Origin of the sequence: Streptomyces platensis (assembly GCF_008704855.1) — a bacterium.
Classification (GTDB): Bacteria; Actinomycetota; Actinomycetes; order Streptomycetales; family Streptomycetaceae; genus Streptomyces; species Streptomyces platensis.
This window is the reverse complement of sequence record NZ_CP023691.1, coordinates 6118850-6234192: the sequence shown is the minus strand read 5'-3', so window position 1 is coordinate 6234192 and position 115343 is coordinate 6118850. Positions and strand designations below refer to the sequence as shown.

The 115343-nt window shown below is 71.3% G+C and carries 96 protein-coding genes, 5 tRNA genes and 1 pseudogene (2 of these 102 running past the window's edge); 28 read left to right on the top strand and 74 right to left on the bottom strand.

The window, feature by feature from the left end:
* Together CP981_RS27735 and CP981_RS27730 are read right to left on the bottom strand one after the other, a co-directional pair.
* Window positions 1-1328, bottom strand: the 5' end (the start) of a protein-coding gene (locus tag CP981_RS27735; protein WP_085925195.1) for a helicase-related protein. Its footprint begins 1774 nt before the window's first position; the window shows 1328 of its 3102 coding nt (coding positions 1-1328); it begins with the start codon at window positions 1326-1328; the stop codon falls past the left edge of the window.
* A 57-nt stretch (window positions 1329-1385) separates the two neighbouring features.
* Window positions 1386-3038, bottom strand: coding sequence for a DAK2 domain-containing protein (locus CP981_RS27730; RefSeq protein ID WP_085925220.1), 1653 nt, complete (start codon window positions 3036-3038; stop codon window positions 1386-1388).
* A 232-nt stretch (window positions 3039-3270) separates the two neighbouring features.
* Between CP981_RS27730 and rpmB the strand changes: the two genes are divergently transcribed.
* On the top strand, window positions 3271-3456 hold the full coding sequence (gene rpmB, locus CP981_RS27725; RefSeq protein ID WP_006602870.1) for a 50S ribosomal protein L28: 186 nt from the start codon (window positions 3271-3273) through the stop codon (window positions 3454-3456).
* 132 nt (window positions 3457-3588) lie between these two features.
* On the opposite strand, the gene thiD is transcribed toward rpmB, so the two are convergent.
* Together thiD and CP981_RS27715 are read right to left on the bottom strand one after the other, a co-directional pair.
* Window positions 3589-4404, bottom strand: coding sequence for a bifunctional hydroxymethylpyrimidine kinase/phosphomethylpyrimidine kinase (thiD, locus tag CP981_RS27720; RefSeq protein WP_085925194.1), 816 nt, complete (start codon window positions 4402-4404; stop codon window positions 3589-3591).
* Between the two features lie 74 nt (window positions 4405-4478).
* Window positions 4479-5447, bottom strand: a complete 969-nt coding sequence (locus tag CP981_RS27715; protein WP_042149279.1) for a thiamine-phosphate kinase — start codon at window positions 5445-5447, stop codon at window positions 4479-4481.
* Between the two features lie 158 nt (window positions 5448-5605).
* Between CP981_RS27715 and CP981_RS27710 the strand changes: the two genes are divergently transcribed.
* Together CP981_RS27710 and CP981_RS27705 are read left to right on the top strand one after the other, a co-directional pair.
* Window positions 5606-5839 (top strand): Lrp/AsnC ligand binding domain-containing protein, encoded by a 234-nt coding sequence (locus CP981_RS27710; RefSeq protein ID WP_042149276.1) that lies wholly within the window; start codon window positions 5606-5608, stop codon window positions 5837-5839.
* A 20-nt stretch (window positions 5840-5859) separates the two neighbouring features.
* Window positions 5860-6339 carry a DUF3515 domain-containing protein gene (locus tag CP981_RS27705; RefSeq protein WP_085925193.1) on the top strand — a complete coding sequence of 160 codons (480 nt, stop codon included), beginning with the start codon at window positions 5860-5862 and terminating at the stop codon, window positions 6337-6339.
* Window positions 6340-6396: 57 nt separating this feature from the next.
* On the opposite strand, the gene CP981_RS27700 is transcribed toward CP981_RS27705, so the two are convergent.
* The 3 genes from CP981_RS27700 to CP981_RS27690 form a co-directional block, all read right to left on the bottom strand.
* Window positions 6397-7533 (bottom strand): D-alanine--D-alanine ligase family protein, encoded by a 1137-nt coding sequence (locus CP981_RS27700; RefSeq protein WP_085925192.1) that lies wholly within the window; start codon window positions 7531-7533, stop codon window positions 6397-6399.
* Between the two features lie 130 nt (window positions 7534-7663).
* Entirely contained in the window at window positions 7664-8665 is a 1002-nt protein-coding gene (locus CP981_RS27695; RefSeq protein WP_085925191.1) for an NAD(P)H-dependent glycerol-3-phosphate dehydrogenase, read from the bottom strand.
* Entirely contained in the window at window positions 8662-9528 is an 867-nt protein-coding gene (locus CP981_RS27690) for a lysophospholipid acyltransferase family protein (RefSeq protein ID WP_085925190.1), read from the bottom strand. Before CP981_RS27690 ends, CP981_RS27695 begins: the two co-directional genes overlap by 4 nt.
* A 141-nt stretch (window positions 9529-9669) precedes the next feature.
* On the opposite strand from CP981_RS27690, the gene cofC reads away from it, so the two are divergent.
* Window positions 9670-10383: a 2-phospho-L-lactate guanylyltransferase gene (gene cofC / locus CP981_RS27685; protein ID WP_085925189.1), complete on the top strand. Its 714-nt coding sequence runs from the start codon at window positions 9670-9672 to the stop codon at window positions 10381-10383.
* Here cofC and CP981_RS27680 read toward each other — a convergent pair.
* The 5 genes from CP981_RS27680 to leuC all read right to left on the bottom strand — a co-directional run bounded on the left by CP981_RS27680 (window position 10364) and on the right by leuC (window position 13906).
* Entirely contained in the window at window positions 10364-10567 is a 204-nt protein-coding gene (locus tag CP981_RS27680; RefSeq protein ID WP_085925188.1) for a hypothetical protein, read from the bottom strand. The two genes, cofC and CP981_RS27680, sit on opposite strands and share 20 nt — an antisense overlap.
* 153 nt (window positions 10568-10720) lie before the next feature.
* Window positions 10721-11371: an HU family DNA-binding protein gene (locus tag CP981_RS27675; protein WP_085925187.1), complete on the bottom strand. Its 651-nt coding sequence runs from the start codon at window positions 11369-11371 to the stop codon at window positions 10721-10723.
* 125 nt (window positions 11372-11496) lie between these two features.
* Window positions 11497-11742 carry an SCO5555 family protein gene (locus tag CP981_RS27670; protein WP_085925186.1) on the bottom strand — a complete coding sequence of 82 codons (246 nt, stop codon included), beginning with the start codon at window positions 11740-11742 and terminating at the stop codon, window positions 11497-11499.
* 136 nt (window positions 11743-11878) lie between these two features.
* Window positions 11879-12472 (bottom strand): 3-isopropylmalate dehydratase small subunit, encoded by a 594-nt coding sequence (leuD, locus tag CP981_RS27665; RefSeq protein ID WP_085925185.1) that lies wholly within the window; start codon window positions 12470-12472, stop codon window positions 11879-11881.
* 3 nt (window positions 12473-12475) lie between these two features.
* The gene (gene leuC, locus CP981_RS27660) at window positions 12476-13906 is read right to left on the bottom strand and encodes a 3-isopropylmalate dehydratase large subunit (protein WP_085925184.1); all 1431 of its coding nucleotides are present in this window, start codon (window positions 13904-13906) and stop codon (window positions 12476-12478) included.
* 175 nt (window positions 13907-14081) lie between these two features.
* On the opposite strand from leuC, the gene ndgR reads away from it, so the two are divergent.
* Window positions 14082-14798 carry an IclR family transcriptional regulator NdgR gene (ndgR, locus tag CP981_RS27655; RefSeq protein WP_026169203.1) on the top strand — a complete coding sequence of 239 codons (717 nt, stop codon included), beginning with the start codon at window positions 14082-14084 and terminating at the stop codon, window positions 14796-14798.
* 95 nt (window positions 14799-14893) lie between these two features.
* Here ndgR and CP981_RS27650 read toward each other — a convergent pair whose 3' ends face one another.
* From CP981_RS27650 to CP981_RS27605, 10 genes are all read right to left on the bottom strand, one after another.
* Window positions 14894-15376 carry a DUF4188 domain-containing protein gene (locus tag CP981_RS27650; RefSeq protein WP_208852989.1) on the bottom strand — a complete coding sequence of 161 codons (483 nt, stop codon included), beginning with the start codon at window positions 15374-15376 and terminating at the stop codon, window positions 14894-14896.
* Window positions 15377-15631: 255 nt separating this feature from the next.
* Window positions 15632-15704: transfer RNA gene (locus CP981_RS27645), tRNA-Glu, on the bottom strand.
* A gap of 40 nt (window positions 15705-15744) precedes the next feature.
* Window positions 15745-15816 (bottom strand) — tRNA-Gln (locus tag CP981_RS27640).
* A 16-nt stretch (window positions 15817-15832) separates the two neighbouring features.
* Window positions 15833-15905 (bottom strand) — tRNA-Glu (locus tag CP981_RS27635).
* 62 nt (window positions 15906-15967) lie between these two features.
* Window positions 15968-16040: transfer RNA gene (locus CP981_RS27630), tRNA-Glu, on the bottom strand.
* A 21-nt stretch (window positions 16041-16061) separates the two neighbouring features.
* A tRNA-Gln gene (locus CP981_RS27625) sits at window positions 16062-16133 on the bottom strand.
* Between the two features lie 88 nt (window positions 16134-16221).
* Window positions 16222-16947, bottom strand: a complete 726-nt coding sequence (locus CP981_RS27620; protein WP_085925183.1) for an HAD family hydrolase — start codon at window positions 16945-16947, stop codon at window positions 16222-16224.
* 81 nt (window positions 16948-17028) lie between these two features.
* Entirely contained in the window at window positions 17029-18510 is a 1482-nt protein-coding gene (gltX, locus tag CP981_RS27615) for a glutamate--tRNA ligase (RefSeq protein ID WP_085925182.1), read from the bottom strand.
* The gene (locus CP981_RS27610) at window positions 18503-19276 is read right to left on the bottom strand and encodes a fumarylacetoacetate hydrolase family protein (protein ID WP_085925181.1); all 774 of its coding nucleotides are present in this window, start codon (window positions 19274-19276) and stop codon (window positions 18503-18505) included. Before CP981_RS27610 ends, gltX begins: the two co-directional genes overlap by 8 nt.
* An 81-nt stretch (window positions 19277-19357) precedes the next feature.
* On the bottom strand, window positions 19358-19540 hold the full coding sequence (locus tag CP981_RS27605) for a hypothetical protein (RefSeq protein ID WP_085925180.1): 183 nt from the start codon (window positions 19538-19540) through the stop codon (window positions 19358-19360).
* A 588-nt stretch (window positions 19541-20128) separates the two neighbouring features.
* On the opposite strand from CP981_RS27605, the gene CP981_RS27600 reads away from it, so the two are divergent.
* The 8 genes from CP981_RS27600 (at window position 20129) to CP981_RS27565 (ending at window position 30534) form a co-directional block, all read left to right on the top strand.
* Entirely contained in the window at window positions 20129-23881 is a 3753-nt protein-coding gene (locus tag CP981_RS27600) for a nitrate- and nitrite sensing domain-containing protein (RefSeq protein WP_085925179.1), read from the top strand.
* A 9-nt stretch (window positions 23882-23890) separates the two neighbouring features.
* Window positions 23891-24304 (top strand): roadblock/LC7 domain-containing protein, encoded by a 414-nt coding sequence (locus CP981_RS27595; protein WP_018087200.1) that lies wholly within the window; start codon window positions 23891-23893, stop codon window positions 24302-24304.
* A gap of 101 nt (window positions 24305-24405) precedes the next feature.
* The gene (locus tag CP981_RS27590; RefSeq protein ID WP_042149221.1) at window positions 24406-24816 is read left to right on the top strand and encodes a DUF742 domain-containing protein; all 411 of its coding nucleotides are present in this window, start codon (window positions 24406-24408) and stop codon (window positions 24814-24816) included.
* Window positions 24797-25390, top strand: coding sequence for a GTP-binding protein (locus tag CP981_RS27585; protein WP_085925178.1), 594 nt, complete (start codon window positions 24797-24799; stop codon window positions 25388-25390). The genes CP981_RS27590 and CP981_RS27585 overlap by 20 nt, the downstream gene beginning before the upstream one ends.
* Before the next feature lie 402 nt (window positions 25391-25792).
* Window positions 25793-28879, top strand: a complete 3087-nt coding sequence (locus tag CP981_RS27580; RefSeq protein WP_167536159.1) for a sensor histidine kinase — start codon at window positions 25793-25795, stop codon at window positions 28877-28879.
* A gap of 10 nt (window positions 28880-28889) precedes the next feature.
* Complete coding sequence (locus tag CP981_RS27575) at window positions 28890-29303, top strand: roadblock/LC7 domain-containing protein (protein WP_018087204.1); 414 nt, start codon at window positions 28890-28892, stop codon at window positions 29301-29303.
* An 84-nt stretch (window positions 29304-29387) separates the two neighbouring features.
* Window positions 29388-29975 (top strand): DUF742 domain-containing protein, encoded by a 588-nt coding sequence (locus CP981_RS27570; protein WP_107429534.1) that lies wholly within the window; start codon window positions 29388-29390, stop codon window positions 29973-29975.
* Window positions 29956-30534 carry a GTP-binding protein gene (locus CP981_RS27565; RefSeq protein WP_073760799.1) on the top strand — a complete coding sequence of 193 codons (579 nt, stop codon included), beginning with the start codon at window positions 29956-29958 and terminating at the stop codon, window positions 30532-30534. The genes CP981_RS27570 and CP981_RS27565 overlap by 20 nt, the downstream gene beginning before the upstream one ends.
* Window positions 30535-30666: 132 nt before the next feature.
* On the opposite strand, the gene CP981_RS27560 is transcribed toward CP981_RS27565, so the two are convergent.
* The 4 genes from CP981_RS27560 to CP981_RS27545 form a co-directional block, all read right to left on the bottom strand.
* A complete protein-coding gene (locus CP981_RS27560) occupies window positions 30667-31323 on the bottom strand; it encodes a DUF4360 domain-containing protein (RefSeq protein WP_085925175.1) in 657 nt (218 codons plus the stop codon).
* A 765-nt stretch (window positions 31324-32088) separates the two neighbouring features.
* On the bottom strand, window positions 32089-32295 hold the full coding sequence (locus tag CP981_RS27555; protein ID WP_085925174.1) for an acyl-CoA carboxylase epsilon subunit: 207 nt from the start codon (window positions 32293-32295) through the stop codon (window positions 32089-32091).
* 56 nt (window positions 32296-32351) lie between these two features.
* Window positions 32352-33935, bottom strand: coding sequence for an acyl-CoA carboxylase subunit beta (locus tag CP981_RS27550; protein WP_085925173.1), 1584 nt, complete (start codon window positions 33933-33935; stop codon window positions 32352-32354).
* Window positions 33936-34151: 216 nt separating this feature from the next.
* Window positions 34152-36593, bottom strand: a complete 2442-nt coding sequence (locus CP981_RS27545) for a polysaccharide lyase 8 family protein (protein WP_085925172.1) — start codon at window positions 36591-36593, stop codon at window positions 34152-34154.
* A gap of 241 nt (window positions 36594-36834) precedes the next feature.
* On the opposite strand from CP981_RS27545, the gene CP981_RS27540 reads away from it, so the two are divergent.
* Window positions 36835-37467, top strand: a complete 633-nt coding sequence (locus tag CP981_RS27540; RefSeq protein ID WP_085925171.1) for a YceI family protein — start codon at window positions 36835-36837, stop codon at window positions 37465-37467.
* An 89-nt stretch (window positions 37468-37556) separates the two neighbouring features.
* On the opposite strand, the gene cimA is transcribed toward CP981_RS27540, so the two are convergent.
* The 3 genes from cimA to CP981_RS27525 all read right to left on the bottom strand — a co-directional run bounded on the left by cimA (window position 37557) and on the right by CP981_RS27525 (window position 42360).
* Complete coding sequence (gene cimA, locus CP981_RS27535; RefSeq protein WP_244329807.1) at window positions 37557-39260, bottom strand: citramalate synthase; 1704 nt, start codon at window positions 39258-39260, stop codon at window positions 37557-37559.
* 282 nt (window positions 39261-39542) lie between these two features.
* Window positions 39543-40937, bottom strand: a complete 1395-nt coding sequence (locus CP981_RS27530; protein WP_085925170.1) for a S28 family serine protease — start codon at window positions 40935-40937, stop codon at window positions 39543-39545.
* 91 nt (window positions 40938-41028) lie between these two features.
* A complete protein-coding gene (locus CP981_RS27525) occupies window positions 41029-42360 on the bottom strand; it encodes an MFS transporter (RefSeq protein WP_085925169.1) in 1332 nt (443 codons plus the stop codon).
* Between the two features lie 224 nt (window positions 42361-42584).
* On the opposite strand from CP981_RS27525, the gene CP981_RS27520 reads away from it, so the two are divergent.
* Window positions 42585-42902: a hypothetical protein gene (locus CP981_RS27520; protein WP_229894139.1), complete on the top strand. Its 318-nt coding sequence runs from the start codon at window positions 42585-42587 to the stop codon at window positions 42900-42902.
* 51 nt (window positions 42903-42953) lie between these two features.
* Here CP981_RS27520 and CP981_RS27515 read toward each other — a convergent pair whose 3' ends face one another.
* The 4 genes from CP981_RS27515 to ureA form a co-directional block, all read right to left on the bottom strand.
* Entirely contained in the window at window positions 42954-43571 is a 618-nt protein-coding gene (locus tag CP981_RS27515) for a TetR/AcrR family transcriptional regulator (protein WP_085925168.1), read from the bottom strand.
* 35 nt (window positions 43572-43606) lie between these two features.
* Window positions 43607-44647, bottom strand: a complete 1041-nt coding sequence (locus tag CP981_RS27510; protein WP_085925167.1) for an agmatine deiminase family protein — start codon at window positions 44645-44647, stop codon at window positions 43607-43609.
* A 153-nt stretch (window positions 44648-44800) separates the two neighbouring features.
* Window positions 44801-46495, bottom strand: coding sequence for an urease subunit alpha (locus CP981_RS27505; RefSeq protein ID WP_085925166.1), 1695 nt, complete (start codon window positions 46493-46495; stop codon window positions 44801-44803).
* Complete coding sequence (ureA, locus tag CP981_RS27500) at window positions 46492-47196, bottom strand: urease subunit gamma (protein WP_085925165.1); 705 nt, start codon at window positions 47194-47196, stop codon at window positions 46492-46494. Before ureA ends, CP981_RS27505 begins: the two co-directional genes overlap by 4 nt.
* Before the next feature lie 257 nt (window positions 47197-47453).
* Here ureA and CP981_RS27495 point away from each other — a divergent pair, with 257 nt between their 5' ends.
* A complete protein-coding gene (locus CP981_RS27495) occupies window positions 47454-48920 on the top strand; it encodes a cytosine permease (protein ID WP_085925164.1) in 1467 nt (488 codons plus the stop codon).
* Window positions 48921-49004: 84 nt separating this feature from the next.
* Here the strand turns inward: CP981_RS27495 and CP981_RS27490 are convergent, their stop codons facing one another.
* Window positions 49005-50093: a branched-chain amino acid aminotransferase gene (locus CP981_RS27490; RefSeq protein WP_085925163.1), complete on the bottom strand. Its 1089-nt coding sequence runs from the start codon at window positions 50091-50093 to the stop codon at window positions 49005-49007.
* A 339-nt stretch (window positions 50094-50432) separates the two neighbouring features.
* Window positions 50433-51473 carry a 3-isopropylmalate dehydrogenase gene (locus CP981_RS27485; protein WP_085925162.1) on the bottom strand — a complete coding sequence of 347 codons (1041 nt, stop codon included), beginning with the start codon at window positions 51471-51473 and terminating at the stop codon, window positions 50433-50435.
* A 128-nt stretch (window positions 51474-51601) separates the two neighbouring features.
* On the opposite strand from CP981_RS27485, the gene CP981_RS27480 reads away from it, so the two are divergent.
* Window positions 51602-53200 (top strand): purple acid phosphatase family protein, encoded by a 1599-nt coding sequence (locus tag CP981_RS27480; protein ID WP_208852988.1) that lies wholly within the window; start codon window positions 51602-51604, stop codon window positions 53198-53200.
* A 170-nt stretch (window positions 53201-53370) separates the two neighbouring features.
* Here CP981_RS27480 and CP981_RS39250 read toward each other — a convergent pair whose 3' ends face one another.
* The 3 genes from CP981_RS39250 to CP981_RS27470 form a co-directional block, all read right to left on the bottom strand.
* Entirely contained in the window at window positions 53371-53502 is a 132-nt protein-coding gene (locus CP981_RS39250; RefSeq protein ID WP_085925161.1) for a hypothetical protein, read from the bottom strand.
* Between the two features lie 378 nt (window positions 53503-53880).
* Complete coding sequence (gene pruA, locus CP981_RS27475; RefSeq protein WP_085925160.1) at window positions 53881-55512, bottom strand: L-glutamate gamma-semialdehyde dehydrogenase; 1632 nt, start codon at window positions 55510-55512, stop codon at window positions 53881-53883.
* A gap of 196 nt (window positions 55513-55708) precedes the next feature.
* Window positions 55709-56635, bottom strand: a complete 927-nt coding sequence (locus tag CP981_RS27470; protein ID WP_085925159.1) for a proline dehydrogenase family protein — start codon at window positions 56633-56635, stop codon at window positions 55709-55711.
* 261 nt (window positions 56636-56896) lie between these two features.
* On the opposite strand from CP981_RS27470, the gene CP981_RS27465 reads away from it, so the two are divergent.
* The gene (locus CP981_RS27465) at window positions 56897-58246 is read left to right on the top strand and encodes a PucR family transcriptional regulator (protein WP_085925158.1); all 1350 of its coding nucleotides are present in this window, start codon (window positions 56897-56899) and stop codon (window positions 58244-58246) included.
* Between the two features lie 22 nt (window positions 58247-58268).
* Here CP981_RS27465 and CP981_RS27460 read toward each other — a convergent pair whose 3' ends face one another.
* The 9 genes from CP981_RS27460 to CP981_RS27415 all read right to left on the bottom strand — a co-directional run bounded on the left by CP981_RS27460 (window position 58269) and on the right by CP981_RS27415 (window position 70560).
* Complete coding sequence (locus CP981_RS27460; RefSeq protein WP_158092652.1) at window positions 58269-58919, bottom strand: RDD family protein; 651 nt, start codon at window positions 58917-58919, stop codon at window positions 58269-58271.
* A 230-nt stretch (window positions 58920-59149) separates the two neighbouring features.
* On the bottom strand, window positions 59150-59749 hold the full coding sequence (locus CP981_RS27455; RefSeq protein WP_085925156.1) for a TetR/AcrR family transcriptional regulator: 600 nt from the start codon (window positions 59747-59749) through the stop codon (window positions 59150-59152).
* A gap of 82 nt (window positions 59750-59831) precedes the next feature.
* Window positions 59832-60479, bottom strand: a complete 648-nt coding sequence (locus tag CP981_RS27450; RefSeq protein ID WP_085925155.1) for a PRC-barrel domain-containing protein — start codon at window positions 60477-60479, stop codon at window positions 59832-59834.
* A gap of 300 nt (window positions 60480-60779) precedes the next feature.
* Window positions 60780-62372 (bottom strand): phosphoglycerate dehydrogenase, encoded by a 1593-nt coding sequence (gene serA, locus CP981_RS27445; protein ID WP_085925154.1) that lies wholly within the window; start codon window positions 62370-62372, stop codon window positions 60780-60782.
* Window positions 62373-62629: 257 nt separating this feature from the next.
* The gene (gene ilvC, locus CP981_RS27440) at window positions 62630-63628 is read right to left on the bottom strand and encodes a ketol-acid reductoisomerase (protein WP_085925153.1); all 999 of its coding nucleotides are present in this window, start codon (window positions 63626-63628) and stop codon (window positions 62630-62632) included.
* Between the two features lie 101 nt (window positions 63629-63729).
* The gene (gene ilvN, locus CP981_RS27435; protein WP_018087233.1) at window positions 63730-64254 is read right to left on the bottom strand and encodes an acetolactate synthase small subunit; all 525 of its coding nucleotides are present in this window, start codon (window positions 64252-64254) and stop codon (window positions 63730-63732) included.
* Window positions 64255-64294: 40 nt separating this feature from the next.
* The gene (locus CP981_RS27430; protein ID WP_085925152.1) at window positions 64295-66166 is read right to left on the bottom strand and encodes an acetolactate synthase large subunit; all 1872 of its coding nucleotides are present in this window, start codon (window positions 66164-66166) and stop codon (window positions 64295-64297) included.
* Between the two features lie 207 nt (window positions 66167-66373).
* Window positions 66374-69292: a putative bifunctional diguanylate cyclase/phosphodiesterase gene (locus tag CP981_RS27420; RefSeq protein WP_085925151.1), complete on the bottom strand. Its 2919-nt coding sequence runs from the start codon at window positions 69290-69292 to the stop codon at window positions 66374-66376.
* 305 nt (window positions 69293-69597) lie between these two features.
* On the bottom strand, window positions 69598-70560 hold the full coding sequence (locus CP981_RS27415) for a 2-hydroxyacid dehydrogenase (protein WP_085925150.1): 963 nt from the start codon (window positions 70558-70560) through the stop codon (window positions 69598-69600).
* A gap of 88 nt (window positions 70561-70648) precedes the next feature.
* Between CP981_RS27415 and CP981_RS27410 the strand changes: the two genes are divergently transcribed.
* The 3 genes from CP981_RS27410 (at window position 70649) to CP981_RS27400 (ending at window position 73352) form a co-directional block, all read left to right on the top strand.
* Window positions 70649-71686, top strand: coding sequence for an aldo/keto reductase (locus CP981_RS27410; RefSeq protein WP_190144882.1), 1038 nt, complete (start codon window positions 70649-70651; stop codon window positions 71684-71686).
* Between the two features lie 144 nt (window positions 71687-71830).
* A complete protein-coding gene (locus CP981_RS27405; RefSeq protein WP_085925148.1) occupies window positions 71831-73003 on the top strand; it encodes a PQQ-dependent sugar dehydrogenase in 1173 nt (390 codons plus the stop codon).
* 85 nt (window positions 73004-73088) lie between these two features.
* Window positions 73089-73352: a DUF6191 domain-containing protein gene (locus tag CP981_RS27400; RefSeq protein ID WP_085925147.1), complete on the top strand. Its 264-nt coding sequence runs from the start codon at window positions 73089-73091 to the stop codon at window positions 73350-73352.
* On the opposite strand, the gene CP981_RS27395 is transcribed toward CP981_RS27400, so the two are convergent.
* The 7 genes from CP981_RS27395 to CP981_RS27365 all read right to left on the bottom strand — a co-directional run bounded on the left by CP981_RS27395 (window position 73349) and on the right by CP981_RS27365 (window position 85852).
* A complete protein-coding gene (locus CP981_RS27395; protein WP_085925146.1) occupies window positions 73349-76450 on the bottom strand; it encodes a helix-turn-helix transcriptional regulator in 3102 nt (1033 codons plus the stop codon). The two genes, CP981_RS27400 and CP981_RS27395, sit on opposite strands and share 4 nt — an antisense overlap.
* A 160-nt stretch (window positions 76451-76610) precedes the next feature.
* Window positions 76611-76853 carry a hypothetical protein gene (locus tag CP981_RS27390; protein ID WP_244329806.1) on the bottom strand — a complete coding sequence of 81 codons (243 nt, stop codon included), beginning with the start codon at window positions 76851-76853 and terminating at the stop codon, window positions 76611-76613.
* Window positions 76854-77036: 183 nt separating this feature from the next.
* On the bottom strand, window positions 77037-79724 hold the full coding sequence (locus CP981_RS27385; RefSeq protein ID WP_085925144.1) for a type 1 periplasmic-binding domain-containing protein: 2688 nt from the start codon (window positions 79722-79724) through the stop codon (window positions 77037-77039).
* A gap of 237 nt (window positions 79725-79961) precedes the next feature.
* Window positions 79962-80606, bottom strand: a complete 645-nt coding sequence (locus CP981_RS27380) for a hypothetical protein (protein WP_085925143.1) — start codon at window positions 80604-80606, stop codon at window positions 79962-79964.
* 129 nt (window positions 80607-80735) lie between these two features.
* Window positions 80736-82970, bottom strand: a complete 2235-nt coding sequence (locus tag CP981_RS27375) for an MMPL family transporter (protein ID WP_085925142.1) — start codon at window positions 82968-82970, stop codon at window positions 80736-80738.
* 237 nt (window positions 82971-83207) lie between these two features.
* A complete protein-coding gene (locus CP981_RS27370; protein ID WP_085925141.1) occupies window positions 83208-85316 on the bottom strand; it encodes a phosphocholine-specific phospholipase C in 2109 nt (702 codons plus the stop codon).
* Between the two features lie 206 nt (window positions 85317-85522).
* The gene (locus CP981_RS27365; RefSeq protein WP_244329805.1) at window positions 85523-85852 is read right to left on the bottom strand and encodes an ATP-binding protein; all 330 of its coding nucleotides are present in this window, start codon (window positions 85850-85852) and stop codon (window positions 85523-85525) included.
* A 174-nt stretch (window positions 85853-86026) separates the two neighbouring features.
* Between CP981_RS27365 and CP981_RS27360 the strand changes: the two genes are divergently transcribed.
* From CP981_RS27360 to CP981_RS27345, 4 genes are all read left to right on the top strand, one after another.
* Window positions 86027-86851 (top strand): helix-turn-helix domain-containing protein, encoded by an 825-nt coding sequence (locus CP981_RS27360; protein WP_085925139.1) that lies wholly within the window; start codon window positions 86027-86029, stop codon window positions 86849-86851.
* On the top strand, window positions 86848-87171 hold the full coding sequence (locus tag CP981_RS27355; protein ID WP_085925138.1) for a DUF397 domain-containing protein: 324 nt from the start codon (window positions 86848-86850) through the stop codon (window positions 87169-87171). The genes CP981_RS27360 and CP981_RS27355 overlap by 4 nt, the downstream gene beginning before the upstream one ends.
* 17 nt (window positions 87172-87188) lie before the next feature.
* Window positions 87189-88196 (top strand): aldo/keto reductase, encoded by a 1008-nt coding sequence (locus CP981_RS27350; RefSeq protein WP_085925137.1) that lies wholly within the window; start codon window positions 87189-87191, stop codon window positions 88194-88196.
* Between the two features lie 66 nt (window positions 88197-88262).
* On the top strand, window positions 88263-88520 hold the full coding sequence (locus CP981_RS27345) for a hypothetical protein (protein ID WP_085925136.1): 258 nt from the start codon (window positions 88263-88265) through the stop codon (window positions 88518-88520).
* A gap of 136 nt (window positions 88521-88656) precedes the next feature.
* On the opposite strand, the gene gatB is transcribed toward CP981_RS27345, so the two are convergent.
* The 15 genes from gatB to mnmA all read right to left on the bottom strand — a co-directional run bounded on the left by gatB (window position 88657) and on the right by mnmA (window position 106000).
* Window positions 88657-90165 carry an Asp-tRNA(Asn)/Glu-tRNA(Gln) amidotransferase subunit GatB gene (gene gatB, locus CP981_RS27340; RefSeq protein WP_085925135.1) on the bottom strand — a complete coding sequence of 503 codons (1509 nt, stop codon included), beginning with the start codon at window positions 90163-90165 and terminating at the stop codon, window positions 88657-88659.
* 16 nt (window positions 90166-90181) lie between these two features.
* Window positions 90182-90415, bottom strand: coding sequence for a hypothetical protein (locus CP981_RS27335; protein ID WP_033266953.1), 234 nt, complete (start codon window positions 90413-90415; stop codon window positions 90182-90184).
* A gap of 5 nt (window positions 90416-90420) precedes the next feature.
* Window positions 90421-91914 (bottom strand): Asp-tRNA(Asn)/Glu-tRNA(Gln) amidotransferase subunit GatA, encoded by a 1494-nt coding sequence (gatA, locus tag CP981_RS27330; protein WP_085925134.1) that lies wholly within the window; start codon window positions 91912-91914, stop codon window positions 90421-90423.
* Window positions 91915-91919: 5 nt separating this feature from the next.
* Entirely contained in the window at window positions 91920-92216 is a 297-nt protein-coding gene (gatC, locus tag CP981_RS27325; protein WP_006602950.1) for an Asp-tRNA(Asn)/Glu-tRNA(Gln) amidotransferase subunit GatC, read from the bottom strand.
* A gap of 150 nt (window positions 92217-92366) precedes the next feature.
* A complete protein-coding gene (locus tag CP981_RS39245; RefSeq protein WP_085925133.1) occupies window positions 92367-92729 on the bottom strand; it encodes a hypothetical protein in 363 nt (120 codons plus the stop codon).
* A 44-nt stretch (window positions 92730-92773) separates the two neighbouring features.
* Complete coding sequence (locus CP981_RS27315) at window positions 92774-94882, bottom strand: putative bifunctional diguanylate cyclase/phosphodiesterase (protein WP_085925132.1); 2109 nt, start codon at window positions 94880-94882, stop codon at window positions 92774-92776.
* 156 nt (window positions 94883-95038) lie between these two features.
* Entirely contained in the window at window positions 95039-97252 is a 2214-nt protein-coding gene (gene ligA, locus CP981_RS27310) for an NAD-dependent DNA ligase LigA (RefSeq protein ID WP_085925131.1), read from the bottom strand.
* 31 nt (window positions 97253-97283) lie between these two features.
* Window positions 97284-98297: a methionine synthase gene (locus CP981_RS27305; RefSeq protein WP_085925215.1), complete on the bottom strand. Its 1014-nt coding sequence runs from the start codon at window positions 98295-98297 to the stop codon at window positions 97284-97286.
* Window positions 98298-98471: 174 nt separating this feature from the next.
* Complete coding sequence (locus CP981_RS27300) at window positions 98472-99950, bottom strand: MFS transporter (protein ID WP_244329804.1); 1479 nt, start codon at window positions 99948-99950, stop codon at window positions 98472-98474.
* A gap of 147 nt (window positions 99951-100097) precedes the next feature.
* The gene (locus tag CP981_RS27295) at window positions 100098-100475 is read right to left on the bottom strand and encodes a MarR family winged helix-turn-helix transcriptional regulator (protein ID WP_085925129.1); all 378 of its coding nucleotides are present in this window, start codon (window positions 100473-100475) and stop codon (window positions 100098-100100) included.
* A gap of 147 nt (window positions 100476-100622) precedes the next feature.
* A complete protein-coding gene (locus CP981_RS27290; protein WP_085925128.1) occupies window positions 100623-101312 on the bottom strand; it encodes an SDR family oxidoreductase in 690 nt (229 codons plus the stop codon).
* A 48-nt stretch (window positions 101313-101360) separates the two neighbouring features.
* Entirely contained in the window at window positions 101361-101903 is a 543-nt protein-coding gene (locus CP981_RS27285) for an LOG family protein (RefSeq protein WP_085925127.1), read from the bottom strand.
* A 214-nt stretch (window positions 101904-102117) separates the two neighbouring features.
* Entirely contained in the window at window positions 102118-103494 is a 1377-nt protein-coding gene (gene gdhA, locus CP981_RS27280) for an NADP-specific glutamate dehydrogenase (protein WP_190839268.1), read from the bottom strand.
* A gap of 441 nt (window positions 103495-103935) precedes the next feature.
* Window positions 103936-104679: a VC0807 family protein gene (locus CP981_RS27275; protein ID WP_244329803.1), complete on the bottom strand. Its 744-nt coding sequence runs from the start codon at window positions 104677-104679 to the stop codon at window positions 103936-103938.
* A 190-nt stretch (window positions 104680-104869) separates the two neighbouring features.
* Window positions 104870-106000 (bottom strand): tRNA 2-thiouridine(34) synthase MnmA, encoded by a 1131-nt coding sequence (gene mnmA / locus CP981_RS27270; protein ID WP_085928665.1) that lies wholly within the window; start codon window positions 105998-106000, stop codon window positions 104870-104872.
* Between the two features lie 54 nt (window positions 106001-106054).
* Here mnmA and CP981_RS27265 point away from each other — a divergent pair, with 54 nt between their 5' ends.
* Complete coding sequence (locus CP981_RS27265; protein WP_085928667.1) at window positions 106055-106774, top strand: N-acetylmuramoyl-L-alanine amidase; 720 nt, start codon at window positions 106055-106057, stop codon at window positions 106772-106774.
* A 48-nt stretch (window positions 106775-106822) separates the two neighbouring features.
* Here CP981_RS27265 and CP981_RS27260 read toward each other — a convergent pair whose 3' ends face one another.
* Window positions 106823-107992: a cysteine desulfurase family protein gene (locus CP981_RS27260; RefSeq protein ID WP_085928664.1), complete on the bottom strand. Its 1170-nt coding sequence runs from the start codon at window positions 107990-107992 to the stop codon at window positions 106823-106825.
* A 253-nt stretch (window positions 107993-108245) separates the two neighbouring features.
* Between CP981_RS27260 and CP981_RS38830 the strand changes: the two are divergent.
* Window positions 108246-108467: pseudogene (locus CP981_RS38830) on the top strand (alpha/beta fold hydrolase); the annotation flags it as partial.
* A 109-nt stretch (window positions 108468-108576) separates the two neighbouring features.
* Here CP981_RS38830 and CP981_RS27250 read toward each other — a convergent pair.
* The gene (locus tag CP981_RS27250; RefSeq protein WP_085928663.1) at window positions 108577-108975 is read right to left on the bottom strand and encodes a VOC family protein; all 399 of its coding nucleotides are present in this window, start codon (window positions 108973-108975) and stop codon (window positions 108577-108579) included.
* Window positions 108976-109068: 93 nt separating this feature from the next.
* Here CP981_RS27250 and CP981_RS27245 point away from each other — a divergent pair, with 93 nt between their 5' ends.
* Complete coding sequence (locus tag CP981_RS27245; RefSeq protein ID WP_085928666.1) at window positions 109069-110058, top strand: helix-turn-helix transcriptional regulator; 990 nt, start codon at window positions 109069-109071, stop codon at window positions 110056-110058.
* A 38-nt stretch (window positions 110059-110096) separates the two neighbouring features.
* Here the strand turns inward: CP981_RS27245 and CP981_RS27240 are convergent, their stop codons facing one another.
* The 3 genes in view from CP981_RS27240 to CP981_RS27230 are tightly spaced (at most 14 nt apart) and all read right to left on the bottom strand, a layout consistent with a single transcriptional unit that may run on beyond the window.
* Window positions 110097-111434: an MFS transporter gene (locus tag CP981_RS27240; protein WP_244329802.1), complete on the bottom strand. Its 1338-nt coding sequence runs from the start codon at window positions 111432-111434 to the stop codon at window positions 110097-110099.
* The gene (locus CP981_RS27235; RefSeq protein ID WP_085928661.1) at window positions 111431-112096 is read right to left on the bottom strand and encodes a winged helix-turn-helix domain-containing protein; all 666 of its coding nucleotides are present in this window, start codon (window positions 112094-112096) and stop codon (window positions 111431-111433) included. Before CP981_RS27235 ends, CP981_RS27240 begins: the two co-directional genes overlap by 4 nt.
* Before the next feature lie 14 nt (window positions 112097-112110).
* A protein-coding gene (locus tag CP981_RS27230; RefSeq protein WP_280117069.1) for an SAV_2336 N-terminal domain-related protein crosses the window boundary here: on the bottom strand, window positions 112111-115343 show its 3' portion. It continues 1915 nt past the right edge of the window; the window shows 3233 of its 5148 coding nt (coding positions 1916-5148); its start codon lies off the right edge, out of view — the gene reads right to left on this strand; the stop codon is at window positions 112111-112113.

Here is a 115343-nt window from a genome sequence, read left to right as displayed (position 1 = left end):
CGGTAGGCGTCCGGGACCCGGTCCGCCGGGCGGGCGCCGCCGTCGCCGCCGAGTGCCCTCCCCAGCTCGTAGGGGTCGAGCGGCCGGGCCTCACCACCGTCCAGATCCACCGGTGTGGCCGGGGGGATGGACCATTTGGGGCGGCCGTCGGCCCGCAGCAGATCACCCCGCAGGGCACGCGTCGTCAGCACCCGCTCCCCCGCACCGCGGGTCGCGACGATCCACAGATGCTCGTCATCGCACTCGACGGTGCTCCCGTCGGACAGCACGAGGCGCCACACCTCCCGCTCCCCCTGCGGAAAGACACCGTCCACCACGGCGAGGTCACCGCTGGGCACCACCACTTCGGTGCCGACGGCCATCTCCCCCATGGGGCGGAAGCCGCGCGGCGTCAGCACCAGGGCGTCCAGCGGCTGCGCCTTGCCGGAGCCCACCTCGCCCTGGAGGAGGCGGTGCATGGGGTGCTCGGTCGCCAGGTCGTCGAAGATCTCCCGGCTGACCTTCTGCTGGCCGTCGGTGAGCGTGAAGGGCAGCTTGGCGTCGAACGCGTCGAGGATGCCGTCCTTGACCAATCGCCTTGCCACGGCGGGGAGTTGGGTCTCGGCGCGGCGGCGCCGGGCCAGCGCGACCTGGAGGACGAACGCCTCGTCCCACTTCAGGCGGGACCGCGCATCGGCGATATCGGCCTTGGTGGCCGGCCGGTGGATCTTCAGCAGCGCCTCGGTGAGCGGCACCAGCGCCCGGCCGTCGCGCAGCGCCTCCGGCAGCGGGTCGACGGCGTCCTGCGCACTGGGCAGCACCGCGTCGACCGCCTTGGCGATCTTCCAGGACGCCATCTGCTGGCAGGCCGGGTAGATCGGCATGAGCTGGTTGGCGAAGGCGCTGACCGCGTCGTCGCCTTCGTCGTCGGCCGTGCGGTCGAGGAGCTCGTATTCGGGGTGGGCGAGCTGGAGTTTGTGATTGAAGACCGACACCTTGCCGGCGAACATCGCGCGGCGTCCCGGGAGCAGGTCCTTGTGGGGCTTGTGAATGCCCTTGCCGAAGAAGACCAGCCGCAGCCGGCCGCTGCCGTCGGTGAGCGTCACTTCGAGGCGCTGGCCCCGGCCGCCGTTGAATTTCAGCACCCGGGCGTCCGCGACCTGCGCGACGACCGTGACGTGCTCGTCCAGTGGGAGGTCGGCGAGGCGGGTCAGTTCGCCGCGCTCGGCATAGCGGCGCGGATAGTGGTGCAACAGGTCGCCGACCGTATGCAGGTCGAGATGCTCGGCCAGCACCTTTGCGGTGGTGCCACCGAGGATTTTCTTCAGGGGTTCGTCGAGCGCTGCCACGCATCCATTGCACACCACGCCTGTGACAATCGCGGTTCACTCACCGGTCCGATGCGCTCACTCCACGCCGATGAGCAGCGGCGCCGCATGCTGGCCGCCTTCGTAGACGACCGTGTCCACGGCGAGATGGCGCGCCCGGACATGCCGCTCCAGCCGCTCGGCGAGCCCGTCGGGCGCGTCCGCGCCGAGGACCAGGGTGACCATCTCGCCGCCCGCGGACAGCATCCGGTCGAGCACGGCCGTCGCGATACGGGTGAGGTCGGAGCCGATCACCACGACATCGCCGTCGATCAGGCCGAGCACGTCCCCGGCCTGGCAGACCCCGGCCATCGTCCACGACTGCCGCTCGGCGACCGCCAGCTCGGCGTAGCGGGTGGCGCCCGCGGCCGCGGTCATCGCGACCACGTCCTCGTCGAAGCTGCGGCCCGGTTCGTGCACGGCCAGCGCCGCGATGCCCTGGACGGCGGAGCGGGTGGGGATGAGCGCGACCCGTACGCCTTCGGTGCGGGCCTGTTCGGCGGCGGCCGCCGCGGTGTGCCGCAGGTCGGCGTCGTTCGGCAGCAGCATCACCTCACGGGCGTGCGCCTGCCGGATCGCCTGCACCAGTTCGCCGCTGGCGGGCGGCTCTCCGGGGCGTACGGCGACCGGTGTCGCGCCGGCCTCGGCGCAGAGTCCGGCGAGCCCTGGGCCCGGTACCACCGCGACCACGGCCCGCGCCGTCATGGCGGGCTCCTTGGCGCGGGTGACGCCGCCGAAGTGTGTGATGCGGACCCGGTACGGGCGGCCCGCCTCGATGCCGGCCTCCACCGCGGCGCCCGCGTCGTCGACATGGACATGGACGTTCCACAGGCCGTCCCCGCCGACCACCACCAGGGAGTCGCCGAGCCCGTCGAGCCGGGTCCGCAGCCGCGCCACCGCCGCGTCCCCGGCCTCCAGCAGGTAGATCACCTCGAAGGCGGGCCCCTCCGGCCCACCGCGGCCGTCCGCGGCCGCCCGGCCCGCGACCTCGCAGCCGGCCGCCTCGGGAAGCGGGGCGTCGGCCCGTACGGCGACCGGTGTCGCCGAGACCTCCCCGGACAGCGCGTCGGCGAGCGCCCCCAGCAGCGCGACCAGGCCGCAGCCGCCGGCATCCACCACACCGGCCCGGCCGAGCACTGCGAGCTGCCCCGGGGTGGCCTGGAGCGCGGTGCGGGCGCCCTCGTGGGCGGCGCGGGCGACCTCGGCGGCCCCGGCTCCGGCGACCCCGGCGGCGGCCCGCTCCGCGGCGTCGGCGGCGGCGGTCGCGACCGTCAGGACGGTGCCCTCCACGGGGTGGGCGACGGCCTCGTACGTCGATGCGGCGGCCCGGCGCAGCGCCTGCCGCAGTGCGTCGGCCGAACCGTCGCCGGCCGCCAGCACCTCCGTCATCCCGCGCAGCAGCTGCGCCACGATCGTGCCGGAGTTGCCGCGCGCCCCGATGAGCGCGCCATGGGCCATGGCACCGATCGCGTCGGCGAGGCGGGGTGCGGTGCCGGCCGAGGTGTGCCCGTCGAAGGCGGCCTCGACCGCGCGGGCGGCCGATTCGAGCGTCAGATAGAGGTTGGTGCCGGTGTCGCCGTCGGCCACCGGATAGACGTTGATGGCGTCGATCCGCTCGCGTTCCCGGCCGAGCGCCTCCAGCGCCAGCCCGCACCAGGAGCGGACCGCGGCGGCGTCGAGCGGGTACGGCACGTCGTCCTCCTGGGTCGCGGGATGCACCGCACAGTAGCCGCGCTCCGGCGGGACGGCCGGGGCGGGGGCCGGGAGGTGCGTGGTAGTTTCGTTCTACGGGAGCGGTCGTTGTATGCTGCTCCGGTTGCCCGATGAGAATCGGGCCATTCCTCTCCTGACGGTGCCGTTCGGGCAATGCACTCGGCTCGTCGGGATTTCACCGTAAGTGCATCTGAAGTCTTTGGAGTGACCCGTGGCTGCCAACTGCGACGTCTGCGGCAAGGGGCCGGGCTTCGGCAAGAGTGTCTCGCACTCGCATCGCCGCACCAACCGTCGTTGGAACCCCAACATCCAGACGGTTCGTGCAGTGATCGGGCGCACGCCGAAGAAGCTGAACGCCTGCACCTCGTGCATCAAGGCCGGCAAGGTCTCGCGCTGACGTCTTAGCCGTAGCGCAGCCCAGCCGGTTGCTTGTGAAGCCGGTCCACCTTCGGGTGGGCCGGCTTCTGCCGTTCCCGGGGACAGGTGCGGCCCCCGGCGGCGTCCGACCGCGCCGCCGCCGGGGCCCCGTTCAGTGCGCGCCGCGCATGCGCCAGCCGTGGTCGACGGGGCCGATCCCCGCGCCGAGCCGGAATCCGGCCGCGAGGGCGCCGGTGACGTAGTCCTTCGCCGCCGCGGCGGCCTGCGGGACGGTGTCGCCCTTGGCGAGCTGCGCGGCCAGCGCGCTGGCGAGGGTGCAGCCGGTGCCGTGGGTGTGCCGGTTGTCGTGCCGGGGCGCGCGCAGCCAGTGCTCCTCGGTGCCGTCGGTGAGCAGGTCGACGGCGCTGTCGCCGGGCCCGTCGCCGACCGTGAGATGGCCGCCCTTGATGAGCGCCCAGCGCGGCCCGAAGTCCAGGATCGCGGCGGCCGCCCGCCGCATATCGGCCTCCCCCTCGACCCGTACGCCGGTCAGCTGGGCGACCTCGTCCAGGTTGGGGGTGGCGACGGTGGCCGTGGGCAGCAGGGCGCCGCGGACCGCGTCCAGCGCACTGGCGGCGAGCAGTGCATCGCCGTGCTTGGAGACTCCTACGGGGTCGATGACGACCGGGACCCGCAGTCCGGCGAGCAGCTCGGCGACGGTTTCGACGAGTTCGGCCGAGGAGAGCATGCCGGTCTTCACCGCCTGCACGCCGATGTCGTCGACGACGCTGCGGAACTGGGCCCGGACGGCCTCGGCGGGCAGCTCCCACGCGCCCTGCACGCCCAGGGAGTTCTGCGCGGTGACGGCGGTGACCACGCTCATGCCGTGGGTGCCGAGCGCCAGCATCGTCTTCAGGTCGGCCTGGATGCCCGCGCCGCCGCCGGAGTCGGAGCCGGCGACGGTCAGGACGCGTGGAGGTATGCGCATACCGCCGAATCTACTCGGCGGCACCCCGCGGTCCTGCGGGCGCCCGTAAGGGACCGCCCGTATCCCGTGCGGAACTAGTCGGCGTCCCCGTTGTCGCCGAAGTGGTCCCAGCCGGCCTTCACCCACGGGGCGCCGTCCACCGTCACCTGGGGCAGCGCGGAGGGGTGGAGCACCTCGCCGATGACCTTCCACCGGGCGGGCAGCTTCACATCGGGCGGGAAGGTGGCCACGATCGCGTGATCTTCACCGCCGTTGAGCACCCACTGCATCGGGTCCACGCCGACCGCGGTGCCGATGTCGGACATCTGCGTGGGGATGTCGATGCCCGCGGACCGCAGATCGATCCGGACCTTGCTGGCCTCGGCGATGTGCCCGAGGTCGGCGACCAGCCCGTCGCTGACGTCGGTCATGGCGGTGGCGCCGAGTCCGGCCGCCGCCGGGCCCGCGTGGTACGGCGGCTCGGGACGGCGGTGGGCCTCCACGAAGGCGCGCGGCGAGCGGAAGCCGCGGGAGAGGACCGCGTGCCCGGCGGCGGACCAGCCGAGCCAGCCGGTCACCGCGACCACGTCGCCGGGCTGGGCACCGGCCCGGGTGACCGGCTCCTGGTTGCGCAGATCGCCGAGCGCGGTGATGGCGACGGTGATGGTCTCGCCGCGTACGACGTCTCCGCCGACCACGGCGGCGCCCGCCACCTGGCATTCGTCGCGCAGCCCGTCCATCAGCTCGGTCGGCCAGGTCGCGGGGAGGTCCGCGGGGACGACCAGGCCGAGCAGGATCGCGGTGGGCACCGCGCCCATCGCCGCGATGTCGGCGAGGTTCTGCGCGGCGGCCTTGCGGCCGACGTCGTAGGCGGTGGACCAGTCGCGCCTGAAGTGCCGGCCTTCCAGGAGGATGTCGGTGCTGGCGACCACCCTCCGGTCCGGCGCGGTGACCACCGCGGCGTCGTCACCCGGCCCGATCCGTACGGCCGGAGTGGAGGTGAGCCGGGAGGTGAGCTCCCTGATCAGCCCGAACTCCCCCAGCTCGCCCACGGTGCCCTTCATGCTGTTGCCCTTCCCATGTGTACGGACGGTCCGTACGTGGCTGACGACTGTGCCGCACTTGCCGAGTTCACCGCGCGGGTCTCCCCGCTCCGCACGGTGACGCGGTACCGTGGCGTCCCTTCTTCCCACATGATCCTCGTAGCCGCCCTGGAGGTTCCGTGGTACAGGCCTACATCCTGATCCAGACCGAGGTCGGCAAGGCCTCGGCGGTAGCTGAGGTGATCTCCAAGATCCAAGGCGTGCTTCAGGCCGAGGACGTGACCGGGCCCTATGACGTCATCGTGCGCGCCGAGGCCGGCACCGTCGACGAGCTGGGCCGCATGGTGGTCGCGAAGGTCCAGCAAGTGGAAGGCATCACCCGCACCCTTACCTGCCCGGTCGTGCATCTCTAGCTCCCCGTATTCTCGGCCGGGTGATCTCTGCACGCCATCGGCACCTGGCCCTCACCGCGCTCACCGTGCTGTTCGCCACGGTGAGCTGCTCCCCTTCCGAGGACGTGGCCGTGCCCTCCCCCAAGGGTGCGGCGGCGCGGTACTGCAAGGCGCTCCACGCGGAGTTGCCGCAGACCGTGGACGGGCTGGAGCGGGCCACCGCCGAGCCGGTCTCCGACTTCACTGCCATGTGGGGCGATCCTGCCGTGAAACTGCGCTGCGGGGTACCGAAGCCCGACGTCCTGACGCACGGGAGTGAACATTACAACCCCTCCGCCGACGCGGCGGAAGTCAACGGGGTCAGCTGGCTCTTCGAGAAGCAGGACGACGGGTACCGCTTCACGACCGTGCTGCGCAAGGCTTATGTCGAGGTGACCGTGCCCGGGAAGTACGCCCCCGAGGTCGATGCGCTCACCGACCTCGCGGACGCCGTGAAGAAGACCGTTCCCGTAGGGGTCTAGGGTTCCGGCGCCGGTCCGCCGGGGCGGGCCGGGACCGGCCCCGGGAACCGGCGTGGCTCAGCGCAGCCCCGTGGAGCGGTGCAGCGCGGCCTGGAGGAGCCGGTCGATCAGCTCCGGGTAGCTCACGCCGCTCTCCTGCCACATCCGCGGGTACATCGAGATGGGCGTGAATCCGGGCAGCGTGTTGATCTCGTTGATCACGAACTCGCCGTTGTCCTGGAGGAAGAAGTCCGCGCGCACCAGGCCCTCGCAGGACGCCGCGTCGAAGGCCGCGACCGCCAGTTCCTGGACCTTCGCGGTCTGCTCGGCGGTCAGCGGCGCGGGCACGATCCCGGCGGCCGAGTCGATGTACTTGGCCTCGAAGTCGTAGAAGTCGTGCGCGGTGACCGGCGGGATCTCGGCCGGCACGCTGGCCCGCGGGCCGTCCTCGAACTCCAGCACCCCGCACTCGATCTCGCGGCCGCGCAGCAGCGACTCGACGAGGATCTTGGGGTCGTGCCGGCGGGCCTCCTCGATCGCCTCGTCCAGGCCGCCGAGGTCGTTGACCTTGGTGATGCCCATGGACGAGCCGGCCCGCGCGGGCTTCACGAAGAGCGGCCAGCCGTGCTCCGCGGCGAAGTCCACGATCTTCCGGCGGGCGGCCGCCGGATCGCTTTCCCACTCCCGCGGGCGGATGACCTCGTACGGGCCGACCGGCAGCCCGAAGGAGGTGAACACCCGCTTCATGTAGTCCTTGTCCTGGCCGACGGCGGAGGCGAGCACGCCCGAACCGACGTAGGGCACCCCGGAGAGCTCCAGCAGCCCCTGGAGGGTGCCGTCCTCCCCGTAGGGGCCGTGCAGGACGGGGAAGACGACGTCGACCTCGCCGAGCGCCTTGGGCACCGAGCCCGGCTCGCTGTAGACGACCTCGCGGTTGGTCGGGTCGACCGGGAGCACCACGGCGCCCTCGGTGGACTCGGCGAGCGCGGCCACGGTGGGCAGCTGCCGGTCCGCGATGGCCATCCGCTCGGGATCGTCGGCGGTCAGCGCCCAGCGGCCGTCCGTGGTGATGCCGATGGGCAGCACGTCGTACTTCTCACGGTCGATGGCGCGCAGCACGGCGCCGGCCGTGAGCACGGAGATCGCGTGCTCGGAGCTGCGGCCGCCGAACACGACGGCGACGCGGGGCTTGTGGTGGGAGGTCTCGCTGCTCATATCGGGTTGAGGGTACCTGCTGACCGGCACGGAGTCAGTGCTGCGGCGGCCGTTGGTGGCGTCGCGCCCGGGTGCCGCGCGTCACGGGCCCCCGGGCGAACGGCGCCGGACCGCCGCATTCCGTACCGTTTCAGTGCCGCTCGGACTTGGCGCTGCGCGACATCAGGTCCTTGAGGGCGACCATCGGCGGCTTGCCCTCGTGGACGATCTCCACGACCGTCTCGGTGAGCGGCATGTCGACACCGTGCCTGCGGGCCAGATCCAGCACGGATTCACAGGACTTGACGCCCTCGGCGGTCTGCTTGGTGACCGCGATGGTCTCCTGGAGCGTCATCCCCCGGCCGAGGTTGGTGCCGAAGGTGTTGTTGCGCGACAGGGGCGAGGAGCAGGTGGCGACCAGGTCGCCCATACCGGCGAGGCCGGCGAAGGTGTGCGCGTCGGCTCCCATGGCGAGGCCGAGCCGGGTGGTCTCGGCGAGACCGCGGGTGATCAGGGACGCCTTGGCGTTGTCGCCCAGGCCCATCCCGGTGGCGATGCCGACGGCGAGCGCGATGACGTTCTTGACCGCGCCGCCCAGTTCACAGCCCACCACATCGGTGTTGGTGTACGGGCGGAAGTACGAGGTGTGGCAGGCGGCCTGGAAGCGCTGGGCGACCGCCTCGTCGGCGCAGGCCACGACCGCGGTGGCGGGCTGCCGGGCGGCGACCTCCTTGGCGAGGTTGGGGCCGGTCAGCACCGCGACCCGCTCCGCGGGCACCTTGGCGACCTCCTCGATGACCTCGCTCATGCGCTTGGCCGTGCCCAGTTCGACGCCCTTCATCAGGGAGACCAGGACCGTGTCGGTGGGCAGCAGGGGCGCCCATTCGGCGAGATTGCCGCGCAGCGTCTGGGCGGGGACGGCCAGCACGGCGAACTCCGCACCGCGCGCCGCTTCCGCCGGGTCGGTGGTGGCCCGTACGGACGCGGGCAGCTCGACCCCCGGCAGGTAGTCGGGGTTCGTACGGCCGCTGTTGATGGCGTCGACCAGGGCCGCGCGGCGCCCCCACAGGGTCACCTCGCATCCCGCGTCGGCGAGCACCATCGCGAAGGCGGTGCCCCAGGACCCCGTGCCGTAGACGGCGCAGCGCGTCACTTGCTTTCATCCTCCTGTGCCTGCTGGGTGCTTCGGGCCTGCTGCGGGCCGACGGCCGGTTCGGTGGCGGCGGCCGGTTCGGCGGGGGTTCGGTCCGCTCCGGCGCCCTGGGTGGCCTTGGCGGCTTCCCGGGCGGCGCGGCGCTCCCGGGCGATCGCCTTGCGCCAGTCGTACGGTTCGACCGGCGCGGGCTCGCCGCGGACGACGGCCAGCTGCTCGGTGATCGCGGTCATGATGACGTCGGTGGCGGCCCGCAGCACCTCGGCGGTCGGTTCCCGGTCGTAGAAGGCGCTCAGGTCGACCGGCGGCCCCGCCTGCACCCGCAGCGTCTTGCGCGGGAGGAGCCGGAGCTTCTTCTCCTTGGCGTACGGCGGCATCGCGTCGTTGGCGCCCCACTGCGCGACGGGAATGACCGGCGCCTTCGTCAGCAGCGCCACCCGCGCGGCACCCGTCTTGCCCTGCATGGGCCACAGGTCGGGGTCGCGGGTGAGGGTGCCCTCGGGGTAGAAGGCGACGCATTCGCCCTTCTCGATGGCGGTGACGGCGGCGCGGAACGCGTTGGCGGCGTCGGTGGTTTCCCGGTAGACGGGGATCTGTCCGGTGCCGCGCATCATCAGGCCGACAAAGCCGCTCTTGAAGAGTCCGGCCTTGGCGAGGAATCGGGGGACCCGCCCGGTGTTGTACTGATAGTGCGCATAGGAGAGCGGATCGAGATACGAGTTGTGGTTGACCGCGGTGATAAATCCGCCGTCGGCCGGAATGTGCTCCATTCCCTGCCAGTCCCGCTTGAACAGAACCAGGAGCGGCGGTTTGCAGATGACCGCGGCCAAGCGGTACCAGAAGCCGATTCTGCGGCGGGACACTGGGACACCCTCCTTGTGGGGACCTGCGTAGCTGCTGCGGGCCGGCAGCCGCACAAGTGTCGCCCCAGGTACCCGCTATGTCGAGGACACCGTAACCCCGACGCTCCCGGAGAGCGGCGGCGGCAGGTGAGAATAACGCCGATGCGACGAGACGGAGCGGATGTGGGCTGGAGCCTGGTGGTGCCGCTGAAGCCGCTGGCGCGGGCCAAGAGCAGGCTCTCCCGGGCCGCGGGCGAGGAGTTCCGGCCCCGGCTGGCCCTGGCGTTCGCCCTGGACACCGTGACAGCAGCGCTGGCCTGCGAGAACGTCCAGGATGTGGCGGTTGTCACGGATGACCTGCTGGCCGCGGAGCGGCTGGCGGCGCTGGGCGCGCGGATCGTGCCCGACACACCGGCCCGCGGCCTCAACGCGGCGCTGGCCCATGGAGCGGGCGTGGTCCGGGCGCGTCGTCCGGGCGCGCCGGTCGCCGCGCTGAACGCCGATCTGCCCGCACTGCGCCCCGCCGAGCTGGAACTGGTGCTCCATTCCGCTTCGCTATTTCCCCGTGCATTTCTCGCGGATGCGGCGGATATCGGGACAACACTTCTGACCGCGACTTCCGGCCGGGAATTGGAACCGGCATTCGGAGGCGCCTCGCGGGCCCGTCACCTGGCGTCCGGAGCGCAGGAGATCACCGGGCCGAAGGCGCCGTCGGTACGCCGGGACGTGGACACCGGCGAGGATCTGCTGGCCGCGCTGGCGCTGGGCGTGGGCCCGCACACGGCGCTCCAGGCACCGCGGCTGGTGGCGGGGGCGGCCGCGCCGGAGGGGTCGAAGCGGCTGCCGCCGCCGCAGGTCAGAGCGTCTGGAGCGTGATCAGGACGATCCTGCGGTCGTCGCCTTCGCCGGTGAGGTCGATCCGGACCCGCTGACCGGGCCGCAGCAGCAGCAGACCGCCGGCGTCGAAGGCCGCCGCGTCGAAGGGCATCGGGGTGCCGTCGTCCAGCAGCACACTGCCGGAGCGGGTCTCGGAGTCGTACGTATACGCGGTGGCCTGCATGGGAGAGAGCCTAGACGAGGGGGTCCCCGGACCCTCCGGCCGCCCGTACGGTGGCGGCAAGGCCCTGCGGCCCGCTCAAACGGCGCCGGACGCACCGCGGGCCGGGCTCCCCGAAGGGAGACCGGCCCCACGCGTGGCGTCGCCGCTGCCGAATTACCGCTTGCGGGCGGTGGTCTTCTTGGCGGTGGTCTTGCGTGCCGTGGCCTTCTTCGCGGGGGCCTTCTTCGCCGTCGTCTTCTTCGCGGGGGCGGTCTTCTTCGCCGTCGCCTTTTTCGCGGTGGTCTTCTTCGCCGTGGTCTTCTTGGCGGCGGCCTTCGTGGCGGGAGCCTTCTTCGCCGTCGTCTTCTTCGCGGTGGTCTTCTTCGCCGCGGTGGTCTTCTTCGCCGCTGCCTTCTTCGCCGTCGTCTTCTTGGCGGCGGCCTTCTTGGCGGTGGCCTTCTTCGCGGCAGCCTTCTTGATGGCGGCACCACCGGTGAGGCTGCCCTTGGGAGCCTTCTTGACGGAGACCTCGCCACCCTTGGGGAGCTTCTTCGAGCCGCTCACCAGGTCCTTGAAGCCCTGACCGGCGCGGAAGCGCGGCACCGAGGTCTTCTTGACCCGCACGCGCTCACCCGTCTGCGGGTTGCGGGCATAGCGGGCCGGGCGGTCAACCTTCTCGAACGAGCCGAATCCGGTGACCGAAACGCGGTCGCCGGAGACAACTGAACGGACGATTGCGTCCAGTACGGCGTCCACCGCGTCCGCGGCGTTCTGACGGCCGCCGAGCTTGTCGGCAATGGCTTCTACGAGCTGCGCCTTGTTCACGTCTTCCCCTTCGGAGACATTGCTGGAACGAAAGATTCCAAGCTTTTTCGCACGTTAGGCAGATATATACCGCAAATCAAACACGAAACGGGCTAATCACCCTTGTGCCGCAACGAAGTCGACCTTCACGGACTTCCGCCGGTGTGCACATCTTCGGGATAACGACCTTCGTCGAGGTCAGCCATGAAGCGCTCCAGACGCCTTGCCGCGTCCGCAAGATCGTGTTTAGCCGCGGCCGTGATGACGAGCAGCTTCCGGGTCAGCGCCATCCGTACGCCCTCCGGGACTTGCAGTGTCCGCACTCTTGTATGTGCGTCCTTGAGCCGGTCGGCGACGAGACCGTAGAGCTCGAGTTGGTCGTCGCGTTCCATGCGCTAATTGTGCCATCTGCGGCGAGTTGTCGCTTCACGGGGCCTCAACAGCCGCCTCGACACGACGATGCGCCCCCTGCCAACTGCACAGGGGGCGCATCGTACGCAATATAGCTTTGAGCCATAAAACCCGAGGTCAGACCTCGATGGTACGCGGCTTGAACGACGGCCGGTTCGCCTCGTACTCCACGATGGACGACTCCTCCCGAAGGGTGAGGCTGATGTCGTCCAGCCCCTCCAGCAGGCGCCAACGGGCGTTCTCGTCCAGCTCGAAGTCGGCGGTGACGCCCTCGGCGCGCACCTGCCGGCCGACCAGGTCCACCGTCACCTCGGCGGTCGGGTCGTTCTCCAGCAGCGTCTGGAGCCGGTCGACGGTCTCCTGCGGCAGGACCACCGTCAGCAGCCCGTTCTTGAGGGAGTTGCCACGGAAGATGTCCGCGAACCGCGAGGAGATGACGGCCTTGAAGCCGTAGTTCTGAAGCGCCCAGACGGCGTGCTCACGGGAGGAGCCGGTACCGAAGTCGGGGCCGGCGACCAGTACCGTGGCGCCCTGGTAACGCTCCTGGTTGAGGACGAACTGCGGGTCCTTGCGCCAGGCCTCGAACAGCCCGTCCTCGAAGCCGTCGCGGGTGACCTTCTTCAGCCAGTGGGCCGGGATGATCTGGTCGGTGTCGACGTTGCTGCGGCGCAGCGGGACGGCCCGGCCGGTGTGGGTGGTGAAAGCTTCCATGGTTCAGACTCCCGCGGGCGTGGCGACGGCGACATCGGACAGATCGGCCGGTGAGGCCAGATGGCCGAGAACCGCCGTTGCGGCGGCGACCTGCGGCGAGACCAGGTGCGTACGACCGCCCTTGCCCTGCCGGCCCTCGAAGTTGCGGTTGGAGGTGGACGCGGAGCGCTCACCGGGCGCCAGCTGGTCGGGGTTCATGCCCAGGCACATCGAGCAGCCCGCGTGCCGCCATTCGGCGCCCGCCGCGGTGAAGACCTTGTCCAGCCCCTCGGCGACGGCCTCCAGGGAGACCCGGACCGAGCCGGGGACGATCAGCATCCGTACGCCGTCGGCGACCTTGCGGCCTTCCAGGATCCCGGCCGCGGAGCGCAGGTCCTCGATACGGCCGTTGGTGCACGAACCTACGAAGACGGTGTCCACCTTGATGTCCCGCAGCGGCTGACCCGCCGTCAACCCCATGTACTCCAGGGCCTTTTCGGCGGCGAAGCGCTCCGAGGCGTCCTCGTACGAAGCCGGGTCGGGGACGCTCGCCGAAAGCGGCGCGCCCTGGCCGGGGTTGGTGCCCCAGGTGACGAACGGCGCGAGCGCGGAGGCGTCGATGCGCACCTCGGCGTCGAAGACCGCGTCGTCGTCGGTGCGCAGCGTCTTCCAGTACGCGACCGCGGCGTCCCAGTCCTCGCCCTGCGGGGCGTGGTCACGGCCCTGGAGGTAGTCGAAGGTGGTCTCGTCCGGGGCGATCATGCCGGCCCGGGCGCCCGCCTCGATCGACATGTTGCAGATGGTCATCCGGGCTTCCATCGACAGCTTCTCGATGGCCGAACCGCGGTATTCCAGGACATAGCCCTGGCCGCCGCCGGTGCCGATCCGGGCGATGATCGCCAGGATCAGGTCCTTGGCGGTGACACCCTCGGGCAGCTCACCGTCGACGGTGATCGCCATGGTTTTGAAGGGGGCCAGCGGCAGCGTCTGGGTGGCCAGCACATGCTCGACCTGGCTGGTGCCGATGCCGAACGCCAGCGCGCCGAAGGCTCCGTGGGTGGAGGTATGACTGTCACCGCAGACCACGGTGGTGCCGGGCTGGGTCAGTCCCAACTGCGGTCCCACGACGTGGACAACGCCCTGCTCGACATCGCCCAGCGGGTGCAGCCGGACCCCGAACTCCGCGCAGTTCTTGCGCAGCGTCTCCAGCTGAGTGCGGGAGACCGGGTCGGCGATCGGCTTGTCGATGTCGAGGGTCGGGGTGTTGTGATCCTCGGTGGCGATGGTCAGGTCCGTCCGGCGCACCTGGCGGCCGGCCTTGCGGAGGCCGTCGAACGCCTGCGGGCTGGTGACCTCGTGCAGCAGGTGCAGATCGATGAAGAGGAGGTCGGGCTCGCCTTCCGCGCGCCGGACGACATGGTCGTCCCAGACCTTCTCCGCGAGTGTCCGTCCCATCGCTTTCCCTCCGACCGGCCGCATTGCCGGCCTTTCCTCGTCCGTGCGCGATGCCCGCAGAAATCCCCTTGCCGGGCCGTACGCCGGGCCCTGGTCGAGGGCCACACCTACAGATTGACGACTTCCCTGGAAAATTGAACTTGCGTTTCACAGTGTGAGACGCGAGTATCGTTGCATGGACAACTCTAGCGGCGTCGGCGTTCTCGACAAGGCAGCTCTGGTATTGAGTGCCCTGGAGTCCGGTCCGGCCACCCTCGCCGGGCTGGTCGCGGCGACAGGGCTCGCACGACCCACGGCCCACCGGCTGGCCGTGGCACTGGAACACCACCGGATGGTGGCGAGGGACATGCAGGGCCGGTTCATCCTGGGCCCGCGGCTCTCCGAGCTGGCCGCGGCGGCCGGTGAGGACCGCCTGCTGGCCACGGCCGGCCCGGTACTCACCCACCTACGCGATGTGACCGGCGAGAGCGCCCAGCTCTATCGCCGGCAGGGCGATATGCGGATCTGTGTGGCGGCGGCGGAGCGGCTGTCCGGATTGCGGGACACCGTCCCGGTCGGCTCCACGCTCCCCATGAAGGCGGGCTCGGCCGCCCAGATCCTGATGGCCTGGGAGGAGCCCGAGCGGCTGCACCGCGGCCTCCAGGGCGCGCGCTTCACGGCCACCGCACTGTCCGGCGTACGCCGCCGGGGCTGGGCCCAGTCGATCGGCGAGCGGGAGCCGGGCGTGGCCTCGGTCTCCGCCCCCGTGCGCGGCCCCTCGAACCGCGTGGTGGCCGCCGTATCGGTCTCCGGCCCGATCGAGCGGCTGACCCGCCACCCGGGCCGGATGCATGCCCAGGCGGTCATCGACGCGGCGGCCCGCCTCTCCGAGGGCCTGCGGCGCACCGGCTGAGCACCCCGCTGCGGGGCGGGGCCGTGGTGGACGGCGGTCACGATGCCGAAGGGGCGGTCCCGTGCGGATGGTCCGCACCGGGCCGCCCCGCGCACTCAGGCCGCCATCCGGTCCGCGGCCCGCTCCCCGCGGCGGCCGACCGGCACCGTCCCCAGCGCCTCCCCCAGCCCGAACGCCGGCATATTGCGGTAAATGCTCTCGTACGAGCCCGCCGGGACGACATAGGTCTCGTGCCAGAAGCCGACCTTGTCCCGGCCCTCCCGCACCCGCCGGTTGAACGCCGCCCAGGCCGGCCGGTGCTCGCCGCCCTGGTCCGTGGCGTAGGCGAACAACTTCTCCTTCGAGTCCCAGTACTGGAGGATGGCGAAGTGCCTCGGCAGTCCGGGAAGCAGCCGGTAGCCGATCATCCCGCTGCCCGGATCCCGGGCCAGCTCCTTGATCATGCGCGGCATGGCGAGGAACACCGGCAGCCAACTGCGCACCGCCCGCCAGCTGTTGAAGCGCATCCCGATGAGGAAGACCACCACCTCCCGGCCACCGTCCGCCGTCATCCGTCCCTGCACCGGCTTGCCGCTCATGGCGGCCCCCTTCCGACACCGGATAGCATCGCTATCCATACTTAGATAGTGACACTCCCCAATGGAAGCCGCAAGAGGGAGGCGACCGGCGGAGCCGGGCGGGCACAGCGGGGGCCATCGCCACGATCAAGGAATACCTGCGCGATGGGGCCGCCGGTGCAGGTCAGCGGAGCCCAAGGAGCTCAACCGGGGCCGCGGAAGCGGCAGTTGACACGAAAAGGCCCCCCGCATGATGCGGGGGGCCTTCTCTTCTTGTACCCCCGACCGGATTCGAACCGGCGCTACCGCCTTGAGAGGGCGGCGTGCTAGGCCGCTACACAACGGGGGCAAGTTTTCTTGCAATTGGGAGTCTCCGAGGATACTCCGCGCTGGGCTACCAGGACTCGAACCTAGACTAAATGAACCAGAATCACTCGTGCTGCCAATTACACCATAGCCCATGGTGGTTTAGACCAGTACCCCCGACCGGATTCGAACCGGCGCTACCGCCTTGAGAGGGCGGCGTGCTAGGCCGCTACACAACGGGGGCCCTAGCGATCCTGCATGAGTGACAGCGGGTGCGACCCGGACTGTCTCCCTGGGAAGGATCTGTACCCCCGACCGGATTCGAACCGGCGCTACTGCCTTGAGAGGGCAGCGTGCTAGGCCGCTACACAACGGGGGCTTTGCAGATAAGCTCTGCGAGCTGGCCTACCAGGACTCGAACCTAGACTAACTGAACCAGAATCAGTCGTGCTGCCAATTACACCATAGGCCATCAAAGCGCAACCCCCCGTAGGGGGTTTTATTTTGACTGCGCCTCCCGGCCGGGCCTCTCGGCCCTCTCGGGCGGCGCAGGAAGAACATTACCTGATCGTGGACGGCGCACCAAAACCGATAACTCCGCGCAACTGCTCGGGGAGCTCCGCCAGGCTCACGATCCGACGCACCCCCGCGGGCAGCTCCTCGCCGGTGCCCGTACGGTCCAGCCATACGGCCGTGAGCCCGGCGTCCCGGGCGCCGAGCGCGTCGATGTCGAGCTTGTCGCCGATGTACACGACCTCGGCGGGGGTTAGGCCGAGCGCCTGACAGGCGCCGGTGAACGCCTCCGGGGCGGGCTTGGCGCACCCCAGCTCGTCGGAGCAGAACACCGCCTCGAAGCGGTTACGGATCCCCAGGGCGGTGAGCTTGCGCTCCTGGTTGGCGGTGGTGGCGTTGGACAGCACCGCCTGCCGTATCAGGGGGGCCAGGGCTGCCAGGGCGGGCGCGGAGTCCGGGAAGAGCGTCCAGGACGCTTCGTAGTGCGCGAGGTACCGGCCGAACCAGGCGTCCGCCTCGGTGTCGGAGAGCGGGGTCCCCAGGAATGTCCGGGCCCGGCCTCTGCGGTGGTCGAGAAAGCCCACCTCACCGGCGAGGAAGCGGGCGAACTCGGTCTCCATGGCCGTCCGCCAGCGCTCCAGGGCCGCTTCCTCGCCGCCGTACGCATCGAGGAGTCCCTCGGTCCGCAGGTGCCGCAGGACACCCGCCCGGTCCGACCCGGTGTAGTCGAAGAGGGTGTCGTCGAGGTCCCACAGGACGGCGCGCAGGGGCATACCGGCAATCTAGCGAAGGGGGCCGGATACGCGAGGGGCCCGGACACCGTGCGGTGTCCGGGCCCCTGGGCGCGGTGGCGGTCAGCCGGCCAGCTTGGCCAGGGCCGCGTCGATGCGCTGGAGGGTGCGCTCCTTGCCGAGGATCTCCAGGGACTCGAAGAGCGGCAGGCCGACCGTGCGGCCGGTGACGGCCACCCGGACGGGGGCCTGGGCCTTGCCGAGCTTGAGGCCGTGCTCCTCACCGGCGGCCAGGACGGCCTCCTTGAGGGGCTCGGGGCCGGACGCCCAGTCGGCGGCGTCGAGCTTGGCGCGCGCCGTGGTGAGCAGCGCGACCGGGTCGCCCTTCATCGCCTTCGTCCAGGACGCCTCGTCCTCGACGGGCTCCTTGCGGAAGAGGAAGTCGACGTTGGCGGTGATGTCGGAGAGGACGGTGAGGCGGGTCTGGGCGTGCGGGGCGATGGCCCGCCAGGCGGCCTCGTCGAAGTCATCGGGGTCCCAGTTGGCGTACGGGGCCTTCAGCCAGGGCTCGCAGGCCTGGATGAAGTCCTGCACGTCCAGCCGGCGGACGTGCTCGGCGTTGATCGCCTCGGCCTTCTTCAGGTCGAAGCGGGCCGGGTTGGCGTTGACATCCGCGATGTCGAACTTCTCGATCAGCTCCTGGACCGAGAAGAGGTCCTGGTCGGCGGAGAAGGACCAGCCGAGCAGCGCGAGGTAGTTGAGCAGGCCCTCGGGGAGGAAGCCGCGCTCGCGGTAGAGGTTGAGGTTGGCCTGCGGGTCGCGCTTGGAGAGCTTCTTGTTGCCCTCGCCCATGACGTACGGGAGGTGGCCGAAAGCCGGGATCTCCTTGGCCACGCCCAGCTCGATCAGGGCCTTGTACAGGGCGATCTGGCGGGGGGTGGAGGAGAGCAGGTCCTCGCCGCGCAGGACGTGGGTGATCCCCATCAGGGCGTCGTCGACCGGGTTGACCAGGGTGTACAGCGGGGCGCCGTTGGCGCGGACGATGCCGTAGTCCGGGACGTTCTCCGGGGTGAAGGTCAGCTCGCCGCGCACCAGGTCGGTGAAGGTGATCGGCGCGTCGGGCATCCGGAAGCGGACGATGGAGGTCCGGCCCTCGGCGTCGTACGCGGCCTTCTGCTCAGCGGTCAGCTCGCGGCAGGTGCCGTCATAGCCGGAGGGCCTGCCGGCCTTGCGGGCGGCGTCGCGGCGCTCGTCGAGCTCCTCGGTGGTGCAGTAGCAGTGGTAGGCGTGGCCGGCGGCGAGGAGCTTGTCGGCGAGGTCCTTGTAGAGGTCCATGCGCTGCGACTGGCGGTACGGCGCGTGCGGGCCGCCGACCTCGGGGCCCTCGTCCCAGTCGAAGCCGAGCCAGTGGAACGACTCCAGCAGCTGGTTGTAGGACTCCTCGGAGTCGCGGGCCGCGTCGGTGTCCTCGATCCGGAAGACCAGGGAACCCTTGTTGTGCCGTGCGTAGGCCCAGTTGAACAGGGCGGTACGGATCAGGCCGACATGGGGGTTACCGGTCGGGGAGGGACAGAAACGGACGCGGACGGGGGTCGCGTTAGCCACGCTTGATCACCTTGTTGGTGAGAGTGCCGATGCCTTCGATGGTGACGGCGACCTCGTCGCCGACGTTGAGCGGGCCGACTCCGGCCGGGGTGCCCGTGAGGATGACGTCGCCGGGGAGCAGGGTCATGGCCTCGGTGATGTGGACGATCAGGTCCTCCACCGGGCGGACCATGTCGCTGGTGCGGCCGAGCTGGCGCTGTTCACCGTTGACCGTGCACTGGATGGCGAGGCCCGCGGCGATGTCGGCGGGGTCCAGCCCGGTCTCGACCCAGGGGCCGAGCGGGCAGGAGCTGTCGAAGCCCTTGGCCCGCGCCCACTGCTTCTCGCGCTGCTGCACATCGCGGGCGGTGACGTCGTTGGCGCAGGTGTAGCCGAGGATCACGTCCTTGACGCGCTCGCGCGGCACCTCACGGCACATCCGGCCGATGACGACGGCGAGCTCCGCCTCGTGGTGCACCTCCTGGGAGAAGGAGGGGTACGCGATGGGGTCACCGGGGCCGATCACCGAGGTGGACGGCTTGAAGAAGGTGACCGGGACGTCCGGGACGGCGTTGCCCAGCTCGGCGGCGTGGTCGGCGTAGTTGCGGCCGATCGCGACGACCTTGTTGGGGAGGACCGGCGGCAGCAGCCGGACCTTGTCGAGGGGGACCTTTTGGCCCGAGCGCTCGAATTCCGCGAAGGGATGCCCCTTGATGACGTCGAGTTCGCCGTCTTCGAGGACGCCGAAGCCGACGTTGCCGTCGATGGAGAATCTTGCGATGCGCACGGGTTGCCGTCGCCCCTCATTGATCACTGGCCGGAGTTGACACTCCAGGCTATCGCGGGGCTGCTGCCGGTCCGTCGCTGATCAGGCCGGGACGCCCTGCTCGGGGGCGGTCATCAGGACCGTACGGCGAGGGTTGGCGGTCTGGGCCGGCAGGTCGACGGTGTGCTCCGGGGCCTCGGTGCCGAGCTCCTCGGCGTCGGTGAGGTGGGCCAGGGTGGTGCGCCGCGGGTTGGCTATGTTGCGGAACATCGTCGTCGTCTTCACTGCTGCATGCCTCGCGTCATCGAAGTCGGGAAAGGGCTTGCGGAAAGCTGCCTTGTCATTCTCGGCAACCATGTAAAGCGTCAGGCTAAGCGGGCTATTCCCTGCGATGTGCCGGGGGACTCAATGATCTTCCTGTGAGTTTGCTCACGAAGTGTGTGACAAATGCCGCATATCCCATGATCAACAACCCTGGGCGAATCGGACAATGGCGGATTGAAGTGCACGTTCCGCTCCCGATCACCGCACCTGGGACAGCTCCGAGAGGCAGCCGACTCGCGGATAAAAGTCCGTTATCGACGGTGAAATCTTCGACACGTCGTGACGCCTTCCGTACATTGCGTCACCCAAGTCACAGTGCGGGGCTCCGCTCTTGTTGGAGATCCTGCACTGTGCTGGAATTCCACGGACCGCCGCATGTTTGAGCCGGCGCGCAGGGCGCAACGAAGCGCCGCGCGGCGGTGCCGTCCACTCCGACCGAGAGGACAGCCCGCCGGTCATCACGACCGCCATGGGGGGACTTAGCGGTCCCCATACGACTCGACACCGTCCCGCCGAGGTGGGACGCCTGGTCCAGAGGTTGCGACGCTAGTGCAGGGACGTTTCAAGAGGGATGGCAGCGCTGCGGCGGACCCGGAGCTGCGCGGCGGAACCGACCGCGCCTCCTCGCCCCAGCGCGCCCAGGGCAACGGTTCCGCCGGGGGCAGCACGCTGCCCGTCGACGGGGGCGGCCAGGCGCCGGGCAATGACGCCGCGGACAGCGGTAAGTCCAAGGCGTCGAAGGGGCCCAGTGGCCCCGGTTCGCGAATAGCGCTGCGCAACTGGCGCATCAGCACCCGTCTGGTCTCCCTGCTAGCGCTTCCCGTGGTCGCCGCGACCACGCTGGGCGGTATGCGCATCGGCACGTCGCTGGAGAACATCGACCAGCTCGACAAGATGCAGCTGCTCACCGAGATGACCCGGCAGGCGACCGAGCTCGCCGACGCGTTGCAGGTGGAGCGGGACAAGTCGGCCGGTCCGCTGGCCGGCAGCGGGAACGTCAAGGACGACGCCAACGTCGTCGCGCCCCGCGAGTCGACCGACCGCGCCCGGCTGTCGTTCAACCAGGCCACCGATGACATCCGGGGCCAGGACGCCACGATGACCGGTGTCCGGGCGACCGTCCTGGAGATCACCCGCCAGCTCAACACCCTCAACGAGATCCGCAACAACGCCTACAAGGACGCGGACAACTCGACCCGGACGGTCACCAGCTACAACCAGCTGATCAACTCGCTGCTGTCGCTCTCCCAGGACATGGCGCAGGCGACCAGCAACCCGGAGATGATCCGCAGTACCCGTGCGCTGGCGGCGTTCTCGTCGGCCAAGGAGTACGCGTCGATCCAGCGGGCCCTGGTCAGTGCCGGCCTCGCCCACGACGGCGGCCCGCAGCTGTCCTCCAACGACCGGCTGGCCGGCCGTAACGCCGAGAACAACGAGAAGGCGGCCCGCGACCGCTTCTCGCAGATCTACACCAGCAACGGGGAGAACAGCGCCGGCACGCTCACCCGCGGTCTGGACGGCAACAACGACGAGATCAAGGCCGCGGTGGCGTTCGCGCACCGCGCCTTCGCCAGCGGTTCCGGCATCCGCAGCCAGGACTACCGCTACCTCGACTGGTACGACTCCGACACCGTCAAGATCGACGAGATGTCGCGGATCGAGACCACGCTGCTCTCGGAGATGGAGCAGAAGTCCCGCCAGCTGCGCAACGAGGCCACCCAGTCCGCGATCATCAGCGGTGCGCTGATCCTGCTCGTCCTCGGCGTCTCGCTGGTCGGCGCGTTCGTCGTGGCGCGGTCCATGGTCCGCTCGCTGCGCCGGCTCCAGGACACCGCGCAGAAGGTCGCCCAGGACCGGCTGCCCGAGCTGGTCAAGCAGCTGTCCGAGTCCGACCCGCAGGACGTGGACACCTCCGTCGAGTCCGTCGGTGTGCACAGCCGGGACGAGATCGGCCGGGTGGCCGCGGCCTTCGACGACGTGCACCGCGAGGCGGTCCGCCTCGCCTCCGAGCAGGCGCTGCTGCGGGGCAACGTCAACGCGATGTTCACCAACCTCTCGCGCCGCTCCCAGGGTCTGATCCAGCGCCAGCTCTCGCTGATCTCCGAACTGGAGTCCCGCGAGGCCGACCCGGACCAGCTGTCCTCCCTCTTCAAGCTCGACCACCTCGCCACCCGCATGCGCCGTAACGGTGAGAACCTCCTGGTCCTCGCCGGTGAGGAGCCGGGGCGCCGGTGGACGCGGCCGGTGCCGCTGGTCGACGTGCTCCGTGCCGCCGCCTCCGAGGTGGAGCAGTACGAGCGGATCGAGCTCAACGCCGTACCGCAGACCGAGGTCGCCGGCCGGGTCGTCAACGACCTCGTGCACCTCCTCGCCGAACTGCTGGAGAACGCCACCTCGTTCTCCTCCCCGCAGACCAAGGTCAAGGTCACCGGTCACGCGCTGCCCGACGGCCGGGTGCTGGTCGAGATCCACGACACCGGTATCGGCCTGTCCCCCGAGGACCTGTCGGCGATCAACGAGCGGCTGGCCAGCCCGCCGACCGTGGACGTCTCGGTGTCCCGGCGGATGGGTCTGTTCGTGGTCGGCCGGCTGTCGCTGCGGCACGGCATCCGTATCCAGCTGCGGCCCTCCGACTCCGGCGGTACCACCGCGCTGGTCATGCTGCCGGTCGATCTCGCCCAGGGCGGCAAGAAGCCGGCGCCCAGCAACGCCAAGGGCGGCGGCGGTGACCACGGCGGCACGCCGTCCAGCCGGCTCGCGGGGCTCCAGCCGCGCGGTCAGGTCGGATCGGGCCCCTCGGCCGGCGGGCGTCCCGCGCTGCCCGGCCGCGGTGGCCCCGGCGGCGGTGCGCCCAACGCCTTCGGTGCCTCGGCACCCGCCGGCCGCACGGCCCCGCCCGGTGCGGGCGCCCCCGGCGCCCCGGCGCAGGGCGGCGACGCCCGCCCGGCCGCCGGCCGTCCCGGCGGCGCGCGTCCCTCGCTGCCCACCCGCGGCGCGGACAACGGCCCGGCGCCCACCGTCGCCCCGCCGGCCGGCGCCCCGCGCCGCGAGGAGCGTCCGCAGCTGCCCGCCCGTGGCCCCGCGGCCGAGCTGCCGAGCGGTCCGCCCGCCGGCGGGCAGGGTGGCGGCCAGGGCACTCAGCAGCCCGGCGGTACGAGCTGGGGCGCGCGCCGTGAGCGCGGCGGCTCCGACGACTGGCCGCTGACGCCCCGTGAGACGCAGGAGCGCCCGCGCGGCCACGAGGAGCCGGAGACCACCGGCAGCTTCGAGCGGCCCGCGCCGAGCGGCGGCCCCGGTGACACCGCGGCGTTCGCCCGTCCCGACTTCAACGGTCCGCCGCCCGCCGCTGACGGCACCCCGCGCGGGTCCCGCCCGCAGGGCGCGCGTCCGGGCCAGGGTGCGGGCAACGGCCCCGCTGACACCGGGCAGTTCCCCATGCCGGGCGGCAACACGGGTCAGTACGAGACCGGCCGCTACGAGACGGGCGAGTACCGGCGCCCGGACAGCGACACCGGGCAGTACCAGCGCCCGGGCAGCGACACCGGGCAGTACCAGCGCCCCGACAGCGACACCGGCCAGTACCAGCGGCCCGACAGCGACACCGGCCAGTACGAGACGGGTCAGTTCGAGACCGGCCAGTACCAGCGGCCGGACGCCGACCGTGCCGCGTACGCCGACGAGTCGCAGGGCACCGGGCAGTTCCCGGTGCAGCGGTCGCAGGACAGCGGTGCGCCGTCCGCCGATGTGCTCGGTGACGCGGACGCCGGTCCCGGTGACGGCCGTACGCCGATCTTCGACACCATCGAGTCCAACTGGTTCAACCACCCGGCGGCCGCCGCTGCCGGTGTACCGCCCCAGGGCGACGCCGAGCCCGAGGCCCCGCGGCTGCCGCGCCGCGCGGCAGCACAGGACGGCCCGCAGCGCGGCGAGGCGCGCAACGACGCGCGCGGTGAGGCACCGGTCAACGGTGCGCGCCGCCCGGCGCCGGCCGAGGCCACCGGCCAGTGGCGCAGCTCGCCGAACGACGAGACGTGGCGGCAGGCGGAGCAGATCCGCCAGCCCGCCGCGGGCGGTGTCACCACCTCCGGACTGCCCCGCCGGGTCCCGCGCGCGAACCTCGTCGCGGGCACCGCGCAACAGCAGCAGTCCACCCAGAGCGGTCCCCAGGTCTCGCGTGCGCCCAGTGAGGTGCGCGGGCGGCTGACCAATCTCCGTCGGGGTATTCAGCAAGGCCGGCAGGCCGGGACGTCGTCCACCGGCACTCACGGCGTTGTCGATCCCACTCACCAGCAGGAGCGTTAGTTGAGTCCGATGAGCCAGGCGGCGCAGAACCTGAACTGGTTGATCACCAACTTCGTGGACAACACCCCCGGGGTGTCGCACACGGTGGTGGTCTCCGCGGACGGTCTGCTCCTCGCCATGTCCGAAGGCTTCCCTCGCGACCGTGCCGATCAGTTGGCGGCGGTGGCCTCCGGCCTGACCTCGCTGACCTCCGGCGCGTCCCGCATCTTCGAGGGCGGGACGGTCAACCAGACCGTCGTGGAGATGGAGCGTGGCTTCCTCTTCATCATGTCCGTCTCCGACGGATCGTCGCTGGCCGTGCTGGCGCACCCCGAGTGCGACATCGGCCTGGTCGGCTACGAAATGGCTCTGCTGGTCGACCGCGCGGGCACGGTACTGACACCGGATCTGCGCGCCGAACTTCAGGGCAGCCTGCTGCACTGAACGGCGCCCGCAGCGCCGCTCCGTACAGCACCAACCATCCATGTGCCGCACCCCCCACCGGCCCAACCCGACGACAGTCAGTTGTCCCGCCCGGAGGACCCATGACCCCGCCACCTGCCACTTCCGGCCCGTACGGCGCCTACAGTCAAGCGCCGTACGGGAACGAAGGTGACCAGCCGCTGGTGCGCCCGTACGCCATGACCGGAGGCCGGACCCGGCCGCGCTACCAGCTCGCCATCGAGGCGCTGGTCAGCACGACCGCCGACCCCTCTCAGCTGCCCGGGCTGCTGCCCGAGCACCAGCGGATCTGCCACCTGTGCCGTGAGGTGAAGTCGGTCGCCGAGGTCTCCGCCCTGCTCCACATCCCGCTGGGTGTGGCGCGGATTCTGGTCGCGGACCTGGCAGAGGCCGGGATGGTGGCGATCCACCAGCCGGGCGGCAGCGGTGAAGCCGGTGGCACGCCCGACGTGACCTTGCTCGAGAGGGTGCTCAGTGGACTTCGCAAGCTCTGACAGCGGTTCGGACGGGACTACGGCGCGCGCCACGACCTCCGCCAAGATCGTGGTGGCGGGTGGCTTCGGCGTGGGCAAGACCACGTTCGTCGGGGCCGTCTCAGAGATCAACCCGCTGCGCACCGAGGCCGTGATGACCTCCGCCTCGGCGGGCGTCGACGATCTCAGCCACGTCCAGGACAAGACCACGACGACCGTGGCGATGGACTTCGGCCGGATCACCCTGGACCAGGACCTGATCCTGTACCTCTTCGGTACGCCGGGCCAGGACCGCTTCTGGTTCATGTGGGACGACCTGGTCCGCGGCGCGATCGGCGCCGTGGTGCTGGTCGACACCCGCCGTCTCGCCGACTGCTTCCCGGCCGTCGACTACTTCGAGAACAGCGGCCTGCCCTTCGTCATCGCCCTCAACGGCTTCGAGGGGTATCAGCCCCACACGCCCGACGAGGTGCGTGAGGCGCTGCAGATCGGCCCGGGGACGCCGATCATCACCACCGACGCCCGGCACCGCAACGAGGCCAAGAGCGCCCTCATCACGCTCGTGGAGCACGCGCTGATGGCCCGCCTCCAGTAGCCCGTCGAAACCGGCCCGCCGCCGTCCGGCGCGGGCCGGACGGCAGTTGTCGAAGGGCGGGGGCGCGCCTCCTGCCCCGGACCGGATTCCGGCATCCCTGAGTCGATCTGTGTCCTTCGACACGCCCGCAATTTTGCTTCATAACGTTTCGACAGTGAATCAGCGGGCTTTCGACACCCCGCGCGCATGCCCGGCTTCGCTGCGCTCACAATTCTCTTGCATTTTGGCGCGGCTCGCCCTTAACGCCCCTTTTATCTTGGGCCCTTTCACGCCCGCTCCGGCATTACCCAGTGTTTGGAACGCACCGCCCTGACGTGCTGAAATTCGCTGAACTCCGGAGTAGGAACGCCCAGAAGAAACGGCACAGCAAGTCAGTGCCGGCGCCGAGAGGTTGTTGGTCGAGTGAGGCGAAGCAAGGCGAGCCCCGAGCCGCAGGAACCGCGGCGGGGCAACTTCACACCGCCACCCAGAGGTGGCCTACCGGCTTCTGACGCGCCCGAAAATTCGGCCGCGAAGCCTCCGGTCAGTGGCGGTAAGTACTCCCCGCGCAACTGGCGCGTGGCGACCCGCCTGAACGCCATTCTGCTGATCCCCGTCGGGCTCGCCCTGGTCTTCGGCGGTCTGCGGGTGGACAGCTCGTTCGCCACCTGGCAGGAAGCCCAGGACGCGGAGAACACCGCGAAGCTCGTTCGCGCCGCGCTTTCCTACAGCAATGCCCTGATCGACGAGCGGGACCGCACCGCGGCGCCACTGCTGAAGGGCAAGCAGGACGACCCGGCCGTGCTGGGGGCGCGGGACGCCACCGACGCCGCCGCCGACAAGTTCCACCAGGCCGCCAAGGCCATGCCGGACAAGCCGGGCCTCAAGCGCCGTCTCGCCTCGTTCGAGAAGGCCGAGCCCAAGCTCCAGCAGCTGCGCCAGGCCGCCTACACCTCCAAGCTGCGCGGTGTGCAGACCGAAGAGGGCTATGTCGCGGTCCAGCACCCGCTGATGGAGTTCGCCAACGAACTCGGCCTGGGCACCGGCAACATCACCTCCTACGGCCGCACGGTCTACGCCGTCGCGCTGGCCAAGGCGGCGGAGTCGCTGGAGCGTTCCATCGGCACCCACCTCCTGGTCGACCCGGCGTCCCCGCAGGGCGGCAAGGAGCACAAGCTTCAGCTGACGGCCTTCGCGTCGTACCGCTACCTGGAGGGCATCGCCATCGGCGAGTACACCTCCGGCGGTACGCCCGAGGACGTCGAGCGCCTCAAGAAGGACGCCGCGGGGCTCAAGCAGGCCGCGCAGCAGAAGATCGCGCGGGCGAAGGAGCAGGCGCAGGCCGCCGGCCGGCCGTTCCGCGCCCCGCCGTCGATCGACCAGATGTCCGCCCAGATCGCCACCGGCACCGCGCCGGAGTCGCTCAGGCTGCGCGGCATCACCTCCGACAGCTACTTCGCGGCCGCGACCGGCAAGTTCGACATGTACCGGTCCATCGAGAAGGACCTGGCGGACAAGGCCGTGAACGAGGCGGCGCAGATCGCCGACGACGCCCGCCAGTCGACCTTCATCGACTCCGGCATCGCGGTGGCCGCGCTGATCATCGCGTTCGTCGTGGCCGGCCTGATGGCCCGCCGGATGAGCCGCAACATGCGCCAGCTGCGCACCGCCGCCTTCGGCATCGCCGAGCAGCGGCTGCCGATGCTGGTCGACCAGCTCTCGCGGACCGACCCGGGCCGGGTCGACACCCGTGTGCAGCCCATCCCGATCTCCACCACCGACGAGATCGGCGAGGTCGCCCGCGCCTTCGACCAGGTGCACCGCGAGGCCGTCCGGCTCGCCGCCGAGCAGGCGCTGCTGCGGGGCAACGTCAACGCGATCTTCACCAACCTCTCCAGCCGCAACCAGGGCCTGATCGAGCGCCAGTTGGAGCTGATCACCGACCTGGAGAACAACGAGGCGGACCCGGACCAGCTGGAGAGCCTCTTCCGGCTCGACCACCTCGCCACCCGTATGCGGCGCAACGGCGAGAACCTCCTCATCCTCGCGGGCGAGGAGCCCGGCCGCCGCTGGAACCAGCCGGTGCCGCTGGTCGACGTCCTGCGGGCGGCGATCAGTGAGGTCGAGTCCTACGAGCGAATAGACCTCACCGGCGTCCCCGAGAGCGAGATCCACGGCACCGCCGTGACCGACCTCGTGCACCTGCTGTCCGAGCTGCTGGAGAACGCCACCACGTTCTCCTCCCCGCAGACGAAGGTGCGGGTGGCCGCGACCCGGCTGCCCGACGGCCGGGTGATGATCGAGATCCACGACAAGGGCATCGGGCTCACCCCCGAGGACTTCGCGGACATCAACCACAAGCTGGCGAACCCGCCGAGCGTGGATGCCGCGATCTCCCAGCGCATGGGCCTGTTCGTGGTCGGCCGGCTGGCCGACCGGCACGGAATCCGGGTGCAGCTGCGCCCCTCCGGCGAGCAGGCGGGCACCACGTCGCTGGTCATGCTGCCCGAGGCGATCACCCACGGTGGTGGCGGCGACGAGCAGTTCGACGACGACTTCACGGTCTCCCGGATCGTGCCGGAGCAGCAGCAGACGGCGTACGAGAACCATCAGCGCACCGCCGCCGAGCTGGGCTTCGACGACAGCCGCTACGGCCGGCCGGACTCCGGTGACCTGGACATGGTGGGCCGCTCGCTGATCCGCGAGGAGCGCCGGGCGGCACTCGAGGCCCAGACCTCCGGTGAGCAGGCACCCGGGTACCCGCAGGACGAGCGTCCGCTCTTCCGTGACGAGGTGCCGTCCGGCGGCGCGTACCAGGACTTCCCGGCCCAGGGATATGCGGAAGCCGATCAACCGCTCTACGACGACCGGTCGCACGGCAGCCACGCGTTCGGCGAGCCCGGCTTCGCGGAGACCACGGGCCAGCAGCCATACGTCTCCCACGAGGCGGCACAGCCGGACGAATGGGCCGAACGCACCGCGTTCGAGGGCTACTTCGGCACCGAAGCGGAATCTGACCGGAATGCAACTGCCGCTCCCGCTGACGCCGCTGAGCGCGTACCATTCGAGCGTCCGGGCCCTACACCGAGCGATGCCCCCCCGCTGACGGACGCCGGCCTTCCGCGCCGCGGAGGCCGCGACCAGCAGGCGCCGCAGGTGCCGCAGCAGGGGAGCCCGCCGGAGACCGGCCAGGACGGCACCGACTGGCGCAGCTCCAACGACGAGCGCTGGGAGCGGGCGGAGCAGCTGCGCGAGCCGAAGGCGGGCGGAGTCACCTCTTCCGGCCTCCCCCGGCGGGTGCCCAAGGCCAACCTGGTCGAAGGTGCCGCGGAGCAGACCCCGCAGGGCGGCCCCCAGGTCTCCCGCGCCCCGGAGGACGTCCGCGGCAGGCTGAGTAACCTGCGCCGCGGTGTCCAGCAGGGACGCAACGTCGGCACGGACCCCTCCGGGGTCCCCCAGAATGACCAACAGGGCTTCGGCCCCGGCAGCACCTACGATCAGGAGCGTTAGTGTGAGCCCGATGAGCCAGGCGGCGCAGAATCTGAACTGGTTGATCACCAACTTCGTGGACAACACCCCTGGGGTGTCCCACACGGTCGTGGTCTCCGCGGACGGTCTCCTCCTCGCCATGTCCGAGGGCTTCCCTCGTGACAGAGCCGATCAGTTGGCGGCGGTGGCCTCCGGCCTGACGTCGCTGACCTCCGGCGCGTCCCGCATCTTCGAGGGCGGTAGCGTCAACCAGACCGTGGTGGAGATGGAGCGTGGCTTCCTCTTCATCATGTCCGTCTCCGACGGATCGTCGCTGGCCGTGCTGGCGCACCCCGAGTGCGACATCGGCCTGGTCGGCTACGAGATGGCCCTGCTGGTCGACCGCGCGGGCACGGTGCTGACGCCGGATCTGCGCGCCGAACTTCAGGGAAGTCTTCTCAACTAAAAGACAGGCAGTGCGTTTCCCGCCACCGCGCCTTATGGTTCGGTGGCGCGACCGGCGTCAGACAGGCAAGTTGGAGGAGGAGACGTGGCAACGCCCCCGAGCGGATACCCGTACGGTTCCGGACAGGAGTCCGGGCCTGTGGGCGAGACCCATAACAACCGCTTCAACTTCCCGTCTGCGCCGAGCCGCCGGCCGCAGCGGCCCCAGCAGCAGCCCCGGCCGTACGACTCCCAGCCGTACGAGCCGCCGGTGTACGACCAGCCCCAGGCACCGCGCATCCAGCCGGTGCAGCCGCAACGGCGCGCGCCCGAGCCCGCCTCCACCGGCTCGAACAATTCGCTGGTGCGCCCGTACGCCATGACCGGAGGCCGGACCCGGCCGCGCTACCAGCTCGCCATCGAGGCGCTGGTCAGCACGACCGCCGACCCCTCCAAGCTGCAAGGCCAGCTGCCGGAGCACCAGCGCATCTGCCACCTCTGCCGTGAGATCAAGTCAGTAGCCGAGATCTCCGCGCTTCTCTCCATCCCCCTCGGCGTCGCCCGGATCCTCGTCGCCGACCTGGCAGAGGCCGGACTCGTCGCCATCCATCAGCCCGGCGGGGACGAGACCGCCGGCGGACAGCCAGATGTGACACTGCTCGAAAGGGTGCTCAGTGGACTTCGCAAGCTCTAGCGGTGCAGCCCGCTCCACCACCTCCGCGAAAATCGTGGTGGCGGGCGGCTTCGGCGTGGGCAAGACCACGTTCGTCGGGGCCGTCTCAGAGATCAACCCGCTGCGCACCGAAGCCGTGATGACCTCCGCCTCGGCGGGCATCGACGACCTCACGCACGCGCCGGACAAGACGACCACGACCGTGGCCATGGACTTCGGCCGGATCACCCTGGACCAGGACCTGATCCTGTACCTCTTCGGTACGCCGGGCCAGGACCGCTTCTGGTTCATGTGGGACGACCTGGTCCGCGGCGCGATCGGCGCCGTGGTGCTGGTAGACACCCGCCGTCTCGCCGACTGCTTCCCCGCGGTCGACTACTTCGAGAACAGCGGACTGCCCTTCGTCATCGCCCTCAACGGCTTCGACGGACACCAGCCCTACACGCCCGACGAGGTGCGTGAGGCGCTGCAGATCGGCCCGGACGCGCCGATCATCATCACCGACGCGCGGCACCGCAGCGAGGCCAAGAGCGCGCTCATCACGCTCGTGGAGCACGCGCTGATGGCGCGCCTGCGCTAGGACGCGTCCGGGCCCCCGTGCCCGCACGCGCGCAACGACGAAAGGCCCCCACACCGTTCAGGTGCGGGGGCCTTCGTCGTCCCCGGAGCCCGTACGCACCCGTCTACGGGCCCCCGGTACGGCTTCCCGGCGTCAGCGGCGCTCGGGGCACTGCTTCCATGCGAAGTGGTACAGGGTGTTGATGCTGCCGTCGGTCGAGTCCATGGCCATGTAGCTGGTGGACTTGGGGTCCGCCGACTTGGCGTCCACCCTCATCTCGGTGTTGATGTTGAAGTAGCGCTCCTCACCGCAGGGGGCGTACACCAGCGCGTCGATGTCGGTCTCGTCCGCGGTCTGCCAGTTGGCGTCGTAGGGACCGCTGAAGGTGTGGCTCTTACGGGCCGTCTGCTGCTGGCCCTGGAAGTAGTAGCCGGCCGTCTCCAGCCCCCTGGCCCCCGGCGCCAGGGAGGCGTAACCCCGGTAGTCGGCCCGGGCGATGGCGTACGTGAAGCCCTGCGGGACATGCACGTTCAGCGCGATCTGGCAGTTCTTGCGGGAGTCGGTGGGCTTGCTGCCGCTGCCCGCCTGGGCGAGGTACTCGCTGTACGTGACGGTGAAGGCCGTGTTGTCGGGCGCGATGGCCACTGCGGCGCTGCCGGGTCTGCACCCCGAACCGTTGACCGTGGCGACGGTAATGGTGATCTTGCCGGTCGGCGGATCATCGCCGAACCGGGCGGTGGCGGTGGGGGATGCCGATCCGGCGAGGAGCAACGATGCCACTGCGGCACCAGCACTGAGCGTGCTGAGCATGGGCTTTCCTTCCGGTCGTCCTAGGCCCGCGATGCGGGAACACCAGGAGAAGGGATGACGAGCGCATGCCAGCATGGGGATCACCGCTTGAACAGCTCTGCTCCCCAGGGTTGAGGCGAACCTACGCCTTGATCCGGACACGCCATGCCAAACCGGAACACGTGGGGGTTGGCGCCGGTTCGCCTTCGGCGGGTGGGTGGCGGGTCGGAGGGGACGCCCGGTACCCCGTCCTCGGCGCGGGCGGCCCTGGTCCCAGAGGTAAGGCACCCCGGCGTTCGCTCCAGTCCTGCGGGCGGGGCACCGGACATCCCCTCCGACCACCGTCCGTACGCGGCCGACCCGCCGTACCGATGACCGTTACGGCAAGGCAGCGGCATCTCTTGGCGGACATCTGGTCCCCGCAGGCCGGGCGCGGGCCATCGTGGGGTCTGTGACGGACGGTGCCACCGGGCCGCGGTCGGCAACGGGGGACGGTCGGAGGGGATGTACCGGGGCCCGCCCGCAGGACCGGAGCAAACACCGGGGCAATCAAACGCACGTAGCCGCGTCGCCCGCGCCGAGGACGGGCCCCGGTGCGTCCCCTCCGACCCCCGCGGCAACCACGCAACCCGCAAGGCGCAAGCCACAACGCCACCGCAGCGAAAACGCCACGGTCCCCCCCCACAGGGGCGCGGGGAACGGCGCGCCCAGCCACAACAAACCCGCAGACAAAGACCAAGGGACCCCGCAACAGGCGGGGCCCCAAGTCGGCAGCTCAGCGAAGCGTTACCGCTGCCAGCTGGTCGCTCCATGGAAGCCGTTCTGCCGCTCCAGCCGCCGCCAGCGGGCAGCCGTGGCGTGCGGACGCGCGGGTGCGGCGGCCGGCCGGTGCGCGGCGCGGGCCAGCAGGACCGCGGTCAGGGCGGCCAGCTCTTCCTCGCTGGCCTGGCCCTTCTCCACGCGGATGGAGTCGGTGCGGTGGGCAGTGTTCACGGTGTGGTCTCCGTCGTCGCGGTGGGCGTGGTGCCGGTGGCGGGTGCGGTGGGTGGCTACTGGGGCGGGTTGCCGTGCTTACGGGCCGGCAGGTCCGCGTGCTTGGTGCGCAGCATCTCCAGGGCACGGATGAGCGTGTGGCGGGTCTCGGCGGGGTCGATGACGTCGTCGACCAGGCCGCGCTCGGCCGCGTAGTAGGGATGCATCAGCTCGGACTTGTACTCCTTGACCATGCGCACCCGCATGGCCTCGGAGTCGTCCGCCTCGGCGATCTGCTTGCGGAAGATGACGTTGGCAGCGCCCTCGGCACCCATCACCGCGATCTCGTTGGTGGGCCAGGCATAGGTCAGGTCGGCGCCGATGGACTGCGAGTCCATGACGATGTAGGCGCCGCCGTAGGCCTTGCGCAGGACGAGGGAGATCCGCGGGACGGTGGCGTTGCAGTAGGCGTAGAGCAGCTTGGCGCCGTGCCGGATGATGCCGCCGTGCTCCTGGTCGACGCCGGGCAGGAAGCCGGGGACGTCGAGCAGGGTGACGATCGGGATGTTGAAGGCGTCGCACATCTGGACGAAGCGGGCGGCCTTCTCGGACGCCTCGATGTCCAGCACACCGGCCAGCGACTGCGGCTGGTTGGCGATGATGCCCACCACGCGGCCGTCGAGCCGGGACAGCGCGCAGATGATGTTGGTCGCCCAGCGCTCGTGGACCTCCAGGAATTCGCCGTCGTCGACGATCTCCTCGATGACCTTGCGCATGTCGTACGGGCGGTTGCCGTCGGCCGGGACCAGGTCGAGCAGCGCGTCACCGGAGCGGTCGGCGGGGTCCTCGCAGGGCACCGTCGGCGGGTTCTCGCGGTTGTTCGCGGGCAGCAGCGAGAGGAGGTAGCGGACCTCCTCCAGGCAGGTGGCCTCGTCGTCGTAGGCGAAGTGCGCGACACCGGAGGTCTCGGCGTGCACATCGGCGCCGCCCAGGCCGTTCTGGGTGATCTCCTCGCCGGTCACCGCGCGCACCACGTCGGGGCCGGTGATGAACATCTGCGAGGTCTCGCGGACCATGAAGACGAAGTCCGTCAGGGCCGGGGAGTAGGCGGCGCCGCCGGCGCAGGGGCCGAGCATGACGGAGATCTGCGGGATGACACCCGAGGCCTTGGTGTTGCGCTGGAAGATGCCGCCGTAGCCGGCGAGCGCGGAGACACCCTCCTGGATGCGGGCGCCGGCGCCATCGTTCAGCGAGACCAGCGGCGCACCGGCCTGGATGGCCATGTCCATGATCTTGTGGATCTTGGTGGCGTGGGCCTCGCCCAGCGCGCCGCCGAAGATCCGGAAGTCGTGCGCGTAGGTGAAGACGGTCCGGCCGTGGACGGTGCCCCAGCCGGTGATCACGCCGTCGGTGTAGGGCTTCTTCGCCTCCAGGCCGAAGCCCGTCGCCCGGTGCCGCCGCAGCGGCTCGACCTCGTTGAACGAACCCTCGTCCAGCAGCAGCTCGATCCGCTCGCGGGCCGTCAGCTTGCCCTTGGCACGCTGCGCTTCGGTGGCACGCTCGCTGGGGCCTCGCCGAACCTGCTCACGGATGGCGTGCAGTTCGGCGACGCGCCCGCGGGCGTCGTTGGCGCCGGCGGGCACATCTTCGACAGTGGTCATGTATCGACGGTACGTGGGCGAGGCGCCCCGCACCGATGTCGGTTTCGTACAACGTCGCATGCGATTTGGTGGGCAGGCAGTACAGAACCGTGCTGTACGCGCCCCGCGTCCCGGCGTCCGTTCGGGTGGCGGGCTCATCCGGCGGCTGTATGGGCCCGACAAACAGACGCGGAGCGATGTTGTGGTGACCGACTGGTCCGGCGGGCCGGATTCCGGTCAGCCCAGCCGCACGGTGCAGCTGTGGGTGGCACAGCTCGTGCCGGGGGTCACGCGCAGCCGCAGGGCCCGCCCGGTGGTCAGCACCTCGATCGCCGGGTCATGGGTGAGCACCGCGCGCACCGGCCGTGACCAGGTGATCTCCAGCGTATCGCCGGTGCGCTCGGGGGCGGCGACGCACAGCCGCGCGCTGCCGCCGCGGCCCGCCGGCCGCCCGCGTCGGCGCTCCCGTACCAGCACGCTCGCCGGGCCGTCGGCGGTGAGCGGCCCCGCGCGGCCCGCCCGCCAGAAATTGGCGGCGGTTACGCCGAGCGGGTCGACGGCGATCGCCTGCCGGCCCGCGTCGTTGGCGAGCACGGTCAGCCAGCGCCGGTCGGCGGCGCGGGCGGCGAGCGTGCCGGGGGTGGCGCCCGGCATCAGGAGGTAGGCGTAGCAGGCGTTGGTGGGATCGGTGCCGTGGTCGTGCCAGAGGGTGAGATAGCGGCGGGTGAACGGCTCGGTGGAGGAGGTCGTGTTGATGTCGTGCCAGGAGCCGGTGCGGGCCTCGCGCAGCGCCGTGAGGGGGGCGCCGCCGGGGAAGACATAGCCGCCGTGGCCGGCGAGGTGGGCCCAGTGGGCGCGGCGGAAGGCGGTGGTCCGGCCGAGGGTGCCGGGCTGCGGGACGCCGTCGACGGTGAGCGTCGCGGTGCCGGACTCCCCCAGGCAGCGGTTGTCGACGACGGTTTCGGCGGGTACGCCGTCGCGGGCGGTGATGCCGGCGCCCAGGCAGACGACGCAGTCCGCGAGCGCGAACCAGGATTTCCTGGCGGTGAGGGTGGAGGCCAGTCCGCGCAGGTCCTGGCCGAGGGCGGCGTAGGTGCCGTCGGTGGTCCCGCCGACCCAGCGTGCGGCGGGCTTGGGCTCGCCCCAGCCGCCGCCTTCGTTGTCGGCCAGCCGCTTGGTGGAGACGGTCGTGCCGGGGAGCCGGTAGGGGTCGACGGTGGGCCAGAAGGCGTCCGTGTACTGGTCGCCGCCGGAATCCGCGCCCCACCAGGAGAGCATGCCGGCGCCGGTGTGCCAGCCGCGCGGGTTCTCGCCGTTGCCGTTCTCGTAGTACGCGATCCGGTCGGAGGCCATGGCCAGCCCGGCGGCCCAGCCGGGGCGGCGGTGCACGGCACGGTCCATGGCGGGGAAGAGCCGGTGGCCGACGGGTTCGGGGGCGGGGGCCGCGGGGCTCCGGGCGACCTCGCCGAGCCGGGCGAGGTCGGCGACGGGGTACTGCCGGTCGGTGAGGACCGGCAGCGTACGGTCGCGGGCGATCCAGCCCTTGATCATGGCGTGCCAGCGGTCCCGCTCGGCGCTGCTCGCGCTCCGGGCGAGCAGCGCGACGGCGGCGATCAGCGCATGGCCGTGGTAGTGGTCGCTGCGCAGGATGTGCCGTTCGTCGCTGCGGAGATAGCCGCGGCTGATGGCGCGGCCGTTGACGCAGTCCATCATCAGGCCGTTGTGGAGCAGCGGGGCATAGGCCCGTTCGACGCTGTCGAAGATGATCTGCCGGGCCGGGTCGGTGAGCTGCCAGGACGAGCCGCCGAGCAGCGCGAACAGCCGCCCGAGCCCGTCCAGCAGGACATAGCCGTAGGTGCCGGAGTAGGCGACCCAGATGTGCTGGACGAAGGAGCCGTCGGCGTAGAGCCCGTCGCCGGCGGTGACGTACGGGAAGACCGGGGAGAGTGCGTCGCGGGCCAACGCGATCTTGTCGGGGGCGCGGCCGAGGACCCCGCGCAGCGCGACCACCCGGCACAGGTCGACGCGGTTGGCGCCGGTGCTGGTCCCGGTGTAGTCGCCGAGCATGGTGTCGGGCACGAAGTGGTCGACGGCGGCCAGACAGCGGGTGCGCAGAGCGTCGGGCACGCCACTGCCGTCGGGCAGCCGCTCGTCGAGGATCGCGAGGGTGTCGAGGAGGAGTCTGGGGCTGCCGATCTGCCACTCCCACCAGTTTCCGTAGCGGGTGGTGGCGGTGCGGTAGACGGTGGCTTCGAGGTGGCCGAGGCCGGTGACGAGGGCCTGGGCGAGGGCGGGATCGCCGGTGCGGCCGGTGCCGGGCTGGGCGTAGGCCTGGGCCATGGTGTGCAGCCGGCTGTAGCTCTGGGTGATGCCGGACGGCGGGTCGTAGCGGCAGTCGGGCCAGAGGGAGCCGGCGGCCGGGCGCATGCGTGCCTGGAAGGTGCTCGCGAGGGCGCCGGTCTCCTGGAGGGCGGCGGCGTAGGGCGGGGCGGTGGGGTCGAAGCCGGTGCCCAGGGTGAGCTCGCACCAGCGGCGGCGGAGGGCGGTGAACTCGTCGGCGGGGGCGGCCGGCCCGGGGACGGCGTGCGCGGGGCCGGCGGCGAGGCCGAGCGCACCCGCGGTGGAGACGGCGAGAAATCCTCTGCGTGACCAGACGGGCAGGGCGGGGACTGGTGACACGGTCGGTCCTCTCCAGGGCGTCAACTGGGGGGTGGCGCTGCGCACTTGGGAGTTCCCGATGGTCTAGCACGGGCCGTCGGCGAGCGGCAATGACCGCGCCGGAACGCCGACCGCCACCCGGCCGGCGGAGCCCTTTCGAACCAAGAGGTTGAATGTTGAACCAGATGGGGTTACGGTGCATCTCGTTGAAGCTTAAACAAAACTTCGCGCACGCCGAGTGCACCGTCTTTGAGGAGGAGCCATGGCTCTGTTCAACCGCAAGCGCACCGCCGACACCGCCGTCACCGCCCCCGCCACCGCTGCCGTCCTCGACGCGGACCCCGGGTTCGCGGCGCTGACCGGCGACTACACCATCGACCCGGCCCACAGCAGCATCGGCTTCACCGTCCGGCACGCCATGGTCACCAACGTCCGCGGCGCCTTCGGGGTGTACGAGGGCTCGCTGCACCTCGACGGGTCCGAGCCGGCCCGCTCCACCGCCTCCCTCGACGTCACGATCGCCAGCATCGACACCGGGATCGCGGACCGCGACGGCCATCTGCGCAGCGCCGACTTCTTCGACGCCGAGACCTTCCCGCTGATGACCTTCCGCAGCACCGCCGCCGAGCGCGTGGGCGGCGACCGCTACCGCATCACCGGCGATCTGACCCTGCGGGACGTCACCAAGCCGCTCACCATCGACCTGGAGTTCCACGGCTCGGCCACCGATGTCTACGGCGCCGAGCGGGTCGGCTTCGAGGGCAGCGCCGAGATCCTGCGCTCCGACTGGGGCCTGACCTGGAACGCCGCGCTGGAGACCGGCGGCGTCATGGTCAGCGACAAGGTCAAGCTCACCTTCGACATCTCGGCCGTCAAGGCGGCCCCGGAGGCCTGAGCCGGCCGCTCCCCCCTACGACCGCGGCCCCGCGCCGGCCTCTCCCCCGAGGGCCGTGCGGGGCCGCGGTCGCGGCGTCGCCGCGGCGGTCACTCCTGCGGCTCGACCCCGGCCCGCAGCAGCCCGTACGCATAGGCGTCGTCCAGCGCCTGCCAGGACGCGGCGATCACGTTCTCCGCGACACCGACCGTGGACCACTCGCCCCGGCCGTCGCTGGTGGAGACCAGGACCCGGGTGATCGAGCCGGTGCCCAGGGCGCCCTCCAGGATGCGGACCTTGTAGTCCACCAGCTCCATGTGGGCCAGCTGCGGATAGATCCGCTCCAGCCCCACCCGCAGCGCCCGGTCGAGCGCGTTGACCGGGCCGTTGCCCTCGGCGGTGGCGACGATCCGCTCCCCCTTGGCCCACAGCTTCACGGTCGCCTCGTTGGCGTGCGTCCCGTCCGGGCGGTCCTCGACGATCGCCCGCCAGGACTCCACCGTGAAGTAACTGCGCGGCCGGCCCCCTTCCGCCCGCTGGAGCTCCGCGCGCAGCAGCAGCTCGAAGGACGCATCGGCGGCCTCGTACGTGTACCCCGCCAGCTCCCGCTCCTTGACCCGCTCGACGACCCGGCCGACCAGCGCACGGTCGCCGCTCAGATCGATGCCCAGCTCCTTGCCCTTGAGCTCGATGGACGCCCGGCCGGCCATGTCGGAGACCAGCATCCGCATGCTGTTGCCGACCAGCGCCGGATCGATGTGCTGGTAGAGATCCGGGTCGACCTTGATGGCGGAGGCGTGCAGTCCGGCCTTGTGGGCGAAGGCGGAGACTCCGACGTAGGGCTGGTGGGTGGAGGGGGTGAGGTTGACGACCTCGGCGATGGCGTGCGAGATCCGGGTGGTCTCGGCGAGTTTGCCCTCGGGCAGCACCTGCCGCCCGTACTTGAGCTCCAGGGCGGCGACGACCGGGAAGAGGTTGGAGTTGCCGACCCGCTCGCCGTAGCCGTTGGCGGTGCACTGGACGTGGGTGGCGCCCGCGTCCACCGCGGCCAGGGTGTTGGCGACGGCGCAGCCGGTGTCGTCCTGGGCGTGGATGCCCAGCCGTGCCCCGGTGTCCGCGAGGACGGTCCGGACGACGGCGGTGATCTGCGCCGGGAGCATCCCGCCGTTGGTGTCGCAGAGCACCACGACATCGGCGCCGGCCTCGCTCGCGGTGCGGACGACCTGCTTGGCGTAGACGGCGTCCAGGGCATAGCCGTCGAAGAAGTGCTCACAGTCGAGGAAGACCCGGCGGCCCTGGTCGCGCAGGTAGCGGACGGTGTCCCGCACCATCGCGAGGTTCTCCTCGGGGGTGGTGCGCAACGCCAGCTCCACATGCCCGACATGGGACTTGGCGACCAGCGTGATGACCGGGGCCCCGGACTCCAGCAGCGCGGCGACCTGCGGATCGTCCTCGACGCGGACCCCGGCCTTGCGGGTGGCGCCGAACGCGACCAGCTGGGCGTGCCGGAAGTCGATCTCCTCGCGGGCCCGCTGGAAGAACTCGGTGTCCCGCGGATTGGCGCCGGGCCAGCCCCCCTCGATGAAGCCGACCCCGAATTCTTCGAGGTGCCGGGCGATGGTCAGCTTGTCGGCGACCGTGAGACTGATGCCCTCGCGCTGTGCGCCGTCGCGGAGCGTGGTGTCGAAGACATGGAAGTCGTCGGACACCGCGTCGGCGGGCCGGGGGGCGGGCGACGCATTCAGGGAGGGGCGCCGCGCAGCGGCTCCGGCCGGGGTGGTGGCGGGAGACGGGTGGGAGTTTGCGTCCGTCATGCTGGTCTGGCTCCTGTCGGGATCTCGGTCTACCGGAATAACCGGTTCCACCGCCCCTCCATGTTCCCTCGCGCTCCGCCTCCGGTGAGATGTGGGCCGGAAACGAAAAAACCTCTCGCGGGTGCGAGAGGTCTGCGCGCGGGTCTGGGACGACGGTGGCCGCGCCGCACTCGGTTCGTACGGGGCGGTCACTGCGGACCGGCGCGCCTGCTGCCAATAATCATGGCGAACGAGAGCACGGTCCGCAGTGTGCCACAACCCCGGGTGGCACCACGGGACGTCTCACGATGCGGGCGGGCCGTCCACCCCCGCCCAGCGGCGGAGCGCGGCGGTGGCCCGGGCACGGTCCCGGGGCGCCAGGTCGGCGATCTTCACGACATGACTGGTGTGCGGCGCCAGGTAGACGTGCGCGTCCCGGCTGCCTTTGCCGGTACGGAACGGCTCGGCCCCCGCGGGGTCGTTCGCGCCGTACACGAAGCTCAGTTCGCTGCCGTGGTGCCGGACCCAGCGGTCGATATCGGGCATGGCGCCGGGCTGGAAGCGCAGCGGAATCGTGCGGGGCACATAGGTCCGCATCGTCTGGATGCCCGGGTAGCGCAGCTTTCCGGCCAGCTGCGGGGCGGCGAGTTCCACGAAGCCGAGCTGGGTGCCCAGCTGGTAGAAGGACGCGGTCACGGGCAACAGGTTGCGGTCGGCGTAGCCGGGCAGCTGGACCATGTCGGCGAACCAGGTGTACAGCGCATCGCCCTCGGCAGCGGGCCGGGGGATACCGTCGCAGCCCGCCTCGCCGTCGCGCATCCAGAAGAGCATGGGCAGCTGAAGAACGGTGAGCTCCAGCACGCGGTCGACGCTTCCGATGGTGCGGAAGGTCTGGCCCTCGCGCGCGGCCCAGCGGGAGAGGCGGCCGGCCATCTCCGCCCGCCGGGATCCCAGGATCTCGCGCTGCACGGCGGTGAGTGCGGCCCGGCAGGCGGGGGTGCCCCGGCGCGCCAGGAAGCGGTCCACGGCGGCGTCGTCCCGGTCGTCGGTGTTGTTCGGGGCCGCGTACGCCACGGAGCCGGCCACGTCGTGCGGGTAGAAGCGCCGGTGGTAGACGGTGGCCATCCCGCCCTTGCTGGCGCCGGTGGAGATCCACCGGGCGGGGTAGAGCGGTTTGAGCGCCTGGACCAGCCGGTGGTGGTCGGCCGCCGCCTGCCGGATGTCGAGCTTGGTCCAGTCGACGGGACGGGGGCGGGAGGTGCCGAAGTACCGCTGCTCGGTGCTGATCTGGTTGCCGTCGAGGATCTCGGTCGGCTCGGCGCGGTAGTCGGATGTCTGGTAGTTGAGGTCGTAGCCGTTGGTGTGGAGCACCATCGGCCGGGCGGTGGACCGGTGCAGCAGGTTCAGCCGCTGCGCGAAGGTGCCCCGGCCGGGGTGCCGGTGGTCGACGGGCTGGCGGTAGGTCAGCGCGAACGAGCGGTAGCCGGCGGGGGCCGGGTTCTCCTTGACCACCCGCATACCGGGGACGGCCGCGAGCCTGGCCCGGATGTCGTCGGCGGCCGGGCGCACCGTGGCCGGCGGGGCCGTGGCCGGGTGTGCCCCGCCGGTCCGGGCCGTCGCCGTGGCCGGGGCCGCGACGGCCGAGGCCAGCAGGCCGGTGAGCAGCAGCGGCAGGCATAACTGTCTCGTGATCTTCATGCCGTCCAGCCAACCAGCCGGCGCCGCACGCGCCTATCCCGGAACCGGCCCTGCCGCGGGCGGCGAAGGCCGGTTCCGGCCAGGACGGGCCTCAGTCGGCGACGGGCTCGCCCACCCGCGTCCGGCCGGCCCCCGCGCCCGCGTCCTCCTTGCCGACCCGGTGCAGGTCGATGGACCGGGTCTCGCGCATGGTGATGTAGACGATCAGCGAGACCGCGGCGCAGCCGGCGACGTACCAGTAGTAGCCGGACTCGATGCCGCCCTTCTTGAACCACAGGGCGACATACTCCGCGGTGCCGCCGAACAGCGCGTTGGCGATGGCGTACGGCAGGGCCACGCCCAGCGCGCGGATGCCGGTCGGGAACAGCTCGGCCTTCACACAGGCGTTGATCGAGGTGTAGCCGGTGATGACGACCAGGGCGAGCAGCGAGAGCCCGAGGGCGGGCCAGAAGCTGCCGGCGTGCTTGAGCAGCGTCATGATCGGCACGGTCAGGAACGTCGAGCCGACCGCGAAGGTGATCAGCAGCGGACGGCGGCCGATCCGGTCGGAGAGCCGGCCCGCCAGCGGCTGAAGACACATGAAGAGGAACAGCGCACAGAAGCTGACCAGGGAGGCGGTCGGCTTGGACAGACCGGCACTGCCCGAGAGGTACTTGGTGAGGTAGGTCGTGTAGGTGTAGTACGCGACCGTGCCGCCCATGGTGAGCGCGATGACCAGGAACGCCTCGCGCTTGTGGGCCAGCAGCGCCTTGATGGTGCCGCGTGCCGGGTCGGCGTGGGCGCTGTCGTCCTCGGCGTAGACCTCGGTCTCCAGCATGTTGCGGCGCAGGTAGAAGACGACGGCGGCGCCCAGCGCACCGATGATGAACGGGATCCGCCAGGCCCAGCTGTGCAGGGCGTCCTCGGACAGGGTGCGCTGGAGCACGATCTGGAGGCCGAGGCCGAGCAGCTGGCCCGCGGTCATGGACACGTACTGGAAGCTGGAGGCGAAGCCGCGGCGGCCGGGCGCGGAGGCCTCGGTGAGGTAGGTCGCGCTGGCCGCGTACTCCCCGCCGACCGAGAGCCCCTGGAGCATCCGCGCGAGGAGCAGCACGGCCACTCCGCCGTAGCCCGCGACCCCGTAGGTGGGCGCGACGGCGATCAGGATCGCCGAGGCGGACATCAGGGTGACGGTCAGCGTGAGCGCCGCCTTACGGCCCCGGCGGTCGCCGACCCGGCCGAGCACCCAGCCACCCACCGGGCGCATGAAGAAGCCCACCGCGAAGATGCCCATGGTGTTCATGAGGTTCGCGGTGTCATTCCCCTTGGGGAAGAACGAATCCGCGAAGTAGACCGCGAAACTGGCGTACACGAACCAGTCGAACCACTCGACCATGTTGCCGGCCGAACCGACCCAGATCTTCTTCCATTGCTCTCGTCCCATAGCCGGTTACGGTCGCGGAACCGGGGGCCGGCGGCAAGGGAGCGGGCGGCAACGATCGCAGGTACTTACGTGCGTTGTGGTCACGCGGGAGGCGGGTGGCGTCCCCTGGCACAGCCGCAGCAGCACGCCCTCTACGGCATAGGGTCGCCCTCGAAGCCGCGAGGCGCCACCGCCCCGGTCACCGTGTGCGGCCCGGGCCGGGCGAGAGAAGAGAAAGGAGCGAGATGTCCGAACCGCAACCGCAAGCAGGGCACCGGCCGATCCCCACCAGCGCCGCGGAGGCGCTGGAGATCGGGCGGGGGCACTTCCCCCGCGTCTGGCCGGACGGGGACGAACCGGCGCTGCACGTCCACGCATTCGACATCGGCTATCTGGTCTACCCGGTCTTCCCGCCCAGGACGGACCCCACCGCCTATCCCCGTGATCCGGGCGGCTCGCACATCGTGATCTCCAAGGCGGACGGGGCGGTCAGCGCGCTGCCCAACTACCCGCCGGAGCAGGCCGTCGAGATGTACCGCCGGCGCTTCCTTCCGGGGGCGTAGGCGCCGGGAGGACGTGCCGGGGCCGCGCCGGCGGCGCCCGGCCCGCCGCGGTCAGCCCTGGGGGACGGACAGCGATTCGTCCAGGAACTCCCGTACGTGGTCCCCCACTTCTGCCCGCTCGGTGCCCGGGAGGCCGACGACGAGCTGGGAGCCGAAGCCGTCGAGGAGGGCGCGGGTGCGGGTGGCGAAGCGTTCGGGGTCGACGGGGCGGAACTCGCCCTTCGAGATGCCCTCGACGAGCAGGGCCACCAGGTCGCGGTGCCAGGCCAGTTCCAGTTCCAGCTGGCGTTCCCGGGTCTCGTCGTCGGCGTTCTGGGAGCGGTTCCACACCTCCAGCCACAGCGTCCAGCGCGGGTCGCGGTGGCCTTCGGGGAGGTAGAGGTCGACCAGGGCGTCCAGCCGTTCCCGGGCCGGGACGCGGCGGGAGAGGGCGGCCCGGCGCTCGGCACCGAGCTGCTCCTCGCTCCACTGGAGGGTCTGGAGCAGCAGCTCGTCCTTCGTACCGAAGTAGTAGAGGATGTGGCCGCTGCTCATGCCGACCTCGCGGCCCAGTCCGGCCATGGTCAGCCGGTCCAGGCCCTCGGCGGCGATGGTCGCCATCGCCGCGGCCAGGACCTGCTCGCGGGGCTGGTTGAGCCGGCGCCTGGGACGGCGCGCGGGACCGGGCACAGGGACCTCCGGGTCGGCTGGGGCAGGTCTGCGGATCAGACCTTGGGCTGCTGCTGGGTGATGCAGTGGATACCGCCACCCGCTGCGAAGATCGTACGGGCGTCCACGAGGGTCACCGTCCGGTCGGGGAAGAGCCGGCGGAAGATCGAGGCCGCCTCCTCGTCGCGCGGGTCGTCGAAGCCGCACAGCACCACGCCGTCGTTGCAGAGGTAGTGGTTGATGTAGGAGTAGTCGACCAGCTCACCGTCCTCCTCGATGACCGTCGGGGCGGGCACCTCGATGACCTCCAGCTGCCGGCCCCGGGCGTCGGTGGAAGCGCGCAGCATCTTGCCGATCTCCTGGCAGATGGCGTGGTCGGGGTGGTCGGGGTCGGGCTGGGTGTGCACGAGCACGGTGCCGGGGCGGGCGAAGGCGGCGACGATGTCGACATGGCCGCGGGTGCCGAACTGCCCGTAGTCGGCGGCCAGACCGCGCGGCAGCCAGATCGCCTTGGTGGTGCCGAGGTGGGCGTGGATCTCGGCCTCGACCTCCTCCTGCGTACGGCCGGGGTTGCGGCCCGGGTCGAGCTGGACGGTCTCGGTGAGCAGCACGGTGCCCTCGCCGTCGATGTGGATGCCGCCGCCCTCGTTGACCAGAGGGGTGGCGTAGCGGCGGGCGCCGGCCAGCCCGCAGACCTGCTCGGCGATCTTCTCGTCGAGGTCCCAGCGGGCCCATTCCTGCGCGCCCCAGCCGTTGAACACCCAGTCGGCTGCGGCGAGTCGGCCCGCGCCGTCGGTGAGGAAGGTGGGGCCGATATCGCGCATCCAGGCGTCGTTGAGCGGGCGCTCGACGATCTCGATGTCCGCACCGAGCAGCGCGCGGGCGCCCTCGGACTGGCCGGTTCCGGCGACGACGGTGACCGGCTCGAAGCGGCGGACCGCACGGGCGACGGCCGCCCAGGCGCGACGGGCCTCCGCCAGCGTCTCGCCGCCCTCCTCACCGAAGGTGAAGCTGGGTCCTGGCCAGGCCATCCAGGTGCGCTCGTGCCGGGCCCACTCCGGGGGCATACGGAAGCCGTCGGCGACAGGGGTGTTCATGCGGGGTCCTCAGGGTCTGTATCGGTGTTACAGGCAAGGGGTTCGCGCTGGTCGGCCATCGGGGCGCACTCACCAGGAGTGGCCGCGGGGCGTGGTCGCAGGGGGTGGTGGTGCCGGGGCGTGGCCGCAAGGAGTCGCCCCGAGGCGCCGCCCTCACAGGAAATAGAGCCGGGACAGCGAGACGGAGTCGGCCGGTTCCGAGCGCATCGGAGCGCCGTCCAGGGTGACCAGTCCGCTGCTCCCGTCGACCTGCACCTGCCCGACCCGGGAGTTGTGGACGAGGCTGCCGGGGCCGATGCCGCGGGTACCGCGGACGGCGACCCGGCGCCGTCGGGTGGGCATACCGTCCCCGCCCTGTTCGGCCGCGGCCCGCGCGACGAAGGCGACGGAGATCTCGGCGGGCGTCGCGCCGTACGCCCCGAACTGCGGGCCGAGCACCAGGGGTTCGCAGGTGTCGGTGGCGGCGTTCGGGTCGCCGGTGACGCCGTAGGCGGGGAATCCGGACTTCAGCACCAGCTGCGGCTTGGCACCGAAGTACTGCGGCTTCCACAGCACGACATCGGCCATCTTGCCGACCTCGATCGACCCGATCTCGTGCGCGAGACCGTGCGCGATGGCCGGGTTGATGGTGAGCTTGGCGATGTAGCGCAGCACCCGGGCGTTGTCGTCGTGCGCGCCGTCGCCCTCCATGGGGCCCAGCTCGGCCTTCATCTTCCCGGCCATCGCGAAGGTGCGGCGGACGGTCTCGCCCGCGCGGCCCATGCCCTGCGCGTCGGAGGAGGTGATGCCGATCGCCCCGAGGTCGTGCAGCACGTCCTCGGCGCCCATCGTCCCGGCCCGGATGCGGTCGCGGGCCATGGCGGCGTCACCGGGCAGATCGGTCTTCAGGTCGTGGACCGAGACGATCATGCCGTAGTGCTCGGCGACCGCGTCCCGCCCGAAGGGGAGGGTGGGGTTGGTGGAGGAGCCGATGACGTTGGGGACACCGGCCATCTTGAGGACGTTGGGGACATGACCGCCGCCGCAGCCCTCGATGTGGAAGGCGTGGATGGTCCGGCCGTCCAGGACGCGCAGGGTGTCCTCGACGCTGAGGCACTCGTTGAGGCCGTCGCTGTGCAGCGCGACCTGGACATCGTGCTCCTCGGCGACCCGCAGCGCGGTGTCCAGGGCGCGGGCATGGGCGCCCATGTCCTCGTGCACCTTGAAGCCGCAGGCGCCGCCCTCGGCGAGCGCCTCGACCAGCGGGGCGTCGCCCGAGGAGGAACCACGCCCGAGGAAGCCGATGTTGACCGGCCAGGCGTCGAAGGCGCTGAAGGCGTGCCCCAGCGCCCAGGGCGAGTTGACGCCGACGCCCCAGACCGGCCCGAATTCCTGGCCGATGATCGTGGTCACGCCGGAGGCCAGCGAGGCTTCCATGACGCGCGGCGAGAGCAGATGGACATGGGTGTCGACGGCACCCGCGGTGGCGATCATGCCCTCGCCGGAGACGATCGAGGTGCCCGTGCCGACGACGACATCGACCCCGTCAAGGGTGTCGGGGTTGCCGGCCCGCCCTATCGCGTGGATCCGGCCCTCGCGGATGCCGATGGACACCTTGCGGATGCCCTGGACCGCGTCGATGACCAGGACGTTGCTGATCACCACATCGCAGGTCTCGCGGACCGCGGCGGCCTTGAGGTGCAGCCCGTCGCGGGCGGTCTTGCCGAAGCCGGCCAGGAACTCGTCGCCGGGCTTCTGGGCGTCGGACTCGACCCGGACGACCAGGCCCGAGTCGCCGAGGACGACCCGGTCGCCGGCCCGCGGGCCGTGCACCGAGGCGTACTCGTGGGGATCGATGCTGCCCGTCATTCCTGTACCTCCGCTCCCAGGTAGCCGCAGGCGGCGGCCCGCCGCAGCGCTTCCGTCTTGGCGCCCGGCGCGTCCAGCGGGCCGTCGACGAGCCCGGCGAAGCCGATCGCGATCCGGTCACCGCCGATCGGGACCAGACCGACCTCCTCGGCGCCGCCGGGGTCGAACCGCACCGACGAGCCGGCCGGGACGCACAGCCGCATGCCGTACGCGGCGGCCCGGTCGAAGTCCAGCCGGGGGTTGGCCTCGAAGAAGTGGAAGTGCGAGGTGACGCTGATGGGCACGGTCGCGGTGTTGCGCACCGTCAGCACCACCGCGGGCGCGGGCTCCGCGCCGGCCGGGCCGGGGAGCACCGCGCCGGGCGCCGGAGCCTCGTCGCTCCCGCCGGCCGGCGGCCGGGCCCCGATCGGGTCGCTGACCACCGCGAGCCGGGAGCCGTCGTCGAAGACGGCCTCCACATGCACCTCGGTGACCACGTCGACCACGCCCGGCAGCACATCGTCCGGGCCGAGCACGCCGCGTGCCGCCTCGATGGCTTGAGCGAGGCGGCGCCCGTCCCGCGCCGCCTCGCAGACTGTGTCCGCGATCAACGCGGTCGCCTCGGGCACATTCAGCTTCAGCCCACGGGCCCGGCGCGTCCGCGCCAGTTCGGCCGCGCCGAACAGCAGCAGCCGGTCGCGTTCCGTCGGGGTCAACCGCATCCCGTCCACACCTCCCGCTCGATTAGAGCAACACTCTAACCACGAAAATCGTCAATGGGAAAGCATTGACCGAGAGCACAGGCATGGGTCACATTGAGCGCTGCTCTAAGAATGCGGCGCGATGGAACGCCGCTCTAAATGATCTCGCAGCGCGGCAGCGCCGCCTCGTGCGCACCGTCCACTGCACGGAGCACAGCAGGGAGCACTGCCCCGAGCGCTGCTCGCACACTGTTGTCCGGCCTCTCAGGGGAGCCCTCATGCCGATCGAACAACGCGGAGTCGACACCATCCCGGACGAGGAACGCACCAGCGGCCCTCGCGATCTGATCTCGATCCTGCTCGGGTCGAACCTCGCCCTCGGTGTGGTGATCTTCGGCTGGCTCCCGGTCTCCTTCGGGCTCGGCTTCTGGCCCTCGGTGACCTCCCTGGTGGCCGGCACCCTCGTCGGCACCCTGCTCACCGCCCCGCTCGCCCTGGTCTCGCTGCGCAGCGCCACCAACCTGTCCACCAGCAGCGGCGCCCACTTCGGTGTGCGCGGCCGGCTGATCGGCTCGGTCATCGGCCTGCTGCTGTCGCTGGGCTACACCGCGCTGACCCTGTGGGTCGGCGGCGACGCGGTGGTGGGCACGCTGCACCGGCTGACCGGGCTGCCGTCCAGCGGCGCGACCTATGCCCTGGTCTACGCCCTGCTGGCGGGCGCCACCGCTGTCGGCGCGGTCTACGGCTACCGGGTGCTGCTCCGGCTGAGCAAGGTGCTGGCCATCGGACTGACCGTCCTGCTGGCCGTCGGCATCGTCGCCTACGCGGACACCTTCACCACCGCCGCACCACCCGGCAGCTCCTACCTGCTCGGCGGCTTCTGGCAGACCTGGCTGCTGGCCGCCGTCTCCGCGGGCCTGAGCGGCCCCATCGCCTTCATCACGCTGCTCGGTGACTACAGCCGCTACATCTCCCCGCGCCGGCACAGCGGCCGAAAGGTCTTCGGCGCCACCTGTCTGGGCCTGGTGGCCGGCCTGCTGGTGCCGCAGCTCTTCGGTACGTTCACCGCGCTCGCGGTCGGTGCGGGCGCGGACTACGCGGGGCCGCTGGTGGCCGGCGCACCGTTCTGGTACCTGGCGCTGCTGCTGCTCAACGCCTCGGCCGGCTCCGTCGGCAATTCCGGTCTGATGCTCTACAGCATGGGCCTCGACCTGGACGCGATCCTGCCGCGCGCGACCCGCACCCAGGCCACCTACGTCGTCGCCGCGCTCGCGACCACGCTCGTCTACGCCGGCCACTTCCTGTGGGCGGCGCAGGACGCGATGACCTCGTTCGTGCTGCTGATGACCGCCGTCGGGACGCCCTGGGCGGTGATCACCGTGATCGGCTTCGTCCGCTGCCGCGGCGCCTACGACCCGGAGTCGCTCCAGGTCTACAACCGGGGCACGCGCGGCGGCGTCTACTGGTACCGGGCGGGCTGGCACGTCCGGGCGACGCTGGCCTGGGCGCTGGGCTCCGCGGTCGGCCTGATGGGCGTGGACACCCCGCTCTACCAGGGGCCGCTGCTCCCCCTGAGCGGCGGCATCGACCTCAGCTTCCTGCTCGCGGCGGCCGTGGGCGGGATCGCGTATCTGGTCCTCACGGTCCGGGATCCGCGCCCGGTCGCGGCGCTGCGCGCCCTGCCGCCCACGCCCACTCCCCCGGCCCCGGCCCCGGCGGCGGAAGCCCCCGCGGAGGCCGGCTGAGCCGGCCCGGACCCGACCGAGGCCGCCCCCGACGCACGTGCGGGGGCGGCCTCGATCAGGTCCGGGCGATGCGCGGTGGCGGGCTCAGCCCAGCTCGTGCATCCAGCCGTGCTTGTCCTCGGCGATACCGCGCTGGATGTCGAGGAGCGCCTCGCGCAGCTTCAGCGTGACCTTGCCGGGCTCGCCGTCGGACTGGGTCCACTCGCCGCCCGCGCTCTTGACCGTGCCGACCGGGGTGATCACGGCGGCCGTGCCGCAGGCGAAGACCTCGGTGAGGGTGCCGTCCGCGGTGTCGGCCTTCCACTGGTCGATGGAGACCCGGGCCTCCTCGGACGCGTAGCCCAGGTCGCGGGCGACGGACAGCAGCGAGTCACGGGTGATCCCGGCGAGCAGCGAACCGGTCAGGGTGGGCGTGACGATCTTGTCGCCGTAGACGAAGTACAGGTTCATCCCGCCGAGCTCCTCGACCCACTTGTGCTCCACGGCGTCGAGGTAGGCGACCTGGTCACAGCCCTGCGCGGCGGCCTCGGCCTGGGCGAGCAGCGACGCGGCGTAGTTGCCGCCGGTCTTGGCGTCGCCCATACCGCCGGGGACGGCCCGCACCCGGTTCTCGGACAGCCAGATGGAGACCGGCTTGACGCCGCCGGCGAAGTACGCGCCGGCCGGCGAGGCGATGACGACGAAGAGGTATTCGTTGGCAGGCTTCACGCCCAGGCCGACCTCGGTCGCGATCATGAACGGGCGCAGGTAGAGCGACTCCTCGCCGCCGTGCGCGGGCACCCAGCCCTTGTCCTGCTGAACGAGCAGGTCACAGGCCTCGATAAAGGTCTCGACGGGCAGCTCGGGCATGGCCAGCCGGCGCGCGGAGGCCTGGAAGCGCCGGGCGTTGGCGTCCGGACGGAAAGTGGCGACGGAGCCGTCGGGCCGGCGGTACGCCTTGAGGCCCTCGAAGATCTCCTGGGCGTAGTGCAGGACATTGGTCGCCGGGTCGAGGGAGAGCGGCCCGTACGGCACGAGCTGCCCGTCGTGCCAGCCGCGGCCCTCGGTCCACTTGATCGTCACCATGTGATCGGTGAAGTGGCGGCCGAAGCCGGGGGCGGCCAGGATCTGCTCCCGCTCCGCGTCGGACAGCGGATGCGAGGAGGGCTTGAGCTCGATCGTGGGCGTCGTCATGGGTGCATGTCCTTCACTGCGTGTGCGATACCGGGGGGTACCTCCCAGCGTGTGCTGGGGAGCATCACCGGCCCAGCCCTCCGGCCGGGGGTAAGGGGTTCGGTCCCCCACCTTGCGGCACCGGTGCGGTGGCTGCCGCGCCTACGAGGGGACTTGAACGTACCGGTCGTTACTGGGACGTCCGAGTTTCCTCGCGGGCAAGGATGCCACGTCCGATTATCGCCCGTGGTTCCGTACGGCCGGAACCGGGGCGGCGGCCGGGCGGGGCCCACGCGCACAGCGCCGGGCCCCATGGAGGCGGCCCGGCGCTGTGGGTGGTGCGTGTCTGCGCGGCGGGCCTCAGCCCGCTACTCGTGCGGCCAGCGCGTCACCGATCTCGTCCGTGCTCCGCGCCGAGCCGTCCCGGGCCTCCAGGTCGGCGGCCACGGCCTCCTCGATGCGGGCGGCCTGCTGCTCGTAGCCGAGGTGGCGCAGCAGCAGGGCGACGGAGAGGATCGTCGCCGTCGGGTCGGCCTTGCCGGTGCCCGCGATGTCCGGCGCGGAGCCGTGCACCGGCTCGAACATCGAGGGGAAGTCGCCGGTCGGGTTGATGTTCCCGGAGGCGGCCAGGCCGATACCGCCGGTGACGGCCGCGGCGAGGTCGGTGAGGATGTCGCCGAAGAGGTTGTCGGTGACGATCACGTCGAACCGCTCGGGCTGGGTGACGAAGAAGATCGTCGCGGCGTCGACATGCAGGTAGTCGGTGGTGACCTCGGGGTACTCCTGGCCGACCTTGTCGAAGATGTTCTTCCACATGTGCCCCGCGTACACCAGCACATTGTTCTTGTGCACCAGCGTGAGCTTCTTGCGGGGGCGGGAGTTGGCCCGCTCGTACGCGTCGCGGACCACCCGCTCCACGCCGTAGGCGGTGTTGAGGCTGACCTCGGTGGCGACCTCGGCGGGCGTGCCGGTGCGCAGCGAGCCGCCGTTGCCGGTGTACGGGCCCTCGGTCCCCTCACGCACCACCACGAAGTCGATGTCGGGGCGGCCGGCGAGCGGCGTGGAGGTGTTCGGGAAGAGCTTCGACGGGCGCAGGTTGACGAAGTGGTCGAAGGCGAAGCGGAGCTTCAGCAGCAGACCGCGCTCCAGCACGCCGGAGGGTACGGACGGGTCGCCGATCGCGCCGAGCAGGATCGCGTCGTGCTGCTTGAGCGACTCCAGCTCCGCGTCGGGGAGGGTCTCACCGGTCGCATGCCAGCGCTGGGCACCGAGGTCGTACTCCTTGGTTTCCAGCTTGACGTCCTGCGGGAGGACCGCGGTCAGGACCTTGAGGCCCTGGGCCACGACTTCCTGGCCGATACCGTCACCGGGGATCACTGCGAGGCGAATGCTGCGAGACATGTCTGGACCCTACTCTCCGTCCCATGGATTGACACGTAACGTCCGCCATACGGACACATGGGGAGGCGGTCAGCCGGCGTTCACCCGCTGTCCCCACAACGGTCGGGTCGCGCTGGGAAATTCGGGGCATGACTGGAAATTCCCGGGGGGCCGCCCGGCCCTCGCACACCCCGCGCGTCGGCATCCCGGAGCAGCTGGCGGCCCGGATGAGCATGCCGGAGCAGCATGACTACCTCCGTACCAAGCTGAGCCGCAGAGGTCTGCTGCGCACCTCGGCCGCCACCGCGGGAGTGGTCGCGGGCTCCGGGCTGCTGGCCGGTTCGGCCCAGGGCGTCTCGCCCACCCTGCTGTCCTCGCCCGCGACGGCCGCCGTGGACGGTTCGCTGGTGGCCCCGTTCGGCCGCCATCTGGCCTTCGGCGCCGACCCCAGGCACCAGATGCGGGTGAGCTGGCAGGTGCCGCTCGCGGTCAAGCGGCCGTATCTGCGGGTGGGTCTGAAGCCGTGGGACCTGGGGCGCAAGATCGAGGCCGAGGTCCGGCCGCTGCACACCCCGTCGCTGTCCGCGAAGCTGCCGGCCGTGCAGCAGTACTACCTGCACGCCGCGCTGGACGGGCTGCGCCCGGGCACCACGTACTACTACGGCGTCGGCCACGAGGGCTTCGACCCGGCCGACCCGCGCCACTTCTCCACCGTCGGCACCTTCCGTACCGCACCGGCCCGTCCCGAGGCGTTCGTCTTCACCGCCTTCGGCGACCAGGGCGTGAGCTACCACGCCCTCGCCAACGACCAGTTGATCCTGGGTCAGAACCCGTCCTTCCACCTGCACGCGGGCGACATCTGCTACGCGGACACCGACGGCGACGGCTCCGAGCACGACGCCTACGACGCCCGGGTCTGGGACCAGTTCCTCGCGCAGACCGAGTCGGTGGCCAAGTCCGTGCCGTGGATGGTGACCACCGGCAACCACGACATGGAGGCCTGGTACTCCCCCAACGGCTACGGCGGCCAGAACGCCCGCTGGTCGCTGCCCGGCAACGGCCCGGACGCCGAGAACGCCCCCGGCGTCTACTCGTTCACCTACGGCAACACCGCCGTCGTCGCCCTGGACGCCAACGACATCTCCTACGAGATCCCCGCCAACCAGGGCTACACCGACGGCCGGCAGACCCGCTGGCTGGACCGCCGGCTGGCCGAGCTGCGCGCCGCGGACGGCATCGACTTCATCGTGGTCTTCTTCCACCACTGCGCCTTCTCGACCACCAACTCGCACGCCTCCGACGGCGCGGTGCGCGACGCCTGGCTGCCGCTGTTCGAGAAGCACCAGGTGGACCTGGTCGTCAACGGCCACAACCACGTCTACGAGCGGACCGACGCCCTCAAGAGCGGGCGGGTCGCCAAGAAGATGCCGATCGGCGCGAGCGTGGACACCACCCGCGAGGGCATCGTGTACGTCACCGCGGGCGGCGCCGGCCGGGCCCTCTACGACTTCCCGGTGCCGGACAGCTACGAGGGGCACGTCAAGGACCTCGACCACGTGGACACCTACCACTGGTCCAAGGGCCGGCAGAAGACCAAGGAAACCGTCGAGTGGTCCCGGGTCCGCTACACCGGCTACTCCTTCATCGCCGTCGAGGTCACCCCGGGCAGCCACCCCCGGATGAAGGTCACCGCCCTCGCCGAGTCCGGCGAGCGCATCGACCACTTCGAGGTGGCCCGCTCACACTGAGGCAGGCTCCGGCGCGCGGGGCACCCGGCACGAGCCGGGTGCCCCGCGCACTCAGGACAGCTCAGGACAGAAACAGCCACCGGGCCACGGACAGCCGGATCCGCCAGCAGCAGCGGCAGGGCATCGACGCCTGCCTCGGCAGGACGGCCCCGCTTCGTACGCGCAGCATGTCAGTGCCCGGTCGAGCCGCCGTTGTCCCGGCGGTCGAGGGCGCGCTGGAGGGCGGCGGCCGCGTTCCGGCGGTCGGCTTCGTTGGTCGTACGGACGGAGTGACGGGTCCTGCGGACGGCAGTCTCGGCCATGATTCACGTCTCCAATGCCAAAGCCCCGAGAACAAATGGGATGCGTCGATCCAGATGCGGCCGGAAGGGGCGGGGGCCACGGCACTCACAGGGATCACCTGCGCTCACGCACCGGGCCGCATCCGCACGCGCTCGATGGAGCGTTACGTTCGGCTTCCTACAACGCTAGGACAGCTCGGCCGTGATGTCTGCACAATTACTTGGGCTTCCTACTATCTGAGACGGCGAGCGTGCGCTCGAACGAGTGCTCCCCGGATATGTGCAGGTCGGGGGCGTTCGGCGAAGCCCTCACGGACCGCTGCGAAAAACCGCGGAGCACGCCGACGGCCCGGCTCCCCCGGGGAGAGGGGAGCCGGGCCGTCATGGTGCACGCGGGCGTCAGCCCATGTGCGGGTAGCGGTAGTCCGTCGGCGGGACCAGGGTCTCCTTGATGGAGCGGGTGGAGGTCCAGCGCATCAGGTTCTGCTTGGCGCCGGCCTTGTCGTTGGTGCCGGAGGCGCGGCCGCCGCCGAAGGGCTGCTGGCCGACGACGGCGCCGGTCGGCTTGTCGTTGATGTAGAAGTTGCCGGCCGCGAAGCGCAGCAGCTCGCAGGTGCGGGCCGCTTCGGCACGGTCCTGGGCGATGACACAACCGGTCAGGCCGTACGCCGAGGCGGACTCCATCTGGGTGAGCATCGCGTCGTAGTCGGCGTCGTCGTAGACGTAGACGCCGAGGATCGGGCCGAAGTACTCGTCCTTGAAGATCTCGTTCTCCGGGTCGGTGGAGACCAGGACCGTCGGGCGGACGAAGTAGCCCTCGCTGTCGTCGTACGTGCCGCCGGCCACGACCTCGATGGTCGGGTCGGCCTTGGCGCGGTCGATCGCCGCCTTGTTCTTGGCGAAGGAGCGCTCGTCGATGACGGCGGACATGAAGTTCGACAGGTCCGAGACGTCGCCCATGGACAGGGCGTCGACCTCGGCCGCGAACTCCTCCTTGAGGCCGTTGTTCCACAGCGAGGCCGGGACGTAGGCGCGGGAGGCCGCGGAGCACTTCTGGCCCTGGAACTCGAAGGCGCCACGGGTCATGGCGGTCTTCAGCACGGCGCGGTCGGCCGAGGGGTGGGCGACGATGAAGTCCTTGCCGCCGGTCTCGCCGACGAGGCGCGGGTAGGTCTTGTAGTTCTCGATGTTGTTGCCGACCGTCTTCCACAGGTACTGGAAGGTCTTGGTCGAACCGGTGAAGTGGATGCCCGCGAGGTCCGGGTGGGTCAGCGCCACCTCGGAGACGTCCTTGCCGTCGCCGGTGACGAGGTTGATGACGCCCTTGGGCAGCCCGGCCTCCTCCAGCAGCTGCATCAGCAGCACGGCGGCGTAGGTCTGCGTCGGGGAGGGCTTCCAGACCACGACGTTGCCCATGAGGGCGGGCGCGGTCGGGAGGTTGCCGGCGATCGCGGTGAAGTTGAACGGCGTGATCGCGTAGACGAAGCCTTCGAGGGGGCGGTGGTCCGAGCGGTTCCAGACGCCCGGGGAGTTCGCCGGGGGCTGCTCGGCGAGGATCTGGCGCGCGAAGTGCACATTGAAGCGCCAGAAGTCGATGAGCTCACACGGGGTGTCGATCTCGGCCTGCTGGGCGGTCTTGGACTGGCCGAGCATGGTGGCGGCGGCCATCGTCTCGCGCCAGGGGCCGGAGAGCAGGTCGGCGGCCTTGAGGATGATCGCGGCGCGGTCGTCGAAGGACAGCGCACGCCAGGCCGGGGCGGCGGCCAGCGCGGCGTCGACCGCGTCCTGGGCGTCCTTGACGGTGGCGTTGGCGTACGTACCGAGCCGGGAGGCGTGGTTGTGCGGCTGCACGACGTCGAAGCGCTCGCCGCCGCCCATCCGGTGCTCGCCGCCGATGGTCATCGGCAGCTCGATCGGGTTGTCGGCCAGCTCCTTGAGCTTGGCCTCCAGGCGGGAACGCTCCGGGCTGCCGGGGGCGTAGGTGTGGACCGGCTCGTTAACCGGCACGGGGACCTGGGTCACAGCGTCCATAGCGGCCGTGTCTCCTTCGATTTCGCTCGTCGGTTTTCGTACGTCGGTGGTGCGGCCGCGGCCGCTTCGGGTGGGCGGCTGCGGGCGGCGCCGTCCGGGAACATCCCCCGGCTTCCAGCATCCACCCGTACCGGCCTTTCGCGGGCCGGTCAGCCGCGGGTCGCCGGCGGCCGTGGGCCGCCGCCTGCCGTGGGCGTCAGCCGCGGGTGGCGAGCGACCTCAGGAAGAACCCGAGGTTCGCGGGGCGCTCGGCCAGCCGGCGCATGAAGTAGCCGTACCAGTCGGTGCCATAGGGGATGTACACCCGCATACGGTGTCCTTCGGCGACCAGCCGCTGCTGCTCGGCCTCGCGGATGCCGTACAGCATCTGGAATTCGTAGTCGGCCGGCTTACGGCCGTTGCGGTGGGCCAGCTCCTGGGCGATGGCCACCATCCGCGGGTCGTGCGACCCGATCATGGGGTAGCCCTCCCCCGCCATCAGGATCTTCAGGCACCGCACATAGGCCTTGTCGACCTCCCGCTTGTCCTGGAAGGCGACGGTCGCGGGCTCCTTGTACGCACCCTTGACCAGCCGCACCCGGGAGCCTTCCCCGGCGAGCGCGTGGCAGTCGTCCTCCGTACGGAAGAGGTAGGACTGGAGCACCGCGCCCGTCTGGGGAAAACGCTCCCGCAGGTCGGCGAGGATCGCGAGGGTGGAGTCGACCGTGGTGTGGTCCTCCATGTCGAGGGTCACGGTCGTCCCGGCCTCGGCAGCGGCCTCGACCACCGGGGTGACGTTCTTCAGCGCCAGCTCGTGGCCGCCGGCCAGCGCCTGCCCGAAAGCGGACAGCTTGACCGACATCTCGGCCTTGACGCCGAGCCCGTGCTCCTTGAGGGCCGCGGCCAGCTGAAGGTAGGCGTCGCGATTGCGCAGCGCCTCGGCCGGGTCGGTGATGTCCTCGCCCAGGTGGTCGAGGGTGACCTCCAGGCCTCGCGCGGCCAGGGTCCGCACGGCCGCCATGGACTCGGTCAGGCGCTCGCCGGCGACGAAACGCTCCACCACGGGCCGGGTGACCGGAGCGGCCGCCACGATCCGGCGGATGCTGTCACTGCGCGCTGCGGCCAGAAGCACGGGACCCAGCATGGGCACCTCCAGGATTCAGGGTGACAAGTACCGGGCGGACACCGGGCGGGCGAACGCGTCGGCAATATTGAGCCACCTGAAACTTAAGGATCGCGCCACTTCCCGGCCATCGACAGCTGTCACGCCTTCGTGGCCGGGATCTCAGACAGATGTATGAGAATAAGGGTGAGGTGACCGTGCCAGTGGTGACCGTGGTGTGAGAGGTGTCCCAGTCACCGGTGGTGCCGGTGGTGAGACGACAGGAGAGGAGCCGGGCGGCCGATGCGGGGCGACTACCAGCAGCTCGTGGACGAGATCTCGGCGGCGCTCGGCGCACCGGCGACGCTGGAGGACCGGGATTTCGGACTGATTGCGTTCGGCGCGCACGAGGGCGACGACGACGAGGTGATGGACCCGGTCCGTACCCGCTCGATCCTTCAGCGCCGCTCCTCTGCGGCGGTCCGGGCCTGGTTCGAGGCGTTCGGGATCGCCCGCGCCAAGACCGCGCTGCGCATCCCGCCGGACCCGGCCGCGGGGGTCTTCCGGGGCCGTATCTGTCTGCCCGTACGCCACCGGGGCATCGTGCACGGCTACGTCTGGCTGCTGGACGACGGCCATCTGACCGATCTTGAACTGGGCACCCGGGGCGCACCGCCCGACCCGCGGATCGCGCAGGCCATGGAGACCGCCGCCCGGATCGGCGCACTGCTGGCCGACGAGGCCCGCGCCGGGGCCGAACTCGGCGATCTGCTGCGGGAGTTGCTGCTCGCGGCGCCCGACGGGCAGCCGGCCGCGGCGGCCGCGCTGCGCGATGCGCTGCGGGACAGCCTGCGCTTCACCCCGGGCGCCCCGCTCACCCTGGTCGCGGTGCTGCCCTGGGACACCTCGGACACCGGCGCGGCGCCGCTGCCGAGCCTGCCGGGTCTGCTCGCGGCCTGTGCGCTGCCGGCGGGCGGCGGCCCGGCGGACGGCCCGGCCGTGGGGGCGGACGAGGCGGAGCCCGCCGCGGGCGCGGGTCGCGGCGGACGCACCGGGTCCGCCGCCCGGCCGCAGCCCGCGGCGCCGGTGCCCGCCCTGGCCGCTCTCGTACGGCTGCGTGCGTCCGGGGCGCCCGGCCCGGCCCATACGGTGGCCGAGCATCTGCTGCGCTCCCCCCGGGCGGGCGCCGCACCGGCCGAGGGGAAGGCGCCACGCGGCAGCTCCGGGCACCCCGCGCCGCCCCGGCCGGGCGCCGCCGGAATCGGTGCCGGTACACGGGAGTTGACCGACCTTCCGGCCACCTGGCGGGAAGCGCTGGACGCGGCCCGCGCGGCGCACGCCGAGCCCCGGCTGGGCCCGATCACCCAGTGGGACGCCATCGGCCCGTACCGCATGCTGACCGCCCTGCCGGCCACCGCGCCCGACCCGGCCATCGGCCCGCTGCTCGCCCCCGCGCACGCCGAACTCGCGCGCACCGCCGAGGTGTTCCTCGACTGCGCCGGCCAGGCGAGCCGCACCGCCCAGGCCCTGGGTATCCACCGGCAGACGCTCTACTACCGCCTGGGCCGGGTGGAGAAGCTGACCGGCCTCGATCTGGACGACGGCGAGCACCGGCTGCTGCTGCACATGGCGCTCAAGGCGGCGCGACTGTGAAGGGCGCGCCGGGCCGGGATCGTCAGCTCCATCCCCCGGGGAGCTCGGCGGGCGGCTGAGGGGACGGGCGGAGCCGGTCAGCGGGGTCGGTGACGACGAGCGTGGTGGCCATCTTGTCCCACAGCTCCTGCCGGTTGCGGTCCCACAGCAGCCAGAAGTACGGGATCAGCAGGGTGACGGCGGCGAGCAGGCCGATGATCCCCTTGGCGATGAATTCACGGAAGAACATTCGCCACCAGCGGGCCGCGCGGGCCTCCGGAATGTAGATGACCCGCATGTGCAGCAATTGCTTGGCCGGGGTCTGCCCCCGCGGGAAGACGAGAAAGGCCCAGATGAGCCAGCCGATGTACAGCGTGCAGAGCATCAGCAGGTTCTCCAGCAGGAAGCCGCCGAGGCGGAGCCCCACGGTGGACAGATGGATTCCGGTCGGCAGCACCATGACCTGCCCGCAGAACTGGCAGGTGAGCTCACCCTCCACCGGGCCCCGGCAGACCGGGCACACGGTGGGCGCCGAGGCGGGGGCGTAGGCACGTGCGGAAGCCGGTCCCCGTTGTGCCCAGCGCGGTGCGGGCCGCGGACCGGGCGGCGGCTGCTCCGCCTTCTTCCACCGCTCCGCCTTGTTCGACCGCTCCGCCCTTTTCGGCTCCGCCGCATCGTGGGGATTTTCGGTCATGCGCAGGTCCTTCGTCACCGGCATCCAGCGAGCAGGAACTGGCGTGCCGTGCATGGTGGATCCGCCCGTCAGCCCCCACGGGCACCGGCCGGGACGAACGGCCGGCCTCTTCCTGACGGCCGCTCAACCTGTCGCCACGCCCGCAGGCGTCGACTGCGCAACCTCTTCATTTCAGGACAGCACGCCGCACAGGCCGCCGCAAATCTCCACCGGACGGCGCCGGGCGGCGGTCACTCCGCCTTCCCCAGCACCTCGCCCGCGGTGACCCGGCGCAGCGCGGCCGCCAGGTCCCGGCCCGTGGGCATCCGGTCGGGCGTGAGCAGCGACTGGACCATCAGGCCGGTGAGCAGGGCCTGGTAGAAGGGGCCGACGACGCGGGCGGCCTCCGCGTCGACCTCGGTGTCCGGCACCCCTTCGAAGATCGCGACGAGCCCCTCGCCGCCCTCCGGGAGCACCTCACCGATCGCCTCGCGCAGGGCCGCGTCACGCGGCAGCAGCCCCAGCACCTCGACCTGCGCGGCGATGAACTCCCGCTCCGTGGCGATCCGTTGCAGGAACAGGTCCCACACCGCGGCGAACCGCTCCAGCGGCTCGGCGTCGGCCGGCACCGCCTCGCCGCCGGCCGGCACCTGGGCGACCCCGGTCCCCCACTCCTCACTGGACGCGATGATCGCCTGGCGCATCAGGGCGTCCTTGGAGCCGTAGTGGTATCCGATGGAGGCGAGGTTGGCGCCGGACGCGGCCACGATGTCGCGGGCGGTGGTGCCCGCATATCCCTTCTCCAGGAGACAGCGCTTGGCGCCCTCCAGAAGATCTTCACGGTGTCCCATAGGGGCAGCCTATCGCCACACATACGCTCGTACCAGACACCCGTTTTAAACGTACGTATACGGCCCCCTGGGGTGCGCTCCCTCACCGCGGCCGGTCCGGCCCCTCGCGGCCACCCCCCGTACCGTCGCCCGGCCGCCCTTCCCGCCCGCGCAGGTCGGACCGGCCGCCCTCGCCCTCCTCGGTGCCGATCTCCCGCTGCTCCCGCTCCTTGCCGCGCCCGGCGTCGCCGGTCTCGCCCGCCCGCGTACCGGCACCGGCGCCCGCCATCGGCCCGCCGACCAGCCGGTCGCGCTCGCCGGGCACGGCGGTGGGAGGTGCGGCCTCCCCCGCCGCCCGGGGACCGGTCCGCGCCGCGGGACCACCCGGCTCGCCGATGCCCGGACCAGCATCGCCCGGATCGGGGGTGCCCGGCCGGGCCATCCCGTAATGGCGGTACAGCTCGGCCTCCTCGGAGGGGTCGAGATGGCCGTCGGCGTCGATCCGCGGCGCGTGCTTGATGGTCTCCTTGGCGTGCGGAACATGCAGTTCGTCGCCGGTCCGCCGGGCCCCGGCGAGCGGGATGAAGGTCTCCTTCATGCCGAACAGCCCGGTCCGCACCGTGATCCACTCCGGCTCGTTGGTGGCATCGTCCCGGTAGACCTGCTGGACCTTGCCCACCTTCGCGCCGTCCGCGTCGACCACGTGCAACCCGGTCAGACTCTGCGGGGCATCACCCAGGGGTGCATTCATGGCGTCTCTCCTTCCGCACGCACCGGCGGGGGCACGCGCAGTTCCCATTGCGCGACGCGAACATCTCGGCTGCGAATCGGGCGGACCGGCGCCCGACGGCCGAGGCGGCCCCACGACGGCGCCGACGGCCCCCGCGCACCCACCCCCGGATACGCCATTCGGGTGAATGCCGGAAGGATGCGACCTCGCCGGACGCCCGCTCGCGGACCGCGCCGGCACCCGTACGATGCGGGCACGCAAACGGGCCCGGCCCCCGCGAAGAGCGGGGCCCGGGCCCGTTGACCTGCGAAGACCTGGCGGTCAGTCGCCGAGGTTCACCGCGCGCACCGAGGTCGCGCCGATCTCGTCGGCGATCTCGCTGAGCACGTTCGGCGGAATGGTGTCGTCGACGGTCAGCGCGACCAGCGCCTCACCACCGACATCCGCCCGCGAGACCTGCATATTGCCGATGTTGATGCCCGCCTCGCCCAGGATCCGGCCGACGGTGCCGACGACACCGGGGCGGTCGCTGTAGCGCAGGAACGCCATGTGATCGGCGAGCGACAGGTCGATGGAGTGCTCACCGACCGCGACGATCTTCTGGATGTTCTTGTGGCCGGCCAGCGTGCCGGAGATCGACACCTCGTCGCCGCCCGCGAGGGTGCCGCGCACGGTCACCACATTGCGGTGCTCGGGCGACTCGCTGCTGGTCGTCAGCCGCACCTCCACACCGCGCTCCTGTGCGAACAGCGGGGCGTTGACGTAGGACACCGTCTCGTCCACGACGTCCTCGAACACGCCCTTGAGCGCGGAGAGTTCGAGCACCTTGACGTCATGCTGGGTGATCTCGCCGTACACCTCGACATCGAGGCGCATGGCGACCTCGCCGGCCAGCGCGGTGAAGATCCGGCCGAGGCGCTCGGCCAGCGGCAGCCCGGGCTTGACGTCCTCGGCGATCACGCCGCCCTGGACGTTGACCGCGTCCGGCACCAGCTCGCCGGCCAGCGCCAGCCGCACCGACCTGGCGACCGCGATACCGGCCTTCTCCTGCGCCTCACCCGTCGACGCACCGAGGTGCGGGGTGGCGACGACCTGGTCGAACTCGAAGAGCGGGGAGTCCGTGCAGGGCTCGACGGCGTAGACGTCCAGGCCCGCGCCGGCCACCCGGCCCTCCTTCAGCGCGGTGGCCAGCGCCGCCTCGTCGACGATGCCGCCACGCGCGGCATTGACGATCCGGACCGACGGCTTGACCTTGTGCAGCGCCTCGTCCCCGATGAGACCCACGGTCTCCGGCGTCTTGGGGAGGTGCACGGTGATGAAGTCCGAGACCTGGAGCAGCTCGTCCAGGGTCAGCAGCTTGACGCCCATCTGCGCGGCACGGGCCGGCTGGACGTAGGGGTCGTAGGCGACGACCTTCATGCCGAACGCCGACATCCGCTGGGCGACCAGGACGCCGATCCGGCCGAGGCCGACCACACCGAGGGTCTTCTCGCTGAGCTCGACGCCGGTGTACTTGCTGCGCTTCCACTCGCCGTTCTTCAGGGCGGTGTTCGCCTGGGGGATGTTGCGGGCCGTGGCGACCAGCAGACCGCAGGCCAGCTCGGCGGCGGTGACGATGTTGGAGGTCGGGGCGTTGACGACCATCACGCCGGCCTTGGTGGCGGCGGAGACATCGACGTTGTCCAGACCGACGCCCGCGCGGGCGACGACCCGCAGCTTCTTGGCGGCGGCGATGGCCTCGGCGTCGATCTTCGTCGCGCTGCGCACGAGGACGGCGTCGACGTCGGCGATGGCGGGGAGCAGCTCGGCGCGGTCCGCGCCGTTGCAGTGCCGGATGTCGAAGTCCGGGCCGAGGGCGTCGACGGTGGCGGGCGACAGCTCTTCGGCGATCAGTACGACAGGTTTCGAGCTCACGTGGTCTTCAGTCCTCACTTGTCCTTCGCGGACGGCCGTCCCGACGGCCGAAGGCGGTGAAGGGGGGATGCCGCGTGGAAGACGCACGACGCTGTGAGCCTGACGCGCTTGTGCTTGGCAGTGTAGTGGCGGTGGGGGGCGCGTCCTGTGCCGATGCGGAAGGATCACCCGTGCGTGGTTCTACGCGGCGGACAAGGCGCCGCGGGGCGCCATGGACGAGGGGGCCGCGGCATCGCCGCGACCCCCTGTCACCGGGCTTACGCCTCGTCGTCCACCCAGCTCATGAGCTTGCGGAGCTTCTTGCCCGTGGTCTCCAGCAGGTGATCCTCGTCGGCCTTCTTGTACTCGTTGTACTTCGGCAGACCGGCGTTGTACTCGGCCATCCAGTTGTTGGCGAAGGTGCCGTCCTGGATCTCGGCGAGCACCTTCTTCATCTCGGCCTTGGTGTTCTCGTTGATGATCCGCGGGCCGGTGATGTAGTCGCCCCACTCGGCGGTCTCGGAGACCGACCAGCGCATCTTCTCCAGGCCGCCCTCGTACATGAGGTCCACGATCAGCTTCAGCTCGTGGAGGCACTCGAAGTACGCGATCTCGGGCTGGTAGCCCGCCTCGACCAGGGTCTCGAAGCCGGCCTTGACCAGCGCCGAGGCGCCACCGCAGAGCACGGCCTGCTCACCGAACAGGTCGGTCTCGGTCTCCTCGGTGAAGGTGGTCTTGATGACGCCGGCGCGGGTGCCGCCGATGCCCTTGGCGTAGGAGAGCGCCAGCTCGAAGGCCTTGCCCGAGGCGTCCTGCTCGACGCCCGCGATGCAGGGCACGCCGCGGCCTTCCTCGTACTGGCGGCGGACCAGGTGGCCCGGGCCCTTTGGGGCCACCAGGGCGACGTCCACGTTGGCCGGCGGCTTGATGAAGCCGTAGCGGATGTTGAGACCGTGGCCGAAGAACAGCGCGTCGCCGTCCTTCAGGTGGTCCTTGATGGACTCCTCGTAGACCTTGGCCTGGATCGGGTCCGGCACCAGGATCATGATGACGTCGGCCTCGGCGGCCGCCTCGGCCGGAGTCACCACGCGCAGACCCTGCTCCTCGGCCTTGGCCTTGGACTTGGAGCCCTCGTGCAGACCGACCCGCACATCGACGCCCGAGTCACGCAGCGACAGCGCGTGGGCGTGGCCCTGGCTTCCGTAGCCGATGACCGCGACCTTGCGGTTCTGGATGATGGACAGGTCGGCATCGTCGTCGTAGAACAGCTCGGCCACTTCGGGTATCTCCTTGGATCTAGCGGGTGCCCACACAGTACGTCGGGCGGGGTGGGGAAGGGCGGTGGGTCTCGCCATGCGGTCCGGTCGGACCGCGGCGGTCAGGCCGTACGGTCCAGTGCGCGCAGCGAGCGGTCGGTGATGGACCGGGCGCCACGGCCTATGGCGATGGTTCCGGACTGCACCAGTTCCTTGATGCCGTACGGCTCCAGCATCTTGAGCATCGCCTCCAGCTTTTCACTGGATCCGGTGGCCTCGATCGTGACGGCCTCGGGCGAGACGTCCACGGTCTTGGCGCGGAAGAGCTGGACGATCTCGACGATCTGCGAGCGGGTCTCGTTGTCGGCGCGGACCTTGACCAGGACCAGTTCGCGCTGAATGGCGGAGCCGGGCTCCAGCTCGACGATCTTCAGCACGTTGACGAGCTTGTTGAGCTGCTTGGTGACCTGCTCCAGCGGCAGCGACTCGACGCTGACGACGATGGTGATGCGGGAGATGTCGGGGTGCTCGGTGACCCCGACCGCGAGGGAGTCGATGTTGAAGCCGCGGCGGGAGAACAGGGCGGCGATCCGGGCGAGGATGCCGGGGGTGTTCTCCACCAGGACGGAGAGCGTGTGCTTGGACATGGTCTTCTCTCTTCTTCCGTGCGTCCGTGACGTCCTGGGCTCAGTCGTCTGCGTTGTCGCCGAAGTCGGGACGCACGCCCCGGGCGGCCATGACCTCGTCGTTGGAGGTGCCGGCGGCGACCATCGGCCACACCTGGGCGTCCTCGTGGACGATGAAGTCGATCACGACCGGGCGGTCGTTGATGGCGTTGGCCTTGGCGATCACCGCGTCCAGCTCCGCCGGGTCCTCACAGCGCATCGCGACACAGCCCATCGCCTCGGACAGCTTCACGAAGTCCGGAACGCGGGTGCCGCCACTGGCCTTGCCCGCCGTCACCAGGCCGTTGGACTCGGGGCCGCTGTGCAGCACGGTGTTGGAGTAGCGCTGGTTGTAAAAGAGGGTCTGCCACTGGCGGACCATGCCCAGCGCGCCGTTGTTGATGATCGCGACCTTGATCGGGATGTTGTTCAGCGCGCAGGTGACCAGCTCCTGGTTGGTCATCTGGAAGCAGCCGTCGCCGTCGATCGCCCAGACCGTACGGTCCGGCTGCCCGGCCTTGGCGCCCATCGCGGCGGGGACGGCGTAGCCCATCGTCCCGGCGCCGCCGGAGTTCAGCCAGGTGGAGGGCTGCTCGTAGCCGATGAAGTGGGCGGCCCACATCTGGTGCTGGCCGACGCCCGCGGCGTAGATGGTGTCGGCGGGGGCGAGCTTGCCGATCCGCTCGATGACCTGCTGCGGGGAGAGGGTGCCGTCCTCCGGCAGGTCGTAGCCGAGCGGGTAGGTCTCCCGCCAGCGGTTGAGGTCCTTCCACCAGGCGGTGTAGTCACCCTTGTGGCCGGCGTCGTGCTCGGCCTGGACGGCGACGATCAGGTCGGCGATGACCTCGCGGGCGTCACCGACGATCGGGACGTCCGCGGCACGGTTCTTGCCGATCTCCGCCGGATCGATGTCCGCGTGCACGACCTTGGCGTACGGCGCGAAGGAGTCCAGCTTGCCGGTGACCCGGTCGTCGAAACGGGCGCCGAGGGTGATCAGCAGGTCCGACTTCTGGAGCGCGGTGACGGCGGTGACCGCGCCGTGCATCCCGGGCATGCCGACATGCTGCGGGTGGCTGTCGGGGAAGGAACCCAGCGCCATCAGCGTGGTGGTGACGGGGGCGCCGGTCAGCTCGGCGAGCACCTTGAGCTCGGCGGTGGCGCCGGCCTTCATCACGCCGCCGCCGACGTAGAGCACCGGGCGCTTGGACTCGACGATCAGCCGGGCGGCCTCGCGGATCTGCTTGGCGTGCGGCTTGGTCACCGGGCGGTAGCCGGGCAGGTCGGTCTGCGGCGGCCAGGTGAAGGTGGTCTGCGCCTGGAGGGCGTCCTTGGCGATGTCGACCAGGACCGGGCCGGGACGGCCGGTGGCGGCGATGTGGAACGCCTCGGCGATCGTCCGGGGGATCTCGGTGGGGTCGGTGACCAGGAAGTTGTGCTTGGTGATCGGCATCGTGATGCCGCAGATGTCCGCCTCCTGGAAGGCGTCCGTGCCGATCGCCTTGGACGCGACCTGACCGGTGATCGCGACCAGCGGGACGGAGTCCATGTGGGCGTCGGCGATGGGCGTGACGAGGTTGGTGGCACCCGGGCCCGAGGTGGCCATGCAGACGCCGACCTTGCCGGTGGCCTGCGCGTATCCCGTGGCGGCGTGACCGGCGCCCTGCTCGTGGCGCACCAGGACGTGCCGGACCTTCGAGGAATCCATCATCGGGTCGTACGCCGGAAGGATCGCACCGCCGGGAATGCCGAACACGGTGTCGGCCCCGACCTCCTCGAGCGAACGGATGAGGGACTGCGCACCCGTGACGTGCTCGACGGCGGCGGGCTGCTGCGGTCCGCCGGCGGTACGGGCCCGCGGCTGCGGATGGTGGGCCCCGGAGGCCTGCTCGGTCATCTGCGTCTCTTCTCGAAGCTGAGGGTTTTGACGGGATTTGTGAGGTTGCTGTGCAACAAAAAACCCCCCGTGCCAGGTGGCAAGCGAGGGGAGCGCGTCGGTGCGATGAGCCGGGTTCGTCAGGACCCGGCTTCAGCCGACGCGCTTTCCAAGTACGAGAATTCGGGTGCGCATGGCACTGACCCTCCCCCCGCCGTGCACCGAGTGTCAAGTGGGTGGGACGGAGGTCTCACTATTTGAGCGCAATGGCGGATGCACGAGCGATTCCGGACCCACCGGACCGCCCTGCCGGGCCGGCAGACCGCTGCCGGTGAGCACCACCGCGCGGCCCTTGCCCGCCAGGTCCGGTACCGGGTACTGGGCGTGCGTCAGGGACCGCCGCAGCCGGTGTTCGTCGAGCGGCCCGGAGAAGGCCGTGCCCATGCCGTGCGTACAGCCCATGGAGCGCAGGGCGAGGACCTGTTCGGGCAGATCGATGCCGTCCGCGACGGACTGCATGCCCAGGTCACCGGCGATCCGCAGCAGCCCTGCGGTGATCTTGTGCAGCCGGGCGGACTCCACCACACCGTCCACCAGCCCGCGGTCCAGCCGCAGTACGTCGACCGGGAGCCGGCGCAGCGCGCTGATGGCGGCGTACCCGCTGCCGAAGCCGTCGAGGGCGATCCGTACGCCCAGTCGGCGCAGCGCGATCAGCCGGCGCTCCAGGTCGTCCAGCGGGAGGCGGGGGTCGCTCTCGGACAGTTCCACCACGAGCGCGCGCGAGGGGAGGTTGTGCCGGGTGAGCAGCGACTCGACGCCCTTGGGGGACAGCGCGTGGTCCAGCAGCCGGCGGGCGGAGAGCCGGACCGCGACCGGCACCGGATAGCCCGCCCGGTGGCGCGCCGCGGCCTGCTCGACGGCCTCCTCCAGCTGCCAGCGGTCCAGCTCCGCGGCGCGGTCGCCGTCATCGGTGAACCGGCCGCGGTCGCCGACCCGCAGGAATTCGGCCGGGGTGAAGAGAATCCCCTGGGCGGAGCGCCAGCGGGCGTGTGCCGCGACCGCGGTGATCTGTCCGGTGGCCAGCTCCACGACGGGCTGGTGCAGCAGCGCGAAGGCGCCGTCACTCAGGGCCGTACGGAGCTTGCCGACGAGCTCGGCGCGGTGCGCGACCTCGTCCTGCATCTGAGGTGCGTACAGCTCCACCCGGCCCTTGCCGGCCTGCTTGGCGCGGTACATCGCGAGGTCGGCGTTGCGCAGCAGGCCCGCGGGGCTCACCCCGGGCTCGGCGAAAGCGACGCCGATGCTGGCCGCCACCCGCACCTCCCGGCCGTCGATGCGATACGGCTCGGAGAGCTTGATGCGCAGCCGGTCGGCGATCTCGTGGATACGGAACTCGCGGGCGGCGAGGTCGCGCGTGCCGTCGCCGGTGATCAGCGCGGCGAACTCGTCGCCGCCCAGCCGTGCCGCTATGTCGCCGGAGCGCACCGAGTCGCCGAGCCGCCGGGCGGCCTGGATCAGCAGTTCGTCGCCCGCCTGATGGCCGATGGTGTCATTGACCTGCTTGAAGCCGTCGAGGTCGATATAGAGCACTGCGGTGTCGTGGTCGCTGGCCCGGCGGCCGGTGACGGCCTGGGTGACGCGTTCGGTGAACAGCGCGCGGTTGGGCAGGTCGGTGAGCGCGTCGTGCGAGGCGTTGTGCTGGAGCTGGGCCTGGAGGCGGACGCGTTCGGTGACATCGCGGGAGTTGAAGATCAACCCGCCGTGGTGGCGGTTGACCGTGGATTCGACGTTCAGCCAGCCGTCACCGCCGGAGCGCCGCTCACCCGCGCGGAAGCGGCACTCGATACGGGTGGTCGGTTCGTCCTCGGGGGCCGCGGCGAGGAATCTGCGGACCTCGTGCACCACGCGGCCCAGGTCCTCGGGGTGGATCAGCGAGGCCAGCTCGGAGCCGACCAGTTCTTCGGCGTCACGGCCGTAGACACCGGCGGCGGCCGGGCTCACATAGCGCAGCACACCGGTCGGGGCGGCGATCATAATGACATCGCTGGAGCCCTGCACCAGGGAGCGGAAGTGGTTCTCCTTCTGCGCCAGCTCCTGGGTGAGGGTGATGTTGTCGAGCAGCATGATGCCCTGGCGGACGACCAGTGCGAGGACGACCGTGCAGCCGGTGAAGAGCACCACGCGGTCGATGCGCCGCCCGTCCAGGACGTTGGTGAGGATGCCCAGCGTGCAGACGGCGGCGGCGAGATACGGGGTCAGTGCGGCGAGCGAGCCCGCGATGGGGCGGCTGCCGTGCGGCTGGACCCGGCGGGCGGCGGGCTTGAGGTCCTCCTCGGTGCTCTCCTCCCCCGCGCGGCGGGCGACCCAGGGCGCGTAGGCGAGCAGCATCGAGCCGGCGAACCATCCGGCGTCCAGGATCTGGCCGGAGCGGTAGTGCTCGCGCAGCAGCGGGGAGCTGAACAGGGCGTCGCACAGCACCGTCAACGCCAGTGCCGCGACCGCGGTGTTGATGGCCGAGCGGTGCACCGAGGAGCGCCGGAAGTGCAGTGCGAGCACCATGCTCACCAGCACGATGTCCAGCAGCGGGTAGGCCAGCGAGAGGGCGCTCTGGGCCACGCTGCGGCCCTGGAAGTGGGCGGTGTGCGCGAGCGCGAGGCTCCATGAGAGAGTGACCAGCGATCCGGCGATCAGCCAGGAGTCGAGACCCAGACAGACCCAACCGGCCCTGGTCACCGGCCTCTTGGCGAGCACCAGCAGGCCGACGATGGCCGGCGGCGCGAAGAGCAGGAAGCAGAAGTCGGCCAGGCAGGGGCTGGGTACCGCGACCCCTTTGATGACCTCGTACCAGCCCCATACGCCGTTGCCGAGGCCGGCCATCCCGGAGGACGCGGCGAACAGCATCCAGGCCGGGCGGAACCGGCTGCGGCGCTTGCGGGCGTACAGCCCGCAGGAGACGGCGGCCAGAAATGCCGCGAAGCTGAGGCCGAAGTCCCCCATGAACGCGGCGACTTCGGGCGATCCCCAGCCGAACGCGGCGCCGACGGCATAGCCGCCGCAGACCACCGCCAGCACGATCTGCGGCGCGACACTCGGCGGGTTGCCGGCCGGCGCCGGCGACCTGGAGAGCATCGCCCCGGGGGCGCTCACCGGACTCTCCCGCTCACCCGCACCGGGCGCCGCCGCGAGCGATGCTCCTGGGGGCCGCGCAGTATTCCCGCGGGCGCTCGTGGATCGTGCTTCTCGCCACTCGTCCATCGGCCGTACATCGCCCGTCGCCCCCCTCGAGTCCCGGATCGTTCGCACGCGCCGCGTCGTTCCCGGCGTCGTCCCCGCTCGGACGATACACCAGTTCCGTCACTCAGGGACATAGCGTCTCTACGGAGCGTGACTACGAGCGAATGGCGAACACTCCTTGCAGTCGTACGGCCTCGTAGCGCTACGCGCAAGCGCTTTCATTCGGCGGTGGCGACCACGTTCCGCAGGGGCTCGCCGGCCGCGAAGAGCGTCAACTGGTCCCGGATCAGCCGCTTCGCACGGGGCAGGAAGGCAGAGCTGGGGCCACCGACGTGTGGAGTGATGAGTACGCCGGGAGCGTGCCACAGCGGATGTCCGGTGGGCAGGGGTTCCGGGTCGGTGACATCGAGCGCCGCGTACAGCCGTCCGGATTCCAGCTCGGCGAGCAGTGCCTTGGTGTCGACGACGCCGCCGCGCGCGACGTTCACCAGCAGTGCGCCGTCCTTCATCTGCGCCAGGAAACCGCTTCCCACCAGGCCACGCGTGGCGTCGGTGAGCGGAGTCGCGAGCACGACGACGTCCGCTTCGGGCAGATGGGCGGACAGGTCGGAGAGTGGATGCACAGGACCGCGCACTGTGTCACGGGCGGTGCGTGCGATGCGCACGACCCGCGCACACTCGAAAGGTGTGAGCCGGTCTTCGATGGCACTGCCGATCGAACCATAGCCCACAATGAGGACCGACTTGTCGGCCAGCGCCGGCCGGAGGTCCGGCCGCCACTCCCCCGCGTCCTGGGCCCGGACGAAGCCCGGGATGCCGCGTAGCGCCGCGAGGGTCAGGGTGAGCGCCAGCTCCGCGGTGCTGGCGTCGTGCAGCCCGCGGGCGTTGCACAGCCGGGCACCGGACGGCATGTCGGACAGCCCCGGGAGCATGTTCTCGGTGCCGGCGGTGAGCGTCTGCACCACCCGTACCCGGCTCATCCGGGGCAGCGGGCGCAGCAGGATCTCCGCGCTCTTCATGTAGGGGACGGCGTAGAAGACACAGCGGGCGGGGTCGGCCGGATAGTCGGGGCCGGCGTCCCAGTGGACGTAGTGGAGCCCGTCGGGGAGTCCCTCGATCTCGTCGGGCGGGATCGGGAGCCATACGTCGTGCGGGTCGGTGTGCTGGTCCGCTGTTGCCATGCCCCGAGGCTATGCGAAGAGACGTTCTGTTCAGACGTTAGTTTGGTCAGGCCCTTGACCGGGGGCGAGGGGACGGAGGCACAACCAGGTGGAGCGCAGGACAATCGGTGCGGCGGCCCTTGACGTGGGGGCCATCGGGCTCGGCTGTATGCCGATGAGCTGGGGGTACACCGAGTCGCAGCGCAGCTTGGACAGCTCGCTGCGGGCCGTGCACACCGCGCTGGACCGGGGGTGCAGCCTGCTGGACACCGCCGACATGTACGGCCCGTTCACCAATGAGCTGCTGGTGGGGCGGGTGCTCAAGGAACGGCGGGCGGACGCCTTCGTGTCGACCAAGTGCGGGCTGCTGGTGGGTGAGCAGCACATCGTCGCCAATGGGCGGCCCGGATACGTCAAGCGGGCCTGTGATGCCTCGCTGCGCCGGCTTCAGACCGACCGTATCGATCTCTACCAGCTGCACCGTCCCGATCCCGAGGTGCCCATCGAGGAGACCTGGGGGGCGATGGCGGAGCTGGTGGCCGCCGGGAAGGTGCGGTCGCTGGGGCTGTGCGCGGTGGGCGCGCGGGCGGTCCGGCCGGCCCGCGCGGCCCGTACGGAGCGGCGGCCGGGCGGGCGGGCGCGTCCCCGGTCCCGGATGCACGACGGGACGCTGGCCCAACTGGAGCGGATCCAGCAGGTGTTCCCGGTCAGCAGTGTGCAGGCCGAGCTGTCGGTGTGGTCGCCGGAGCCGCTGGAGGCGCTGCTGCCGTGGTGCGAGTCGCGGGGCGTGGGCTTCCTGGCGGCGATGCCGCTGGGGAACGGCTATCTGACCGGCACCCTCACCCCGGGGCAGGGCTTCGAACCGGAGGACCTACGGGCCCGCCACCCCCGCTTCACCGCCGAGATGATGGCCGCGAACCAGCCGGTGGTGGCCGGGCTGCGGCGGATCGGTGCCCGCTACGGGGCGACGCCGGGGCAGGTGGCGCTGGCGTGGACGCTGGCGCAGGGCCGGCATGTCGTCCCGGTGCCGGGGACGAAGAAGGAGCGCTGGGCGGCGCAGAACGCCAAGGCCGTGGAGCTGACGCTCACCCGCGAGGATCTGGCGGAGATCGCCGCGCTGCCGCCGGCGCGCGGGTCCTGGTATTAGGCCAGGCCCGCCCGGCCCGCTCGCGGCCCTGCCGTCCGCGCCGGATCATGGCAGGTGGGAGTGGCTCCGGAGCGTGTGAGGCGCGGCGCCGCAGCGCGCGATGTGGTGTTCTTGTCCACGCCCTGCCGACGAGAGGACCCTGCCGTGCAACGCCGTTCCCAGACCGCCGTGTTGGCCGCCGCTTCGCTGCTCCTGGCAGCGGGCTGCTCGTCCGGCGGCGCACAGCCCGAGGGCGGTGGCGGCTCCTCGGCGGCCCCGTCGAAGAGCGCCGCCGCGCCGGGCGCCACACCGGAGTCCACCGCACCGCCCGCCAAGGGCTCGGTGAAGGTGACCCGCACCCTGGCGACCGGGCTGACGTCACCGTGGGGGGTGGCGGTGCTGCCGGGCGGGGATCTGCTGGTCGCCTCCCGTGACACCGGGAAGATCGTCCGGATCGCGGCGGACAGCGGCAAGAAGACCGAGCTGGGGTCGGTGCCGGGTGTGGACCCGGGGGGCGAGGGCGGGCTGCTGGGGATCGCGGTGTCCTCGGCGTTCGGCGCGGACCACCAGGTGTACGCGTACTTCACCACCGCGTCCGACAACCGCATCGCCCGCATGAACTACGACGAGAAGCGCCCGCCGGGCAATCAGCTGGGCGCGCCCGACACCCTCTTCAAGGGCATCCCCAAGGGGCAGATCCACAACGGCGGGCGGATCGCGTTCGGCCCGGACAAGATGCTCTACGCGGGCACCGGCGAGACCGGCGACAAGGGGCTCGCGCAGGACAAGGACTCCCCGGCCGGCAAGATCCTGCGGATGACGCCGGACGGCGAGCCGGCGCACGGCAACCCCGAGGCGGATTCGGTGGTGTACGACTACGGCCACCGCAATGTGCAGGGGCTGGCCTGGGACAACGGCAAGCGGCTGTGGGCCTCGGAGTTCGGGCAGGACACCTGGGACGAGCTCAATCTCATCGAGCCGGGCAAGAACTACGGCTGGCCGGAGGTCGAGGGCAAGGCCAAGGGCGGGTCGAAGGGCGCCGGATTCGTGAATCCGGTCGAGCAGTGGAAGACCGCGGACGCCTCGCCCAGCGGTATCGCCTTCGCCAAGGGCTCGGTCTGGATGGCGTCGCTGCGCGGCGAACGGCTGTGGCGGATCCCGCTGGACGGGACGAAGCCGGTGGCCGCTCCGCAGGCCTTCCTGAAGGGCACCTACGGACGGCTGCGGACCGTCGTGGCGGCCGGCGACGGCACGTTGTGGCTGGTCACCAGCAACACGGACGGACGGGGCACCCCGCACAAGGGCGATGACCGGATTCTCCGCCTCAAGGTGAGCTGATCCGGCAGATCCCCTTTTCGGGTGTCCTGCCTAGACTCGGGGGCAGGGGACGGGTGCGCGCACACCGAAGAGGGGGCAGGGCACCATGTTCAACATCGCGGAAGAACTGTTCGCACCAGGGCGCAAAAACACCGACGAGGAGCGGCAGCGGATGTCGCTCGTCGTCGATGACGTGGGCGACGCCGACCCCGGCAAGGGCCCGATCGATCTCGCCTCGGGCACCGTCGTCGTCCGGACGGCGCCACCGCGGCAGGACCGGGACGCCGAGCCGTCCCGGGGCGTGTCCCAGCCGCGTGCCGGCTCGCCGCACGTGTCCCAGCCGGACGCCGGACAGCCGAACGGGTCCTAGCCTGCTGCCGGTTCGCCGAAGAGGCGCAGGCGGTGCGCCACCGCGCCCGCCTCGCCCCGGCCGGAGACGCCCAGCTTGGCGAGGATGTTGGAGACATGGACGCTGGCGGTCTTCGGGGAGATGAACAGGGCGTCGGCTATCTGACGGTTGCTGCGGCCGTCGGCTACCAGGCGCAGCACCTCGCGTTCGCGCGGGGTCAGGCCGAGGGATTCGGCGGGGGCGGCGACTGCGGGTGCCTCAGCGGTGGAGCGGGTGCCGCCGGCGGCGGTCCCGGCCGTGGAGTCCGGTATGAGGCCCGGCAGCGGGACACGGGCCCGCTGGGCGAGGAGTTCGAGTTCGTCGGCGAGCGGGCGGGCGCCCATCGTGACGGCGGCGGTGTGCGCCTGGGTGAGCAGGAGGACGGCGGCCTCACGCGGGGTACGGCCGTGCAGTCCGGCGGTGGCCCGCTCGCTGCCGTGGAGGAGTGATTCGGCCCAGCGGTAGCAGGCACGGGCGAGTTCGTGCGGGCGCTCCAGGGGCTCGAAAGCGGCGACGGCCCCGGCCCAGGCGTCGGGGGTCTCGCGGCCCTCGGCACGACGGAGTTCGGCGTCGACCGCGTGGCCGTACGCCGACCAGACCGGGCAGAGCTGGGGCAGCCGCTTGGCGGCGTCCCGGATGCGGGCGAGGATCGCGGGCCGGCCGGGCTCGGCGGCGGGCAGTCCGCGGGCATCCGCCTCGGCGGTGGTGGCCGACCACAGCAGCGGCCAGGCGTAGCGGTGGGTGCCGGGCGGGAAGCCGGCGTCCAGGGTCTGCTGGAGGATGCTGCGGGCGTCGAGGAGGCGGCCCTGGCGGGCGGCGATGCGCAGTGCGTGCCGCGCCATGACGAGGGCGTGCTGCGGCTGGGGGTCGTGGGTGCCGTAGTACTCCTGGGCGACGGCCAGTTCGCGTTCGGCCTCGGCGAGGTCTCCTTCGTCCAGCGCGAGGTCGGTGCGGCGGCTGGCGGCCAGCGCGATGGCGCGGGGGTTCTGCGCGAGGCGGCGGGCGTCGGCGGCGGCCCGGCCGGCCTCCTCCCAGCGGCCCAGCGACTGAAGGGATTCGGCGCGGTTGCCCAGCACCCAGCTGGTGGTGTCCTTGAGGCCGTAGCGGGTGGTGAGTTCGACGCCCTGGTCGGTGGCCTCGACCGCTTCCCGGGAGCGGCCGACGCCTTCCAGCGCGGAGGCGAGGTTGATCTGGCCGCGGCCGATGACGGCGAAGTAGCCGCGGTCGACGGCGCGCTCCAGGCTCGTACGGAACTCGGCGATGCCCTCGTCGACGGCGCCGGCGTCGACCCGCAGCCCCGCCAGGGTCAGCCGGGAGTTGAGCTCGGCCTCCTCGTCGCCGACCAACTGGGCGAGCTCCACCGCCCGTTCGGCCGTCGCGAAGGTGCCCGGGCCCGGTTCGTGCAGGATCTCCCAGGTGGCGACGGCGGCCAGCACCTCGGCGTGCACGGAGGACGGCGGCAGGCCGCGGACCAGCTCCTGTGCGGTGCCGAGATCCTCCCAGCCGTTGCCGCGGCCGGTGCTCTGGCAGAGGCGGGAGCGCTGTACCAGGAACCACGCCGTGCGCAGGGGGTCGGTCTCGCTGCGCAGTGAGCGCAGGGCGCGCTTGGTGATCGTGAAGGCCCGTTCGATGTCGCCGGACAGCCGGGCGGCCACCGCGATCTCGGCGAGCAGGTCGAGGAAGCGCAGGGCGTCGCCGTCATGGCAGCCGCAGGCCGGATACGCCTCGGCGTAGTCGACCGGGCGCACCCCCTGGCGGACCTCCGGGGGCGCGTCGTCCCACAGCTCCAGGGCGCGGTCCAGCAGCCGCAGTTGCTCGGCGTAGGCATGGCGGCGGCGGGCCTGGACGGAGGCGGCGAGGACGGCGGGCAGGGCCTTGGCGGCGTCATGGGCCTTGTACCAGTAGCTGGCCAGCCGGGCGGCGCAGACCTCGGCGCGGACCAGGGAGGGGCTGGCCTCCAGGGCTTCGGCGTAGAGGCGGTTGAGGCGGGTGCGCTCGCCGGGCAGCAGATCGTCGACGACCGCCTCGCGGGCGAGGGCGTGCCGGAAGCGGTAGCCCGTGCCGTCCTGGGTGGGCACGAGGGTGTTGCTGCCGACGGCCGCCCGCAGCGCCTCGATGAGGTCGTCCTCGGGCATCCGGCAGACGGCGGAGAGGAGTTCGTGTTCGACGGTGGAGCCGCCCTCGGCGGCCGTGCGCACCACCCGCTGGGCGTCCTCGGGCAGCGCCTCGACGCGGACCAGCAGCAGATCGCGCAGGGGGTCGCTGAGGCCGTGCAGAGCGCCCTCGGCGAGGCCGCGGGCCAGCTCCTCGACGAAGAAGGCGTTGCCCTCGGAGCGCTTGTAGACCCGGTCGACGGTGTCCTCTCCGGGGTCGCTGCCGTTGATCCCGGCGATCTGGGAGCGGACCTCCTCGCGGTTGAAGCGGGCCAGTTCGACGCGCCGGACCGTGCGCATCCGGTCGATCTCGGCGAGGAACGGGCGCAGGGGGTGGCGGCGGTGGATGTCGTCCGAGCGGTAGGTGGCCACCAGGAGGACATTGGCGTCGTGCAGCGTCCTCAGGAGGTAGGCGAGCAGTTCGCGGGTGGAGCGGTCGGCCCAGTGGAGGTCCTCGATGACGAGGACGAGGGTGCGGTCGGTGGCGAGCCGCTCCAGGAGGCGGGCGGTCAGCTCGAAGAGGCGGGCGCGGCCGATCTCCTCGTCATGGGCCTCGCCGGGGGTTTCCCCCAATTCGGGCAGGATGCGGGAGAGTTCGCCCTCCTGGCCGGCGACGGCGGCGGCCAGTTCGTCGCGCAGATGCCAGTTGAGGGTGTGCAGGATCGCCGAGAACGGGGCGAAGGGCAGGCCCTCGGAGCCGATCTCGATGCAGCCGCCGCACGCGACGAGCGCGCCCCGGGCCCGCGCGGACTCGGCGAACTCCTCGATGAGACGCGTCTTTCCGACCCCTGCCTCACCTCCGATCAGCAGGGCCTGGGGTTCGCCGGACACCGCGATGCGGTCGAGCGCGTCCCCCAACGCGGCGAGTTCGGCCGCTCGGCCGACGAACACGGGACTGACGGACCTGGTCTCCACGCCGCTGAGCATCGCACAGGGGTCTGACAATCCGGCAGGGGGTTTCGCTGCGCGGAATGCGTGACCCGGTACGCGGAACGCCCGGCCCGGTGCGGCGAGCACCTGGGGCCGGACGTGCGGCGGCCGGGCCGGCCGCGGGGCCGGCGTGGCGGAGGGCACGGGGGCCGTGCGGTCAGGCGGTGGCACGGCGGATCCGTGCCCACCGGCCCCGGGTACTCACCCGCCCCCCGGGTTCGTCGGCCCCGGAGCGGGCGGCGCCGCGGCGTCCGGCACGCGCGGCCCCGGTCGCCTCGCGCTGCATGCGCTGCCGGTCGGCCTCGCGGCGCAGCTCTTCGTAGCGGACCCGCAACTCCAGCTCGGAGTGGAACATGGTGTCTCCCCTGATGGTGGTGAGGTGATGCCCCCGACGGTTCATCGAGTGGCTCCAGCCTCGCCTCCCAGGGGGGTCCGCCACATCGGGAGAGTTCCCGATCTACGTGCCCGGCCGGCCCTTAGGAAGCGGTACCGGCGGGCGGGGGGATACCTAGGGACGGCGTCCGGAGGCGTAGGGACGGGGCCCGGAGGCCGTAGAGCCCCCGGATTCCCGCCGTAAGCACCGTCAGTCGGCGCAGGGCGGCCCCTGGTTCTTCTCCTTCCCCGCCTGCTGGCTGTACGCGCCGCAGGCGACCACCGCCGTGGGTTCGCCGTCCGACTGCCTGAGGATCACCAGTGTCTTGTTCACCGGAGGACCGCTGCTGAACTCGGAGAACCGGATGAAGCCGGTGGCACCGTCGAAGCTGATGCCGTTCTTCAGCGCGGTCACCACGGACTCCCGGCGCACGCCATTGCCCGTATGTGCCTCGTCCACCGCCCTGGAGAGGACATGGAAGGCGTCGTAGGAGACCGCGGAGTGGCCGTCCTGCCGCCACGGGTCCCGCGGGTAGTTCCCGTTGTAGAGGCGGACGAACTGCTGGGTCTTCTGGCTGGCGCGCTTGTCCCCTTCGGGCAGCCGGTGCGCGGAGTGGTACAGACGCAGCCACGGCTTGTCGGCGAACTGGCCGGTGAGCGCCACATTCGTCAGCTCATTGCCGCCGAGGACGGTGAGGCCCTTCTCGGTGCAGGTCCCGTTGGCGTCCATGGCGCGGACGAAGGCGGTGAAGTCCCGGGCCCGCGCGGTCCAGAAGACGGCGGTGTCCGGCTCGGCCTGGAGGGCCTGGCACACCTGGCCGACCAGCTGGTCCGCCGTGGTCGACTTCTGGGTGCCCGGGGGCGTGGGGAAGGGCTGCGCTCCCTGACGGAAGCTGATGACGGTCTTGTCGCCCCGGAAGGACTGGTGGAACTTGTCGGCGAGGCTCTCGCTGTAGAGGTCGCCGGGGGTCCGTACGATCACCGTGTTCCGGGCGGGAGCGCATTCCATCGGCGCATCCGGCTCGGCCTGCCCGGCCTTCACCACGATGTGGGAGCGGGCGGCGAATGCGGCCTCGACACGGGCCTCCTCGCTGTTGTCCGGGGTGAAGGGCCAGTAGTTCTCGCTCCGTTGCATCTCGTCGGCGGTCGCGGTCGTGCCGACCATCGGCATCCCCGCCCCGCCCAGCAGCGCCACGGCCTCCTGCGTCTCCTTGGTGCTCTGCGCGAAGCCCAGGACGCCGACGATCTTCTCGTACTCCTCTCCGGAGTCCTCCCGCTCGACTTCCTGGATGAGGTCACGCACGGCGGGGACGACCTTGTGGAAGCCTGCGCCGACCGGCCGTACCTCCACCCGCAGCGGTACCCGGGAGGAGTCCGAGGCGGCATCGTCGATCAGCTGCTGCTGCCACAGGGCCACCCCGCGCAGCTCGGGGATCGAGCCGTCGAAGATGGTGTCCTCCGCGTCCGTCGGCGGGTCCGATTCGAAGAGGACGACCGTGCGCACCGCCCGGTCCTTGGCGTACTTCTCGGCCTGCCCGTTCTGCTTCTTGATCCGGCGCAGCACGTCCTGGTACCACTCCGTGGGCCTGACCTCGACCCTCTTGTTCTGACCGTCGGCGGCGACCGGCCGGTCCCCGCCGACGCACCGGGTGTCCGGCGGTGTGTCCCAGAGGCTGGGAGCGGTGGCGCCGCCCACCAGGACCGCGGTCAGCGCGGCCAGTTCCACCGCGGTCACGGCGCGCCAGCCCATCAGGAACTGCCGCGGCTGCACCGGGGGGATCTGTAACCCGGGGCGCTCGAAGGGTTCCTCCTCCAGTGGCACCACGACCGGCCGCGGATTGCTGGAGTGGAGCAGGCTGCTCGCCCGGCGGAGGTTGGTGCGTTCCACCCCCAGGTCCGACTGGAGGGACCCGGAGGGCCTGCCTACCGCGATGACCAGCGGGCCCGGCCCGTCCAGGCCGGCTTGCAGGGTGTGGAACGCGCGCAGCAGCCGTTCCGCCGCGTCGGCCCCCGGGGCGCCCTCCGGCGGGATTTCCACCAGCAGTGCGGGGCGTGCCACCCGGCGGCGGCGCTTGGGCAGCAGCCGCCCGACGGCGGGCTTCCGCAGATCCTCCAGCAGGGCGCGCAGCAGCAGGACTTCGAGGGCGGCGAGCCCCTCCTTGTGCCGGGGGTGGTCGGGTTCCAGGCTCAGCCGGGGCGACTGGCGGGCGCCCACCTGGTCGAGGAGTTCGAACACCGGCGCCGCGCCGGCGGTCGCATTGAGGTGCTTGCCGAGCCAGCCGCTCCGCTTGGACCTGATGAGCCGCCGGTTCTGCCGGAGGGTCCAGATCCACCGGGGCAGCGTCCGGGTCAGGGAGTGCCACACGAGGCCGACGAAGAAGGCCCGCACCCCGCCGATCGGTGCGGTGTCCGTGCCGCCCATGTGCCATAACAGGCCGGGGAAGCCGCCCCGTTCGGCCCGCTGCCGGTAGACATGGTCGCGCAACTTCCGTGCCCCGAGGCCGCCGGTGCCCGGACGGCCTTCCTGTATCTGGGCGACGACGTCCGCCATCAGCCAGAAGTTGGGGAGCCGGTCGGGTGCCGAGCGCCGGGGGATGTCGAATCCGAGTCCCGCCCCCGCCTGCACGCTCAGGAGAGGCGTCTCGTCCTCGGCGTACAGCACGGTGTGGGGAACCCGCTTGTGTTCGGGACCGAGAGCCCAGCGCAGGGCTTCCAGGACCCGGTGGGTGTGGGACTCCGGGGCATCCGCCGGGGTGCAGAGGATGAGCAGGGGCGGTTTGTTCTCCAGGAGCTCCCGACGGGCGGGGTTCACGGCGGTGCGGTACTCACGGATGAAGTGGTCCGCACCGGCATCGTCAGGAAAGGAGGAGGGTTCGACGGAGTTGTTCGCGGATCTCACCTCAAAGGTCTAACTAATGATCTACGCACGGTAGTTGTCCATGCTAGATGCGTGACCACGAGGGCTCAATCGACTTGCGGAATTTGTGGATGACGCGCGGCAGTCGCTGTGGACGACGCACGGCAGCCGCTGCCGATGCGCCGGGAGCGGACCCGGCGGGGCCACCGCGCCCCCCACCAACGCCGAAGACCCACCGGACGGACCGGTGGGTCTTCGACGGAGGTCGGTTGCGGTGCCCTACGGCGCGGCGGGTCCGCCGGGCGGGGCCTTGGGCACGGTCGGCATGCTGCCGAACAGGTCGAGGTACATGCCCGCGGAGATCAGGATCCCCAGCACGCCCAGGGCCAGTCCGCCGAAGGCGACGGCCCGCACCCAGGTGGCGCGGCTGCGGGTCAGCGCCACCGCGGCGGCGATCACGGCCAGGAGCGCGAAGACCCCGTTGACCATGGCGTTGGTGTGCCAGGAGGCGCCGTAGACGGCGGCGATCTGGTCGCTGGCCTTGCCCGACTGGAGCTTGATCTGGCCCATCAGGTTCGCCCGCTCGGCCATCGTCGTACCGAGCCAGGTGCCGGTGACGGACGCGAGGCCGAGCCCCGCGGCGACGACGGCACCGGCACCGGCGGCGATCCCGGTGGAGGCCACTACGGGCGCGGTGTCCGTGCCGTCGACGGGCTCGTCGGTGCCGTCGTCCGCGCCGAGGTCACTGGCCTCGTCCTGCGCGGCGAGGGCGGCGTTGTCATCGGCCTGCTCGTCGGCCTTGGCGGCGGCCTTGCCGGCCGCCTCGGCCTCGGTGGCCTCCGGAATCTCGGCGGTCTCCGTGGCGGTCTGCGCCGGCACGGTCTTCTCGTCGTCGGTTCGCTTCTCGGTCGTCCTGGTACCCATGGGCGCGACCGTAGGCGTCCCGTCTGAGAGTCGGATGAGAACCGCGGCGCCGAGCGCGCGGCGGACGGCGACACGCCGACCGCGGGGGCGGCGCCCGGAGGCGGCTCGGGGCCGGCCCGGGGCCGGTGGCTACACCCCCACCAGCGGTTTCTCCCCGTCCTGGGGGCCGGGCAGCCGCACCGCGCCCGGCTCCGGCGGCGGCTCGATGCTGATCCGGGGCAGCCACCGGTCGAGCCAGGACGGCAGCCACCAGTTGGCGCCGCCCAGCAGATGCATCAGGGCGGGCACCAGCAGCGTACGGAGTACGAAGGCGTCCAGGGCGACGGCGCCGGCCAGGCCGATGCCGAACATCGCGATGATCCGGTCGCCGCTGAGGATGAAGGCCCCGAAGACCGCGATCATGATGACCGCCGCCGAGTTGATCACGCGGCTGGTCTCGGCGAGGCCGACCCGTACCGCCCGGCGGTTGTCGTGCGTCAGCTGCCACTCCTCGTACATCCGGGAGACCAGGAACACCTGGTAGTCCATGGACAGGCCGAAGAGCACCGACACCATGATGACCGGCAGGAAGGGTTCGACCGGGCCGGCGCTGCCGAGTCCCAGCAGTTCGCTGCCCCAGCCCCATTGGAAGACCGCGACCACGATCCCGAAGGACGAGGCCACGGCGGCGACGTTCATCAGCGCGGCCTTGAGCGGGATGCCGATGCTGCGGAAGGCGAGCAGCAGCAGGACCGAGCCCAGCGCGATCACGACGCCGATGAAGAGCGGCAGCTTGCCGACGATGACGGACGCGAAGTCGTCGTAGCTCGCGGTGATCCCGCCGACCTGTACGCGCAGCGTGCTCGTGCCCCCGGCCTCCGGCAGCACCTCGGTCCGCAGACGTTCCACCAGGTCGGAGGTCTGCCGGGACTGCGGTGAGGTGGTGGGTACGACGGTGATCACGCCGGTGCTGTGGTTGCCGTCGAACGCGGGACGGCTGACCTGGGCGACGCCCGGGGTGTCCCGCAGCCGGTCCGGCAGGTCCGAGAACGCGACCCGGTCCTTGGCGCCGTCCAGGGTGCCGACGAGCGTCAGCGGCCCGTTGAAGCCGGGGCCGAAGCCGCTCCCGTGGCCGTCGCCCGCGAGCAGGTCGTACGCCTTGCGGGTGGTCGAGGTGGCCGGGTTGTTGCCCTGGTCGGAGCTGCCCAGATGGAGGCCGAAGGTCGGCAGTGCCAGGACGAGCATGACGGCCGCCGCGAGGGTGCCCAGCAGTTTGGGGTGCCGCTCGACGAAGCCGGACCAACGGGCGGCGATCCCGGTGGGCCGCTCGGGCCGCGGTCCGTGCTCGGCCAGCCGGCGCCGCTCGCGACGGCTCAGCGCCCGCATCCCGATCAGCCCGAGCAGCGCCGGCAGCAGGGTGATGGCGGCGGCCACGGTCAGGACGACGGTGAGCGAGGCGGCGAGCGCGACGCCGTTGAGGAAGCTCAGCCGCAGGATCAGCATGCCCAGCAGCGCGATACAGACCGTGGCACCGGCGAAGACGACCGCGCGCCCGGATACCGCGACGGCCCGGGTGGCGGCCTCCTCGACCGGCAGGCCCGCCCGCAGGCCCTTGCGGTGCCGGGTGACGATGAACAGCGCGTAGTCGATGCCGACGCCGAGCCCGATCAGCATGCCGAGCATCGGGGCGAAGTCGGCGACGGTCATGGCGTGGCTGAGCAGGGTGATACCGGCCGAGGCGGTGCCGACGGCAGCGAGCGCGGTGACGATCGGCAGGAAGGTGGCGGCGAGCGAGCCGAAGGCGAGGAAGAGCACCACGGCCGCGGCGCCCAGCCCGATGATCTCCGCCAGTTGGGCGCGCGGCGCCTCGGTCAGCGCGATCCCGGCGCCGCCCAGCTCGACCTGGAGGCCCCGGCCGGACGCCCGCTGCGCGGTGTCGACGACCTTCCGGACCTGGGCGGCGTTCAGTTCGTCGGTGGGCCGGTCGAAGATCACGGAAGCGTAGGCGGTGTGCCCGTCCCTGCTGATCTGCCGCGTGCCGTCGCCGCCCGCGCCGTGTTTGCCGTAGGGGCTCTGCACCTCGGAGACGCCGGGCAGCTGGGCGATCTCCTTCAGGGTGTGCCGCATCGTCTTCTCGACGGCGCCGGAGCGCACCGTTCCGGAGGCCGTGTGCCAGACGAGGGTGTCGCCGTCCCCGGAGCGGTCCGGGAAGGCCTTCGCCATACGGGCGCTCGCCTGCCCGGATTCGGTCCCCGGCACCTCGTAGTTGTTCGAGTACGCGGCCCCGGTCACCCCCGCCGCGACGGCGACCCCCGCGAAGGCGGCGAGCCAGAGCACGATCACCACGATGCGGCGCCGGAGACACCACCGAGCCAGAGCGGTCACGGACCTCGTCTGCTTCCCGGGTTGGGCGTCGATATCTCCCGGGGGCGGGCGGTGCCGAACGCGGATGTACGGGGACGGGGCAGGCCGTCGCACCCGCACAAGCGGAAGCGCTCGGTCCACCCCCGGGGCAGGATGTCAGCCGGAAAAGATCCTTTGACCTCTTTGTGGAATTCCCCACAAAGAGCCGGGAATAGGGAACTCCGTCCCGCCCCGGGCCCCGCCCCCGTATACCGCGTCTCAGCCGGTGACCGACTCCTTGCCGTTCTCGACATGCCCCATGAGCCGCCGGTGGAAGGACGGGTCCTCGGCGACCGTGAGGCGGAGGTCGTACCAGCCGTGCGCGGCCGCGGCGGGATACGCGACGGTGCGGCTGGCGCCGGCCTTCACCCGCACCGTGCGCGGCGCGCTGTCCGTATAGGCCAGCGGCGTGAGGGTGCAGGTCAGCTCGGTGCGGCCGGGGTTGGTGACGGTCAGATGGAGCTCCTGCCGCCCGGCGTCGATCCGCGTACTGATCGTGACGGCCGCGGCGGCGCCCTGCCCGGTCCCGGCGAACTCCCGCCGGAACCCGTTCGGCCCGGTCACCGTGAAGCGGTACACACCGTCCTTCACCGGCACCTCCCACCGCCCCTTCCCCCGTACGTCCCGGTGTTGCGGCGCATCGAATTCCTTCGCGTACGGATAGAGCGCCAGATGGACGGAGGCCCGGCCGGTATTACGGACGGCCATCCGGAAGACCGCCGCTCCCGGATCGAAGCCGCCGTCGGCGTCGGGCTGGTAGGGCAGCGCCCTGGCCGGCCGGACGCCGCGCTCCTGCTGCGGCAGCGCCTGCCGGACCGGCGGCTGCGGTGCCCAGCGCCCGCTGAACGCCGGGATCGCGCCGGGTTGCCGCACCGACGGCTGCCGCCGCCCACGGGAGAAGTCGAAGGCGGCGGTCAGATCGCCGCAGACGGTGCGCCGCCAGGCGCTGATGTTGGGCTCCTCGATCCCCGTCCAGCGCTCCAGGAAGCGGGTGATCGAGGTGTGGTCGAAGACCTGGGAGCAGGCGTGGCCGCCGACCGTCCACGGCGAGATGACGAGCATCGGCACCCGGATACCCAGACCGGTCGGCCGGCCGTCCCAGAATTCCCCGTCGGTCCCGGCGGGCGGTACCGGGGGCGGCACATGGTCGAAGAACCCGTCGTTCTCGTCATAGGTCAGGAAGAGCGCGGTGTGCCGCCAGACGTCCGGGTTCCGGCCGAGCGCGTCCAGCACCTGGTAGACGAGGGTGGCGCTCTCGACCGGTGAGGACGAACCGGGGTGCTCGGAATCGGCCGCGGACGGCACGAGGTACGACACCTCGGGCAGCCTGCCGCTCGCCACGTCCGCGGCGAACGCGGCCGCCAGGGTGTCCGGCTCGCCCCGCCGCAGCGCCCGCTCGAACAGACTCCGCTCCGCGCGGCTCAGCCCTTTGACGCCCTCCTCCAGGAGCCCCTTGAGCCGTGTGCGCCCGGCCTCGTCGGCGCCCGCCAGCGTCATGTAGAAGGCGGTCATGTTCCGCACCCCGTCCACCTTGGCCAGGGCCTTCTTCGCGACCGTCTTGAAGCGCGCGTAGAACTCCAGGTTGTTGTCGGTGAAGTTGTCCCACTCCTGATAGACGCGCCAACTGCGGCCGGCCTTCTCCAGCCGCTCGGCGTAGGTGGTCCAGGTGTAGCCGGGGTGGGTGTCCTCCTCGTAGGCGTCATTGCCCACCGCCCGCTTCCCGTTGGGCTCGTAGCCCGTCCAACCGCTCACCAGGTGGTTGCGGTTGGGGCTGGTCGAGGAGTGGATCGAGGAGTGGTACGCGTCGCAGACGGTGAAGGTGTCCGCGAGCTCGTAGTGCAGCGGGACGTCCTGCCGATCGTAGTGGGCCATGGTGGCCGCGGTCTTGGCGGTGACCCAGTTGTTCATCCAGCCGCCGTTCCACGCCCGTGCCCCGCCGTCCCAGCCGTGGTCCAGGGCGCCGATGTACTGCCGGTCCTTCTTCTGCGCGGCGGCCGCCTCGCGCACCGAGAAGGGCAGCACGGTCCCGGCGCCCAGCAGCCCCGGCTGCTCGTAGACGCTCCGGCCGCCGGGCAGCTCGATCGCGTTGCGGTCGGCATAGCCGCGCACCCCGCGCAGCATCCCGAAGTAGTGGTCGAAGGAGCGGTTCTCCTGCATCAGCACGATCACATGCCGGATGTCCGCGAGCCCCCCGCCGCGCGCCGGCCGCGCCGCGTCGTCCGCCAGCGCCTGCTGCAACGACGGTGGCAGCAGCGACCCGGCCATCGCCGCGCCCGCCGCGGCCGCTCCTACTCCCAGTACGCGTCTACGAGATACCTCCGGTGCCACGCCCGACCTCCCGGTTGTCCGTCCACGGCAGCCACAGACCCTTCAATGGTCCGCAATCAGCCCATTGAGATGGTGCGACCGGGACGTTAATGGACTCCCGTGACCGGCGATAGGCAACAGGGTGACAACTTCGGGAAACACGGCGTGCCGACCAAGGCCGCCGCCACCACGGGCTGCCGCCGGCCCGCGACGGCCGCCCGCCCCGGTCACCGTGGGCCGCTCCAGAAGTCCGGCCACCACTCACACCACACGATCTTGCCTGGAGCGCGCTCCCCCACCCCCCACTTGTCCGCGAGCGCGGACACCAGCAACAGCCCCCGCCCCCAGTCCGCTTCCGCCCCGCTGTCGTGCACCTCGACCCGCAGCAGCCCGTCCTCACCCAGCACCAGCCGCAGCCGGTACTCACGACCGGGCGGCACGCCGTGCAGCAGGGCATTGGTGGCCAGTTCACTGACGCACAGCAGCACCTCGTCCGCCCGTCGCTCCAGGTCCCATTCGACGAGCGCGGTACGGGCGAACTCCCTGGCCAGCGCCACGGATCGGCGCTCCCGCCGGTAGCACACCGTACGGGCACAGAGCGTCTGGATCTCCTTTTGCCTGGCGCCACTGTCACAGTGCGTAACTATTCTGGACCACAGTGTCAGGTCGTACAGATCCGCTGTACGACTTCTGGCTTGTCATGCCGTCACAGGGAGGGGAAGGCAGAGCGCATGCAACCGGCGAACAAACCGAAGAAAATCACGTCCTGGCATGTGATCGGCGCCCTACTGAGTCACTTCCGCAGGGCCGCCCACATCACCCAGCCCGAACTGGCCGAACGGGTCGGACTCCACGAGGACACCATCGGCTCCATCGAGCAGGGCCGCCGACCACTCAAGCTCGACCTGGCCGAGACGCTGGACGAAATCCTCGACACCAAGGGGGCGTTGGCGGTCGCGGTGGCAAAGGTCCCGGAGAGGGAGAAGCTGCCGGCGTTCGTTCAGGACTTGGTGGAGCATGAGGAGGCGGCGCTTACGTTTCTGTCGTACGAAAACCAGGTGGTGCCCGGTCTGTTGCAGACCGAGCCCTATGCGCAAGCCACCTTCGACTCCCTCTACCCGCCGCTCGACGAAGATGAGGTAGAGGTGTGGCTCTCGGGACGTCTCAGCCGACAGAAGCTGCTGGAGCGCAAAAAGCCTCAGCCCATGCTCAACTTCGTCCTGGAGGAGGTGGTGCTCCACCGGCCGATCGGCAGCCCGGAGATCCTGCGCGCCCAGCTCCGCCATCTCCGTGCGTGCGCCGAACTCCCCTTCTTAGGACTCCAGGTCATGCCGACGGCCCGTCGCACGCATGCCTCGCTGGACGGGCCGCTGGTCCTGCTGGAGACCCCCGACCACGAGTACCTCGCCTACATCGAGGCCCAACGGATCAGCTTCCTGGTCGACGACCCGGATAAGGTCAGCGTGTATCAACAGGCATATGGGATGCTGCGGTCGCAGGCCCTCACCCCTGAGGAGACGAAGAGCCTGCTGGACGACTTGCTAGGAGAGTCATGACCAGCACAGCAGCCCAGCGCTTCTCTCACGGACTGAACTGGTTCAAGTCCAGCTACAGCGGCAGTGCAGGCGGCAACTGCATCGAAGTGGCTTACGAATGGCGGAAGTCGAGCCACAGCGCCAGCGAAGGCGGCAACTGCGTCGAGGTCGCCTACGACTGGCACAAGTCCACCTACAGCGGTAGTGCGGGCGGCGACTGCCTTGAGGTAGCCACCTGCCCCCACGCAGTACACATCCGTGACTCCAAGAACCCCGGCGGCCCGATACTCACCCTGAGCGCCGCCGCCTGGTCCACATTCCTCACCTCGGTCACCAAGTGACCAGCGCGGAAGGGGACATGAAGCCCCGCACGCTGGGCGCACACGGCGGCCCGGCCGTCTCCCCCCTCGGCCTCGGCTGTATGGGGATGTCGACCTCGTACGGCGTCCCGGACGACGCCGAGTCGCTCCGCACCCTCGATCGCGCGGCCGAGCTCGGTGTCACCCTGCTCGACACCGCGGACGCCTACGGGCGCGGCGCCAACGAGGAGTTCCTCGGCCGCTGGCTGCACAGCCGTACGGCCTCGCTGCGGGACGGGCTCGTCATCGCGACCAAGTTCGGGCTGCGGCACGACGCCGCCACCGGGCGGGTGAACGCGGTCGACTCCTCCGCCGCCTGGGTGCGCGAGGCCTGTCACGCCTCGCTGCGCCGCCTCGGCACGGACCGTATCGACCTCTACTACCTGCACCGCCGCGACCCGGCCGTCCCCATCGAGGAGACGGTCGGCGCGATGGCGGAGCTGGTCGCCGACGGTGCCGTACGCAGCCTCGGCCTCAGCGAGGTCAGCCCGCAGACGCTGCGCCGGGCGCACGCCGTCCACCCCATCAGCGCCATACAGCTGGAGTACTCCCTCTTCACCCGCGAGGTCGTGGAGGGCGAGATGCTCGCGACCTGCCGGGAACTCGGCATCGGCATCGTGGCGTACTCACCGCTGGGGCGCGGCATGCTGACCGGCGCGCTCGCCGCACGGGACGAGCTGACCGCCGAGGACACCCGACGGCGGTGGCCGCGGTTCGCCGAGGAGAACATCGACCGCAATCTGCGCCTCGTCCGGGCCGTGCGCGCCGCCGCCGAGTCCATCGGCTGCACCCCGGCGCAGGCCGTCCTCGCCTGGCTGCTCGGCCAGGGCGAGGACATCGTGCCGATCCCCGGCACCAAGCGCCGTACCTACCTGGAGGAGAACACGGCGGCGGCCGGGATCAAGCTGAGCCCGGACCAGCTGGCCCTGCTCCGCACCACCGTGCCCGACGGCGCCGTGGCGGGGGAACGCTATCCGCTCGCCGCCCTGGAACGCCTGGGCCACTGAGCCGGGATCAGGAGGGGACGGCCTGCGGGCCGCGCCCGCCACCCACCCCGGGAAGGATCCCGAACAGTGTTGATCAGGAATGACTACCCGCGCCGTATCGCGCTGGGGACCAGCGGACTTGCGCTGCTGGTCACGGTGGCGGCCGTCGTCGGCGTCGCCAAAGGTGCGCCCCGCGTGGAGCTCCTCGTGACAGATCTGTTCCTGGTGTGTTGCGCCCTGCTGGCAGTCGTCGGGTGGCGCAAGGAGAGGGCGTGGATGACGTTCACCGCGTGTGCCGGGCTGCTGGTCGCGGCCTTCGGTGGTGGCTGGCTCTTCGCGGAGTGACGGCCGCCCGGTGAGGCGCCACACGGGGGCGGGCAGACAGACGTTCTCGCCCTGCTGAGCAGAAAGCGGCCGCCCTCCCCAAGAGTGATTCCTCGGGAAGGACGGCCGCTCACCGTCGTGCACAAGAAGTGGCGCGTCAGCCCTCGACGCCCAGCTTCTCCAGGATGAGCTCGCGGACGCGGGCCGCGTCCGCCTGGCCGCGGGTGGCCTTCATGACCGCGCCGACCAGGGCGCCGGCCGCGGCCACCTTGCCGCCGCGGATCTTGTCGGCGATGCCCGCGTTGGCTGCAATCGCCTCGTCGACAGCGGTGCCCAGGGCGCCTTCGTCGGAGACGACCTTCAGGCCGCGCTTCTCGACGACGGTGTCCGGGTCGCCCTCGCCGGCCAGCACACCCTCGATGGTCTGGCGGGCCAGCTTGTCGTTGAGGGAGCCGTCGGTCACCAGCGCGGTGACCCGGGCGACCTGCTCGGGGGTGATCGGCAGGGCGGCCAGCTCCACGGCGTCCTCGTTGGCGCGGCGGGCCAGTTCGCCCATCCACCACTTACGGGCCGAGGCGGAGTCCGCGCCGGCGTCGACGGTGGCGGTGATCAGGTCGACCGCGCCCGCGTTGAGGATCGACTGCATGTCGTGCTCGGAGATGCCCCACTCCTCGCGCAGCCGGTTGCGGCGGACCCGCGGCAGCTCGGGGAGCGTGGCCCGCAGTTCCTCGACCCACTCACGCGAGGGGGCCACCGGCACGAGGTCCGGCTCGGGGAAGTAGCGGTAGTCCTCGGCGTTGTCCTTGATGCGGCCGGCCGTCGTGGAGCCGTCCTCCTCGTGGAAGTGCCGGGTCTCCTGGATGATCGTGCCGCCGGACGAGAGCACCGCGGCGTGCCGCTGGATCTCGAAGCGGGCCGCACGCTCCACGGAACGCAGGGAGTTGACGTTCTTGGTCTCCGAACGCGTACCGAACGTCTCGGTGCCGTTGGGGCGCAGCGACAGGTTCACGTCGCAGCGCATCTGGCCCTGTTCCATCCGGGCCTCGGAGACGCCGAGCGCCTTGATGAGCTCGCGCAGCTCGGCGACGTACGCCTTGGCGACCTCGGGGGCCCGCTCGCCCGCGCCCTCGATGGGCTTGGTGACGATCTCGATGAGCGGGATGCCGGCGCGGTTGTAGTCCAGGAGGGAGTGCCGGGCACCCTGGATACGGCCGGTGGCACCACCGATGTGGGTGGACTTGCCGGTGTCCTCCTCCATGTGGGCGCGCTCGATGTGCACCCGGAAGATCTCCCCGTCCTCCAGCTGCACGTCGAGGTAGCCGTCGAAGGCGATCGGCTCGTCGTACTGGGAGGTCTGGAAGTTCTTCGGCATGTCCGGATAGAAGTAGTTCTTCCGGGCGAAGCGGCACCATTCGGCGATGGAGCAGTTCAGCGCCAGGCCGATCTTGATCGCGGACTCGACGCCGATCGCGTTGACGACGGGCAGCGAGCCGGGCATGCCCAGGCAGGTCGGGCAGGTCTGCGAGTTGGCGTCCGCGCCGAGAGCGGTGGAACAGCCGCAGAACATCTTGGTGTTGGTGCCGAGCTCGACATGGACCTCCAGGCCCATGACGGGGTCGTACGTCGCGAGGGCGTCCTCGTACGACACCAGGTCAGTGACAGTCACGGTGAAACTTTCCCTCTCAGCCCAGCAGGACGTCGTCGTCGCCCAGGCGCTTCAGTTCGCGGTAGAGGATCGCCAGGCCGGTGACGATCGCCGCGGCCGAAACGGCGGCATCGATCAGGCGGAGCGTGTCGTTCTCCTTGCGGGCCAGCTTGGCCTGCTTGGCGACGCTGATGGCGCCGAACGCGGTGCTGCCGATCGACAGGTACAGACCGGACTTGGACTTCTTGAAGTTCTTGGCCTTCTTGGTCATGGCGGTCACAGTGCAGGTGCCTCCTCGAGCAGCGGATGGCCCCACTTGGCGGTGAACGCGGCCTCGACCGCGGCACCGACCTTGTAGAGCCGGTCGTCGGCCATGGCAGGAGCGATGATCTGAAGGCCCACCGGCATCCCGTCCTCGGGAGCCAGACCGCAGGGCAGCGACATGGCCGCGTTGCCTGCCAGGTTGGTGGGGATCGTGCACAGGTCGGCGAGGTACATCGCCATCGGGTCGTCGGCGCGTTCGCCGATCGGGAAGGCGGTGGTCGGCGTGGTCGGCGAAACGATCACGTCGACCTGTTCGAAGGCCTTCTCGAAGTCGCGGGTGATCAGCGTCCGCACCTTCTGGGCGGAGCCGTAGTACGCGTCGTAGTAGCCGGAGCTGAGCGCGTACGTACCGAGCATGATCCGGCGCTTGACCTCGGGGCCGAAGCCGGCCTCACGGGTCAGGGCGGTGACGTCCTCGGCGGACTTGGTGCCGTCGTCGCCGACCCGCAGGCCGTACCGCATGGCGTCGAAGCGGGCCAGGTTGGAGGAGCACTCCGAGGGCGCGATGAGGTAGTACGCGGACAGCGCGAGGTCGAAGGACGGGCAGTCCAGCTCGACGATCTCGGCGCCCAGCTCCTTCATCAGCACGACCGACTCGTCGAAGCGCTGGAGGACACCGGCCTGGTAGCCCTCACCGCGGAACTGCTTGACGACGCCGACACGCATGCCCGCGACGCTGCCGTTGCGGGCCGCCTCGACGACCGGCGGGACCGGCGCGTCGATGGAGGTGGAGTCCAGCGGGTCGTGCCCGGCGATGACCTCGTGGAGCAGCGCGGTGTCCAGGACCGTACGGGCGCAGGGGCCGCCCTGGTCCAGGGAGCTGGAGAACGCCACCATGCCGTAGCGGGAGACGCCGCCGTAGGTGGGCTTGACGCCGACCGTGCCGGTGACGGACGCGGGCTGGCGGATGGAACCGCCGGTGTCCGTGCCGATGGCGAGCGGGGCCTCGTAGGAGGCGAGGGCGGCGCTGGAGCCGCCGCCGGAGCCGCCGGGGATCTTGGTCAGGTCCCAGGGGTTGCCGGTCGGCCCGTAGGCGCTGTTCTCCGTCGACGACCCCATGGCGAACTCGTCCATGTTGGTCTTGCCGAGGATGACGACGTCGGCGGCCTTGAGCTTCTTGGTGAGCGTCGCGTCGTACGGCGGCAGCCAGCCTTCGAGGATCTTCGAGCCGACGGTGGTGGGCATGCCCTCCGTCGTGAAGATGTCCTTGAGCGCGAGCGGAACACCGGCCAGCGGGCCGAGCTTCTCGCCGCGGGCCTTCTTCTCGTCCACGGCGCGGGCCTGGGCGAGGGCGCCCTCGCGGTCGACGTGCAGGAAGGCGTGCACCTTCTCGTCGACGGCCTCGATGCGCGCCAGGTGGGCCTCGGTCACCTCGACGGCGGTGATCTCGCCGGCGGCGATCTTCGCCGCGATCTCGGCGGCGGTGAGCTTGATCAGGTCTGCCATGTCGGTCACTCCTCCCCCAGGATCTGCGGCACCTTGAAACGCTGCTGCTCCTGGGCCGGGGCGCCGGAGAGCGCCTGCTCGGGGGTCAGCGACGGACGGACCTCGTCCGGCCGCATGACGTTGGTCAGGGGCAGCGGGTGGGAGGTCGGCGGTACGTCTTGATCGGCGACCTCGGAGACGCGGGCGACCGCGCCGATGATGTCGTCGAGCTGTCCGGCGAAGTGGTCGAGCTCTTCGGCCTTCAGCTCCAGACGTGCCAGCCGGGCGAGGTGGGCGACCTCCTCGCGCGTGATGCCAGGCATGCAGCGATCCTCTGCTGGTTCTCGGAGTGTTCTTGGCTGTATATGCGGGCCCAATCCTATTCGCATTCCCCTTGCGTACCTGCATGGGAATTGCGCAGGGCCTTTCCGCCGCGCATCGGGCCCGCCGGTGGCCCGTCGCGCGGCGGCCGGTCAGCGGTCGCCGGAGGACGGGTCACCGGGCGACGAGCCGCCGGGCGAGCGCTCATCGGCCCGCGGTGTGGCGGGGCGGGGCACCTGAGTCCCGGGGCCGGGCGGCGCGGGCCGGTCCGGCGGGGGCCCGTCCGGCATCGGTGTGGCAGGGGCAGCGGGCTCCGGGCGTGCGTCGGCGGCGCCGGGATCGCCGGCCGGGGGGTCGGCGGTCTTGCCCCCGGGCACGTCGGCGTCGCGCTCGCTGCCATCGGCATCGGTGGCCTCGGGCACGTCGGCGTCGTGCTCGTCGCCGTCGGGATCGGTGGGCTTCGCACCGTGATCCGGCGCCGCGGACGGTTCCGCAGCCTCCGGGAGGGCCGGCACGGGTTGTTCTTCGGAGCGGGGACAAGGGGCGGCCGGTGGCCGGGTCAGTTCAGGACCTGTCCCGAAGGGCGCTCGGCGGCCTTCTCCGCCGCCAGGGCGGCCGTTTCCGATTCGCGCTGCCAGCCGCGTTCGCCGCGGGCTCTCAGCCAGGCCGTGGTTTCGTCCGGTGGCATCGCCGCGGCCACCAGCCAGCCCTGTACGGCGTCGCAGCCGAGGTCACGCAGCCGCTCCCAGGTCTCGTCGTCCTCCACGCCCTCCGCGACGACCAGGAGGCCGAGGGAGTGTGCGAGGTCGAGGGTGCAGCGGACGATCTCCGCGTCCTCGGTGTCGACGGCCAGCCGGGCCACGAACGAGCGGTCGATCTTGAGCTCGCTGACCGGGAGGCGCCGGAGGTGGACGAGGGAGGAGTAGCCGGTCCCGAAGTCGTCGAGGGACATCTTGACGCCGTGCGCGGTGAGCCCGGCGAGGGTGTCGGCGGCCCGCTGCGGGTCCTCCAGGAGGACATGCTCGGTTATCTCCAGCTGGAGGGCGCCGGGTGGGACGCGGTGCCGGGCGAGCCGCGCGGCGACGGCTCCGGCGAAGCCCGGGGAGTGCACATCGCGCGGGGAGACGTTGACGGCGACCGGCACCTCCAGGCCCATCGCGCGCCAGCGCGCCACCTGGGCCAGCGCGGTCTCCAGGACGTACTCCGTCAGCCGGGGCATCAGCCCGGAGGACTCGGCAATGGCGATGAACTCGTCCGGTGGCACCCGGCCGCGGTCCGGGTGCACCCAGCGGACCAGCGCCTCCAGTCCGGCGACATGCCCGTCGAAGCCGACCTTGGGCTGGTAGTGCAGCTCGACGTCGCCGGCGTCCAGGGCCCGGCGCAGATCGCCCAACAGGCCGAGCCGGTCAGGGGTGTTGCCGTCCCGCTTGGCCTCGTAGAGCTCGACACCGCTGCGGTCGCGCTTGGCCTGGTACATCGCCACATCGGCGCGGCGCAGCAGCCCCTCGGCGTCGAGGGCGTGGTCGGGGAAGACGGCGACCCCCGCGCTGGCTTCGAGCACGAGGGTCAGTCCGTCGAGGTCCAGCGGGGAGCCCAGGGCGGCGACGAGATGACGGGCCGCCCGTTGGGAGCTGGTGAGGGAGTCGGTGGTGGGCAGCAGGACGGCGAACTCGTCGCCGCCGAGCCGGGCCGCCTCGGCGCCGCGCGGGAGGGCGTGCCGCAGCCGGTCGGCGATCTGGAGCAGCAGGCGGTCGCCGGCGAGGTGGCCGAGGGTGTCGTTGACGGAGCGGAAGCGGTCCAGGTCGATGAGGACCAGCGCCGAGCGGGCGCCGACGCGCTCGGCGTCGTCCAGGGCGGTCCAGGTGCGCTCCAGCAGCCACTGGCGGTTGGGCAGGCCGGTGAGCGGGTCGCGCAGCTGCTCCTCGGCGCGGGCGCGGGCTATCCAGAGCGTGGAGTCCAGCGCGATCAGCGGGACCGCGAACAGCGGCAGCAGCAGGGGGGCGTGGATGGCGCAGACGGCGATCAGCGGCGAGATCCCGAGCAGGGCGATGCCGACGAGTGCCTGCCGGACCACGGCCGTTCGGGGGATGGCGGGCAGCTGGCCGGTGCGGGGCGTGAGGCTGACCCAGAGCAGGCCGCGGCTGACCAGGAGGTAACCGGCGGCGGTGACGACGACTTCGGGGAGGACGGCGAGGTTCCAGGACGACGGGGCCCAGGGGTGGCGGACGCTGGAGGCCACCCCGAACGCGGCGAGGCCGAGCGCCGCGGTGCCGAGACCGAGGATGTCCACGGCGCCGTGCACCACGGCCTGTCGCCAGCGGTGCCGCCGGGCGGCCCCGACCAGGACGACAACGGAGAGGCTGACGAGGACGGCGGGCACCCAGCCGTAGAGCAGCAGGACGGCGAGGGCGAGGGCGGCGCCGGAACCCGTGCCGCCCCACCAGCGGTCCCGGCCGAGGGCTACCAGGTGGCCGACGATGATGCCCGTGAGGATGGCCAGCGACCAGCCCACGGATCGGCCGGGGAAGAGAGCGTCACCTTCGCCGAGGGTCACGATGACGCCCGTGGCGAGCGCGAGGCCCGCCACGGTGACGATGGTCGCGGGCAGCGCGGGCACGACGAGCCGCCGGAGCCGCGACGCCGGAGCGGCGCTGTCGGTCGGTTTCATTCCGATCCCTCTCACAGCCGGCTGTGCCCGCGCCACGGCAGGCGCACTCCTCAACAGTAGGCCGCGGAAGGCCGCGACGGGCAGCCATCCACGACGGTTGCCCGAATGCGACCCGGCGTCGCGGATCAATCTGGTATGCGCCGATGAGGTGACACCTCACTCCTCCTCAGGTGGAGTGACAGCTACGTCTCGCGCTGCGTCAGGACCCTGCTCCAGCAGCACCGCGAAGCCATCATCGTCCAACACGGGGACCTTCAACTGCATGGCCTTGTCGTACTTCGAACCAGGGTTGTCGCCCACCACTACGAATCCGGTCTTCTTCGAAACGGAACCGGTCACCTTCGCTCCGAGGTTCTGGAGGGCCTCTTTCGCGCCATCTCTGGTGTGTGACTGAAGTGTGCCCGTTACCACGACGGTGACGCCTTCCAGTGGCCGCGGGCCCTCCTCACCCGTTTGCTCCTCCTCCATTCGGACGCCCGCGGCCCGCCAGCTCTCGATGATCTGCTGGTGCCAGTCCACGGCGAACCACTGCTTCAGGGAGGCGGCGATGGTGCCCCCGACACCGTCGACGGCGGCCAGCTCCGTCTCGTCCGCCTCCCGGATGCGGTCGATCGAGCGGAACTCCCGTGCCAGCGCCTCTGCCGCCACCGGGCCCACATGCCGGATCGACAGCCCGGTGATGATCCGGGCCAGCGGGCGCTGCTTGGCCGCCTGGATGTTCTCCAGCATGGCCAGGGCGTTCTTCTTGGGCTCGCCCTTCTGGTTGGCGAAGAAGGTGACGACCTTCTCCTCGCCGGTCTTCGGGTCGCGCTTGGGCAGACCGGAATCGGGGTCGAGGACATACGACTTGATGGGCAGCAGCTGTTCGATGGAAAGGCCGAAAAGATCGCCTTCGTCCTTCAGCGGCGGCTCCGCGGGCTCCAGCGGCTGGCTGAGTGCCGTCGCCGCGACATAGCCGAAATTCTCGATGTCCAGACACTTGCGGCCGGCGAGGTAGAACAGCCGCTCACGGATCTGGGCGGGGCAGGCGCGGGCGTTGGGGCACCGCAGGTCGATATCGCCTTCCTTGGCGGGCTGGAGCGCCGTCCCGCACTCGGGGCACTCGGCGGGCATCACGAACTCCCGCTCGCTGCCGTCCCGCAGATCGACGACCGGGCCCAGGATCTCCGGGATGACGTCGCCGGCTTTGCGGATGACGACGGTGTCCCCGATGAACACGCCCTTGGCCTTGACCACGTCCTGGTTGTGCAAAGTGGCGAACTCCACCTCCGAGCCGGCCACGGTCACCGGCTCGACCACGGCATACGGCGTGACCCGGCCCGTACGGCCGACGCCGACGCGGATGTCGACCAGCTTGGTGTTGACCTCCTCCGGCGGGTACTTCCAGGCGATCGCCCAGCGCGGCGCCCGCGAGGTCGAGCCCAGCCGCCCCTGGAGCCGGATCTCGTCCAGCTTGACGACCACGCCGTCGATCTCGTGCTCGACGGCCGTGCGGCGCCGCTCGGCGTCGCCGTAGTGGTCGATGAACTCCCGTACGGCTTCCAGGGAGTCGACGACCCGGTTGTGCGTGGCCGTCGGCAGGCCCCACTCCTTGAGCAGGTCGTACGCCTCCGACTGGCGGTCGATCTCCAGGCCTTCGCGGGCGCCGACGCCATGGACGACCATGTGCAGCGGGCGGCCGGCGGTGACCTTGGGGTCCTTCTGGCGCAGCGAACCGGCCGCGGCGTTACGGGGGTTGGCGAACGGCGGCTTGCCGTCGGCCACCAGCCGCTCGTTGAGGTCGAGGAACTTCTCCATCGGGAAGTAGACCTCCCCGCGCACCTCGACCAGGTCCGGGATCCGGTCGCCCTTCAGGCGGTGCGGGATCTCGGCGATCGTACGGACATTGGGGGTGATGTCCTCGCCCGTACGGCCGTCGCCGCGGGTGGCGGCGCGGGTCAGCCGGCCCTGCTCGTAGGTGAGGTTGACGGCGAGACCGTCGACCTTCAGCTCGCACAGGAAGTGGTACTTGGCGCTCTTGGGGTCGCCGCCCAGTTCACCGGCGATCCGCTCGGCCCAGCCCGCCAACTCCTCGTCGTCGAAGGCGTTGTCGAGCGAGAGCATCCGTTCGCGGTGCTCGACCTCGGTGAACTCCGTGGCATAGGCCCCGGCGACCTTCTGGGTCGGGGAATCGGGGGTGCGCAGCTCGGGGTGCTCGTCCTCCAGGGCCTCCAGGGAGCGCAGCAGCTTGTCGAACTCCGCGTCACTGATGACCGGGGCATCCTTCACGTAATACCGGAAGCGATGCTCCTCGATCTGCTCAGCGAGCTGCGCGTGCTTCTCCCGCGCCGCTGCGGGCACCCCGGATTCCGCTGCGTGTTCGCCAGCCACCGTCTTGTCCTCCCGTGGTCCTTGAGTGCGGTCACTCAGGGTTGTCTGCGAGTGATCTCGCCGCCCGGACGCAGTGGGCGAGAGCAGAGCGGGCATAAGCGGGCGAAGCGCCCGCCAGACCGCACGACGGAGTGATCACCACGGACTCGCTGAGAGTCCCCGGCGCCAGCCCCAGCCTGCGCCACAGCGTCCTGACACCCATGACGCTACCGGCAGGGTCTGACAATCGGCTGTCCACGCCCGGCACCACGCCTGCGAACAGCGTCGTACCGCCCTCGACGGCCTCTCCGATCGTCTCCTCCTCACGCTCGGTGAGCAGTGCGAAATCGAACGAGACGCCGGTGACACCGGCCCGCCGCAGCAGCCCGAAGGGCACCTCGGGCGCGCACGAATGAACGATCACAGGGCCGCCCTCCGCCGCCCCGACGAGATCACGCAGCCCGCCCTCGACGACCGCGCGGTCCACCGCCCGGTGGGTGCGGTAGCCGCTCGCCGTCTTCACCCGGCCCTGGAGCACCGCCGTCAACGACGGCTCGTCGAGCTGGAGCACGACCCGCGCGCCCGGGACCCGCCGCCGTACGTCCGCGAGATGGCCGCGCAGCCCCTCCGCCAGGGACGCCGCAAGATCCCGGCAGGCCCCGGGGTCGCCGACGGCCGCCTCGCCGTTGCGCAGCTCCAGGGCGGCGGCCAGGGTCCACGGCCCGACCGCGGAGACCTTCAGCGGGCCCTCGTAGCCCTGGGTGAACTCCTCCAGGGCGTCGAGGTCCTCGCCGAGCCAGGAGTGGGCCCGCCGGGTGTCCCGGCCGGGCCGGTCGCTGATCCGCCAGCCGCTGGGCTCCACATGGCCGTAGACCTCGACCAGCATCCCGAGGGTCCGGCCGATCATGTCGGCGCCGGGCCCCCGGGCCGGGAGCTCCGGAAGATACGGGAAGGTCTCCAGCGATCCGGTGACGGTCCTGGCCGCCTCCCGCGCGTCACCGCCCGGCATCGATCCGATCCCGGTCGCCGCGCCCGCGGTCCACTTCTGCGTGCTGTTCTCGCTCACCCAGGAAGGGTATGCGCCGGTGTGCTGAGCCGGGTGCGCCAGGTGTGCGCGCCCGGGACGGCCCCGGCGCCGCGGGCCGCCCCCCGCCCGGATGCGTACGGCGGTCACGCTCAGGTGCGTACGCCCCGCCCCACCCGTCCGGGTACGTCCCGCACGCCGGGCCGTGGACGCCGCTCACGTCCGGGTGCGTATGCCCGTCCGGCCGACCACGACCGCGACCGCCAGCGCGCCCGCCGTCAGGGCGAAGGCGTAGCCCGCGCCCTGGTAGCCGCCGCCCGCCCCTGTCAGCACGGCCCCCATACCGGCGATCCCCACCAGGGAGCCGATCTGGCGGTTGGCGTTGAGGGTCGCGCTGCCGATATCGGCGTGCTCCCGGCCGGCGGCTGCCATCAGGACCCCGGTCAGCGCCGGGGAGCTGACCCCGCTGCCGACGTTGGCGACCGCGAGCACCACCGCGAGCACCCAGTACGGCAGGCCGGGCGCGAGGAGCAGGAACAGCAGGACGTAACCGGCGGTGGAGAGCGCCAGAGAGGCGGTGAGCGCGGTGCGGTCGCCGATCCGCGGCCCGATCCGGGCGTAGAGCATGTTGCCGAACGGGAGGACCAGGACGGCCGGGAGCATCTGGAGCCCCGCCGTCACCGGACTCGCCCCGCGCGCGCCCTGGAGGAAGAGGCCGAGGACGAACAGCGCCCCGTAGAAGGCGAAGTTGAAGAGGAAGCCGACCGCATTGGCCGCGGTGAAACCGCGGTCGGCGAAGAGCGAGACCGGCAGGACCTGGGTGCGGGCGGCCCGTTCACGGATGAGGAAGCCGGCGAGTGCGACCGCCGCGACTGCGAACGCCCCCAGGACGTACGGCGCGGACCAGCCCATTCCGGGTCCTTCGATGAGTGCGTAACTCAGCGCCCCGAGGGCCAGTAGCCCCAGGACATGGCCACTGCCGCCGAGCGCCGAACGGCGGGCCGGGACCGCCGCGATCACCCGACGGGTCAGCAGCAGGCCGGCCAGCCCGACGGGGAGGTTGACGAGGAAGATGCTGCGCCAGCCGAGCGTGCCGACCAGTACGCCGCCGATGGTGGGCGCCAGCCCTACGGAGGTGGAGACGACCGCCGACCAGATGCCGAGGATCTTCGCCCGGCGCGCCGGTTCGGGGAACGCGTGCATCAGCAGCGACAGCGAGCTGGGCATGAAGAGCGCCGCGCCCGCCCCCTGGACGAAGCGGGCCGCCACCAGGACGGCACCGTTCGGCGCGACGGCGCCCAGCAGGGACGCGGCGGTGAACACAGCAAGCCCGAGGAGATAGATCCGGCGGGCGCCGAACCGCTTCGCCAGCGAGCCGGCGAGCAGCAGCAGCGCGGCGAAGGCGAGGACATAGCCGTCGACGACCCAGGTGAGGCCGGACATGGTCAGTCCGAGCCGGGCCCGCAGATCGTTCGCGGCGACGTTCATGATGCCGGTGTCCAGGCTCGCCATCACGAACCCGAGGGCCAGGACGAGGAGTTGGGCAGCGTCGCGGGATCGGCGGGGCGGTGGTGTCCGGTCCTGGGCTTGACCTTGTGGCTGGGCTTGGCCCTGCGGCCGGCCCTGGCCCTGACCTGGGGTGACCGTCCCGTCCTCGCGTGCCGGCGCGTACGGCGCGGCCTTCTCACTGATCACGGATTTAGTTAAAGCTGTAGCTATCTTCGCGGGCAATAGTTACAGCTATAACTTTGCTGAACACATACGAAACCGCCGGGGCCCCGGGATGCGTCGTTGCACATCCCGGGGCCCCGGCGGTGGGCGCAATAAGTCCCCCGCGAGCGGTCAGTCGCCCCGCCCCAGCGCCCTCAGCAGGTCGTCGCGCAACGCGGCCCGCTCCTCGTGCGAAAGATGATCGAGCGGCGAGGCGGTCCCCATCCGCCGCAGCAGATCGAGCCGCAACTCCCGCCCCGCCTCGGTGAGTACGAGCTGCTTGGCGCGCCCGTCCAGAGGATGCGGCCGGCGCACGACCATGCCCTGCTTCTCCAGCTTGGAGATGACGTAGGTGACATTCGGCGGCTCACAGCACAGCACCGCGGCCAGCTCCCGCGCCGTCTTCGGCTCGCCGAGCTCCTCCAGTGCCTTGGCCTGCGTCGGCGTCAGATCGAGCTCGGCGACCCGGCTGCGCTGATGGGCGTCGAGCCGGCGGCTCAGCTCCGTCACGAGCCCCCGTATCTCCCGGAACCCGCACCCCGCCGCCGCGGTCGCCTTCGCTTCAATGGTCACTCATGCAGCGTACGTCGCCGTGGCGGAAAGCAGCGGTGCGCGGACGAAAGCTGTGGACAACCGCCGACGGGGCGGCCCCGGACCTCAGCGGCCGGGCCGCACCGACACATCGTTGATCTCCGCGTCCCGCGGCAGATCGATGGCCGTGAGGATGGCCGTCGCGACCGACTCCGGGTCGATCCAGCGGGCCGGGTCGTACTCCTTGCCCTCCTGCTGGTGGGTGCTCTCCTGCATCGGCGTGGCCGTACGCCCCGGGTAGACCGACGTGACCCGGACGCCGTTGTCGTGCTCCTCCGCCCGCAGCGAGTCGGCCAGCGCCTTCAGACCGTGCTTGGTCGCCGCGTACGCGCCCCACTGGGCACGCGCGCTCAGCCCGGCCCCGGAGTTCACGAAGACGACGTGCCCCTGGGCGACCCGTACCAGCGGCAGCAGCAGCCGGGTGAGCTCGGCGGGTGCGACCAGGTTGGCGGCGAGCTGCCGCTGCCAGGACTTGGCCGGCAGATCGGCGACCGCCCCCAGCTCGATCACGCCCGCGCTGTGCACCAGGGAGTCGATCCGGTCCGGCAGCGGCTGCTGACCGAAGGCCCAAGACAGCTTTTCGGGGTTGGCGAGATCACCGACGAGCGTACGGGCGCCGGGGAACTGCGCGGCCAGCTCCTTCGCCCGGACCGCGTTGCGCGCCAGCAGCCACAGGTCCTCCCCGCGGTCCGCGAGCCGCCGTGCGACCGCCGCTCCGATGCCCGACCCTGCGCCCGTGATCAAGTGCGTACCCATGGGCCCGATCCTAACGAGCGGGACGGCCGGACGCGGGGGCCCGGCGGCTCAGCCCTGGATACCCGCCTTCTCCTCCAGGTAGGCCAGCGTGCCGACGCCGTCCTCCGCGAAGAAGACCAGGTCGGTGAGCGGAAGCGGCAGAAAGCCCTCCGCCTCCATCCGCTGGAACTGCTGCTTCAACCCGTCGTAGAAACCAGCGGTGTTGAGGAGCACCACCGGCTTGCTGTGCATCCCGTGCTTGCGCAGCTCCAGGATCTCGGTGGCCTCGTCGAGGGTGCCCGTACCGCCGACCATGATGACGACGGCATCGGCGCGCACCAGCATCTGCGCCTTCCGCTCGGCGAGGTCCTTGGTGACGACCATCTCATCGGCGCCTTCGCGCACCTTGTGCGCCAGGAACTCCACGGAAACGCCGATCAGCTTTCCGCCGGCCTCCTGCACCCCGTCGGCCATGACCTTCATCAGGCCGGTGTCCGAACCGCCCCAGACCAACGCATGCCCACCCCGGCCGATCAGCTCGGCGAACTCACGGGCAGCGGTGACATAACGGTCGTCGAGATCGGCGGCGGAGCAGAAAACGCAGATATTCATGCGGTCACTTTACGAGCGGGTGGGGTGGGGACGGGGGCGGGGCTTGGGGCCGGGGGCGGGGGCCGAAGCTCTGGGCAAGGGCCCCGGAAGGCTCTCCCCCGCCCCCTCCCCCTCTCCCCCTTCGGGGGAGGGGGCGGGGGGTGGGTTCGGGGGTGGGGGGGGAAGCCGCGCCGCGAACGCAGCAGGCGCGACGCCGCCCCTCACCCACCCCGGATCAGATCAGCCCCTGATCCAGCATCGCCTCCGCGACCCGTTCGAAGCCGGCGATGTTGGCGCCCGCGACATAGTCGCCCGGCTGCCCGAAGCGCTCCGCGGTCTCGTAGCAGCGGTGGTGGATCCCGCGCATGATGGCCGCGAGCTCGCCCTCCGTGCGCTCGAAGGCCCATGCCTCGCGCGCGGAGTTCTGCCGCATCTCCAGCGCGCTGGTCGCTACTCCGCCCGCGTTGGCGGCCTTGCCGGGACCGAACGCCACACCGGCCGACTTGAGCAGCGTCACCGCCTCCGGCGTGGTCGGCATGTTGGCGCCCTCGGAGACCGCCTTGACGCCGTTGCGGATCAGGATCCGGGCGGCGTCCGCGTCCAGCTCGTTCTGGGTCGCCGACGGCAGCGCCACATCGCACGCGACGTCCCACACCCGCCCACCGGGCACGTAGGTGGCCGACACCCCGCGCCGCTCGGCGTACGCACTGATCCGGCCGCGCTCGACCTCCTTGATCTGCCGCAGCAGAGCCAGGTCGATGCCCTTCTCGTCGACGACATAGCCGCCGGAGTCCGAGCAGGTCAGCACGTTGGCGCCGAGCGCCTGGGCCTTCTCGATGGTGTAGATCGCGACATTGCCGGACCCGGAGACCACCACCTGCTGCCCGTCCAGCTCCTCGCCGCGCTGCTTGAGCATCTCCTCGGTGAAGAGCACATTGCCGTAACCGGTGGCTTCCGTACGGGCCTTGGAGCCGCCCCAGGACAGCCCCTTGCCGGTGAGCACCCCCGCCTCCCAGCGGTTGGTGATCCGCCGGTACTGGCCGAAGAGAAAGCCGATTTCGCGGCCGCCGACGCCGATATCGCCGGCCGGTACGTCCGTGTGCTCGCCGAGATGACGGTGCAGCTCCGTCATGAACGACTGGCAGAATCGCATGACTTCGGCGTCCGACTTGCCGTGCGGATCGAAATCGCTGCCGCCCTTACCGCCACCGATGCTGAGCCCGGTAAGGGAATTCTTGAAGATTTGTTCGAAGCCGAGGAACTTAACGATCCCCAGATTCACGGACGAGTGGAAACGCAGACCGCCCTTGTACGGGCCGAGGGCACTGTTGAATTCCACCCGGAAACCGCGGTTGACGTGAATCGCCCCGGAATCGTCCTGCCAGGGGACCCGGAACATGATCTGCCGCTCCGGTTCGCAGATCCGCTCCAGGATCTTCGCCTCGGCGAACTCCGGGCGGGCCGCCAGCACCGGGGCCAGCGTCTCCAGCACCTCAAGTGCCGCCTGATGGAACTCGGGCTCCCCGGGGTTTCGCCGGACCAGCTCGGCGTACAGGGATGCCGGCCCGGCCGAATGAACGCCGGGCTTGACCTGAGATTGAACAGTCGACATGACTTCCGTTCCCTTTCGTGGCCGCGGAAAGGCCGCCTGCGGTCCGGACCCTGACGAGTCCTCACAAGGCCTACAACTCCTTGTCAGTCCTTAGCGTCACCATTTCTCGCCCCGACAGCCGCTGACGTCCCGTCGCTTTCCCGACCCTATTTGGCGGCACCCCGCCGATCGACTGTGGGATATACGACACGTCGTTCACGTACGCAATCGTCCGACTCCCCCCGCCCGCCCTCTCCCGCCGTATGCCCGCAGGTCAGCGCACCGGTAACGGCTCAGACGCACCGGCCGCCCGCACCGGCCGCTGTGCGGGAGGTCACAGCTGACCAGCGGTCTTGGCCCGCCCCACGCGCCCCACCAGCTGACCCGCCCTGGTCCGCCCCGCGCGACGCACCCGCCCGGCTCCCCTCGCCGCCGGCCACTCCGCGCACCGCGGCCCGCTCCTCAGCTCGCGACCGCAGCCGCCGACCCGGCCGCCGCGCCGACGGGCAGGCCGCTCCCCGCGTCCGCCCCGCCCGCGTCAGCCGTGCGCTCGGCCTCGGCCGCGACCATCTTCTCCATCGGTTCGGCGCAGCTTCCCCCGGCGATGACCATCGCCGCCAGGATGGCCACCACCGTCAGCACCGTGCCCAGCCAGACCATGGTGTCCACCGGCACGGTGTAGGCGCCGATGACCTTGACCACGCACTCGGTCAGCAGCGCCGTCCCCCATATCGCCGAGAACCGCCGCTCGGCCCGCCGGAACCGCTCCGAGCCGGCCGTCAGCCGGTCCCAGGCGGCGTTCCCGGCCGCGCTCCCCTTGGTGACCCACGGCTTGAGCCCCGCCGTCATCAGCGGCCGCCTGGTCCGCACGGAAAGGAGGATCGCGATCCCGACCACGCTGCTCACCCCGCTGTCCTTGGCCATCATCAGCCGTGGATCACCGGCCACCGCGCTCAGCGCCAGGCCCACCGCATTGACGACCAGCATCAGCAGCGCCAGGCCGTTCACACTGCGGCTGCGGACCAGCCCCCACACCGTCCGCAGCGCCGGCACCACGCTGCTCCAGCCCAGTGCGGCCACCGTGCTGAAGCCGAAGCCGTCGCTGAGGAGGTAGTACGAGGCCATCGGGATCCCCGCGTCCACGATCAGCGGCACAAAGCTCGCCAGCGCATTGCCGCGCTCCCCCTCGGCTGCGGACTCGGCCACGGACTGCTTCCTGCGCACGGCGTACTCCCCCATGTTGCGGTGAACTGCTGCTTCCTGCGGTGCCTTCAGCTTCGGGCACAGCCGTGGCCGGCAACAGTTCCAGCTGTCCTGGGATCGCCATGACATTTGTCAGATCGGCGCGGCGCACCGTGGTGCGCCGCGCGTCTCCGGAGCACCTCCGGGAGGGCGGCTACGCCTCCGCGCGCGCCGCCCGCTCCGTGGTGGCGATGGTGGCCGAGCCGACCACACGGGTGCCGTCGTAGAGCACGATCGCCTGGCCGGGGGCCACGCCGCGGACCGGCTCGGTGAAGGACACCTGGAGCTCGGCGTCGCCGATCAGCTCGGCGGTGACCTCGGTCTCGCCGCCGTGGGCGCGGAGCTGAGCGGTGTACGTCGCGGGCCCGGCCGTCGGGGGGCGGCCGCACCAGCGGGGGCGGATCGCGGTCAGCGCCATGACGTCGAGGGAGGCGGCGGGGCCGACGGTGACGGTGTTGTCGACCGGGGAGATGTCGAGGACATAGCGCGGCTTGCCGTCGGCGGCCGGGTGGCCGATGCGCAGGCCCTTGCGCTGGCCGATGGTGAAGCCGTACGCGCCCTCATGGGTGCCCAGGACCGCGCCGGACTCGTCGACGATGTCGCCGGGGGCCGTGCCGAGCCGCTTGGCCAGGAAGCCCTGGGTGTCGCCGTCGGCGATGAAGCAGATGTCGTGGCTGTCCGGCTTCTTGGCGACGAACAGGCCGCGGCGGGCGGCCTCTTCGCGGATCTCCGCCTTGGTGGTGAGGGTGTCGCCGAGCGGGAACATGGCGTGCGCGAGCTGGCGGTCGTCGAGGACACCGAGGACGTAGGACTGGTCCTTGGCCATGTCGGAGGCGCGGTGCAGCTCGCGGGAGCCGTCCTCGCGCAGCACGACCGTGGCGTAGTGGCCGGTGCAGACGGCGTCGAAGCCCAGGGCCAGCGCCTTGTCCAGCAGCGCGGCGAACTTGATCTTCTCGTTGCAGCGCAGGCAGGGGTTCGGGGTGCGCCCGGCCTCGTACTCCGCGATGAAGTCGTCGACGACGTCCTCACGGAAACGTTCGGCGAGGTCCCAGACGTAGAACGGGATACCGATGACGTCGGCGGCACGGCGGGCGTCGTGGGAATCCTCGATCGTGCAGCAGCCGCGGGCACCGGTGCGGAACGACTTCGGATTCTCGGAGAGCGCGAGATGCACGCCGGTCACGTCATGGCCGGCCTCGGCGGCGCGGGCGGCGGCAACGGCGGAGTCGACGCCGCCGGACATGGCGGCGAGCACACGGAGGCGGCGGGGGGCGTCATCAGTCATAGCCAGTCCAGGGTAGACGGAACCACCGACAGGGCCGAAAGCGTTATGCAGCGCATGGGGAAGAGGGACGGGGAAAAGGACGGCGGCCAGGAGGCTCCGGCCGGGATCACGCGCCGACGGGCCTTGTGGATCGGGGGCGGCGGGGCCGTGGCCGCCGGGGCAGCGGCGTTCGCGGGGCGCGAGGAGCTGGCCCACTTGTGGTGGCGGCTGCCGGGGAACGAGAAGCCACGCACGCCCGGCGCGGTCGACTATCGGGGCGCGCAGTGGGTCGCGGCGTCCCCGGCGAACTACCGGCCGGCCGACCGGCCGGCGGATTGCGGGATCGACCGGGTGGTCATCCATGTCGTCCAGGGCAGCTACGCGACCGCGCTGGACGTCTTCCGGGACCCGGAGCACGAGGCCGGCGCGCACTACGTCATCCGCAAGGACGGGCATATCGCCCAGATGATCCGCGAGCTGGATGTGGCCTTCCACGCGGGCAACCGCGGCTACAACGAGCGGAGCATCGGGATCGAGCACGAGGGCTTCGTGGACCGGCCGGAGTCGTTCACGGAGGCCATGTACGCGTCGTCGGCGCGGCTGACGGCCGGGATATGCCGGCGGTACGGCTTCCCCGCCGACCGGGAGCACCTCGTCGGGCATGTTGAGGTGCCGGGGACGGATCACACCGATCCGGGGCCGCACTGGGACTGGGACCGCTATCTGCGGCTCGTACGGGCCGAGCTGCGCAAGCCCGTACGGCCGCGGGAAAGCCCGCCCGTACGGAAGGCCTGAGGCGCGGGCCGTCCCGACGGGCGCGGTGGCTCCGCCGGACGGGCGGCCTCAGCTCAGCCCCGCGCTCCGCGCCCGTTCCACGACCGGGCCGATGGCCTCCGCCAGTGCCGCCACGTCCTCCGCGGTGGAGGTGTGCCCCAGGGAGAACCGCAGGGTGCCGCGGGCGAGGTCCGGGGACATGCCGGTGGCCAGCAGGACATGGCTGGGCTGGGCGACGCCGGCGGTGCAGGCGGAGCCCGTGGAGCAGGCGATGCCCTGGGCGTCCAGGAGGAGCAGGAGGGAATCGCCCTCGCAGCCGGGGAAGGAGAAGTGCGCGTTGGCGGGGAGGCGGCCGGCGGGGTCCGGGTCACCGCCGAGGACGGCGTCCGGCGCGGCGGCCCGGACGGCCTTGACCAGGTCGTCGCGGAGTGCGCCGACGTCGCGGGCGAAGTCCTCGCGGTGGGCGACGGCGTACCGGCCGGCGGCGGCGAAGGCGGCGATGGCCGGGGTGTCGAGGGTGCCGGAGCGGACATGCCGTTCCTGGCCGCCGCCGTGCAGCACCGGCACCGGGGCGTACTCCCGGCCCAGCAGCAGCGCGCCGATGCCGTACGGGCCGCCGATCTTGTGGCTGGAGACCGTCATCGCGGCGAGCCCGGAGGCGGCGAAGTCGACCTCCAGCTGGCCGACGGCCTGCACCGCGTCGGCATGCAGCGGAATGTCGAACTCCGCTGCGACCTCGGCCAGTTCGCGCACCGGCTGGACGGTGCCGATCTCGTTGTTGGCCCACATGACGGTGGCCAGCGCGACATCGGCGGGGTTGCGGGCGATCTCCGTGCGCAGCGCCTCGGCGTGCACCCGGCCGTAGCTGTCGACCGGCAGCCACTCGACGCGGGCGCCCTCCTGCTCGGCGAGCCACTCGACGGCGTCGAGCACCGCATGGTGCTCCACGGGGCTGGCGAGCAGGCGGGTACGGGCCGGGTCGGCGGCCCGGCGGGCCCAGTACAGGCCCTTGACCGCGAGGTTGTCGGCCTCGGTGCCGCCCGCGGTGAAGACGATCTCGCTCGGGCGGGCGCCGAGGGAGGCGGCGAGGGATTCGCGCGCCTCCTCGACGGTACGCCGGGCCCGCCGGCCGGCAGCGTGCAGCGAGGACGCATTGCCGGTGACGGTCAGCTGGGCGGTCATCGCCTGCACCGCCTCCGGGAGCATCGGGGTGGTGGCGGCGTGGTCGAGGTAAACCATGGTGCGCACGATTCTACGAGTCGGCGCGGTGGGCTCCGGGGGCGCATGCGCAGCGCGTGGGAGCGCCGTACGCCGAATGCCCGGGGACGGGCCACCGGCCGCCTCCCCCGGGCGGCCCGCGGGACGGCCCGCCCGGTCTCTCGACACCCCACGTAAGGAGTCACTAGCCTGATGGTCATGACAGAGGTGGCTTCTGGACAGGACCTGCTGGCCGCGCACCCCGACGTCTTCGGCCGGCTGCCACCGGACCTCCACGGACGAGATCCAGGAACGCCACGGCGAACTCGCCCTCCCGACGCCGGTCTGCTGGGGCACCCAGGACACCTGGATCCCTCCCACGAAGGGACACGACCTGGCCTCCCGTATCCCCGGCGCCCGTCTCCACCTCACCGAGGACGCGGGCCATCGGGTCCAGGAGGACGCACCGGCCGAACTCACGGCGGTACTGGGGGAGTTCCTGGCGGGCGGTGGGTGAGGCGTGGGGCTCGCCCTTCGGTGTGTTGTGGTGTCTCAGGACACTCGCGCCCCGAACTCGGCCGTGCACCGCGTCAGCGTCCCCGTCACCCTCACCGTCACCGTCAACATCAACGTGCGAACTTCTCGATGGCCGCCGTGGTGACCGGGGTGAAGAAGTTGACGAGGTTGCCGTCCGGGTCGCGGAACAGCAGCGACCGGTTGCCCCAGGGCATCGTGGTGGGCTCGGTGACGAAGTCGGTGACGAAACCGGCCAGGTTCTGGTGCACATGGTCCACGTCGTCGACCAGGAACTCGGTGATCACGCTGCGGTTCTCGGCCGGGCGGGCCGAGCCCGGAGCGAACAGCGGGACGGTACGGGTGCCGGCGATCGCGAGGGTGGCGTGCGGGGTCTTGAGTTCGGCGAAGTCCTCGGTGGCCCACACCGCCGGCACTCCGGTGGCGCGCTCGTAGAACTCGACGAGGCGCGCGACATCGCCGGTGATGATGCGGATCGAGACGAAGTCCATGGGGATCTCCTCAGGTTGCTGGAGTGGCGGGACTTCGCAGGTTAGGAGGAATAGTGGACAGAATCGGTCCTCTATTCGCCCTAACCTGTGGACATGTCTCGCCCCACCGGCCGCGTGCTGACACTCCTCGAACTGCTTCAGTCGGGCGGCACCCGGACGGTGGCCGAACTCGCCGACCGGCTCGGCGTCGAGGGGCGCACCGTGCGGCGGTATGTGAACCAACTCATCGACCTGGACGTGCCCGTGGAGTCGGTGCGCGGCCGGTACGGCGGCTACCGGCTCGCCCCCGGGTACCGCTTGCCTCCGCTCATGCTCAGCGACGACGAGGCGCTGGCCGTACTGCTCGGCCTGATCGCCGGCCGCCGTACGGGGCTGCGGACGACGGAGCGCACAGCGAGCGAGACGGCGACGGCCAAGATCCGGCGGGTGCTGCCCCAGCACCTCGCCCGCCGGCTCGACACACTCCTGGAGTCGCTCGCCTTCACGGAACAGCCCGGCGAGTTCGCCGCCCCGGATGCGGGGGTCCTGCTCACCCTCGCCGATGCGGTACGCCACCGCCGACCGGTCTCCCTCAGATACACCGACCGCAACGGCCGGCCCAGCGAACGCACCCTGCACGCCTACGGGATCGTCGCCCACGCGGGCCGGTGGTACGTCACGGGCACCGACGCCGGCATCGGCGAGGACCGCACCTTCCGGCTCGATCGCCTCACAGACGCCAGAACCCTGCCCGGCTCGTTCGAGGTACCCGAGGGTCCCGGCCCGGCCCAGCGTGTGCTGTCCGGCTTCGCCACGGCGGAGTACCGGCACGAGGTGACCTTGCGCATCCATGGGACCGTCGAGCAGATCCGCGCCCACCTTCCCGCCGGTGTCGCGAGCCTGGAGGAGTACGAGCCGACGGCAGACCCGGACCCGGACCCCGAGCGCTGGCTACGCGTCCACCTACGGGCCGAGCGACTCGACTGGCTGCCTCCGGCACTCGCCTCGATCGACCGGCCGTTCGTCATCGAACGCCCCGCTGAATTGCGCGACCTCGTCGTAGCCCTCGCCGATCGCCTCACGTCCTGCGCCCGCCGGGGCTGACGGCTGGGAACCACCGTGAAGAGGGGGCACACCTGCGGTCATCCGGTGAGGCTGCCGTCGGTCGCGGGGGCGTCCGCTCCGGGGTGGCGTTCCCGGGGGCCTCGGCCTCGGTGGCGGTCCATCTCGCGCCACTCCGGTCGCAGCCCGGCCAGGTTCGTCGTGAGGAAGTACGCCGCCCCGCCGAGCAGCAGCACCGGCACGAGTCCGAACGAGGTGACCGCCGCTCCGGCGATCAGCCCGCCGAGCGGAATACCTGCCCAGGCCAGCGCACCGCCCAGCGCGTTGACCCGCCCCAGCAGCGGACGGGGCACCCGCTCGAAGGAGAGCGCCGCCAGAATCGGGTTGAGGAAGCCCGCTCCGAACCCGCCGGCGGCGAACACGAGGAGCACCGCCCACATCGGCGCGTCGCAGGCCAGGACCAGAAACCTCGGCGCCCCGGCGAGCAGGAACCCGGCGAAGAAAACCACCCGGCGCCGCATTCTGTGCGCGATCGCCGCGGCGACCAGGCTCCCGGCGACCGCGGCCGCTCCCCCCACGCTGCTGTTCACCCCGATCACGGCCGGTCCGTTGCCGGACTCCTCGGCCCACACGGGCACGAGCACCGTGGTGAACGCCGCGTCCAGCAGGTTGGTGACTCCGACCATGACCAGGACGGTGAGGAGCAGCGGCTCACCGCGCAGGAACCGGCAGCCCGCGCCGAACCGCCGCCAGTAGCGCGGAACCAACTCGCCCTCAACAGACGGGGCGTCTTCGGCCGCCCGCCCCATCCCGCGGGGCAGCGCCAGGGCGATGATCACCGAACCGAGCGCAAAGCTCGCGGCGTTGACGGCAAGTCCCGCCAGGGGCCCCAGCAGCGCCACCAGGGCGCCGCCGACAGCGGGACCGAGGGTGGTCGCCAGCCGCTCGGTCACACCGGACAGGCCGGTGGCCCGCTCCAGCGGCACCCGGCTGCGCTCGGCCGCCTCCGGGACCATGACCTCCTTCGCCAGGTCACCGGGGCCACGCGCCGCGCCGATCAGCGCGACCAGCGCCAGAAGCAGCGGAAGCGGAAGCAGGTCCAGGGTATGGAGCAAGGGAACGGCACCGGCGGCGGCCGCGCTGACCAGGTCGGTGGACCAGGAGATGACCCGCGGTCCGGCCCGGTCCACCAGTGGCCCGGTGAGCGCCTTGACCACGACGTACGGCGCCATCTCACAGAAGCCCACCAGCCCGGTCCAGGTGGCGCTGTGGGTGGTGGCAAGCACGAACCAGGGCAGCGCGATGGCCGAGACCCGGGTGCCGGTCAGCGATACCGCCATCGCCGCGAGCAACCCGCCGAGCGGCCGTAAGGACCGCCTGCCGGATAAGCCGTCGCCGCCCGGGGCCTTGGCTGTCACGAGGTCTGCGCCTCTGCCGCTCCCCCGGCGCCGGGGCGGCCGTCGGGCGCGGAGGGCTCCCCGGGTTCGGGCAGGATCTGTGTGATCACGGAGACGCGCTCCGCGCCGTCGGGAGCCTCGGTCGCCCCCTCCGGTGTATCCCGCCGGTACCGGGAGACGACGTCCCGCAATTCGTCGTGCAGCGCCGCCGCTTCCGCGGGCGTGAGCCGCAGCGGCCAATCACTCATGTCGAACGTGTCCCGCCAGGCGCGGGGCATCGTCTGAAGCTCGCCGAGCGCGCGTTGGGTACGCAGGGTGTAGCGGGCCGCGACGGATTGCAGATAGGCCAGTGCGGCCTCGGGCTCCCGCTCGGCCAGCTCCGGGTCGTTGAACCACGTGGACTGATGCACCGAACGCCACCAGCGCTCCCGTGCGTTCCCGCGCTCCGCGTCCTCCTCGACGAATCCCGCCGCACCCAACTGGCGCAGGTGGTAACTGGCGGAGCCCGAGTTGACGCCGAGCCGCTCGGCGAGCCGGGTGGCCGTGGACGGGCCGTGCTGCCGCAGCAGCCCGACCAACTCAAGGCGGAGCGGGTGCGCCAGGGCCCGCAGCCCCTTCGAGTCCAGTACGGCCGCGTTCGCCCCTGCGTCCGGACCGGGCGGCTTCTCCTGCGGGTCGGTCATGCCGTGGAGGTCAGTCATGACGCGCAGCCTAAACTGCAAACAATTCTTTGCGAAGACTTCTTTGCGAATAACTGTTTGTGGAGTGCCGCGGATCTCCTCGCGCTCAACCACCTCACGTGGACGCCGACTTGAGCGTTCCGACGGCGGAGCCTTCTGCCTACGGAGCCATCCGCCGTGCCAGCTCGCGGACCGCTGCCGCTGCCTCGGCGATGGCGGGTGACGGGGGCGGGAGGGACTGAGGGGAGGTCAGGGATTCCAGGGAGGTGCGGAGGTGGTGGAGGGTGGTGCGCGGGGGCGGGTGTGGTGGGGGAAGTCGGTGAGCGTGGTGGTGAGTTCGGACTCGATGGTGTCGAGGGATTCGAGGGTGTGGAGGGGGTGGGCGGACCGGAGGGGTGGTCGTCCGGCTTGTCGGTGGGGGGCTGGAGGCGTAGGTGGTCGGTCAGGGTGCGGAGGGCGGCGGTCAGGTCGCGGAGGGTCGTGCCGGTGCGTGCGAGGTCGGCGGTGCGGGAGGGGCCGGGCCTGCGGGGGCGGCCGGACGTGGGGGTGCCGCCCTCCCTGTCGCGTAGGAGTGCGCGGAGGGGGTGGGCTCCCGGGGTGCCGAACTCCTCGTGGACGGCGAGGGCTTCGCGCCAGTGTGCCTGGGCGCTCTGCTTGCGGCCCAGGGCGGTCTCGGCGTGGCCCAGTGCGGTCAGGGCGTCGGCCCGCCACCGTTCGCCGCCCGGCACCAGCAGCCGTTTCGCCGCGTCCTCGGCGGCGGTCACCGCTTCGCCGGGGCGGATCAGGGCGACCATCGCCTCGGCCGTCCGGCAGCGGGTCCGCCCCGCCCACAGAAGCTGGCGGTCCTCCTCGAAGAGAGGCAGGGCCTGGAAGAGTTCGCGGAGCGCCTCGGTGTGCCGGCCCGCGGCCGACAGCGCTTCGGCCAGGGCGTACCGGCCGTGCGCGAGCCGGGCGGTGCCGTCGGCGAGCCGGCGGTGGACGCCCACGCTCCGCTCCGCGAACAGGACGGCGTCGCCGCTGTTGCCGGTCGCCGCCCACAGCCGGGCCAGCGCGGCGAGCGCATCGGCCTCGCCCAGCTGGTCGTTGCGGCGGCGGCACTGTTCCCAGGCCGCGGTGAGCTGCCGCTCCGCGATGTCGTACTCCCCCTGGTGGAGGGCGATGAGGCCGCGCGCATACGGGGCGCGGAACCGCGTGAGGGAATCGCCGGAGCGGTCGGCCAGTTGCTCGGCGCGCCGCGCCTCGCGCTCGGCCTCGGCGCACTTGCCCAGCGTGAGGTACGCCTCGGCCAGCGCGACCCGGGCCCGGCCTTCCGCCCGTGCGTCACCGTCCCGGGCCGCCCGCGCCGCCACCGTCCGGGCAGCCGGCTCGTACGCGGCGGACAGCGCCCCGGAGTCCGCCGTCACCTGGGCGAGCAGCAGGAGATCGGCGGCCTGGCGGACGATCCCCGGGGTGCGCAGCGCGGCACGGCGGACGAGGGCGAGCAGCCGAGGAGTCTCCTCCGCCCAGGTGGCCAGGGCGCGGTCCCGGTCCTTCGCGACGGGCCGGGGGCCGTCGGAGGGGACGCGGGCGAGGTCGTGGAGCATCCGGTCGCCCGGGCAGCGGAGGGCGTGCACCTGCCGCCCCATGGCCAGATACCAGGTCAGCAGCCGGACCAGGGCCTCGTCGCGGGCCGCCTCCGACAGCTCCTGATCGGCGGACCGGCAGGCGAGGCGGCGCACTTGGCCCGTATAGCGATAGCGGCCGGCGCCCGCCTTGTGGAGCGCGCCGACGGAACACAGCTCGTCCAGGAGGGAGTGGGTCCGCTCCGCCGTGGTATCGAGCAGGGCGGCCGCGGCGCCGGACGTGAGGTCGGCGGACGAGGCCCCGGCGGTGTCCGCCACGGCGAGGAGGCGGAAGGCCCGGCGCGCCGCCGGGGAGAGCTGGGCGTCGAGCCACCGGAGCGCTGCGGGGCCGGTGTCGGGGTCGGTGAACAGCTCCTGCGCCTCGGCAGGGGTCAGCGCGGCCAGCTCGACGGCTTCGGTGGGTAGTGCGAGTGGGGCGAGCGGCGGGGACCCGCGGCCGGTGATCAGGACGGCGCTGCCGCCGCCCCGGGCTCCCGGTGCGCCCGTACGGCCGGGGAGCAGGGGGGCCAGGGGCGATGTGGCGGAGGTGGCGGAGGTGGCGGCCGCGTCGGAACTGGCGGCGGGTGCGTCAGAAGCGGCGGATCCGTCGCGGGGGTCAGGTGTCTCGGTGGCGGGTGGGGCAGAAGCGGCGGCGTCGGGCGCGTCGGATCCTGCGGCGAACGGTGCATCGGCGGGCGCGGGTGCATCGATGCCGGCGGACCCGTCGACAACGGCGCCGAGCGCCTCGCCGGCAGGCACATCGTCCAGCACCACAAGGACCCGCCGTTCAGCCAGCAGCGAGCGATAGAGGGCCGCCCGCCCCTCGCGCCACAAGGGGATGTGGCCAGCCGGCACGCCCAGGGCGCGCAGCAGCGCTTCGAGGGCGCCGGTCGCCGTCAGCCGGTCCTCGGCCTCGGCGGCGCTGCCGCGGAGATCCAGGAAGAGCTGTCCGTCCGGGAAGTGCTCCGCCACCTCGTGGGCGACGCGCAGCGCGAGTGCTGTCTTGCCCACCCCGGCCGGTCCGTGGATGAAGTGGCAGGGCGGGGCGTCGCTCGTACCGCCCGTCAATCCGGCGGCCAGACGGGCGAGGTGCTCGGCACGCCCTGCGAACGGCTCCGGTTCGGGTGGCAGGGCCACCGCGTCGGCCCGTGGACCGGCCGGATCGGGTGCGGGCTCCTCGGCGAGGGGGCGGTGGTGCCCGTTCGCGAGGTCGCTGCGCCAGCGCTCCAGCCGGGCGCGCTGAGCCGCGGCGAACGGCCCCGGCAGCCCGGCGAGTGACTCGCCGTCCCACAACGCGAGTGCTCGGTCGCGCAGTTGGCGGGCCACGGCCGGATCCTCGGCGCGGCGGGCCCGGCCGACCAGTTGCTCGGCCCGGTCGAGATCGAGGTCGAGGACCGGTGCGCTGCCGTCGGGGCGGCGCAGGGCATAGCCCCCGCCCTGCTCCCTGACCAGGAGGTCCGGACCGGTATCAGCGCCGGGATCAGCGCCGGCACCCGCCCCGCTGTCGGCGCCGAGCGCCGCGTTCAGCCGGGCGGCGCAGGCGTACAGCGACGTGAGGGCGTGACGCGGCGGCGCGGCGCCCCAGAGGTCGGGAATCAGCTCGGTCGCGGCGGCGGAGTGGCCCGGACGCAGCAACAGGGCGGCCAGCA

Excerpts from the sequence above, each read along its gene's own strand:
- cimA (WP_244329807.1), bottom strand. The coding sequence starts at position 39,260 with ATGACGGACGCAAACTCCCACCCGTCTCCCGCCACCACCCCGGCCGGA.
- CP981_RS27260 (WP_085928664.1), bottom strand. The coding sequence starts at position 107,992 with ATGGTTTACCTCGACCACGCCGCCACCACCCCGATGCTCCCGGAGGCG.
- CP981_RS27335 (WP_033266953.1), bottom strand. The coding sequence starts at position 90,415 with ATGACCAAGAAGGCCAAGAACTTCAAGAAGTCCAAGTCCGGTCTGTAC.
- CP981_RS27315 (WP_085925132.1), bottom strand. The coding sequence starts at position 94,882 with ATGAAACCGACCGACAGCGCCGCTCCGGCGTCGCGGCTCCGGCGGCTC.
- CP981_RS27590 (WP_042149221.1), top strand. The coding sequence starts at position 24,406 with ATGACCCCGCCACCTGCCACTTCCGGCCCGTACGGCGCCTACAGTCAA.
- CP981_RS27400 (WP_085925147.1), top strand. The coding sequence starts at position 73,089 with ATGTTCAACATCGCGGAAGAACTGTTCGCACCAGGGCGCAAAAACACC.
- leuD (WP_085925185.1), bottom strand. The coding sequence starts at position 12,472 with ATGGAAGCTTTCACCACCCACACCGGCCGGGCCGTCCCGCTGCGCCGC.
- CP981_RS27285 (WP_085925127.1), bottom strand. The coding sequence starts at position 101,903 with ATGAATATCTGCGTTTTCTGCTCCGCCGCCGATCTCGACGACCGTTAT.
- CP981_RS27360 (WP_085925139.1), top strand. The coding sequence starts at position 86,027 with ATGCAACCGGCGAACAAACCGAAGAAAATCACGTCCTGGCATGTGATC.
- gatA (WP_085925134.1), bottom strand. The coding sequence starts at position 91,914 with ATGGCAGACCTGATCAAGCTCACCGCCGCCGAGATCGCGGCGAAGATC.
- thiD (WP_085925194.1), bottom strand. The coding sequence starts at position 4,404 with ATGCGCATACCTCCACGCGTCCTGACCGTCGCCGGCTCCGACTCCGGC.
- CP981_RS27680 (WP_085925188.1), bottom strand. The coding sequence starts at position 10,567 with ATGCAGGCCACCGCGTATACGTACGACTCCGAGACCCGCTCCGGCAGT.
- ureA (WP_085925165.1), bottom strand. The coding sequence starts at position 47,196 with ATGCGGTTGACCCCGACGGAACGCGACCGGCTGCTGCTGTTCGGCGCG.
- cofC (WP_085925189.1), top strand. The coding sequence starts at position 9,670 with ATGCGACGAGACGGAGCGGATGTGGGCTGGAGCCTGGTGGTGCCGCTG.
- CP981_RS27550 (WP_085925173.1), bottom strand. The coding sequence starts at position 33,935 with ATGACCACTGTCGAAGATGTGCCCGCCGGCGCCAACGACGCCCGCGGG.
- ndgR (WP_026169203.1), top strand. The coding sequence starts at position 14,082 with ATGGACAACTCTAGCGGCGTCGGCGTTCTCGACAAGGCAGCTCTGGTA.
- leuC (WP_085925184.1), bottom strand. The coding sequence starts at position 13,906 with ATGGGACGGACACTCGCGGAGAAGGTCTGGGACGACCATGTCGTCCGG.
- ilvN (WP_018087233.1), bottom strand. The coding sequence starts at position 64,254 with ATGTCCAAGCACACGCTCTCCGTCCTGGTGGAGAACACCCCCGGCATC.
- CP981_RS27245 (WP_085928666.1), top strand. The coding sequence starts at position 109,069 with ATGTCTCGCCCCACCGGCCGCGTGCTGACACTCCTCGAACTGCTTCAG.
- CP981_RS27620 (WP_085925183.1), bottom strand. The coding sequence starts at position 16,947 with ATGCCCCTGCGCGCCGTCCTGTGGGACCTCGACGACACCCTCTTCGAC.
- CP981_RS27520 (WP_229894139.1), top strand. The coding sequence starts at position 42,585 with ATGTCCGAACCGCAACCGCAAGCAGGGCACCGGCCGATCCCCACCAGC.
- CP981_RS27560 (WP_085925175.1), bottom strand. The coding sequence starts at position 31,323 with ATGCTCAGCACGCTCAGTGCTGGTGCCGCAGTGGCATCGTTGCTCCTC.
- CP981_RS27390 (WP_244329806.1), bottom strand. The coding sequence starts at position 76,853 with ATGAACCGTCGGGGGCATCACCTCACCACCATCAGGGGAGACACCATG.
- CP981_RS27480 (WP_208852988.1), top strand. The coding sequence starts at position 51,602 with ATGACTGGAAATTCCCGGGGGGCCGCCCGGCCCTCGCACACCCCGCGC.
- CP981_RS27505 (WP_085925166.1), bottom strand. The coding sequence starts at position 46,495 with ATGACGGGCAGCATCGATCCCCACGAGTACGCCTCGGTGCACGGCCCG.
- CP981_RS27380 (WP_085925143.1), bottom strand. The coding sequence starts at position 80,606 with ATGGGTACCAGGACGACCGAGAAGCGAACCGACGACGAGAAGACCGTG.
- CP981_RS27265 (WP_085928667.1), top strand. The coding sequence starts at position 106,055 with ATGGGGAAGAGGGACGGGGAAAAGGACGGCGGCCAGGAGGCTCCGGCC.
- pruA (WP_085925160.1), bottom strand. The coding sequence starts at position 55,512 with ATGGACGCTGTGACCCAGGTCCCCGTGCCGGTTAACGAGCCGGTCCAC.
- CP981_RS27495 (WP_085925164.1), top strand. The coding sequence starts at position 47,454 with ATGCCGATCGAACAACGCGGAGTCGACACCATCCCGGACGAGGAACGC.
- gdhA (WP_190839268.1), bottom strand. The coding sequence starts at position 103,494 with ATGTCGACTGTTCAATCTCAGGTCAAGCCCGGCGTTCATTCGGCCGGG.
- CP981_RS27525 (WP_085925169.1), bottom strand. The coding sequence starts at position 42,360 with ATGGGACGAGAGCAATGGAAGAAGATCTGGGTCGGTTCGGCCGGCAAC.
- CP981_RS27650 (WP_208852989.1), bottom strand. The coding sequence starts at position 15,376 with ATGAGCGGCAAGCCGGTGCAGGGACGGATGACGGCGGACGGTGGCCGG.
- gatC (WP_006602950.1), bottom strand. The coding sequence starts at position 92,216 with ATGCCTGGCATCACGCGCGAGGAGGTCGCCCACCTCGCCCGGCTGGCA.
- CP981_RS27510 (WP_085925167.1), bottom strand. The coding sequence starts at position 44,647 with ATGAACACCCCTGTCGCCGACGGCTTCCGTATGCCCCCGGAGTGGGCC.
- CP981_RS27415 (WP_085925150.1), bottom strand. The coding sequence starts at position 70,560 with ATGGCAACAGCGGACCAGCACACCGACCCGCACGACGTATGGCTCCCG.
- CP981_RS27530 (WP_085925170.1), bottom strand. The coding sequence starts at position 40,937 with ATGAAGATCACGAGACAGTTATGCCTGCCGCTGCTGCTCACCGGCCTG.
- CP981_RS27350 (WP_085925137.1), top strand. The coding sequence starts at position 87,189 with ATGAAGCCCCGCACGCTGGGCGCACACGGCGGCCCGGCCGTCTCCCCC.
- CP981_RS27450 (WP_085925155.1), bottom strand. The coding sequence starts at position 60,479 with ATGAATGCACCCCTGGGTGATGCCCCGCAGAGTCTGACCGGGTTGCAC.
- CP981_RS27490 (WP_085925163.1), bottom strand. The coding sequence starts at position 50,093 with ATGACGACGCCCACGATCGAGCTCAAGCCCTCCTCGCATCCGCTGTCC.
- CP981_RS27485 (WP_085925162.1), bottom strand. The coding sequence starts at position 51,473 with ATGTCTCGCAGCATTCGCCTCGCAGTGATCCCCGGTGACGGTATCGGC.
- CP981_RS27460 (WP_158092652.1), bottom strand. The coding sequence starts at position 58,919 with ATGACCGAAAATCCCCACGATGCGGCGGAGCCGAAAAGGGCGGAGCGG.
- CP981_RS27355 (WP_085925138.1), top strand. The coding sequence starts at position 86,848 with ATGACCAGCACAGCAGCCCAGCGCTTCTCTCACGGACTGAACTGGTTC.
- CP981_RS39250 (WP_085925161.1), bottom strand. The coding sequence starts at position 53,502 with ATGGCCGAGACTGCCGTCCGCAGGACCCGTCACTCCGTCCGTACGACC.
- CP981_RS27540 (WP_085925171.1), top strand. The coding sequence starts at position 36,835 with ATGGCTCTGTTCAACCGCAAGCGCACCGCCGACACCGCCGTCACCGCC.
- CP981_RS27670 (WP_085925186.1), bottom strand. The coding sequence starts at position 11,742 with ATGGAACGCGACGACCAACTCGAGCTCTACGGTCTCGTCGCCGACCGG.
- CP981_RS27595 (WP_018087200.1), top strand. The coding sequence starts at position 23,891 with ATGAGCCAGGCGGCGCAGAACCTGAACTGGTTGATCACCAACTTCGTG.
- CP981_RS27250 (WP_085928663.1), bottom strand. The coding sequence starts at position 108,975 with ATGGACTTCGTCTCGATCCGCATCATCACCGGCGATGTCGCGCGCCTC.
- CP981_RS27700 (WP_085925192.1), bottom strand. The coding sequence starts at position 7,533 with ATGAGCAGCGAGACCTCCCACCACAAGCCCCGCGTCGCCGTCGTGTTC.
- CP981_RS27455 (WP_085925156.1), bottom strand. The coding sequence starts at position 59,749 with ATGGGACACCGTGAAGATCTTCTGGAGGGCGCCAAGCGCTGTCTCCTG.
- CP981_RS27470 (WP_085925159.1), bottom strand. The coding sequence starts at position 56,635 with ATGCTGGGTCCCGTGCTTCTGGCCGCAGCGCGCAGTGACAGCATCCGC.
- CP981_RS27465 (WP_085925158.1), top strand. The coding sequence starts at position 56,897 with ATGCGGGGCGACTACCAGCAGCTCGTGGACGAGATCTCGGCGGCGCTC.
- CP981_RS27715 (WP_042149279.1), bottom strand. The coding sequence starts at position 5,447 with ATGAAGGGCACCGTGGGCGAGCTGGGGGAGTTCGGGCTGATCAGGGAG.
- mnmA (WP_085928665.1), bottom strand. The coding sequence starts at position 106,000 with ATGACTGATGACGCCCCCCGCCGCCTCCGTGTGCTCGCCGCCATGTCC.
- CP981_RS27430 (WP_085925152.1), bottom strand. The coding sequence starts at position 66,166 with ATGACCGAGCAGGCCTCCGGGGCCCACCATCCGCAGCCGCGGGCCCGT.
- CP981_RS27575 (WP_018087204.1), top strand. The coding sequence starts at position 28,890 with ATGAGCCAGGCGGCGCAGAATCTGAACTGGTTGATCACCAACTTCGTG.
- CP981_RS27235 (WP_085928661.1), bottom strand. The coding sequence starts at position 112,096 with ATGACCGACCCGCAGGAGAAGCCGCCCGGTCCGGACGCAGGGGCGAAC.
- CP981_RS27290 (WP_085925128.1), bottom strand. The coding sequence starts at position 101,312 with ATGGGTACGCACTTGATCACGGGCGCAGGGTCGGGCATCGGAGCGGCG.
- CP981_RS27395 (WP_085925146.1), bottom strand. The coding sequence starts at position 76,450 with ATGCTCAGCGGCGTGGAGACCAGGTCCGTCAGTCCCGTGTTCGTCGGC.